The organism is Congregibacter litoralis KT71 (assembly GCF_000153125.2).
Classification (GTDB): domain Bacteria; phylum Pseudomonadota; class Gammaproteobacteria; order Pseudomonadales; family Halieaceae; genus Congregibacter; species Congregibacter litoralis.
Genome location: NZ_CM002299.1, coordinates 3,033,614 through 3,148,956, shown reverse-complemented (window position 1 = coordinate 3,148,956; position 115,343 = coordinate 3,033,614). Strand labels below are relative to the sequence as shown.

Here is a 115,343-nt window from a genome sequence, read left to right as displayed (position 1 = left end):
GAAAGCTTGAGCCGTCTGAATTTGAAGAGAACTGGTTTAATCACCACCCTTCCCCCTACATGCGCATCTACATGGCTATGCGCTGGAAGGCTGAGCACCTCCCTGGTGAGGCTCCTGACGAGGTAGAGTAGAGATAAAAAGGGCTGTGTCACCGCAACCCTTTGAAAATACTATAGAAAACAGCTAGATATGACTGCCCTGGCCCGCAAGCACCCGCGCGTCATCGTCTCAGGCATCATACAGGGCTTGGGATTCTCGGCCTTTCTGAGCTGCTGGCTCGGTATCGGACTACATCTGACCAGTGCAGAGTTGAATCTGGGTACCGACACAGTGGGATACCTTGCTGCATTTTCGGCAATTAGCCTGCTGGTAACTCCTCGCCTGGGCCGCTGGGCGGATCGTATTGGTCCTGAGCGTGCACGTTTTCGTGTGGCGACACTTAATTTTTTGGGAATTCTGACGCTGGGACTAGCAACGGTTCACTGGTTATTTTTGTTGGTACCGATAGCAATCATGAGCACCGTTGGGCCGATGGTCGATGTGACAGGTCGTATGACCAGCCTCAACACCCCGCCTGCAGCTCGCACCCGTCTTATGACTCTTTACATAACGCTGATGTTTATCGGCGGAGGGGTGGGCAGCTGGACTGGCACGATCGCCTACGGGCAGGGAGGCTGGTGGGGCACGGTCGTCCTTACCAGCTTTTATGCCGCGCTGGTCTGTATTCTTTCCTGGCATCAGGCGCGGAATCGCTGATGGGGTCGCCCCTCGCTAGAAGCGGAGGCCGCGCGCAGCGCTTCGCCTGAAAGCGTCTACTTTTGGTGGGTATGGCGCTGGGCATGGCGAAGTCGTGGATGTGATCCTACAGACTAAGCCGGACGGATCGGCTGCAAAGCGGTTCTTCAAGCGTCTCTTGCAAAGTGACAGCCGTGAGGCTAGCAGGGTCTTGGGATCATTGCGTTCGCAGATTGGGCGAGGGTGGTTGCTCGTGCGTAGGAGACAGGTTCTGCTGCGTGATGCAGTTGATTTGCCAACACCAAAAAAAAGGTCGCAGCACATATTTCTATGTCTGCGACCCTCGTTGCTTCGTTTTTACTGCCCCAAAAACGGGCAGCTGGCGAAGCTCTTTACCGAAGCTCTTTGCCTAAGGTTAGGCCCTCTTAAAAGACCAGACGTCCCTGCAGATACCAGGTGCCGCCGTTAAAACCAAAGGGGCTGTCCTCGGGGTACAGCTGACCGGTACCACCCTGACCTGGGTTCTCGTCAGGATATTCGTCAAACAGGTTTTCCACACCTAGAACCACTTCTATGGAGTCGGTGAACTGGTAGGCCACCTGGGCGTCGATCAAGGTGGCGGCATCCACATTGTATCCATTAGATGTTGATCTCCAGTCCCCGTAGTAGTTCGCACGGAGCAGCGTGCGGAACTTACCCTGCACGTGTGACCAGGTCACGTTACCTTTGTACTCTGGCAGTAGCTCTTCGAGAGCTTCTACACGACCATCGCTGATCGGATTGACCGTTCCGCGATCGGTGACTTCGGTTTTGTTGTAGTTAAACGCCACAGTCACAGTAGAGCTGCCACTGAGGAAGTCAAAGTACATGTTACCCACAACGTCGACACCTTCGGTGCTGGTATCGAAGCTGTTGCTGAAGAAGCGGAACTCAGCCAGATCGTCGAGACCGAGAAAGTCCTGACGGTTGATGATGCCATCCGCGTCGAGTCCGGTGAGTGCATCGGATATGGTGCCATAGTCGGAACCGCCGCCGGCAAAGTTCAGTGCATCCAGGAAGTCAACATTGGCACCCAGCGCGATTCGGTCTGTCACATCGATATTGTAGTAGTCGATGGTCCAGGTAGAGTTCCCGATATCAAATACAACGCCGAGAGAGAAGTTCTCCGCTTCCTCGGTATCGAGGCCTGGTCGTCCATTTCCAAAGCTCTCAACGTAATCAGCACCTATCTGCCCCGCTGCGGATGACAGCGGAAGTGTTCCCTGGTCAATCAGTACGCCCTGTACGTTTTGTGTGGTGACGTTAGTGATGTTCGCCTGACCAGCGGTGGGTGCGTGGAAGCCCGTTGAGACCGCGCCGCGAAGGCGGAAGCTGTCCGTTACACGGTACATACCTGCAAGCTTATAGGTAATCGTCCCATCAAAGTTGCTGAACTCTTCGTGACGGGCCGCCGCCTGAAGCGTCAGGTTATCGGTAACATCGGCTTCAAGATCGATGTAAAACGACGTGTTGTCCTGCTTGGCTGAGGTGTCGTTGGGAAAGCCGCCAAAGCCGTTAGAGCTTGACGAAAAGCCCTGAGACGCGAGAACTCCAAGCTCGTAGGACGCCGGGTCGCCGGCAAACAGGTCGAACTCCTCTTCACGAAACTCCGCGCCAAAGGCGATGCTCAGGTCAGACGCAAAGCCGACATCAAGGCCGTAGACAAAATTGGCGTTATAAACCGTTTCGGTCTGCTCCTGTCCGCCCGGGACGAAATCACGCGGGGTGGCAGGGCCGAGAGAGGCGTTAATGGTGTTGCGGATAAAGAAATCGGTGCGGTTGGATCCACGCTGTACGCTCAGGTCGTAGTCAAGGCCGTTGCCCACGTTGATTTCACCGCGGATACCCGCTGCCAGTGCCATATCTTCGTTGGTACCACCAAAGCGAGGCACGAAGCCGCCCGGAATTGTCTCGATGAAAGAGAAGCAGTTCTCGCTTGCCGACACCTGTGCAAGAAACGTCGGATCAGGAATAACCCCGCCGGAACCACCCAGAGGAATACCGTCGATGCAGCTGCTGCCACCATCAAGGTCGCCCACAAGTACTGACGGGACTCCCGTAGCACTACTAAGACCGGTTAGCGGATCAACCGTGGGGCCCGCATAAACGCCGCCGCGCTGTCCGGTGGAGCCGCCGGTAAGGTTATTCGAGCCACCGACCACGTTACGGTAAAAGAAACCACCCTCTACTTCGCGCTCCGCATAGTTACCAAACGCGTAGACTTCCATGCTGTCATTAATCTGGTAGGCCGAGTTGATGAACAGCTTAACGTCATCTTTGACATCCGGCGTGCCCCAGTACTGAGGTACATCGCTTGTGTAAGTGTTGATGGCCTGAAAGTCAGAGACGGGTGCGTAGCCATTTGCCGCAGCAAAGGCCACATCGTCACGGATCACCGAGCGGACGGTGCCGTCGACATCGCGCATTTCGCCGGTGATGTTAACGAAACCATTGTCCCCCAGAGGCAGGCCAAGATTGGCCGAGACCATATAGTTGTCGCCATCACCTTCGAAGGTGGAAGCGGTTCGCGCTACCATTTCAAAGCCTTCGGCGGCATCGCGGAGTCGGAAGTTGAGAACCCCCGCAATCGCGTCAGAGCCGTATTGTGATGAGGCGCCGTCGCGCAGCACTTCGACCTGCTTTATCGCAAGCGACGGAATGGCTGCCATATCCACACCCTGCGCGCCATCTGAAATACCGCCTCCCAGGAAGGAGATAATGGAGCCGCGGTGGCGACGTTTGCCGTTGACCAGTACCAGAACATTGTCTGGCGAAAGACCGCGCAGGTTTGGTGGGCGCGTGATCGTCGCTGCATCGCTAATAGGCTGGGAATTTACGTTAAAAGAGGGCACCTGCGTACGCAGCATGTCTTGCAGGTCCGTAGAGCCGTTAACTCTGAAGTCGCTTCCGCTGATGACGTCGACGGGAACAGGAGAGTCGGCGGCCGAGCGATCCGCCAAACGGGTACCCGTAATGATGACTTCTTCGAGTAGCGTATCTTGCTGGGCGATAGCGCTCTGCGCCATCGACACGGCAAGCGCCAATGTCGCGATTTTGATAGGGGGTCGTTTCGTTAACGATCTCATCATTGGTTCCTCGTACGGTTTGATTGAAAAAATGAACGCTAATCAACTGCTTTTTGTGCTTAAGCTCGCTGCGGCTGTCACTACAAATTGACGGAAGCACCCTGTGCGAGCGACAAGACTGAGAAAACCACAGACGATGGCGTGATGCTAGTGCCACCGCCTGATTTGTGCGTTTTTTGCACAATTTTTCGCTTTTTCGGAGTGCTTTGATGGGTGTTCGGCGGTCTTAGGGCTAGTGCGGTTGCAGATTGGGGAAGGGCGGTTGCTTGAACCAGCAGCCCAATGATTGATATATCGGGTAGAGAGATGCTTTTTGAGGACCTAAGCCAAACACCTGTAAGCCTTTTATGGCTGCCGAAAATCTTGAAAACGCATATCCGACCTGTAGCCGAAATAATGGCGGTTTCTGCTGAGAGCCTCGCCAGCGTGAGCAAAAATTGCCGGAGAGCTCACGGATGGCGCCGCAGCAAAGCAGTTCTCCAAGCGGCAAATGCGGAGTAATGGCGGCGAGCCCAGGACGATCGTGACAGATAAGTTGCGCAATTATGGAGTGGCGCATCGGGAGCTGATGCCCGATGTGATCCACAGCACTCAGCAGAATGAGAACAATCGGGCAGAGCAATCGCAGAGTCTCCCCGGATTTATGGGTATGAGGCTACCAGGGTGCGGGAGCGAGGGACGCGAAGATTAAAATCGGCTGGGCAGGCGCAGCGATTGATGTGTGTCCATGCTGCTGTCAGTAATCTATTCAACCTCGGCAGGCACCTGGTGCGTGCTCAGCACTATCGCGATCTCAGGATGAGTACGTTTGGTGAGTGGAGTCGGGCAGTTGCCGGAAGTCGCGGGCCAGATTTCACCAGCTTGGAGCGGTTACCTTGCCGATACCTCTGCGACTCACCGCCGCTTCAAAGGTAAGCGCATGAAATGTACTAATAAATTTCGACGAATCCGGAGGTAGTGAAGGAAATTAACTTTTCAGCGACGGAGAATCCGGACCTCTACGTATAAGGTGATAAATGTTTATGGGGGTTTGATGGTGATGGCGAGACACTGCGTGACTTTGAGTTGCTTTCTAACACTGGCAATTACTGGTTGTGGTGGCGGGGGCTCCGGAGCGGCATCGGTGGTGAGTGACGAGGCGGCGTCGGCGGTCGTCGATTCCGGGGGCGGCGAATCTACGGAGCAGCCAGATAGCGAGGATGCTGGTGACTCACCAAGCACCGACGGTGTTCTTTGCGACTATAGTAATTTCACACTGAACAGTCAGGCTTACCTGACCTACACCAGCGAAGCACAGTGGTCCTGTGCGGAGGAGCGCTGGCTCGTTGCAAACGGAATTCCAGATCATGAGGTCGGTGCTTTTCCTAACGCAAACAATCCAAACGCCATATCGGAGCAGACGGTAAGTACCTCATTTACGCTATCGCCGGTAAGGTCAGAGTTGCCGACAGAGTTGGGTGGGCCCCGGGGTGCCGTGGGGTATGTGCTCAACGGCGTAAAGATAGATGCTGCTACGGCCGGTTCCTGTGATGATTCGGGCGCGAGTTGTTCACTGGCAGGCGGAGCCAACGGATCCTGGGAGATCGAGGCCCTCAGTCAGTCTCACTTCGATTTTGGCGTCGACTTCAATAACGCGCATGTGCAGCCGACCGGTGCCTACCACTATCATGGCATGCCTGAGGGTTTTCTGGAGAAACTCGGGGCAGGTTCATCGACAATGACGTTGATTGGCTGGGCAGCCGATGGTTTTCCCATTTATGCTCGCTATGGTTATTCAGAGCCTATGAATTCAGCCTCGGGCCTGGTCGTGATGCAAGGTAGTTATCAGTTGGTCAATACTCCGTCGGGCAATCGACCGTCTGTGAATCTTTATGCGCTGGGTACCTTCAGTGATGATTGGGAATATGCCGACGGCAGCGGTGATTTGGACGAGTGCAATGGGCGCTTCGGTGTTACCCCGGAGTTTCCACAAGGCATCTATCACTATTTTGCGACAGACAGCTATCCGTTCTTCCAGCGCTGTGTGCTGGGCTCTTTATGAGGGTGTTGATTGTTGTTGCTATGCTACTGCTGGGTTTGCCGGCTAAAGCGCATCTTCTTCCTGCACAGCATGCGACGTTTCGTTTCGAGGACAACAAGATTTACATGGTGTTGGCCATGGATCCGATGGTCGTAATGGGCGACTGCGATTCAACGTGTAGTTTGTCGCCTGCGGAATTTCAGCGTTCTTACGATGCACTGCGCGACCGGATAAAAAACGGTATGAATGTCTACCTGCCTGACGGTGACGTGCAAATGCTGGACCTTCGCCTCGCCCCGTCCGTATCGCATTCGAGGTTGGAGCAGCAAGTGGATCAAATTACCGCGCTTGCGGTGTTTCGTATCCCCGAAAACGTGCCATCGGTGTTTCTTGATTTGAATCTGTTCTCTTCAGGGCCTTCTGCGGGTCGTTACGAGATTTCGGTTAGCTCCTCTACCAATTCTGAGAAATATAAATACGCAGTCACGCGCGATGAACCGGTTGTAGAGCTGACGGTGCCACCAGCCAAAGTGAATCAATAAGATCGGGGAAAACTTATGCGATTGGCTACTCGAATTGCAAACACATCTATTTTTTTTCTGGGAGTTCTATCGACTCTAACCGCCTGCGGGGGTGGGGGCAGCGGCGCGGTCGAAGCGGTTGCATCGGATACAGCGGTCGTTGTCGAAGCTTCAGCGCCAGTTGCTGACTCCTCAGACACGACTGCTTCAGATGACCCGAAACCTAATATCTTACTGATCATTTCAGATGATCAGGGCCTGGACTCCTCGGCGCAATATGCGCTGAGCCAGGACCTCCCGGCCACGCCGACCCTTGATACGCTTGCGGCAAATGGCCTGGTGTTTGACAACTTTTGGGCCACGCCAGGCTGCACGACCACCCGAAGCGCGCTGATTACCGGGAAATATGGCACCAGCACGGGCGTATTAGCCATCGGCGACGAATTGCCGGCCAGTGAAGAAGTTTTACACCGGTATTTGGCTAGTGATGAACAAACAGCACAGTACCAGTCGGCGTTGATTGGTAAATGGCACTTGGGGGGTAACGGTGCTGCGCAGTCGCACCCCAATGATATGGGCATACCGTACTTCGCGGGGTCATTAGGGGGTGCTATCCCTGATTACTATGCCTGGACGTTCTCGACCAATGGTCAAAGCGAGCAGTCCACTAGTTACAACACGACACAACTGACAGATTCTGCGATCGAGTGGATTCAGGAACAGTCATCTTCTTGGTTTTTGTGGCTGGCCTATGTGGCTCCTCACCTGCCTCTGCATCTACCGCCCGCTGACCTGAGCAACCGCTACTTGTCTGGCCAGGAGAGTGACATCGAAGATAACCCTCGGGACTATTATCTGGCAGCCATTGAAGCGATGGATACAGAAATTGGTCGCTTACTCGATTCTATGAGTGAGGAGCAGCGCAGCAATACCATCGTGTTCTTCATCGGGGACAATGGAACCCCGGCGCAAGTTACGGACTCTCTCGTGTATGTCAACGGCAGCAAGGCCACGCTGGCAGAGGGGGGTATAGCCGTACCCATGATCGCGTCCGGGATGGGGGTTGGTCGGCGCAATGAGCGCGAGAGTGCGCTGATTAACGCTACCGATTTTTTCGCCACTATTGCTCAGTTGGCAGGCAGTGATGTCAGCGCAATCCACGACAGTGTTAGTTTTCGGGAGCTGCTAAGCGAGACAGATATAGCGCCGCGACAGTATAACTACGTGGCATTTGAGAGTGAGCGAGAAACGGGTTGGGCTATTCGTAACCAGCAGTACAAGTTAATAGAGTACGCGGAGGGCCAACAGGTTTTGTACGATTTGATTAACGATCCCCTGGAAACTACGGAGTTACTTGGAAGCGGTGGTGACTACTCAAGTGTGCGGAGCGAATTACTTGCGGAGTTGGATGCTATTCGCTGAGATGGTATCGCCAAGTTAACTGGCTCGGATTGGTAGAGTCGACCGATGAAGACCGATAAACGTCACCGATTCCCGCCCGATATCATTTTCTACGTCGTTTGGCTCCACTATCGCTTCAATCTCAGCTTGAATTAGAGGTTTTAAGCCCTAAATAGGGCTCCCCCGGCCCGCAAACACAGCTTGCGGTCGTTCGCTGGTTCGCAGCAGTGCTGCTCGAAACCCCAGCTCACCTAACTGGGCTCGAATCAGCGACCCAATGATTAACAGGCAGTCACAGTTAATTGGTTCTCATCAGAATGGTCCTAATTTCAACGAGTTGCAATAAGTTGAGTTGAGTAGGCGATAAGAAGGTTTAGTAACGAAGTGTGCTGAAATAGTGCTCGCGCAGCCTACTAACTTTGCCAAACCTCGTAAGGCATTTAGTCCGAGCTCAACGTTGTTGTGATCTTAGGTTAATTGCGTTCGCTGAATGGAGTCGGGCAGTTGCTTGAGATCAAGGAGCAGATTCTTTTGGCCTCAAGAAGCCAATTTGTCGATACCGATGTTGGAGAATGAGAGATGGCTGTCGCGCGAGCGTAGATGACGAATTAAACCAGTCTATAGAGATGTGATTGTCAGTCCCCGATAGTTTCTACGTGATTTTGCCGTCACTCAAGTAGTACGCAGTAATGCTGATCGAGTTAATCAAGCCGTGCGCAATGATCAGTGGAAACAACTTTTTTCCATTAAACAAATAGACAACTGCAAATATAACTGCGACGCCTGCCGTGCCAATGATGCCAGGGACACCCTGCGAAATATGTAGCATCCCGAAGATTAGCGCGTGCAGTGCGACGGCGGCGGTTATGCCTTTCTTGTGACCACCAAAGAGCTCAATCAGGCTGTTCAGCAGAAACCCGCGCATCAGCAGCTCTTCACCCACTGCCGCGCCAATCCAGATGACCACAACCAGATATGCGACGAACACAAGCGGTTGGCCCAGGAAGAATTCGAATCGGTCGGTGGAACTCTCTGGGATGTGAGCGCCCAACAGGTCTGAAATGAGCGGCACAACAAGCGCCATTAAGAGGAGTACTGCTACAACGGTAAGTATTGCCAGGCCCAGAGCCTTCACCCAGCTCATCGAACCAGAGGGAAGGGCCAAGCCCCGGTCTTTCCAGTTAACGCCCTGCTTGTTCATAAAGTAGGTGGCAACAAATATGCCGCACCACATGGCAATTGATCCTGCGCCAATGGCGTTGAAGCGATCCGCAAGGTCCTTTACCAACAGCATTACGCCAAGCACAACGAGTACTTCGAGCACGATCCGTTTTTTGTCGGCCAATATGAATAGCGTTGGTTCTTCGAGCGGTTGAGACTGCATCCGTGGTTCCTGTGAGCGTGAGTTGCTGTTGCTGGATAGCGCCGCAACCGTAGCTCAGCAGGTTAATGCTGGATAGCGCTTTAGGGTGGACTGAACAGTAAATGCGCCGAGGCGAGGGCTTGATCCTTGGCCCGCCGCTTGCGCGTAAGTCACCACAACCTCACTCTACAGCCATAAAAAAAGGGGCTGCATCGCTGCAACCCCTTCATTTATATAGCTATTTGGCTCCGCCTGCTGGGCTCGAACCAGCGACCCAATGATTAACAGTCATTTGCTCTACCAACTGAGCTAAGGCGGAGTAACTCCCTCCTTTCGGAGAGGCCGCGATTCTAATCACCCTCCGCTTCGGAATCAACACCAATTATACTATTGGGCTTTTCGCCAAAAGCACCTGCCATGAGCAAGCCGTTTAAAGTTAACTCAAGTTTCAAGCCCGCCGGGGATCAGCCCGCGGCTATCAAGTCCATTGTCGAGGGCATACAGGCGGGGCTGGCGGCGCAAACCCTTCTGGGTGTTACGGGGTCGGGCAAGACCTTCACCATGGCCCATGTGATTGAGCAGCTTCAGCGCCCGACCATCGTGATGGCACATAACAAGACCCTGGCCGCCCAGCTTTACGGCGAGTTCAAGGAGTTTTTCCCGGATAACGCCGTCGAGTACTTCGTTTCCTACTATGATTACTACCAGCCCGAGGCCTATGTGCCGTCGTCGGACACCTTTATTGAGAAGGATGCCTCGGTGAACGAGCACATCGAGCAGATGCGGCTGTCGGCCACCAAGGCACTTCTCGAGCGCAAGGACTGCATCGTGGTCGCGACCGTGTCGGCGATCTACGGTCTGGGTGATCCCAAGTCCTATTTCAAAATGGTCATGCATATCTCACGGGGAGAGATGATCGACCAGCGGGAGGTCCTGCGACATCTCGCCGAGCTCCAATACCAGCGCAACGACATTGACTTTGCCCGCGGTACCTACCGTGTTCGCGGGGATGTGATCGATGTGTTCCCGGCGGAAGCCGAGGCCGAGGCCATCCGTATTGAGCTCTTCGACGAAGAGGTGGAGAACATCAGTCTCTTTGATCCCCTCACGGGAGCGATCATCGCCAAGGTCCCCCGGGTCACCATTTACCCCAAGACCCACTACGTGACGTCCCGTGACATTATGCTCAACGCCATCGAACATATTGAGGTCGAGCTTGACGAGCGGGTGAAGCAGCTCAAATCGGTCGAGAAGCTCGTGGAAGCGCAGCGCCTGTCCCAGCGCACCCGCTATGACATCGAGATGATTCGCGAGCTTGGTTACTGTCAGGGCGTGGAGAACTACTCGCGCTATCTGTCGGGGAGAGCTCCCGGCGAGGCGCCGCCGACACTTTACGAATACCTGCCCGATGATGCCCTGGTGATTATCGACGAATCCCACGCCAGCATTCCGCAGATTGGCGCCATGTATAAGGGCGATCGCTCGCGAAAAGAAACTCTCGTGGAGTACGGTTTCCGATTGCCCTCAGCCCTGGATAACCGGCCCCTGCGTTTTGAAGAGTGGGAAAACCTGTTGCCCCAGGCGGTGTTTGTATCCGCAACGCCTGGTCCCTACGAGGAGGCTCACGCCGGTCAGGTTGTGGAGCAGGTGGTCCGGCCCACGGGGCTCACGGATCCCGAGATCGAGATTCGACCGGCGACCACACAGGTAGACGACCTCCTTGGCGAGATTCATAAAGCCGTCGAAATGGGCGATCGCGTGTTGGTGACGACGCTCACCAAGCGCATGTCGGAGGACTTGACCGAGTACCTCAACGAGCACGACGTGCGGGTGCGCTATCTCCACTCGGACATCGACACTGTGGAGCGCGTGGAAATAATTCGCGATCTCCGTCTGGGTAAGTTCGACGTGCTGGTGGGGATTAACCTGCTGCGGGAGGGCCTGGATATGCCCGAAGTCGCCCTGGTGGCCATTCTCGATGCGGATAAAGAGGGCTTTTTACGTTCGGACCGCTCCCTGATCCAGACCATCGGGAGGGGCGCCAGGAACCTGCGGGGCAGGGCAATCCTCTACGCTGACAAGGTCACGGGCTCCATGCAGCGGGCCATTGATGAGACGGATCGCCGTCGGCGCAAACAGGTGGCCTTTAATGAGGCGAATAACATCACCCCCATCGGTGTAACCAAAAGCATTCAGGACATCATGGAAGGTGCCCGGCGCATGCCCACCAAGGCCAAAGCCAAGGGGCAAAAGGTGGCCGAGGAAACCCTGGCCTACGGTCAGGAACTCCTCAAGCTATCGCCGGCGGCACTCTCGCGGCGCCTCGATAAGATGGAAGCGCAGATGCATGAGCACGCCAAGAATCTGGAGTTTGAGCAGGCAGCGGCGCTCCGCGATCAACTCACGGAGATCAAGCAGCAAACCTTTATGAGCTGATCGCCAACGGCGACGCCGCAGCGGGCCTTAGCGGATTACCAGTACCCGATTGGTGACGGGATAGACCCATTCCACACCGCGTTCCGTGACCACGGCATCGTCCTCCAGAGGCACACGCAGTTTCTTGTTGCCCCATTCGGGGATGGCGGTGTAGGCAAAGAGTTCGATGGAGAAGAGGTTGCTCGGGTGGATCATGTACTTCATGCGCTCGGGGTTAAACCAGGCGATGGAGGGGCCGATGCCGTGGCCCAGGTTGCCCACGCTATGGCAGCCAATGATGACGTCCACCACGCTGGGATCATCCGTAGGCTGGTTGAACTTCTCCATGACCTTGAAGCCGGCTTCGTTAATCGCGCTGTTGGCAAGGTCGTAGGTATCGCCGGCGGTGCGTCCCGCCTTGATCGTGGCTTTGAGGATATCCCGCACTTTGCGTCCGTTATCGAAGGCTTTTTGGATGCTGGCGGGCACTTCGGTTTCGCCTTCCTTGAGTACATAGGCCTGGCGTTTGATGTCCGTAAAGAAGTTGAGGTACCCCACGCCCCAGTCGATGGCGAGGAAGTCGCCACGCTGTATCACGTGATCGTCTGACAGGGCGACAAAGCCATCGGGGCCCGTGATGTAGACCGAAGGCATACCAAAAGACGTGCCCAGATTGTTGGCAAACTGCTGCTCCCGCATCCACCAGGCGACGTCGGCGAGGGTGGTGACCCCCGGTGTGATGACTTCATTGGAAAACGCTGTTTCGGCGATTTTGCGTGACATTTCGCCCGCCCGGGCAAAGGCGGCGATCTCCGTTGCCACCCGGCGGGAGCGAAAGTCCGAGGCAAGCTTCTCCGCTGATACAAAGCGTTGGCTGTATTTTTCACCCAGGGTACTTTGCAGATGTCGGTACGCTGTCAATGTGAGGCCGTCGGCACCGCCGATGTGCTCCGAGTAATTCAGCGCGATGCTCTTGGGGTCGCGCTCTGCCACAAACGCAGCAAGATCAAACTCGCCCTCGGTGGTGTAGTCGTAGGCGCCGTTCTCTTCGATAAGGTGTGTGCCGATACCCAGGGCGACGCGTTCGACGCGGCCCTCGGCGTAATCACTCTCACGGTAGGTGAAGATGTAGTAGCCCCAGCCACCCACGTAACCCTTGCCAAAATCTTCCGTGAGGGGGTCGTTGTAGCCCTCACGATTCACGGTGATCCACATCTCCACATCGTTTTCCCGCATCACCTCCGGCAGCACCAGATCAAACTTCTCCTGACGAATCTGGTTCATGAGTTCCCAGCGGGTCTGGGCTTCGCCCTTGCTCAGCGCGGGGAAGGCCGTGCACAGGAGGACCGTGGCTAGGAGGAGGCGAGGGAGGTGGGTCATGACAGGGTTCCTTGGCGAGTAAGGCAGGGCAAAACTTTAGCAGCTAGTGAGCGGTACTTCTTCTCTTTAATCTCTCGTGGCTCTGGGGCAGAATGCGCGCCCCGCGGTGGGGTTCTATCTTCACCGAAATCACGTGGCCTTTCGTGGGGGCCACCACTGAAGGAGACGCACAAGATGCCAACCATTACTTTGCCTGATGGCAGCCAACGAGAATTTGATCACGCGGTCACCGTGCACGACGTGGCCGCGGATATCGGTCCGGGTCTGGCCAAGGCCGCTCTTGCCGGTGTTGTTAATGGCCGTGAGGTCGATACCAGCTTCAGCATAGACGCCGATGCCGCCCTGGCGATTATCACCGAGCGCGACGAGGCCGGCGTGGAGATCATCCGTCACTCCACTGCGCACCTGCTGGCCATGGCCGTGCAGGACCTGTTTCCCGGCACCCAGGTGACCATCGGTCCCGTTATAGAAGACGGCTTTTATTACGATTTTGCCGGCGAGCATCAGTTCACCCCCGAAGACCTGCCAAAGATTGAGGCGCGCATGGCGGAGATTGTCTCTGCCGACCTGCCCGTGGAGCGCATTGTGATGGACCGCGATGCAGCCGCTGCCGCCTTTGAGAAGATGGGAGAAAGTTACAAGGTCGAGATCATCCGGGACCTGCCCGAGGGTGAGGAGATATCGCTCTATCGCCAGGGCGAATGGATGGATCTGTGTCGCGGTCCCCACGTGCCGAGCACCGGGAAGCTGGGCGCTTTCAAGCTCACCAAGCTGGCGGGTGCCTATTGGCGTGGCGATGCGAACAACGAAATGCTCCAGCGCGTTTACGGCACGGCCTGGGCGAACAAAAAACAGCTCAAGCAGTACCTCCACCGCATCGAGGAAGCCGAAAAGCGCGATCACCGCAAGATTGGCAAAAAGCTGGATTTGTTTCACACCCAGGAAGAAGCACCGGGCATGGTGTTCTGGCACCCCCAGGGCTGGACCATTTATCAGGTCATCGAGCAATACATGCGCGAGCAGCAGCGCGCCAATGGCTACCAGGAAATCAAAACGCCCCAGCTCGTGGACATGTCCCTCTGGGAAAAATCCGGCCATGCGGACAAGTTTGGCGATGACATGTTCATGCTTCAGGCGGATGAGCGGGAATTTGCGGTCAAACCCATGAACTGCCCCTGTCACGTGCAGGTCTTCAATCAGGGGCTGCGCTCCTACCGCGATCTGCCCCTGCGACTCGCGGAGTTCGGCAGCTGTCACCGCAACGAACCCTCGGGCTCCCTCCACGGCATCATGCGTGTGCGGGGCTTTACTCAGGACGACGGCCACATTTTCTGCACGGAAGAGCAGATACAGTCGGAGGTCTCCACGTTCATCGATTTTCTCCACGCGGTGTACCGGGACTTTGGCTTCGACGAGGTGATTTATCGTCTTTCGACCCGCCCGCCCAAGCGCGTGGGGTCTGACGAAGACTGGGATCGTGCCGAGAAGGCCCTGGCGGACGCCCTGGATGCCCAGGAACTGGATTGGCAGGAGCTGCCGGGAGAGGGCGCCTTTTATGGACCCAAGATCGAGTTTTCCCTCAAGGACTGTATCGGTCGGGTCTGGCAGATGGGCACGGTGCAGGTGGATTTCTCCATGCCCGGGCGACTGGATGCGCAGTACGTTGCTGAGGATGGTTCCCGCAAAACACCGGTGATGTTGCACCGGGCGATTCTGGGATCTTTCGAGCGATTTATCGGAATTCTCATCGAAAACTTCGAAGGGGCATTTCCCGTTTGGCTCGCGCCGAAACAGGCCGTGGTCCTGAATATCACCGAAAAGCAGGACGAATACGTCCAATTTGTGGAAGATTCCTTGAAAAACAAGGGTTTTCGGGTTTTTTCGGACTTGAGAAACGAGAAAATCGGCTTTAAAATCCGCGAGCACACAATTCAGCGCATTCCCTACCTACTCGTGGTGGGGGAAAAAGAAGTCGAAGCGAAGACAGTGGCCGTGCGGTCGCGTAATGGTGAGGACCTCGGAACGATGTCCATTGAGGCATTCGCAGAGATCCTCGACCGTGACGTGGCGCTCCATGGCCGCGCTGTCGTCGCTGACGTTCAGGCATCGTAGAGATCGGAGACGACCGATACGGGGCGCAGGCGTAGGGCTTCGAGCAAAGAATTGATACAAGGCTCCCGAATGAGGAGCGCAGAATTGGAGAACAGCAATCAGCAAAGATAGCGGTAAGGGCAAAAGATCCCTTATCAATGACGAAATAGTCGCGGATAAGGTCCGTTTGGTGGGTGCAGAAGGCGAGCAGGTGGGTATTGTTCCCCTCGCTGAGGCACGGGCGGCTGCAGAAGCTGCCGGCATGGACCTTGTACTGATTGCGGATCAGTCGGATCCCATGGTCTGTAAGGTCATGGATTACGGCAAGCACATCTTCGAGGCGAAGAAGCAGAAAAACGCCCAGAAGAAAAAGCAAAAGCGCACGCAGCTTAAAGAAATGAAGTTTCGTCCAGGGACGGAGGAAGGAGACTACCAGGTAAAACTACGCAACCTGGTGCGTTTCCTCGAGAACGGGGATAAGGCCAAAGTCACGCTGCGGTTTCGCGGTCGTGAGATGGCTCACCAGGAGATCGGCATGGAGCTGCTCAAGCGAGTAGAAGCCGATCTTGCGGAACTTGGCGGTGTCGAGCAGTTTCCGAAAATGGAAGGCCGGCAGATGACCATGGTTATTGCCCCGAAAAGGAAGAATGGCTAGCGGCCCGTGAATGCCCTGGATCATTTAATTTGATGTGAGTTCCAGCTGTTTATTCGCGGGAAGCCCCAAAAGGGAGCCGTCGGATAAGGTTGGACCCAATGCGGAGTACGAGAAATGCCTAAAGCAAAAATTCACAGCGGAGCGGCTAAGCGCTTCAAAAAAACCGCGGGCGGCTACAAGCGCAAGAGTGCGCACAAGAGCCATATCCTGACCAAAATGACCACTAAGCGTAAGCGTCAGCTGCGTGGAACTTCAATGATCCACGACAATGACAAAGTGCTCATCGACCGCATGTTGCGGGCGCGCTAAGCGTTTATTAAGGACAGGAGAATACTATGCCTCGCGTAAAACGTGGTGTCGTCGCCCATCGCCGACACAAGAAAATTCTGAAGCAAGCCAAAGGTTATTACGGAGCGCGTTCACGCGTCTTTCGCGTAGCCAAGCAGGCCGTCACAAAAGCAGGTCAGTACGCCTATCGTGACCGTCGTCAGCGCAAGCGTCAGTTCCGTGCCCTGTGGATCACGCGTATCAACGCCCAGTCCCGTGCCAATGGTTTGACTTACAGCAAGCTGATCAACGGCCTGAAGAAAGCCGACATCGGTTTGGATCGTCGCGTACTGGCGGATCTCGCCGTACATGACAAGCCAGCCTTTGCAGCAGTCGTGGAGCAAGCCAAGGCAGCTCTCGCTGCCTGAGCCCCTGGCTGGTTAGATCCCGCCGCGAAAGCGGTAGGGCTTGCAACACGGAAAATCAAAGGGAAAGGGCCCAGCCTTTTCCCTTTTTTTGTGGCCATTTCCTTTGGCCTTACAAGAGTGTTCTTACGGGTAACAGTTGAACATGGAAAATCTTGAAAAACTTGCCGAAGAGGCGCGCAGCGCAATCAATGCGGCTCCGGATGTGCCCGCCCTGGAGGCAGCCCGGGTGGATTACCTGGGTAAGAAAGGGGCCCTGACGGCGCTCCTCAAGGGCCTGTCGTCACTGTCGGCGGAAGAGAGGCCCGCTGCAGGCGCGCAGATCAATGTCGTCAAGCAGGAGATGCAGGCACTCATCGGTGAGCGCAAAGCGGCTCTGGAGGAGGCGGCGATCAGTGCGCGTCTGGCCAGTGAGTCCATTGATGTCACGCTCCCGGGACGCTCCGTGGGTGGTGGTCGCATACATCCCATCAGTCGCACCATCGAACGTATTGAGGCGTTTTTTGGCTCCGCCGGTTTTTCTGTTGCCGATGGTCCGGAAGTGGAACAGGACTACTACAACTTCGAGGCGCTGAATTTTCCGCCCCACCATCCCGCCCGGGCCGAGCACGACACCTTTTTTGTCGATCCGACGACGGTGCTGCGGACGCACACCTCGCCCGTGCAGGTGCGCGTCATGGAGAGCAGCGAGCCGCCCCTGCGAATTATCTGTCCGGGACGGGTCTACCGTTGCGACTCGGATCTGACCCACACACCGATGTTTCATCAGGTCGAGGGCCTTCTCGTCGATGAGCACTCCAGTCTTGCGGATCTCAAGGGACTCATCGAGCAGTTTTTGCAGGTGTTTTTTGAGAAGGAGTTTGCCGTGCGCTTTCGTCCTTCCTATTTTCCCTTTGTAGAACCGGGCGCCGAAGTCGATATCCAGTGCGTGCACTGCGGTGGCGACGGCTGTCGGGTGTGCAGTCACACGGGCTGGCTGGAGGTCATGGGCTGCGGCATGGTGCATCCCCGGGTGTTTGAGATGGCCGGCATCGATCCCGAGCGCTACTCCGGTTTTGCCTTTGGCATGGGTGTAGAGCGCCTGGCCATGCTGCGCTATGGCGTGAACGATCTGCGTCTGTTCTTCGAAAATGATCTGCGCTTTCTGGCGCAATTTTGACGGCGATTGCGGTCGCGGGGCGTTCGTTGCCGCGCGGGAAGCTCTCTGGAGTAACCGCGCTCAAACCCATGGCAAGAGCGCTGCAGTGTTTTGGTAAAAAGGAATTGATCAGTGAAATTTAGCGAGCAATGGCTGCGAGAGTGGGTGAATCCCGCGCTCAGTACCGAGGCCCTGGGGCACCAGATCACCATGGCCGGTCTCGAGGTGGACGCCATCGAGCCCGTCGCCGGGGCTTTCTCGGGCGTGATTGTGGCGGAGATTACCGAAGCGGTGCAGCATCCGGATGCGGACAAGCTGCAGGTGTGTACCGTGGATGCCGGCAACGGCTCCCCCCTGCAGATCGTCTGTGGCGCACCGAATGCCCGAAAAGGTCTCAAGACACCTTTGGCGGTTGTAGGGGCCATGCTCCCCGGTGACTTTGCCATCAAGGCCGCCAAGCTGCGGGGCGTGGAGTCCCAGGGCATGCTCTGCGCGGCCTCAGAGCTCGGATTGTCCGAAGAAAAGGATGGCATTCTTGAGCTGCCGGGTGACGCGCCCGTCGGCACGGATCTTCGGGAATACCTCAAGCTCGATGACGTGAGCATTGAGATCGGGCTTACCCCCAATCGCTCGGACTGTCTGGGTATGGCGGGCATCGCCCGGGAAGTGGGCTTGCTTAACGATCTGGCAGTGTGTGCGCCGCCCGAGAATGCCCAGGAGCTTACCAGCGACGAGGCGGTGACCGTGGACCTGCGCGCAAGCGCACGTTGCCCCCGCTATCTCTGCCGTGTGATCGATGGCGTGGATCTGAGTCGACCATCGCCCCTGTGGATGCAGGAGAAGCTTCGTCGCTGCGGTGTGCGTAGCATCGATGCCGCAGTGGATGTCACCAATTACCTCCTTCTGGAATTCGGTCAGCCCATGCATGCCTTCGATCTGGACAAGATCAAAGGCGGTATTGTGGTGCGCGAGGCCAATCCGGGGGAAACCCTGAAGCTGCTAAACGATCAGACGATCACCCTGGGCAGCAACAATCTTGTGATTGCTGATCACGAGGGTCCCCTGGCGTTTGCCGGCATCATGGGCGGTGCGGACTCCGCCGTGGGCGAGGGCACCACGCGACTCCTGCTGGAGTCGGCCTTCTTTGCGCCGGTTCCCCTGAGCGGCCAGGCGCGAGCCTTTGGCTTGCACACGGACTCTTCCCATCGCTTTGAGCGAGGCGTGGACTTTGAACTCCAGCGTCGTGCCATGGAACGGGCCACGGAGCTGTTGTTAGAGATCGTCGGGGGAGCAGCAGGTCCCATCACCGAGGCAGTATCGGAGCAAGACCTGCCGGCACCGGCGCCAATTCACCTGCGCGCAGCGCGCATCGAGCGCCTCCTGGGCGTCATCATCGAGTCCGAGACGGTTGAGCGTATTCTCCGAGGTGTGGGCCTGGAGGTGTCAGCGGTGGAGGACGGCTGGGAATGTGCCGTACCCAGCTGGCGTTTTGACCTGCGAATCGAGGCGGATCTTCTTGAGGAGCTGGCCCGGGTTTACGGTTACAACAATCTGCCCGTGACACGCATCCGCGCGGATGTGGTCCTGCCGGCTATTCCCGAGGAAAAGCTGCATCTCCAGCAACTGCGCCGGGCTCTTGTGGCGAGGGATTACTTTGAGGCGATTTGCTACAGCTTCGTGGATGCCGATATCCAAAAAGCCCTCGATCCGGCGATAGAGCCTGTCGCACTTAACAATCCGATTTCCCCGGAGCACGCGGTGATGCGCAGCAGCCTCTTGGCGGGGTTGTTGCGAACTGCTCAGCACAACGTCAAGCGCCAGCAACCGCGGGTGCGTCTCTTTGAGACCGGGCTGCGCTTTGTGCCCGGCTCCGAGGGCCTGACCCAGCGACCGGGGCTGGCGATGCTGGTCTGTGGTTCCCAGGCTGCCGAAGGCTGGGCTGATCCCGGACGCAACGCGGATTTCTATGATCTCAAGGGGGATGTAGAAGCCCTGTTGGCCTTAACCGGCGACGCGGCCTCCTTCCGTTTTGAAGCGGGGGAGCGCAGTGGCCTGCACCCCGGCCAGACCGCCTGGCTCAAGCGCGGTGATGAGACCGTGGGTTTTGTGGGGGTTTTACATCCCACTTTGCAAAAGAAGTTGGACTTCGATCTGCCCGTGGTGGTCGCTGAACTGGACCTCGAGATGCTGCGCGCGGCGGCTATTCCGGCCTTTACGCCGGTCTCCCGATATCCGGCTTTGCGTCGCGATATTGCCGTGATCGTCGACAAAACGGTCAAAGCTGGTGAACTTCTAGCCAATGTTCGAGCTACCGCAGGCGCTTACCTTCAAGACTTAACCCTCTTTGATGTCTATGAGGGCAAAGGCATTGATCCTGCTAGAAAAAGTGTCGCTCTAGGTTTGACTTTTCAGGACCATTCGCGCACTCTTGATGATAATGAAGTCAACACATGTATTCAGCAAGTTGTTGATTCACTAAAAGAAAACTATCAAGCGGAGCTTCGCGGTTAGCGTTCCCAATAAACGTCTAACGCAACGTCTAAGTTTCCAGGCAAGGTTTCACCGGGGCGGTTAAACATGAGCGCACTGACCAAGTCCGAAATGGCAGAGCGGTTATTCGAGGAACTCGGGCTTAACAAGCGCGAGGCGAAAGAAATAGTCGAGCTGTTTTTCGAAGAGATCCGCGTTTGCCTGGAGAACAATGAGCAGGTAAAGCTGTCGGGTTTCGGTAATTTCGATCTCCGTGACAAAAATCAGCGACCCGGACGTAACCCAAAGACGGGTGAAGAGATTCCGATTTCCGCCCGCAGAGTGGTAACCTTCAGGCCAGGGCAGAAGCTCAAGGCCAGAGTAGAAGAATATGCTGGAACCGAGTCACAATAACGAACTGCCGGCAATCCCGGGCAAGCGCTACTTCACGATTGGTGAGGTCAGTGAACTCTGCGCCGTAAAGCCCCATGTACTGCGTTACTGGGAGCAGGAATTTCCTCAGCTCAAGCCCGTCAAGCGCCGCGGTAACCGCCGCTACTATCAGCGAGAAGACGTTCTCACAATCCGACAGATTCGCACCTTGCTCTACGATGACGGCTACACCATCGGCGGGGCGCGGCAGCGCATGACCGACGAGAAGACCAAAGGCGTTCACCCCACGCATATCGATGCCGTGATTCAGGAAACCATCGACGACCTGGAAGAATTGCTCGAACTGCTCAAGCCCGGGCGCTGATTCTTTTTCAGCGGCAATAGCTCGGCTCTGCGTGGCGCCCAGCGTGGCAGAGAGTAACTGCCTTGAGACTTGCACTCATCCATTGTCACCAACAATTACTTGCGTATAATGCCGCCTCGGCAAGTGGCGTGACTTCTCTCTGAGTAGTCCGGTCTGCCATTCGGGGCGTAGCGCAGCCTGGTAGCGCACCACACTGGGGGTGTGGTGGTCGCAGGTTCAAATCCTGCCGTCCCGACCATACAAAACAAAAAAGGCTTAGGTGATGATTCACCTAAGCCTTTTTTGTTTGTGAAGATTGGGGACAACTTACGGGCACGCCATCTGCAAGCCCTCTTCATGCCTTCTTCAAGCCCCGAGCCGCGATTACATGCATCCCCTGGCGTTCTGGGGCACACTGGCGAAGTCCTCGTTTCCCGGGAGAAACCGTTTTGCCTTGCCGCCATCTGTTCCGGGTTTGTTCCCTGGGCATGTTTTTCCTCCTCGCTGCCTGTGCAGCGCAGGATACCCAGGTCGTCGACAGCACATTCAGCACACAAGCTGAGGGGCCTGCTTATGCCTATGGGCAGGGCCCGGTTGTCCTCATAGACGAAAGCCATCACAACTTTCACACCGCGGAGGGTCGCTACAAACCGTTTGCCGAGCTCCTGCGAAGTGATGGCTATGTTGTGCAGTCCCTGAGCGCCGGGTTTACCCCGCAGGCTCTGTCCCAGGGCCGGATTCTGGTCATCGCAAATGCTCTCTCCGAGAAGAACGTGAACGACTGGTCCCTACCTAATTACCCGGCGTTTACCCCCGATGAAATTTCCGCCGTAAGGAAGTGGGTGGCGGGTGGGGGGGCATTACTGCTCATTGCCGATCATATGCCCATGCCGGCGGCTGCAAAGGCGCTGGCGGCGGCTTTTGGGGTGGAATTCGAGAACGGCTACGCCATTCGTACAGGTTTTGAATCACCGCGACCCCCCATCGTTTTTTCCCGGGAGAATGGCACCTTAAGGAATCACGGCATTAGCAACGGCCGACGGGTGACTGAGAAGATTAATGCCGTCGCGACCTTCACTGGCCATGCTTTCAAGGCCGAAGGGGCCTTCGCGCCATTACTGGTGTTCGGGCCGGCGACGGAGCAGCTTTATCCCGAAGAGCCCGCGGTGTTCACGGAGCGCACACCGAGAGTCGATATTGAGGGTTGGTATCAGGGTATCGCCCTATCCTTTGGTGGAGGACGTGTTGCGGTGTTTGGAGAGGCGGCAATGTTTAGTGCCCAGACCCTGGGTGAAGAGCGCCGGCCCATGGGCATGAACGCACCCATTGCTCAGGAGAACGCCCAGTTCGCCCTGAATACGCTGCACTGGTTATCGGGGATCCTGGACTGACGTAGATGAGCATCCCCCGACTTCGCCGGCATGCCCTGGCTGCCCAGGGCCTGCTGCAATCAAAACCCTTTGGCAGTGGTATTGCGGGTGCGGTTAACGCCATCAATCATCTGGGCTACGTGCAGATCGATTCGATCTCCGTGGTTGAGCGCGCCCATCATCATGTTCTTTACTCCCGGGTTCCGGGATTTATTCCCACCATGACGAACCAGTTGCTGACCGAGCGAAAGATCTTTGAGTATTGGAGTCACGCGGCGGCGTTTTTACCCATGGAGGATTTCCGTTTTTCCCTGCCTTACAAAAATGCCATTAAAAATGGCAAGGTTCATTGGTTTAAATCGCCCGATAGACCTTTGATGCGACGGCTTCTGGAGCGTATTCGTGTTGACGGTCCCCTGCGCTCCCGGGATCTCGAAACCACCAGACCGAACAGAGCCGGTTGGTGGGACTGGAAGCCCGCCAAAAAGGCACTGGAGCAGCTGTATATGGAAGGCGAGCTTATGGTCAGTGATCGTGAGGGCTTTCAGAAAACCTACGACCTCACGGAGCGTGTGCTGCCCTCTCAGGTAAACACCCAAACCCCCGGCATCGAGGAATTTGCCGAGCATTTGTTACAGCAGCAACTGCGCTGTCACGCCTGTGTGTCCCTGCGCGGCGTCACCTATCTTCGTAAGGATTCAGCGCTTCGAAAAGCGGTGAAACACCGCGTGGAAGAGGGCCTTGGGAGCGGTGAATTGGAAGAGCTCAGGAGTCCCCCGGGTGAGGCCTTTGTTGTCGAGGCCGGCATGCTGGAACGCAAGCTACCCCGCGCCGCGCCTCGTATGCGGATTCTTTCTCCCTTTGATAATGCGGTGATTCAGCGGGAGCGCCTGAAGACGCTCTTTGATTACGATTATCAGTTGGAGTGTTATGTGCCCGCGGCCAAGCGGCGCCACGGCTACTTCTCCCTGCCCCTTCTGTACCGCGATGACTTTGTGGGACGCATGGATTGCAAGGCCCATCGCAAAGACAGGCGCCTCGAAATCAAGAGCCTCCACTGCGAGGCGGAAAGTTTTGGTGATGACCCGGTGATCGACGCGTTTGCCGATGCGGTGGGGCGGTTTACGGCGTTCCAGGGTTGTGAGGTGGTGACCCTGGACAAGGTGTATCCCGCTCGTTTGGCGCAGCGCCTGAGGAGCGCACTGAAACGCTAATCGGCGTTTGCACCGCCTTCTTGAGGCAACGCGCCTTCCTGAGATGACCGCCTCAGCACCTGGCCCGGAAAGACCTGCGTTGATTCGCCGTCTTTCAGCACCCGCTGCCCATTTACCCAAACGCTGTCCACACCCGTAGATAGCACCTGCCCATCGCGAATGCCCGCGTGATCCTGAATGCTCTCGGGATCAAAAAGGACTAGATCTGCTTTCATACCCGGGGCGATGCGACCGCGGTCCGCAAAACCCATGTGATTCGCGGCGCGGGACGTCATTGCCGCCACGGCGGTTTCGAGACTGAGGGTTTGTCTGTCACGCACATAGCGGGCCAGCACCCGCGGAAAGCTGCCGTGACCTCGTGGATGTCCGGTAAATCCGCCGTCACTGCAGACATTGCTGTGTTCCCAGCGCAAAAACGTCTCGATATCGGTCTCAGTCATGGAGCGCCCCATGATCATTTCTGCTGAGGCACCGCCGTTTGCTTCGGACCAGGCCTCGGACTCCTTGAGCAAGTCCGAAAAGGTTTGTACTTCGGAGGTGCCGCGGCTCTTGGCAATTTCCGCGACGGATTGATTCACGTAGTCGGGGTTGGCCTCGTACCGGGTGAAAATGATTCCCGATGCGGGGGTTAGCTGATCCAAAACAAAGGCGATTTCTTCGAGGTTGTCGGCATCTCGGTCGGGCAGCAGTACCCACATGGTGGACGCCCAATACTCGTAGGGATAAACATCCGCCGTGATGTCGATGCCCTCGGCGCGGGCGGCGTCAAGCTTCTCCAGGAGTTCCGGCGCCTGGTTCCACAACTTTTTTGCCGCAAGTTTGATATGCGATATCTGTACGGGAATGCCGGTCTGTCGGCCGATATCGATGATCTCATCCATGGCGTCCCACAGAAATCTGTCTTCGGATCGCACATGGGAAATGTAGCGACCACCCTGGGCCGCGGTGGCAGCCGCCAGGGCGAGCACTTCTTCGCGCCGGGAGTAAATACCGGGCTCATATTCGAGACCCGTGGACAGCCCCAATGCCCCCGCCTGCAACTCCGAGAGCAGGAGGCTGCGCATGGCCTCGACTTCCTCCGGATTCGCGGGTCGTTTGGCATCGTTGCCCATGACGCGCTCCCGGATCGTATTGTGGCCCACATAGGAGGCGATGTTTACCGCCGCCGGCTCCCTGTCAAAATCCGACAGGAAGTCCGCGAGGGGTAGGTGATGACCCCCATCCTGTCCGAACACGGAGGTGGTAATACCCTGGGTGAGGAGGGGCAGAGCGTCGGGATTGTTCCGCAGCGCGCCCTCATCATCATGGTGACTGTGAGTGTCGATAAAGCCCGGTGCCAGTACGAGCCCCCGGGCATCGATTGCCTGCTCACCGTCGATGGGGGACAGGTCCCCTACGTCGACGATGCTGTCCCGGGCTATTCTCACGGCGCCGCGTCGTGCCGTGGTGCCGGTGCCGTCGATGATCAGGGCATTGTAAATCAGCGTGGAGTCGCCGGACGGCGGTGGAAGATCATCCCCATCACCCGGGTCGCAGCCCGTCAGGAGCGTGCTGACAATACAGCCTAGAATCACGGCGACCGTTGTTTTTACGGGCCGTGACATCAGGGACCCTGGGCGATGAATGGACATACTGTATTCCCCGGTTACTTTGCGCGTAGACTAAGAATACATCAGGTTTTTCCATCACTGAGATGTATCGCAGTTCCCCCATGTTTCGAACGCTAGTGTTCTCTCCGTTTCAGGGGTGACTGAGTGACTGTTTCGACTGAGCAAGGGGCAAGGGCGCCAGAATCAGCTAAGGTGTTACCCGAAGAAAAACTCTGTGTGAGTAGAAGGAGACGATCTACATGTTGTTAAGGTACTTACAGGCGTGCACAGCAGGCGCCATGGCCACAGCATCCCTGATGCTGTCCCTGCCGTTTATCTCGCTGCAGGCCGCTGCCGCCGAAAACGCAGACGGCCCGCAGTCCGGATGGGAGATGATCTCTGACGAAGAGAAGACTGCGGTTTTTGCCTTTGCCGAAGACTACAAGGACTTTATGAGCCGGGCGAAGACCGAGCTGAGTTTTGTCACCGAGGCTGTGCGTCTCGCTGAACAAGCGGGCTTTAAAGCCATGCCCGCCAGCGGAAAGTTCAGCCCCGGCGATCGCTACTACGATGTCAACCGGGATCGCACGATCACGCTCTTTGTGGTCGGGACGGAGCCCATGGCGGAGGGCTTCCGGGTCGTCGGTGCTCATATCGATTCACCGCGACTGGAGCTCAAGGGTAGGCCCCTGTATGAATCCCATGGGTTTGCGCTTTTTCAGACCTATCGCCACGGCGGCATCAAAAATTACCAGTGGGTGAATCTGCCCCTGGCTCTTGTGGGGCATGTGGATAAAAAGGACGGCACCCGTGTGGCGGTATCCGTAGGCCTTGATAAAGACGATCCCATTTTCATCATTCCGGATCTTTCTCCTCACGTTGATGCGGACTATCGCAATCGCAAAAATCGCGACGTGATCATGGGTGAGGAGCTGGATCCGATCATCGCCTCCATGGCGCCGGCGGAGGACTCGGTGAAGGATTCCGTGTTGGCCTATTTGAAGTCCGAATACGACATCAGCGAAGACGACCTGGTGTCTGCGGAGCTGGCGATCGTGCCGGCGGTGGAGCCTCGGGATGTGGGTTTTGATCGCGCCATGATGGCGATCTACGGGCAGGACGATAAGCTGTCTTCTTATACGGCGCTGCGAGCGATTCTTGAGCAGAAAAACCCTGCGCGCACGGCCGTCGCATTTCTTGTGGACAACGAAGAGGTGGGCAATATCAACAACACCGGTTCCAACTCCGACTACTTCGTCGATCTCCTGGCGGAACTGGTTTACCTGGAGCGCGGCGATGCCTACAACGACATGGATATCCGCCGCGCCCTGCGGCACACCAAGGTAGTGTCCTCAGACGTTAACCCGGGCATCCATCCTACCTATCCCGGTGTATGGGAGGCGGGGAACGCGCCGCGCCTGGGCTACGGGGTCAATCTAAAGCTCTACGGTGGGGGCTTTAATGCCAACTCCGAGTTTATGGCCTGGAACCGCGCCTACCTCGACGAGGCCGGCGTTGCCTGGCAAACGGCGACCTACAAAGGTCGGGCCTCCGGCGGCACCATCGGCAGCTCCCTGTCCCGGCGCAATATGGAAGTCATCGACTATGGGGTGCCCCTGCTGTCGATTCATTCCACCTATGCGGTGAGTTCCAAGGTGGATGTGCACATGCTCTATCGCGCCATGGATGCCTTTTTCCGCTACGGGGACTGATTAGGGCTAGCGCTCATCGCCGCGTCGCTTGGGGTCGCAGGGCTCTTCGCGGCGCGTGTCATCGATTTGCAGAATCTTCCACTGTCCGTCGACTTTTCGGAATGAGAAGAGATCAATGCCGCAGTGGTGAAACTCGCCGTTTACGAACAGATTGTAGGGTGTCCAGGCCATGGCAACGCTGTCATCGATAAGCACGGTCTCGTCAAAGGTGACTTCATCCAGATAAGCCTCCGAGGTGGATACAGACCTTATCCACCCCTCGGTGTCTTCGGTACCCAGGCGTCCTTCCGGTAGAAAAGCGGATTGCAGCGCCTTAGCGTCTCTGTTGCGCATGGCATCAAACAGGGCATCCACGGCAGCGAGGACCCGGTCCTCTTCGCTGGCTGTTGCGGCTCCGCCAGCGCTCAGGAGCACCGCGCAGAGGACGAGGTGAGCAAAGCGGGTATGCGCGGCGAGAAACTTTCGCGCTACACTCGATGTTCGCATAACGGGTCTGGGAAACTGGTCTGGTGTTTTCAAGGCGGGCTCTCCGAAAAGCAGAAAAAGGATAAGCAATGGAACGCAGTCAGAAGGTAATAACAAACTTTAGCACCGCTGCCGTCAAGCTCAGTGCGGCGCTTATAGCCAGCGCGTTAATCGCGGTGTCCGCACACGCCGGAACAGCCCTTGTGGGCGGACGTTTGATTGATGGCTTTGGCCATGCGCCCATCGCAAACAGTGTAATTCTGGTGGAGGACGGGGTCATACAGGAAGTTGGCACCGTAGGGACTCTGGACGTGCCCGAGGATTACGAGGTGGTGTCTACCGAAGGGATGGATGTGCTGCCGGGGCTGTGGGAAAACCACGCGCACCTGATGCTCAATGGGCACGCGGATTACAGCCACTGGCACCCCACCTACAAGGATCGCCTGGCCAGCGAAATTATGCCCTCCAGCGCCGTCCAACTCCTCCTGGCAGGTATTACCTCGGCCCGGGACCTCGGCGCCCCCTTAGAAGCTTCGATTTCCGTAAAAACGCGTATTGAGTCCGGTGAGATTCCCGGTCCCCGCCTGTTTGTTTCCGGGCCCTTTATTCAGCATGGGGCCTATCCCAATACGGAGTTCTATCGTTGGGGCGTCGACAGCGTTGCCGATGGACGGCGGAAGGTCAAAAAACTTGCAGATGCCGGTGTCGATATCATCAAGCTTATCGATCAGGACAATATGACCCTCGAGGAAGCGCAGGCCGTTGTGGACGAGGCGCATAAGCATGGTCTCAAGGTGGTTGCCCACTCGCACCGTCCCAATGAAGTTCGCCGGGGCCTGGAGATCGGCGTCGACAACTTCGAGCACACGGGACTGACCACCGCTCCGGAATACCCGGCGGATGTCATCGAGATGCTGCGCGAGCGCACGGCAACGGGTCGCATCGCCGGGGGTCCCCTGTTCTGGACACCGACGGTGGAAGGACTTTGGAACTACGATCAGACCGTAGCCAATCCCGAAAAGCTCGACAGCGAGTGCTGGCATCGGGGGCTTGAGCCTTCCACCATCGCCGATATCAAGGCGTCGATTCAGGAGCCCGGACAGTTGGCCTATACCCAGCTCACACCCCTGCGCAAGCCGACGCTCAAGCGCAAGTTCCAGCAGCTGCGGGACGCGGGCGTGGTGATGCTCGTAGGCACCGATAGCGGGATTCCCATGAAGTTTCACTGTCAGAGCACCTGGAACGAGATGGATGTCTGGGTCAACGTGATGGGTGTGGATCCCATGTCGACCATTCGCGCGGCAACCTACTGGGGTGCGGTGATGATGGGCGTGTCTGACAAGGTCGGTACTGTGTCTGCGGGCAAGTATGCTGACATTATTGCGGTAAAAGGCGACGTTCTCCGTCACATCAACCTGCTGTCTCGCGTGGATTTTGTCATGAAGAACGGCGTGGTCTACAAGCAGGATGGCGTTGCCGTGGAATCGGCGCTCTAGGAGTTTTGTCCGTGGGGGAATTTAAGGCCTTTGCCGTAGAGCAGTACCTGTCTGAGCTGGAACACGGGGTGCAGTACAACTTTTCCGAAAGCGGTGTGCACCCCATGAGCTATGCCGAGTTGTGTGACCTGGCAGACATCGACAGAGACGCGCTCTTTGCCACCCTGGTGGACTATCCCCAGGTCAATGGGAACCAGCTGCTGAGAGAACGCATCGCGGCGCTATACCCCAAGGCCCACGCCGACAACGTGCTGGTTACCGTGGGCGCTACGGAAGCCAATACCCTGGTAGCGGCTACGCTCCTTGAGGACGGCGATAACGTCATTCGCTTCAGTCCCACCTACGAGCAGCTCGCCGGGAATGCCCACAACCTGGGTTTTGAGGTGCGCACCGTGGACATGCTGCCATCCCGTGCCTGGGCCATCGACGGTGACGGTCTGACGGCGGCGGTGGACGAGCGAACCCGCATCATCCATGTGGTCAATCCCAATAATCCGACGGGTCAGGTGCTCAGTGATGAGGATCGTGAGGCGATTATCGCCGCGGCCCGTGGCGTCGGGGCCTGGATCGTCGCCGATGAGGTTTACAGCGGTACGGAGCGAAACAGCGATGAGCCAACACCCTCGTTTTGGGGTAATTACGAACGCGTGATCGCCATCAACTCCATGAGCAAGGCCTACGGTCTGCCCGGCCTGCGTCTCGGCTGGCTCCTTGCCCCGGCGTCATTGATTTCCGATTTTTGGCGCCGCCACGAGTACGCATCGATCACCGCGACCATGATGTCCATGCATCTGGCTGCCGCTGCGCTCGCGCCCACCGCCCGGGACGCAATTACCGCGAGGGCACGGCGATTGATTCGCCGGGGCTTTGACACCCTGCAGGAACAGCTGGCGCATCACCCCGAGGTGTTTTCTGTGGTGCCTCCCCAGGCGTCGGCGATGTCCTTTGTAAAATTCAATCTGCCCGTGGACTCCGATACCTTCGCATCGCGGTTGCTGGGGGAGGAAGATGTACTGGTGATACCCGGCTCGCGCTTTGGCGTTGAGGGGCATTTTCGCTTCAGCTCGGCGTTGCCCGACGAGCATCTGCGCGCCGGTCTCGCGCGCATGAATGCGCTTACGGGCCGAATCCTCGGCAGCGCCTGAATCTCGCTGGCACCCCATGCCCTTTATTCGTTTTTTAAAAACACAGCTACGCATGGCGCTCCTCAGCGGTATTGCCCTGGGGGTTCTCCTGGCGCTGTTGCTGCTGTTTACCGGAGGGATTGGTGGTGAGGTGAGTGCGGATATTGAGCCTAGCGCCCTTGATGGACTTTGGGCGCTGCTGGTTTTGCCCCTGCTCCTCGTCGTGCTGGTGCTTGGAGTGTCACCCCTGGCCTTTGTCTTGATGCTGTTGCTGCGACGTTTGAAGCTTCTGTCGGACTAGCCCTGCCGGCGTTTCAGGAGGATCCGTAACCCCCGCGCCGGATTGAAGTTGGTGACCAGCATGGTGCCACTGAGCACCAGTCCTGCACCCAACAGTGTGTGTAGCCCCACGGCCTCATCCAGAAACAGCCAACCCCAGAGCACGCCCCAGAGGGGAATCAGGTAGCCCACGGTGAGCGCCGAGGGGGCGCCTACCGTGGCAATAAGATGAAAGTACAGGAGGTAGGCGACCCCCGTACACAGCACGCCGAGCACCAGGGCAGCCGCTACCGCCCCCGGAGCCCAGACCTCGGGGACGGGCGCGAAGGGCATAAACGGCAGTACCAGGAGCGTGGCCGCCCACAGGCTGCCGTGGGCGTTGGCGTAGGTCTCGACCTTTTCAGCGTACTCAGCGTAGCTACTGGCGATGCCGTAGCAGATAGCAGCCGATGCGGTGAGGACCACCGCCCACAGTGCCTCGGGTTGCACCGCGAGGCCGCCGAGGCCCACGAGACTCGCGACCCCCGCCATGCCCAGCAGCAGGCCGATCACTGCGCGGGGTGTGATGGCTTTGCCCCGCCATAAAAAGCCGATGAGGATTCCCCAGAGAGGGGCGGTGGAATTGAGTATGGCGAGCATGGAGGCGGGGAGTGTCTGCGCCGCATAGGCGAAGGCCCAGAAGGGCAGGGTGGTGTTGAGAGCCCCCAGGGTCAGATAGTGCCGCCAATGCTTTTTGATATTGAGGGGTCGTCTGAGGGCTCTGCTGATAATCAGCAAAATCAATGATGCGGCGAGCAGTCGTATTTCCAGCAGCCAGGTGGGTCCCAGTTGGGAAACTGCCAGACGCATGAACATAAACGACGAGCCCCAAATGGCCGCCAGCGCGATGAGCTGTAAAAGCTGTGCCGCGTTCAAGCGCTTTGTTCCCAGACATGCAGGGCCAGCTTACGCTCGAGACCCCAGCGATAGTTCCCCCAGTCCCCTCCCTGGCGTATCACGCGATGGCAGGGGATGAGATAGGCGATACGATTGCGCGCCATCGCGGAACCCACGGCGCGATGGGCCTGACCCGTGCCTGCAAGCGCACCCAGTTGCTGATAGCTCACGAGTCTCCCCGGTGCGACCTGCATGAGCGCTTCCCAGACCTTGACCTGAAAATTGGTACCCCGCAGCAACAAGTGTAATTTTCCCCGCTCCAGGGGGTTGGCAAAAATCCGCTGCAGCAGTGCCGACGCGGCGGCGCTGTGTTCGACGCGCGTTGCCCCTTGCCAGTCATCCTCGAAGGCGCGCAGGACCTCCGGGTTCTTCGCCTCGTGAAAGCTGAGCTGGCATACGCCCCGGTCACTCCAGGCCACGAAAGCCGCGCCAAAGGGGCTGTCACCCCAGCCGTACTCCAGGGCGATGCCCTTGCCGCGACCGGCAATCTCTCCCGGCGTCATGGCATCGCAGCTGAGGGTCAGATCATGGAGGCGACCCGGCCCGGAGAGCCCGGCATGGAGACTTGCATCGAGTACCGAGGCGTCATCGCGAAGCGCCTCCACCGCATAGCGCCGCGTAATGATCTGCAAAAACCGTTTGGGGGATACGCCCGCCCAACTGCTGAACACCCGCTGAAGATGCGATTCGCTGGTGTGCATGGCCCGCGCCAGGCTCGCCAGATCGGGTTGCTCCCGCTGATGCTCCCGGAGGTAGGCAATGGCATCGGCTACGAGTCGATAGTGGGCGTGATCGGGCGAAGGGCTTTTGGTAGGGGTGGTGGGGCTAGTGGGCATAGTCACGCTTCGGATTGTCTCACTGCTGGACGCGCTCGTGGGGTGCATGACGCTTCTCTCTTGCTGACAGGGTGCGTCAGTGTTTACCCCGGGGGGCGGTGAAGCCACCCGATTCTTGCTAGGAGCCCGGGGTCAGGACTTGTTATCGGGCGCGGGGCCTCAGGCCTTGGGTGTCAGCGCCAGTTGCCGCGACTGCGCCACAAGGCGACCACTGCTGTCCCAGACTTCGCCGTCTTCTTCCATCATGCCGCCGCTGATGAAGCGCGTGCTGAAACGGCAGCGCAGCCAGCCGGGTTCGGGAATGGCGCGGATATGTGCGGTGAGTTCCACGGTAGGCGTCCAGGCGACGGGCAGATTGGCGTTAAAGATGGTCGGTGGAAAACAATCCGTTGCCAGCAACAGGCCGAAGGGGTCCATGGGCTCGTCATCGGGAAATCGCAGCCAGCCGCGGATGAGGGGGTCGCCGGAGGGTTTGCCGCTCAGAAAATTGGCGTCATCGGGATGGAGGCGAAGATCCACGCGCCCCATCATTGCCGGTGGGAATCCCAGTTCCAGATCAGGCACGGTGCGGGGACATTCATCGGGGGGCGGCATGTCCGGCGGGCTCGCGTCCACCCGCGCCGGCCCCTCGAAGCCCTCGAGGTCCGCAAAACTCCCGAGGAGCTCGATGAGCGGTTTTTCCGTGCTGGCCAGGGTCCCGCGGACCGTGGTCAGGCGTCTTCCCGCTTTAACGATCTGGGGGTCGATGGTGACGGGTCCAGGACGGCCCGGTGACAGGTAGTGGGCGGTGACGCTGATGGGATAGGGGCGGGCGGCGGCGGTGGCCATGGCGCGGGCGCCGATGGCGAGGAGGTAGCCGCCATTGGCATTGCCCACGACGTCCCAGCCCTCGGCGATTTCAGCGGTATAGGGGTGTTGTTCACTGTTAATGGCAGTTGCGGTTTCGAAGCTCATGACGTCTCAGCCTTTGGAATACCGTGGATGGAGGTGTCTGTAGCATTGGGAGCGAAAAGGTACCCCCTCCGGGATGGGGATACCAGCCCCTGGAGGGGCCTTTTTGGTGACAGGATCCGGGCGGGCTCCCCGTGCCCCAGACAGCGGGGAGCAGAGGGTTTTCTGTCTCTTGACCCTCGAAGAGTTTCCTGTGAATGTTTGAGGGATAACAATTACCGACGCACGCCATATAAAGGTGTTCCATGACAGGACAAGACAGTAACAGGCTGCTTCTCGAGCTGGAAAAGATACGCCGCGATATCAACCGCGAAATCATGAATCCCGCGATACCGGAGCTCAGTGTCGACGACATGCGCCCCGTGATCACCATGGCGGCACGAGCGCGACTGTCGTACCTCCAGGAACTCATCGACATTTCCAAGATTTCTCCCGAAATGCCCTCCCACGAGCAGATTTCCATGCTCGCCCGTCAGCGCGAGGCCTACGAAGAGCTGCGCGCGGCGGTCAACGCCCTGGAGACGGCTATCGACAGGGGGTATCTCGATGTCACTGGCGCAGGTTGATACCGCTGAGATGCATCCGGAGTTTCCCCATTTGTTTTCCCCTTTGGAGCTGGGGTCCACGCGCTTAAAGAACCGCATCCTGATGGGGTCCATGCACACGGGGCTTGAGGAGCTGGGTCCCACGGGCTTTGAGCGCATGGCAGCTTATTACGCCGAACGTGCCGCAGGGGGCGTGGGCATGATTATCACCGGCGGTAATGCGCCGAATGACTCAGCGGCCCTGGCGCCCGGGGAGTACGGGGCATTTAACAGCGACGCCCACGTGCCCATGCACCGTGTGGTTACCGATGCGGTGCATGCAGCGGCTAGCGACTGCAAAATCTGTCTGCAAATTCTTCACGCAGGGAACCTGGCTTACAGCGCGGACCCCGTGGCGCCGTCACCCATTGCCTCACCCATCAACCCCCGGGAGCCCCGGGCCATGACCCCCGAGGATATCGAATCCACCATTGAAGATTTTGTGCGTTGTGCGCAGCGCGCCAAAAGTGCCGGCTATGACGGCGTAGAAATCATTGGCTCTGCGGGCTATCTCCTGAGCACTTTTTTGCTCGAAAAAACCAACCACCGGCAGGATGAATGGGGTGGCGATTATGCCAACCGCATGCGCCTGCCCGTAGAGATTGTGCGGCGGACCCGGGAGGCGGTGGGAGACGGCTTCATTGTGATTTACCGCATCGCGGCCATGGAGCTGATGGCCGATGGCAGCAGCTGGGATGAGGTGGTGACCCTGGGCAAAGCTATCGAAGCCGCGGGCGCCTCCATCATGAGCACGCACTTTGTGTGGCACCAGGCCCAGGTGCCAACGATCAGCACGCGGGTACCCAGGGCAGCGTTTGCCGGGGTTACGGGGCGCCTGCGTAAAGAGCTGTCGATCCCCATGATCACCAGCAACCGCATCAATATGCCGGCGGTTGCGGAGCAGGTGCTTGCCGATGGTCTGGCGGACATCACCTCCATGGGACGACCCATGCTCGCCGACTCGCAGTTCGCCAAAAAAGCCTTTGAAGGTCGCGTCGACGAAATCAATACCTGCATCGCTTGTAATCAGGCCTGCCTGGATCATGCCTTTCGGGGCAAGACCGTATCCTGCCTGGTGAATCCCCGGGCCTGCCATGAAACGGAGTTGGAGTACCGGCCAACGACGTCTCCCAAACGCATTGCGGTTGTCGGGGCCGGTCCTGCAGGCTTGGCGTTTGCCACGACCGCAGCGTCCCGGGGACATGCCGTGACCCTGTTCGAGGCGAGTGATGAGCTGGGTGGGCATTTCAATCTGGCCATGCGCATTCCCGGAAAAGAGGAGTTCGCCGAAACCATTCGTTACTTCGAGCGCCAGATTGAGCTCACGGGCGTGACGGTCAGGATGGAACATCGCGTTTCCCCGGAGGAGCTGTCTTCCGAGGACTGGGATGAGGTGATTGTGGCGACGGGTCTCAATCCCCGGGATCCGGAGATTCCCGGTATCGATCACCCGATGGTGATGAGCTATGACGAGGCGATTCGTGGAACCCGTCCCCTGGGTAAAGCCGTGGCGATTATCGGTGCCGGGGGCATCGGCTTCGATGTCGCGGAGCTTGCCTCCCATGCCGGCGTATCGGCGGCCCTGGATAAAGATGTGTTTGCCCGGGAATGGGGCATCGATTTCGACAATCATCCCCGGGGTGGTGTGGCCGGTGTCGAGCCCCAGGTGGAGATTGCTGATCGGCAGATTTTCCTGTTGCAACGCAAACCTACCTCCCCCGGGCGAGGATTGGGCCCCACCACGGGCTGGACCCACAAGCTCGCGCTAAAGAGACGCGGCGTGCACATGCTCAAAGGTGTGCGCTACGACGGCATCGACGATCGCGGGCTTCATGTCACCATCGACGAAGAGCCGCAGCTCTTGCCCGTGGATACCATTGTCGTTTGCGCGGGACAGGAATCAGAGCGTAGTCTCTTTGATGCCCTGAAAGACAGGCGAGAGGGCGTGCATTTGATCGGTGGTGCCGACCTGGCCGTAGAGATAGATGCCAAACGCGCCATTGACCAGGCCTGTCGCCTGGCGGCGGCACTGTAGTCTCAGGGGCTTTATTGCGCGGTGAGAGGCGCGGCAACAGGCGCGGTAAGGGAAGCGGTATGAGACGCGGCCTGACTGCCCGGTCCGGTTGAGCAGCCGGCGCCTTTGACGCTTGTCGACGGCGGCGGTATCCCTATGCCGCGTCACCAACAGAAATTTTTGCTGAGTGTTTAAAACGTGCACGTGCCTGCCCATTTGTTAGCCGACGGGATTCTTGTGACGGCCTCCATCGCCATGCTGGTGAGCGTGGTGCTCGCCCTGCGCTATGGGGGATGGCGGTCGCTCACCGAAGAGCCTGGTCGCATGCATCTGGTCGCCGGTGGTGCCGTCGCCTGTCTGCTCCTGTGGCTGCTGAACATTCACCTGGTAGATGGTCTGGTGCTGCACTTTCTGGGTATCACAACCCTGACCCTGGTGGTGGGCTGGTCCTTTACGATCCTCGGGGCGTCTCTGGTAATGATTGCGCTCTATGTGCTTCAGGGGCTGGATTGGGCGGCTTACCCCCTGTCGGTGATGCTTTGCGTGGTGCTGCCCGCAAGCAGCACCTGGTTATTGGGTAAGAGTTTGCACCGACCCGCGCTGCGCCACCCCTTTGTGTATACCCTGGGCGCGGGATTTGCCGGTGGAGGCCTGGTCATTTTGCTCCTTGCGATCGTGAGCGTGCTGCTGTTCTGGGTGAGCGGCCTCACAAGCTATCTGGACAATGCAAAAGAGTTTTGGCCCCTGCTGTTTTTGATCATGTTTTCTGAGGGCTTTATCAACGGCATGTGCGTCTCGGCGCTGGCTGTCTTCTATCCTGACTGGTTGAAAACCTTTGACGATACCTTCTACCTTGATGATCGCCGCCCCTAAGCCTTGCCTCCATGACTGAGTTGCTGCCCTGGGAGTACGGGGCCATCGCTTTGCTGTTTATATGGGGCGGCTTCGTGCGCTCGGGTCTGGGTTTTGGCGGAGCCGTGCTCACCCTGCCGTTTTTGCTCCTTATCCGTGACGAGCCCCTGCTCTTTTTGCCGATTATCTCTGTGCATCTGCTGTTTTTTTCGGGTCTCACGGTATGGCAGGCGCATCGCGCGGATGCCCGGCAGGGTAGGGCGGTGAGTACGGTCAACTGGGACTTTCTTCGCTATGCGCTGCCCCTGATGATCGTGCCCAAGCTCATTGGCGTGGCGGGGGTGATTACTCTGCCGGGATCTCTGGTTACGGGGTTTATCTTCTGCACGGTGACGCTATATGCAATTAGTTACATAGTCGGGCGGCCGTTCAAAAGTAACAGCGCGCGCATTGATGCGATTTTTCTGATGATTGGGGGTTACGTGAGCGGTGTGTCTCTCATCGCAGCTCCCCTGGTGGTGCCCGTGGCCGCCAGTCGTGTGTCCAAAGAGCAGCTGCGAGACACGCTGTTTGTACTGTGGTTTGTGTTGGTGGGTCTCAAACTCCTGGCCTTTATTGCCACCGGTGTGGATCTACAGTGGGCGCAGCACCTATGGCTATTGCCCTGTGCGGCTATGGGGCATGTGCTGGGTTTGAAGTTCCATGCCTACAGTCTGCGTGCGGATACCCAGTTGTTTTTCCGTTACCTGGGGTTCGCCCTGCTCATGGTCAGTATTGCGGGTCTGGCGCGATTTTGGATGGACTGGAGCGCTGGCTAAAAGCCGTCGACGGGGGAGGAGGCTGACGCCGTGTTCAAATCCCGCTACCCTTGAGGTTTGGCAGGTAGAGGCATTGTTCATGATTTTTCGAAGCTTAGTGGCGATTGCAGCGATGATTCCCGCACTGGGGCTGGCGCAATCTCTCGGTATGGAGAGCGATTGGCTGGAGCTGGTCAAGGGTCACAGAGACGTGAAGTCGGGTGCCCAGGTGATGGATGTTAAAAAAGATCCGGTAACCGGTAACCAGACAGCCATGATCAAGGTCCCAAAAGCGGTGCTCTTGAGCGAAACCGATATGGAAGAGGTCAAGGTGGTTGCGCGGGCGCCGGAGAAAAGAGAGATGCCCGACCTGCTGCCGGAACTCGAGTCAGAATGGGTCGATGACTACGATAACGACCACTATGGCTTGCTCATAAAACTCAATAGTGACCAAAAAATCCCCTTCCGGCTGTTTTTCTCATCCTACGGCCAGGGTGGCAGTATTGATGGTGGCGTTCAGCCTTGACAGAAATCCCTCAGATACCTATAGTTCCGCCCCCTCGCGCCCGTAGCTCAGCTGGATAGAGTACCTGGCTACGAACCAGGCGGTCGCACGTTCGAATCGTGCCGGGCGCGCCATATAAAACAAAGACTTACCTTCACATCTCGCAAATATCCCGCCTCTAGTTCAGAGGCGCGTGCTTCCTGCACCCACACTGCACCCACAATACTGATCGGTACATCCGCGTTTAACTTAGCCTCGCTTGCGTCAGTTGCGTCAGTTGCGTCAAATCTGAGGCAAACCCCTGCTCGCTTATGAGCACTAACGAGTCGTGTCGCTTTTTGAGACGCGCGAACGTGCTCCAGTGCATACCGCGCGGCTTTCCCCCTGGCCTGTAGTGAATATCAGTTGGCCACTGAAGATGTGCGCGAATACGGTTTGCCATGCGCATAGCGCGTTGATGCGGGGCTTCTCTCTGACTCCGATATACCAACTTGAGGCAATGGCGGCAGGCAAAGAAGCCGGCGTCAAAATAGAGCAAAGCGACACGCTGACCACAGTTCTCGGCCGGGCATAAGAACCATGGCCGCTGCCCGCCTAGGTTGCAGTCTGTCCAATAAAGATCAGTTGGTAAGCTGACGTCACCGCAGGTCTCTGCTGCAGCTGTGTATCGGTAGTTGAGCACTAGGCGATCTAACTCTTTGCGCACGTTGATTGAGGCAATGACTGCGTCACTATCGAACCAATGCCAAGCGAAGGAATGGTCACTTCGCAGCAGTCCTAACTTCCGCCATCGTCTTACGTCAATTGAGAAGTGGTTTTCGACTATGCCTTTTGCATGCCAGTGAGATCTCCGTCCGCTTCCTAGCCCACCCACAAATTTGCACTCCATTTTTACCGAAATCATTTGGCAGCTTATACGAAGCAGCCGACGTCGCCAGCTCGACTACGATTAGTTTGCTCGTATACCTGAGGTCGGTCGGAATTCGTGGAGTCCATCGGATCGTTTATCTTTACGATCTGGAGGACAACGATGGAAAGAATCCCCAAGGCATCTTACACGCCGGAGTTCCGGGCTGAGGCCGTGAAGCTGGTTGAGTCGACCGGCATGTCGGTGGCGAAGGCGGCAGAGCGGCTGTCGATCCCCAAGAGCAGTCTCAGTAACTGGGTGCGTGCAGCCCGGGCAGGAAAGCTGAAGCAGGTGGGTGAGCATCAGCGCGCACCCACAGAGCTTGAGATGGAGCTGGCCCGTGCCCGGCGTGAGCTCGCTGAGGTCAAGCAGGAGCGCGATCTGCTAAAAAAGTTTGCGGCGTACTTCGCGAAGGAATCCCGGTGAGGTACGCGCAGATTCACCGGCTACGGCACGAGCACTCTGTCGCCGCGATGTGCCGTCTGCTGGACGTATCCGAGAGCGGCTACTACGCCTGGCGCAAGCGGCCGCCGTCACCACGGTCGAAGGCGAACGCGCGTTTGACGCTGGAGATCAAGGCGGCTCACGAGCGCACGCGCAGGACGTATGGTCCCGAGCGACTTCAGTCCGATCTTGCCGACAACGGTATTCGTGTCGGCGTACACCGCATCAAGCGTATTCGCCGCGAGCAGGGCCTTCGCTGCAAGCAGAAGCGGCGGTTCCGTGTGACCACGGACTCGAAGCACAGGCTGCCTGTGGCGCCGAACCGGCTTGCCAGACAGTTCTCCGTCGATGTGCCGAACAAGGTGTGGCTGACGGATCTCACCTACGTCGACACCGCCGAGGGCTGGCTGTACCTGGCAGGCATCAAAGACCTGTTCAACGGGGAGCTTGTCGGATACGCGATGTCGGAACGGATGACGGTTAACCTGACGGAGACGGCACTGCGCCGTGCGATCGATGTCAGGCAACCAGGTCCTGGGCTTCTTCATCATTCCGATCGCGGCAGTCAGTACTGTGCGAGGAGCTATCAGCAGCTGCTACGGCAGCACCAGATGCTGTCGTCCATGAGCCGCAAAGGAAACTGTTGGGACAACGCGCCGATGGAGAGCGTTTGGGGAATCCTGAAGTCGGAGCTCATTCACCATGAACGCTTTGAGACGCGTGCGCAGGCGAGAGCAGCGATCCGGGAGTATATTGAGATCTTCTACAACCGGACTCGGAAACAAGCGCGCCTCGGTTACCTATCCCCGGTACAGTACGCTACGCAGCACCGCCACAGTCAGGTGGCATATTGAGCCGGTGGACTCTACGAAAACCGACCGACCCCAACCTGCCCTGATTAAGGTGGTGATACGAACTAAACCGCCGCCAAATTAAGCACTAACACATGGTAAATTAGTAAGGTGACCAATATTTGGACTAAGTGCGGCTCCATAATCGCCCCTCTTATTGGTCCGACAGGAATCGTCCCATCGCGTCACGCGGCCTCACTCGCCCCTCTGTTTGGACCGGTCTTTGACCAGCTTTTGGACCGGGGTTTTTGCTTTGGTCACCAGAAAATTTTCGTCGTGGAGTTATCGTTGATTTCACTTCGAGGTTCTTTCCCTCACAATCATCTATGCTTTTCCAAGTCAGAGCGTACAGCGCGCACGTTCCACCAGGATTGAGGAATTTACCTTCGCGTGTCCGAATAACCATTTCTGCATCAATAAGTTGCTCAAGGGCTTTTGCTATTGTTCCCTTGGAGCGCCAACCGCGCTTCTTCAAATCGCTATACGCTGCGCTTAGATCACCGTTGTTGCTCCCATCATATTGACAAGCGAAGTCCATGAGGAGCTTTACCGCGTTACCACTTAGTTGCTGGTAGTCCGGGTGCTTCCAAACGACTTTGGGCAGGCCTCCGAAGCCTCCAGGTGGAAAATCCTCTTTGCGTTTTCTTCTACGCATTGCAGGTTCTGTCGTTGAGGCCTGTTTCATCCTGCGGTTCTATATCTGCAGTCGGCTCTCCCGTGATTGATCTTTCAAGCAAGCGCAGTGCCTCTCCTCCTGTCTTCAGATTCAGCCGCTGATGGTTAGCTCGGTCCTCTATAAGTGGCGTGTCGGGCGTCTTGGCGGCCTGAGCGCACCATGTGTTGCATAACGCAACAGCTTCTAAATGGTTCACTTTTTGGCCTCCGCTCGGACTTCAGACTGACGGCGGGTTAAATTTTTCTGAGCCTCAATCCATGACTCGACTTCGTGCTCTAACCAGCCCACTGATCTTCCGCCGAGCGATATTGGCCGCGGAAACGCGTGATTGGAAATGCGAAGGTATAGGGTGGATCGGGATAAACCTGTTCGGGCTTTGACAGCGGGTAGTCTGAGGACCTTGTTGACCATGCTCGTGCCTCCTTGCGGCTTGTTGAACATGGCTACAATGATGAGTGCGATGTTTTTCTACCGCATCGCAATAAATAGCAGCACAATCGATATTTACTGCGACAAAGCCGAGCTCCTAGTTTTTCTTCCTCAGCGCCTTCATTTCTTTCTTGAACTCAATGTATGTTCTTCCAAGTTCAAGCTCTGATTCTGATCCGCTGAGTCGGGGCCTATGCTGGTAGTAGTCGTTTTGAACCGACCGCACGCTGCGATCAGTCAGTTTCGCCACGATTTCACTAGCAGACTCCTTTTTGGTCCCAGCTTCGTTTATCGGATGTCCCACGGATGAAAGGTAAGCAAGCATGATTGCGTTCTGCTCGGACTTTTTTTGCCCAAAGAAGACCTGTCTCACAAAGCTATCGAAATTTTTGTAAAGCGCGCCGTCGTCTATCGAAGGGCGTCCTTTTTTCTTCTTGACCGGCTTGGTCATTAGTCTTGCGAATTTGGTGGGGTCATCTATTTGGCGCACCAAAAACCGGGCAAGGCCGCCGGGAAGTGAATTACGGCGCAATAGCTGTTCCCGTGCCGCTAACACCAAGAATCTTGCGGCTTTCGCATCACCCTTGAGGGCTGCCCGGTAAGCCCTAAAGAAGAGGCTGTGTGGTTGCATGCTCATTGGCAAACACAGCCGTGAGGCGGGCGAGGAAGCCAGCCAGGGAGAGCTAGGACGTCAGGAGCTGATTTCAAATTGCGAAGCGGTCATCAGTTGAGTACCCCGTGGTTGCATTTCCAGAGTTATGAGAACCTTTACATTCGAAATCTACACCAGGATTATATCGGATGTAATGGTGATTTCTGGGCTTTTAATGGACACTACGCCTACGCTCGAATCCGTTGGCTGTATAAGGCCGTCTTTGAATTGAGCTAGGTAATAGGATTTGAAAGATAAGGACTGCAGGCAGTTGCCCCAAAACGACAATAACCTAGCCGCCGACATATGGGCGCTCGCAGACCTACTGCGCGGCGATTTCAGGCAATCTCAGTACGGGAGGGTGATATTGCCCTTTGCGATTCTTCGTCGCCTGGAATGCGTGTTAGAGGGCAGCAAAGTTAATGTGCTGGCTCAGGTTGACGAAAACAAGAGGCTGTTTCGCTCCTTGGGCTTGAGAGGTGCGGAGGTTCGCTACACTGATGTGATGAACTGGAGTGGCAGGAAAACATTCGACTGCTGGCGAAGCTCGGGAGTGATTAGCAGCGCAGCCCCAGTCTCGCGCATAGGCTTCTAAAGGTGATTGGTTGATCGCTGCATGGTCTTCCTCTCCAGCTGCCGCGATTGCATGTCTTGATATTTTTTAATAGACCCAATAAGAGCCCACGGAAATCTAAAGGGACCCGTGGCCGCCACAGTCGATCCGGGGCGGGCACCAGTTCCGACTATGCCAAGCGTCGGCGTGTTATAAATGAATCGAGATCACTAACCCTCGCATTGATAACTACACTTACCGGTCCCAGGCTGAAAGAGTATGGACAGCATTTGCTTCGTAGCTCGTTTTTCTTACAGCAACTTCAACATAACGTTTATCAAGGAGCTGAATCAATGAGGCTTTGTTTTGTATGTGTTCTTCTCGTTGCGGCCAGTGCGGCAAACTCGAGAGTCCAGGAGATAGCAGATTTATCTCTAACCGATATCGCCATGGCATCTTACAATCGATACGGGCCTGTAATTTATTACAACCCTGATATCTGCTTTGATGTCGGACCGTTAGTGTGCGAATTCTTTCGAGCTCATGAGTACGGCCACCATTATCGCGGACACTTGAAGCGTGAATACTTCGAAGCAAACCAATACAACCGAACGTGGTTGCGCCGGGGGTATGAGAAAGAGGCTGATTGCTGGGCGGCGGCAAACACGCACCCAAAAATTTCGCTTGCGGCAATATCGTTTTTTGTATCGTTACAAGGCCCCACGCGACCTAGTTGGTATCATCCCACTGGCTATCAACGAGCGCAGGTGATCTCGGCTTGTGCAGAACTGTAAGAGGAGGCTCCCTGTAATGCCGAGGCAGTGTATTTACCTTAGGACCTTTTTGTTGAGCGTGCTCGTTGGGTTTTCAATGGATGCTATGAGTGACTGTAGCGCGGACTGGGCGCAAGCTCAGCTGTTGATAGGGAAGAATATCGAGCAATCGAAAACCGTATCGGACGCGGAGCGTGATGCTTTTGGGTTTTATGACTACAACTTCGACGCTGCGATAGATGAGTTCGATTTTACGGTTAATCAAAATATTCGATATCTGGAAGCTGAATTGGAGCAGCAAAGACGGCTGATAGGAGAGCTCCTGACGCTCACGAAAAATCTTCAGCGGTGCGACGGTAAAGGTGACTTTAATGAGCGAATTGATCGACTTGAATATTTAATGACGGAAGATGCAGAAAGCAATGAGACTCAATTAAAAGATGTCAGATGTTTGCTTTCCGTGGCCGGCCCGATAGAGAGGATGATCGAAGCACTCTTTGATGCTGCTGACGGAAGCGACGCTCAATATTTAGATGGTCTGAAAAAAAAGTACGAACGAGCAAGTTCTAGGGCGAGAACGGTTGACCTGGAGTCCTATTGCCCCGAAACCACTGGATTTACAGTGAGCGATACGTTGGATCGCCTTGATGATCTTTATTTCGAGTACTTTTAGCAAAAAAATATCAATTTGGTGAAGCAAGGTTCCAAACAACGGCACCATCTACCTCGAGAGATACTCGTCTAGGGGAGCATAAACGTTTTCTGCTGGCCGAAGGCGGGGATCGTTGGTCGTGATTATGAGTGACTGCTAATGGCATGCTCGATCCAGCAGCCGTGCGATCCCTTTCGGGTCATGTCTGCACCATTGCAATTAGCCTTCATCATTTTGCGGTGAACTTGAACTTCCAAGAAGTTAAGTATCAATGTCTTTCGATCGCTCGTTTAACCGCAAAAAATGTATTTTCTCCAGCGTCGCAATACTGATTGAAGTCGAAAAAATGCGGTTTGTTAGCCATGTTGTCCCATACGTCCATTAAGTAACTTTTGAAGGCGACGGCTCTGCAGTATCTGGCATTGATATTGAAAGAGTTTAGGTCTTCGGACAACTTTTCGCGAGCATCTTTGTCTAAGATCGGGGTATCAAAAACCATGGCGTCAAAGTAGGTGAACACAGACATCCACCGCTTGAGGTGGTATGCACCGATAGAGGTGACCCTGAATGAATCGGGTATTTTTCCAACTAACACACCGTTGATGTCTTCCTCGAATGTAACTCGCTGAGACGTTTCGATCAGTTTTTTATTAGTGCAGTCCCTGAATGCTCTGGTGATTTGATCTAGAGTAAATCCCAGCCCTTGCAGTTCACTTGTTAGCTCCTTTGTTTTGCAAAAGCCATCATTGTCGTGGAGCTCCTGGGCGCTCTCAAGTAGGGCTAGCAGAATTGGCTTGAGAAAATGCTCCTTTGGGTCTGTTGACGCAATGTCGTAGACGTTCATGGCTATCGATGTATCTGCGTTATAATGGGAGTAATTGCCCAGCAGTGCTGACTTCGTGAATTCGTGAAGCGGTATCTGATAGCTCTCTTCTTCATTCATTATTCGAATTATCTTCTCAGCATCGACGTTTGGGCTACCAATGAAGTTAGTTACGAACTCGATCGCCGCTCGAATGTTGCCGCCGGTGATGTTCGATAAGAACTCATACAACTCGTAGTTGCTCGATAACGATGTAATTAGTGCTTTCAAGAACTGAGCTAGATTTCCAGCGTTGAGCCGAACGTAGTCAATTGTTTCTATCGAAACTTTTCCCTCTGCCATATTCAATGCAAATGAAAGTCTCTTTTTTACAACGACATCAATTCGGGGCGGAGAGATTGTGAATACTTTGTGTGGATAAGCAGCTAATGCGCCTGATCGTTTGGATTTGAAAAAAGTTTGAGGTCTTACAGAGACGAAGACAGTGGAGTTCCAGTCTTTCGCGAACTCTTGAGCAATAATAAATGCGCTTTGCTGTATCTCAAAATCCCTCTGATCCGCATTATCAAGCGAGATTATGATTTGTCTTTTAGTTGAGTTTGCATGGCCATTTATGGACCTTTTGAGGTGTTGGTCCTTTTCTTTTGTCAGGGCTTCAAGCATTTCAAGTAATTTTGAATCGTACAGATCTGGATCGCTTGTTTTTTTTGCTCCCCATATGCCGTTTCCAAATTTATGTATGTCTGAGGCGTAAATTGCTTTCAAAAATTTGTGTGCACTAACATCAATGTCATAGTTCTCGAACAACTGGCGCTCTACCTCATTTAGCACAAAGGTTTTCAAATCCACAGAGAGCGCGGCCGTGGAACCTAGATCAATGTAAATGTAAATGGCGCTCTGAAATTCGTCATATGCACTGTTGTAGATGAGATTCTTTACAAACGACGTTTTACCAACACCGACATCCCCAAGCAGCACAATGGGCCTCCTCGCGATAGCTTCTGTAAGCACCCCTGGTGAAAAATTGTCAGTTTTTTTGTCTTTCACTGGGGTGAGATGCGGCGCGGCTTCGTGGCCGCTAAAGAGTGATGCGTACCGTGCCTCGAGAATGTTTTTGCTAAGTAGTGCATATTTGGATAGCGAGCCGCTTTCGCAATAGCACTCTGCAAAAAAAGCCTTCTCTACTTCTTTATTGTCAATAAGATCCTGTAAAAACAATTCTGATAGCTGGCTGAGCGTTGCCTGCATCTCACTCTGATATCTGGCCGACGGATGATCTGTTAGTTTCGAGGAAAGTTTGCTTGGTATCCCGCTCTCACCTGAAATTAAGTATCGCGCAATATTCCGATCTGCTATCCCGGCCTGAGAGAGGAGTTGCCATGCTGAATTAAAGTTTTTAAGCATGTGTTGCAGGCTGTGAAAGACAACTGCGTCGCCCTCGTAGACGGATACCCCGTCCTGTCGGGAAGCGAGGAACGCTATATATTGATGTCCATTGCTTACAATTGCTATCGGTATACCTCTCTGGCTGCAGTACCCTTGCGCCTGCTTAATGGCTTCTGAGGCGTCCGCACTTAGCTTCATTATCGAATCTAAGTCGATGGTTAGGTTCTTTGATAAACTGGCCGGGATTTCAAAAAAGGTTCCTTCACGTTTTGCTTCGAGCACTGCACTTCTGGGCGAGCCTAACTCGTAGTCTGTGAACTTTCTTTCTTCATGGTTCTCGACTTCCACCACGTCTTTCGACCAGCCTAGGCAATGAAATAGTACGCGGTCGATTATGTGGAACCTTGTCTGCGCTTCATTCATGTTCGAGTCTGAGCTCAAGGTGTCTATGAGCTCTTTTAGAGCTTTTTGTCCTTTGGCTAGAGTTTGCACGTAATTCTCCTCTTTTTTGGGCCATTCGACGCGTTATGCGACTCCCTGCGACTCTATGTGTCGGTGAGCGGTCAGTAAAAGCCTGGGCGTGGTGGTGTGCCGAAAACAAAACTGGGAAATCGCGCGACGTTCAAGAGATAGGATACTCGAGCGACTAGGCGCGCTTGAAACTTCCCACGGTGACATTTCCAGTTGGATCAACAGTTGAAAGCAGCTCTAGTCTATCACCCAGCAATCGCCAGGCTTCGCGCTGCTCAGCCCTCAGCTCATGACGTTGGTAAGTACGCTTCAGTTTATTTATCTCCACATGGTTCAGGCAACGTTCTATTACCTCCCCCATCACACCGAGTTCGCCCATCATGGTGGCTCCAGTTCGCCGTAGGTCATGCGGTGTCCAAGGTCCGCCGCTTAGCAAAAGGGTCCCTGACGAATTGCTACGGCCTTTGAGAGAGGTTTTGCGGACACGGTCTCTGATCTGCTTGGATATCGATTTTTGATCGATATGCGCTTCTCTGCTGCGCGACGGAATACACCAATTTGAGCCCGCAGTAATCCGATGTAATTCTTCAAATTGAATCTTGGCAAATTCTGATAGGTAGATGATATGGCTTCTAGCGTTCTTGCTATTGCGAGCGGGGATGCGCCACTCACCTTGTTCCAGCTCTATATCTTCCCACCGCGCCTGCGAGAGTTCGCCTACGCGACAGCAAGTCGATAGCATAATCCAGATTGACTGTTCAGTTGTGATCAATAAGTTGGCCGATTGAAGTCGCTCAGTAAGCTCAGTGATTTCCTCATCAGACAGGTATCTGTCGCGCTCCTTCTGACGACCACCAATTCTCTCCTTGGTAAGGCCCGCAAGCGGATGAACGTCGATCCAATCCCTAGCTACCGCATAAGTGAAAAACTGCTTGAGGTCGCCAAAGAGGTGGTTGGCCATTACCAGCGATCCACGCTCCACGACACGGTCGAGCTGATCGATGAGCATAGCGCGCTTAATGTCTGCGAGCGGCATTCCACCTAGTGCCGGGATTATGTCTTTCTTGATGGCTCTTATAGCCTCAGCGCCGCCACGCTTACGCCGCGAGAGCTCTAGCTTCTCCCACTGGTAAATAGCGTCTGTGAGTGTTCGAGTGTTAGCGGCTTCAAATGCAAGGCGCTCGAGTTCGCGTCTTTGCGTTTCTAGGCGGTTAGCTTGATCGAGTTGAGCCTCTAGTCTTTCGGCTTTACGAAGCTCTATCGGATCTTCGCCTTTGGCGAGGCCTGTTTTTATCGACCGGTATATCTCCCTGATCTCGGCAAGCGATCGCTTAGGCCACTGCTCTACTTTACTGGTCCTGTACTTTTTGCCATCTCGATACTTGTACTCGAACTGCACTGTTAAATCCCCAGCACGATTTTTTCGCACCCTACCTCGGAGGCCACCACCATCATTGAGAATAGTCCCGATATCCTCCTCAGCGACCGCTTTTAACCTGGCAGTAGTTAACAGGTTGAGAGCCATGTTCGTATACCTTGATTGCTCGTGTGCTGCTCCTGCACCCACACTGCACCCACAAATTTATGAGATTGTATTGGATCATGCTGGACTAGTTAGAACAATGGGTTTCTAAATATGCCTATAATTTGCTGTATTTTTTGAATATTCTGGATGTTCTGAGGTTTGGTTGGATGCTTGCGAACTTAACTACGAACCAGGCGGTCGCACGTTCGAATCGTGCCGGGCGCGCCATATACAAAAAAGCCTCACCCATCGGGTGGGGCTTTTTTGTATCCGGAGTGTTCCTGCCGAAGAACGTGCTCGTTCGACAAACTGCGACGAATAGGAGCAGTTTGGGCGCAGGAGCGCAGCGACGGCGGGTCGCAGACCCGAAAACAGCCCCTAGGCTGTTTGAGCCAATCGTGCCCTGCTCCTACCTATCTTTCTGGCCTTTTTTCAGTTTTCTACAGAAGAGGAGCGAGTGTTACGCAGAACCATGGTGTTGCGGACTGAACGTTTAGCAAGAACCAGGAACCCTTCGTCGACGACTAGCTTTAACGGCGCGACTCCTACCGTGGTGTAAAACAAATGCAGCGACTGATTCGTACGGATACAATCAGTTTGAAACAATCAGAAGAGGTCAGTTTGTGGAAAGGGATGATCGCGTCGCGTGTGTAGATTTGTTTTGTGGAGCGGGCGGATTAACCCACGGCTTTGGTATTGAGGGCCTGCGCGTGGCCGCGGGAGTTGATTTGGATTCGGCCTGTAGATATCCGTATGAAGCAAACAACGAAGCCGTATTTGTAGAGAAAGATGTAGCTGAGTTTACTGCCAGCGAACTGACGGCATTGTTTGGCAATGCGCGGGTCAAGATCCTCGCTGGTTGCGCTCCTTGCCAGCCTTTTTCCACCTACGCTCAGCGATATGACGAGCTCCGTGACCATAAATGGTCCTTGTTGTATGAGTTCGCCCGGCTGGCCAAAGCTACCAAACCCGATGTCATAACGATGGAAAATGTTCCCAAGCTCGCGAAGCATCCCGTATTTTTAGATTTTGTCGATACGCTACAGCGTCTGAACTACCGAACTTGGTTCAAGGTGGTTGATAGTTGTGATTACGGCGTACCGCAGAGTCGCAAGCGGTTGGTTTTGCTAGCTTCGCTGCACGGGGATATCGAATTAGTGCCCCCTACAACCCCAAAACCAAGGACTGTGAAGCAAGCCATCGGTAGGCTGAGGCCGCTCGCTGCGGGCGAGGGTGCTCCACGAGATCCGTTGCACGTGACAGCTACACTTAGTGATCTGAATATGAAGCGTATGAAGGCGTCAAAGCCTGGCGGTACCTGGCGTGATTGGCCCCAGCACTTGGTCGCCGATTGTCATAAGCGTAGCAGTGGTAAGACTTTCCCTGGCGTGTATGGCCGCATGGAGTGGGATAAGCCGTCACCCACCATGACAACACAGTGTTTTGGCTTCGGTAACGGTCGCTTCGGTCATCCAGATCAAGATAGAGCGATCTCCCTCAGGGAGGCGGCAATTCTCCAGAGTTTCCCCAAAAGCTATAAGTTCGTCGAGTCCCGAAAAAAGGTGCAATTTAAGGCGCTAGGTAGGTTGATTGGTAATGCTGTCCCCGTCGAGCTGGCTCGAGCAGTTGCAGTGAGTATCAAGCTACATGTGAAAGAGGTTGGGATTAGTCGAGGTTAAGAGCCCACATGCGGACTACCTCAGGCTCATGAAAGGAGTTCATTAGAGTTGGAGCAACAACAGCAAGCAGTTGAAGCAAGTCGAATCATTGCGGTCCCAGAACCAGGTCAACTCGTTGAAGTGAGACGACGCCAATGGGTTGTTGCAGATATTGTGGCTTCCGAGTCGAGCGTCGCTGGTCGCGCCACTCAACACTTAGTCACGCTGTCCTCAATTGATGAGGATGGGTTAGGCGAGGAACTGCAGGTCGTTTGGGAGATTGAGCCCGGCGCCCATATCATTGAGAAAGCGGGCCTCCCCGAAATCACCGGTTTCGACTATGCCGAAAAGCTAGATGCTTTCTTGGACGCCGTGCGCTGGGGCGCAGCAACTAACGCAGACAGAGGGTTCCTCCAGGCGCCCTTTCGCAGTGGCGTATCGATAGAAGACTTTCAGCTCGACCCCTTAGTTCGGGCCATCAACATGGCTCGGGCGAACCTACTGATCGCAGATGACGTAGGGCTGGGCAAGACCATCGAAGCGGGTCTGGTCATCCAGGAATTGCTGCTCCGACATCGAGCGCGCTCCGTCCTTGTTATTTGCCCAGCGTCTCTGCAACAGAAGTGGCAGGATGAGATGCAGGAGAAGTTCGGTTTGGATTTCAAGATCGTCAATACCGACTATATCCGTCAAATGAGGCGCGATCTTGGTATTCATGCCAACCCCTGGACGTCATTCCCTCGTCTGATCACCTCTCAAGACTGGCTCAAATCGGGTGAAGCACTGCGATTGATGCGAGACACCTTATCTGGAGCCAAGCGTTACCCTCGAAAATTCGATATTTTGGTGGTGGACGAGGCGCACAACATCGCACCATCCGGCTCTGCGAACTATGTCTTAGAAAGTCAGCGCACGCGATTGATACGAGAGATAGCGCCGCACTTTCAACACAAGCTGTTTCTAACAGCGACCCCTCACAACGGTTATACAGAATCATTTACGTCGCTTTTAGAGTTGTTAGACGATCAACGCTTTGCGCGCAACATACTCCCCGACGAAAAACAGCTGCAGCAGGCTATGGTTCGACGCTTGAAGACTGACCTGGTCGATGCCAAGGGTAATCCTCTGTATCCAGAGCGAAAGCTTCAGGCACTTGAGGTCAATTATTCTAACGAAGAGCGGCGAGTCCATCAGCTACTTGATGATTACTGCCAAAGTAGAGAAGAGACGGCAGATCAAGACAGAAAATATATCGGCACCCACTTTGTAAACAGTCTTATGAAGAAACGGTTGTTTTCGTCTCCGGCGGCTTTCGCTTCTACTCTCGAAAAGCATGTGAATACGGTCAACCAAGGGGGTAAGCCTGCCAAGGCGACGGTTATTGAGGAGCGGATCCTCAGAAAGGCGCTGCTTAAGGCCGAAGAGGACTACGCTAGGGACGAGGATTACGAGGCGGCGCAGGAAGAGGCCGTAGAGGAAGCCACCAAGCGCAGCGCGCCCCTGACGGGCGATCAAAAGCGACTGATTAGCCAATTAAGAGATTGGGCCCAGTCCGCACAGCATCAAAGCGACTCCAAGGCTGATGCGATATGCACTTGGATTGAGGCGAACCTCAAGACGGATAGCGACTGGAATCATCGTCGCGTCATATTGTTCACGGAATACCGAACAACACAGCAATGGTTACAAAAAATCCTCACTGAAGCGGGCTATGGTGGTGATCGATTGGCCATCATTCATGGAGGTATGGACCAAGAGGAGCGTGAAGACGTAAAGGCCGCATTCCAAACAAACCCAAAGGATGCAGACGTAAGAATCCTATTGGCCACAGATGCGGCATCAGAAGGTATTGATCTGCAGAACTACTGTAATTGCCTCATGCATTTGGAGATTCCTTACAACCCTAATGTTATGGAACAGCGTAATGGCCGTATCGACCGCCATGGACAAAAGGAAAGTGAGGTACTGATCTGGCACCCGGTAGATGCGGGTGACTCCGATGGTAAAGCAGTAGGGGGGCATAAAGAGGACATCATTCGCGCCCTTAGAAAGCTGGAATCAATGCGTGAAGATATGGGTAGTGTTGAATCGCCACCAGTTTGCTAGACACCTTTCAGCCATACAAAATGGCTATCAGAGAGGTGTTTATGAGCAACAAGCGTTACCCCGAAGAATTCAAGAGAGAAGCCGTTCGCCAGATCACGGATCGCGGCTACAGCGTGGCGGACGTGGCCAGTCGGCTGGGCGTGACGACGCACAGTCTGTATGCCTGGGTGAAGAAGTACGGGCCGGCTGCTGAGCAACATCGAGTGGAGGCTGATGATCAGGCCGAGATTCGTCGGCTACAAAAAGAGCTTAAGCGTGTCACGGAGGAGCGTGACATTCTAAAAAAAGCCGCGGCGTACTTCGCGAGCCAATCCGAGTGAGGTACGCTTTTATTCAATCCCATCGCCACCAGTTGCCGGTGCGGCATCTGTGTTCTTTGCTTAACGTTCACCCCAGCGGTTTCTATGCGTGGCGTCGACAGCCGCTATCGGCTCGCGGTTGTGAGGACAAGCGGCTCTCTGGCCTGATCAAGCAGTTCTGGCTCGAGTCCGGTGCTGTGTATGGCTATCGGAAGATCCATCGTGATTTGCATGAAATAGGCGAGTGTTGCGGCCCCAACCGTGTCCACCGTCTCATGAAAGACGCTGGAATCAGGGCGCAGGTTGGATATCGCAAGCCACGGCATAAGGTTGGCAAAGCGCATGATGTGACGCCTAACGTACTGCAGAGACAGTTTAATCCGGCTGCGCCGAACGAGCGATGGGCGACCGACATCACCCATATTCGGACCCACGAAGGCTGGTTGTACCTGGCCGTGGTCATCGACTTATTCTCGCGCCGGGTGATTGGCTGGTCGATGCAATCACGGATCACGAGCGATCTGGTTCTAGATGCCTTGTTGATGTCGGTGTGGCGTCGCAAGCCGGTGAGCAAGGTACTTGTTCATTCGGACCAGGGCAGTCAATACACAAGCTATGACTGGAGCGCGTTTCTACGCGCAAACGGCCTTGAGGGCAGTATGAGCAGACGCGGCAACTGCCATGACAACGCAGTCGCTGAAAGCTTCTTCCAGCTACTGAAACGCGAGCGCGTGAAGCGCAAGATATATCCGACCCGGCAGGATGCCCGGGCCGATATCTTTGACTATATCGAGATGTTCTACAACGTCAGACGCCGGCATGGCTCGAACAGCCTGCTGTCACCTGTAGACTACGAACAGCATCACGAAAAACAGCTGGAAAGTGTCTAGAGAACTGGTGGCGATTCATGTAAATCCAGTGATCGCACCCCAAATGTCAGGATTGATAGAAGGCAGACAAAAGGAACTCAATACTCGTGAGGCGGAGGCGAGAACCCAAAAGGCCAAAAAGTTCGTCAAGGCCGAGCGTCAGCTCAATGAAAAGATTGCCAAACTACATGAGCAATTGGCGCAGACGCGACAAGACTTTCATCTAACACCAGAACATATACTCGCTGCAGTACAAACTGGGCTCTCCATTGCCGAAAAACCAGCGCTCAAGCCGGCAGCATTAGCTGATGCGCCGGACGGTAGCGTCTTCAAGATGCCAGAACTCACCGGGAACTGGGCAGCTTGTACCAAGGGCTTGCGTCATCCCTACACTCACGTCATCAGGCCCATTACCTTTGATCATGAAGTAGCAAAAGGCCGGGACGACGTCGTATTGGTGCATCTCAATCATCGTCTGGTGCAGATGTGTTTGCGGCTTTTACGTGCAGAAGTCTGGGCGCTATCCGATGTGAAAAGGATGCATCGGGTCACCCTGAGATCACTGCCTGATGACCGAATCGAAGGAGTCGCGGCTGTCATCGTATCCCGTCTGGTTGTTACAGGCGGTAACCATCATCGCTTGCATGAGGAAATCACTTACTCCGGCGGTTATCTAAAGGACAAAACCTATAGCCGCGAGACGGGCGTCAAGAAGCTAGATGACCTGCTTGCCACTGCTAAGCCGGCAGACGCAAACGACTCTTTGTGCGATGCACTGAAACTTCGATTCGATCGCAATCTCGACTCGGTTCAAAAGACCATTGATGCCCGGTCCAAAGAGCGACTTAAGGACCTCGAGGGCACGCTGCAGAGGAGAAAAGACACTGAGATCAGAGATATATCGACCGTGTTAGATGAGTTGGAGGCGTCGATTAAAGCGGAGTTAAAGAGTGCTGAGGATCCAGAGCAGTTATCGCTTTTTACGGAGGATGAGCGCACCCAGGTTCGGCGCGACCTTGATGCATTAAAAGCTAGGTTGTCGCGCATACCGGAAGAAAGGGAGCAAGAGATACAAGCTATCGAATATCGTTACGGTGACTACGTGGCCCGAACATTTCCAGTGGCGGTCGTCTTTCTCGTGCCACAGTCGATGGTAGGGGAAAGTTAAATGGATGAAGTGATGTCGCAACATGGCGAATGGTTGTCCCTCATTGAGGTCTCTGGCCCGTTTCTGGCCGAGCCTGTCTTGAGGGATGCTTTTCCAGCCGGGCTACAGAAGCTGGATTCGACAAAGAAGAAGCAGTTCCGTCAAACCTATGAAGAATGGCGTGAGTCGGTTGATTCAGATGATGAGTTACAAAGCGAACTCCACCAGCAGTGGATCGACTGGGTGCTTAAGCAAGGGCTCGAGTGGGATGAGGACAACGAGGGAGAAGAGCTAAAGGCAGCCGACCAAGTACCCGCCGATATACAACTGGATCTGCCTGAATATCAGCTGTCTATCAAGCCGAGTTATGTGCTCTACGGATCAGACAAGGAAGCCCCCTATCTGTTGGTGAGCCACTATTCGGCTGACACCAATTTGAACGACGTGTTCGCAGGTGACGGTTGGTCCACCTCCCCAGCTGAGCGTATGAGCCACCTCTGTCGAAAAGTAGGCGCTCGGCTTGGTCTGGTCACCAACGGTGAACAATGGATGTTCGTGGATGCTCCAGAAGGTGGGATAACCAGCTACGCCAGTTGGTATGCGCGGCTTTGGAGTCAGGAGCCGATTACGCTAATCGCCTTTCATGAGTTGCTCAACATCCGAACCGTGTTCAATGGCTTTGGGCTCAATGCAGTAAAACTCACTGGTCTGCTTGATGAGTCGATCAAGCACCAGGACGAAGTGACCGAGACTTTGGGGGCTCAAGTTCAGCGTGCTGTCGAGGTATTGGTGCAATCATTGGATCGAATCAACAACGATTCCAGCGGCGAGTTGTTGGAGTGTATCGAGCCACCTGAGCTTTACGAGGCCGGGCTCACATTCATGATGCGCCTGGTATTTTTGCTCTGTGCAGAAAAGCGAGGGTTGCTGCTCCTAGACGATGAGACGTACACAGAAAATTACGCTTTATCGACCTTGAGGATGAAGCTGCGTAAGGAAGCGGGCTTGCATGGCGAGGAGGTGCTTTCCTACAGAACGAATGCCTGGTCGCGGCTCTTGGCGCTGTTTAGAGCTGTATATGGTGGAATAGATCATAAATCGCTGCGTATGCCTGCCCTTGGCGGGTCGCTTTTCGATCCAGATCGTTTCCCATTTTTGGAGGGAAGGTCGAAGGATTCGATCTGGAAGAGCCAGGAGGCACGCCCACTGCCGATTGATAATCGTACCGTGCTGCTTTTTCTGGACGCTATTCAGCTGTATCAGGGTAGAACGCTGTCCTATCGTGCGCTCGACGTGGAACAAATTGGTTACGTATACGAAGGCCTGCTTGAGAAGACAGTAATCAGGGCAAAGGACGTGACACTCGAACTTGAAGCAACTCAAAAGTCCAAGAAACCTTGGGTATTGCTCTCTGAACTTGCTTCGGCAGAAAGTGATGGCGAGGCCGCCGTTAGAAAACTGTTGGTCGAGCGGACAGGAAGTTCGCCCTCTCGGGTCAAAAATGATCTCTCGAAGGCAATCAGTGAAGCAGATTCTGAGGCACTGCTACTATCATGTTCAAATGATGTATCTCTTCGTGATCGAGTTAAGGCCTACACGCATTTCTTGAAGAAAGACGCTTGGGATAATCCGCTCATCTATACTAAAGGCGCCTTTATAGTTGGTGCCGGCACTGACCGCCGCGGGACGGGCAGCCATTACACTCCGAAATCACTTACCGAATCTATTGTTAACGATACATTGACCCCGATTACTTTCGTGGGTTCTACCGAGGGGCAACCACGCGAGCAATGGATGCTTAAGTCAGCCGCCGAGCTGCTTGATTTGAAGATCTGCGATCCGGCAATGGGTTCGGGCGCTTTTCTAGTACAAGCTTGCCGCTGGCTGGGCGAACGTCTCTGCGAAGCTTGGTCTCAAGCCGAGGCCGCGGGTAAAGTCGTGAGCGTAAAAGGGGAAGTTTTGGAGACCGTGGACGAAAGCGAGCTGCTACCTCTAGATGCAGAAGAGCGAATGGTGGTAGCGCGGCGTCTCATTGCGGAGCGTTGTCTCTATGGTGTGGATCTTAATCCTCTAGCGGTAGAACTCGCTAAATTGTCTATCTGGCTAGTAACGCTCGCAAAGTCACGTCCTTTTGGTTTTCTCGATCACAACCTACGCAGTGGAGATAGCCTGCTAGGTATACACAAGCTTGACCAGCTGATCAATCTGGGTATGTCGCCAGGTGAGAAAACTCAGCAACGACTATTTGGTCAGAACATTGAGAAAGCAGCTCGAAGTGCAATGGAGTTGCGAACACTTCTGCGAGATATGCCAATTCGTGACATACATGACGTTGAAGCTATGGCTCTTTTGGATTCTGATGCACGTCAGAAACTGGAAGTGCCAGAGAAAATCGCGGATGCATTTGTAGCCGAGGTATTTTCTTGCAATGGAAATGAGTCCGCCCTAGAAAATGCGATTTCCTCTCTAGCTGTTGAAGCCGGCCAGGCCGTTGATGGTGATCAGGATGCAATTAGTGAAATCACTAAGCGAGCGAATTCCAATCTCTCCTTGGATTTGCCGCCGGGAAAAGAAAGAAGGAGGCCGTTTCATTGGCCCATAGAGTTTCCAGAAGTCTTTCTAAGGGATAAAAATGGTTTCGATGCGTTGATTGGGAACCCTCCATTTCTTGGAAACCGGCTGTGGAAGACTTCACTGGGTCAAAAGTCGCAATGGCTGTGCCAAATGGTGCTTGGAGCCTCTCCGGGTAAAATCGATTTGTGCGTCGTCTTCCATCGGCGTGCCGTGACGCTTCTGGGTAGCGATGGTTGTTATGGCCTTTTAGCGACGAGCAATATTGCAGAGGGCAGTGCTGTCGGGGTGGGGCTCGGCGAGGTTGTTAAGCAAGGGAACATCTATTTTTCTAAAAGAAGTATGCCCTGGCCTGGCACAGCAGCTGTAGTAGTTGCGATCGTTGGCTTCATCAAAGGGGAGTGGCTTTCTGATTGCGACGCTGATGGTCGTAAGTGTGCTCGGATAGGTCCGAGACTTGAGCCCGAAGAGCTGGACGCGTGGAAGCCCCAGGCGCTAGCTGAGTCACCTTTTGCCTTTGCGGGTGTGGACAACAGTAAAGGCTTGGCCTTCGTTATCAAACCGGATAACCCTTGGTTTGATGGTTTGAGGGATGAAAAAAACAGCTTGTTGAGGCCTTATATCACTGGCGATGATATCACCAGTTATGCGTTGCAAAAGTATGACCGCTGGGCATTGGATATAGCTGATCTGACTCTAGAAGAGTTAGAAAATAAGTGGCCGCTAGCTTACCGTTTTCTAGTTGAAGAGGTTCAACCTACTCGTACCCCAGAAGCACTCAAGAGTTACAAGGGGCTCTATGAGCGTTGGTGGCAGTTTTGGAACCATCGAGCTGACCAGATGAAAAGACTTCGTCAAAGGAGTGAGTTTGTCGCGTTTTCTAAAGTCACTAAACATCCAATATGTATGCTTGCACCTACAGAGTGGATATACACCAACAAAGTTTTATTGATAGAAAGCTCTAGAACAGACCTTTTTGCGATATGCCTGAGTGGTTTTTTCAGAACATGGTTGCAGGTGTTTTCAGGCGGGAAGCTGGAGGGGCGTTTGACTTTGTCAATTACAGAGTCAGTTGGAAAGTTCCCATTTCCAGCAGTAATTGCATCAGACTTATGTATAGAGACTGCTGTCCAATTCAATGATCTGGCCGTGAAGTTTAGTGAAGAGAATGATTGTGGTCTCACTGACGTTATGAATTCAGTGAATGATCCAACCAACAGCGAGCCTGTCATCAACGATATCCGCAAACTATTTATTTTACTGGACACAGAGGTTGCAGCTGCATACGGATGGCCTGATTTAAGTATTAGTTACGACTTTCGAATTTTTCCTGGTGGCTCATCAAACGACGCATGGCGATGGGCGCTTACTGATGATATGAGGTCGATAATACTGGGCCGATTAGTGGATCTAAACAAGCAGATCTACCAAACAGAAAATGGTGGCATAGGAGTTAATGCTGCTTCAATGGATAGAAAAGAATATCGAGCCCCCACTGACACCGAGCTCGAATTGGACAAAGTGGCGGAGCCAAGGCCTCAAATGGACATATTCGGAAAAGATAAATAATGACAAAGGAATTTGAGCTCAAAGTCGACCCGAGAATATTGGAGCTCTTGGGGCCAAACCTATATACCAATGTCTACTACGTCTTGGCTGAATTGATAGCCAATGCATACGATGCAGATGCTAACAATGTCTACATAATTTCAAATAGAGACGACATCCGAGTAGAGGATGACGGCCATGGAATGTCGTACGAGAACGGCGACATAGAAAAATATCTCAATGTTGCTGGCGTTTCGCGAACAAATGATAACGATTCATTAACGCGATCGGGCCGACGGCTAAAAATGGGCCGAAAAGGCGTTGGAAAGCTAGCCGCTTTATCCGTCTCTGAGAACGTCGATGTTTTGACTGTCGCTGATGGTGAAAAATCGGGGTTTGTTCTCACGCGATATCCTGACCCGGATAGCATGCTTAGGGCCATTGATGATAACGAAGTAGTGTTTGAGTACATTGAAGATCATGGCTCTGCAATTGTTATGCGTAACCCGCAGTACAGGCTACATAAGACATTAAGCGCGATTAAGCGAAATCTTCTCAAGATATTTCCTCTCGTTGACGCGAATTTTCGTATCCACATTGTTCGAGACAATGAGGTTGAAGTGGTCGAAGACTTTGACCAAAACATAATCCAGGAACTGGGAGCCTTGATTACATTAGGTAATGAGTATGCTCCTCTATGTGATCTGGTTCCAAATTTGTATCCAGACTCTAGGTCGGATCTAGTTGATGCGACGGATAGTCTATCTATTCCATTGATCATGCGTGATCAACAGGGCCATGAACATGAATACCATATGACGATTGAGGGATGGATAGGAGCATACAGAACCACGCGAGGCCGCAAAGCTGAGATTACCGATTTTCCTGATAACTTCATTTCGATTTATGCAAACAAGAAGATGGGCGAGTTTAATGTTCTCCCAGCAGTTGGTCAGAACAAAATGGGTGAGGCCTATGTTATTGGTCAGCTGCATATCGACCTTTTCGAATTATCTGAATTGCCTGATATGGCCCTTAGCAATCGCCAAGGCTACAAGTCTGACGATCCACGCTATGTAGCAATGCTTGAGCTCGTAAGAAGTCTGGGGTCGGTCGGTTTTCGTAGAGTCCACCGGCTCAATATGCCACCTGACTGTGGCGGTGCTGCGTAGCGTACTGTACCGGGGATAGGTAACCGAGGCGCGCTTGTTTCCGAGTCCGGTTGTAGAAGATCTCAATATACTCCCGGATCGCTGCTCTCGCCTGCGCACGCGTCTCAAAGCGTTCATGGTGAATGAGCTCCGACTTCAGGATTCCCCAAACGCTCTCCATCGGCGCGTTGTCCCAACAGTTTCCTTTGCGGCTCATGGACGACAGCATCTGGTGCTGCCGTAGCAGCTGCTGATAGCTCCTCGCACAGTACTGACTGCCGCGATCGGAATGATGAAGAAGCCCAGGACCTGGTTGCCTGACATCGATCGCACGGCGCAGTGCCGTCTCCGTCAGGTTAACCGTCATCCGTTCCGACATCGCGTATCCGACAAGCTCCCCGTTGAACAGGTCTTTGATGCCTGCCAGGTACAGCCAGCCCTCGGCGGTGTCGACGTAGGTGAGATCCGTCAGCCACACCTTGTTCGGCACATCGACGGAGAACTGTCTGGCAAGCCGGTTCGGCGCCACAGGCAGCCTGTGCTTCGAGTCCGTGGTCACACGGAACCGCCGCTTCTGCTTGCAGCGAAGGCCCTGCTCGCGGCGAATACGCTTGATGCGGTGTACGCCGACACGAATACCGTTGTCGGCAAGATCGGACTGAAGTCGCTCGGGACCATACGTCCTGCGCGTGCGCTCGTGAGCCGCCTTGATCTCCAGCGTCAAACGCGCGTTCGCCTTCGACCGTGGTGACGGCGGCCGCTTGCGCCAGGCGTAGTAGCCGCTCTCGGATACGTCCAGCAGACGGCACATCGCGGCGACAGAGTGCTCGTGCCGTAGCCGGTGAATCTGCGCGTACCTCACCGGGATTCCTTCGCGAAGTACGCCGCAAACTTTTTTAGCAGATCGCGCTCCTGCTTGACCTCAGCGAGCTCACGCCGGGCACGGGCCAGCTCCATCTCAAGCTCTGTGGGTGCGCGCTGATGCTCACCCACCTGCTTCAGCTTTCCTGCCCGGGCTGCACGCACCCAGTTACTGAGACTGCTCTTGGGGATCGACAGCCGCTCTGCCGCCTTCGCCACCGACATGCCGGTCGACTCAACCAGCTTCACGGCCTCAGCCCGGAACTCCGGCGTGTAAGATGCCTTGGGGATTCTTTCCATCGTTGTCCTCCAGATCGTAAAGATAAACGATCCGATGGACTCCACGAATTCCGACCGACCTCAGTCTTCTGAATGATATTTTGAAGATGAGAGACAAGTTCACCGATCTGAGGAAGCGCAAAGTAGAGCAACGAAAGATTGACGAGCAGCAAGAAAGAGAGGAGGAGCTTAAGCGAAATGTTGATGCATTTCGACAGAAGTCCAGTGAGAGTGCTGCCCAAGAGGTTCTGCAGCTTGGTGAGAATCTATCAAGGGAAGCAATTGAGAATATAGTTGCTAAAGCCATTAGTGATAACAGCCCAGATCTCGGACTTAAAAGCCTAATAGATACGCAAAAGAAGAAAATTCTTATTAGTCAGACACGTGCCGACAAGCCCTTTGCCGACATCATTTATCAGATGCTGTTGATGAATGGCGCACCCGCCGAAGACATCATTTACACTAATTGTGATGACCAAAGGAGCAGAGTCCCGGATGGTTTTCATTTGTACGATTATCTTCGAGCTTTTTTTGTAGATAGTATTTCAACTCAAAAAATTCTAGTTATCTTTATCACAAGTGAAAATACCAAGCGTTCGTGGGGTGCAATTACTGAGGTTGGGGCAGCCTGGATCACTCAAGTTGATCACAAAATATTTAACATTCATCCCTTCAGGCCCGAGCACCCACTTGACAACAATGCCGTTTGGCAAACTACCAACCGGGAAGAACCAACTCGTGGAGAGTTATGGGTTACGCCACTTGATGCCGATATTCTTTGCGAGAAAATAGAGGCCGTGTGTGGCGAAATCGGCTATGGCAAGGCTAGCAGGGCAGATAACCACGCGCATTTGCAGACACTCGTTTCGGTCCGCGAAAGTTAATGGCTTATAAGAAGTGTGTCGCTTTGAAAAAAGGGCTTCATGGTGCTGGAAATGGATTTTCCGACAGAGGTAGAGAATGAGTGTGTTGGTAAGCAATGTTAATCCCAGTGCATACATTGTCATAAAGCGGAAAGATGGTGTCGAATACGGAATCGATTTAACTGGCCATAAGGAATTGTTCAGCTCAATCAGCAGCGGTGACTGGGTCATCTGTGCCAATGAACGCGGGGAATTCTATTCTGTAGGTAGAGTTTATCGAATTAGGAATAAGTTGGACCGTACGACTCTTCTGTTCGATAAGCAGCTAATCGCAGATGAGCCAGCGTCTTTAAGCGCTTCTGGGTTGAATATTCCCACAACTAGTCAGATATCACGACTCGAGTGGACTTTGTTCGCGGAGGCCATTCCTAGGCTGACGAATAGGACCTTGCCTGAGGTTCCACTGATCGAAGATGTGGAGTATGTCCGCGACCTTCTGCAAATCTCCGTAATGGACGACCTCCTGGGGCCAGCGAATGGCCCAATGGAGCAGATAAGCGATATGAGTGTGCGCGATCGTTACCTTGTTGGTCGACTGGCGCCGCTTGATGCTGCGGCTAAGGGTGATGGTTTAGGAGTAGACGGTTCTGGCGAGGATGATGAGGATCCTGATGATCTCGTAGTAAAGGCGCAAGCCCAGAAGCCAGACTCTCCGTCCAATAACGCCGTGCCTGACGCCGAAACCTCTGAGGAGGTGGACACGGGCAACAATCAATCACTCATTCCCTCAAGTTTCGGACTAACTTTTTGTGTTGCGGGTGATATCGATGAGATCGAGATTGAGGCGCTTTGGGGTCGATACGAGCGCTTCTACGACCACGACGAATACAAGATCATCAAGGACCCTGAGACAGGCGAGGAGAAACAGGGAGCAAAGGTAAAGATATGGCAGCGTGTCCCCTGTGGTGGATCCGTCTCCCTAACGCTCAAAGAGGGTGTTATTGCGCCAATTTCGCCTGATAAAGAAAATCCGTCGGTCGTTGTGCAGGGTGCTGTGAGAGAACCGAACGAAAAGGGCGACCGACTTATCACCCTCTTTTTAGTCAATACTCAAGCTGAGCCTGACACCAACAAAGATACCGCTTGGATCTTCCAGCCGGAAATCATTACTCGTGCGATTGAAGGTGACGCGCCAATCTTTCGGCGTCGACCTGTTCTGAGCACCGATGATAGCGAGCAGGAAAGAAAATCGCTTGAAATGATCTATCGGAAGCAAGTCGAGTTTGCGGTAGGCCATGGTGTTGCTGTTCATGCGACGGCGGCAACTGAAAGCCTTGAGCTAGCCACCGAAATTCGAACGGTCGTGATGCCTGAGTACGAAGTGCCAATAACAGATGTCCCTGGCGGTAAGGGCGGGGATAACGATCGGCCCGTGCAGAAGACGATAGTCCGAGATGGCTATCTTAGTATGCTTCGTCTTGCCGCAATGGAACGGTCAGATTTAGTGGCTGTATTGAACATGATGGCAGACGACTACACGGCCTGGATTAAAGAGCAGTCAGGTCGTATCGATTCGGAATTCGCGGAGCACAAAGCAGCGGCCGAAATCGCGATGGATCGCTGTGACGAGATTAATGCCCGCCTGAAAGAAGGTATCGCCGTACTAGCTGACACCTCCAACGAAAACGCTTTGAAAGCCTTTCGTTTTGCCAATAAGGCAATGGCAAAGCAACGTATACAGAGTATCTATGCCCTCAAGCGACGCCGTGGCGACAAGATCGTTACGGTGGACGAAGTTGCCAAGGACCCTAAGAATTATTCTTGGCGTTCGTTTCAGTTGGCTTTTTTGCTGCTCTCCCTTCCCGCGCTGGCGGACCCAAAGCACAACGACAGAACAGATCCCGCCGAAGCCTTCGCTGATCTGCTCTGGTTTCCTACCGGTGGTGGTAAGACCGAGGCCTATTTGGGTGTGGCGGCATTTACGATGGCTATTCGCCGCTTTCAGGGCAATTTGGGCGGTTACGATGCCAGCCGAGGCCTTTCCGTAATCATGCGCTACACGTTGCGATTGCTTACTCTTCAACAGTTCCAAAGGGCGACAGCACTAATGTGTGCAATGGAGGTCCTTCGTCGGCAATGGAATGCTGAAGGCGATAAGAGTCTAGGAGAGTATCCATTTACGATTGGTCTCTGGGTGGGTAACAAGGTTACGCCCGGTACAACCAAGGCGAGTCATAAGGCTATCAGTGATGTTCGAGACCCTAACACCTTCAGCGCTGGGGGCACCTCGCCCGCACAGTTGACGAGTTGTCCTTGGTGCGGCACCGACATCGATCCGGGCAGAGACATCGAGGTCAATACTCACAAACTACAAACCGCGATTTACTGCGGCGATAAAAAAGCGCGTTGTGAGTTTTCTAAAGGAAGATCTTCTGGCCATCCACATCCGGGCTTGCCTGCGCTGGTAGTCGATGAAGAGATTTATCACAGGCCTCCATCAATGATGATCGCGACGGTGGATAAGTTCGCCATGATGGCTTGGCGCGGCGAGACGCGTACGTTGTTTGGCAAGGCCGAATTGGAATGTCAGCGCCATGGTCTTTTATGGGCGGATGCACCGTGCAGCGGTAATCATCCCAAGACAGCTACGATGCCGAAATCGCAAGCGCAGGCCATAAGGCCAATTCGACCGCCTGATTTGATTATTCAAGATGAGTTTCACCTGATCAGTGGTCCGCTCGGCACGATGATCGGACTCTATGAGACGGCTGTCGATGAGCTCGCTACCTGGCATTTGGATGAAAAAGCGATTCGGCCAAAGGTGATTGCATCCACGGCGACCGTACGAAAGGCGAAAGAGCAGGTCAGTGGCGTGTTTATGCGCAAGGTGGCTGTTTTTCCTCCTAGCGGCCTGGATGTAGAAGACAATTTCTTTTCGGTGCAACGGCCTATTGAGCAGCACTATGGCCGACGTTATCTCGGTATATGCTCGCCTGGTAGTGCCAGGCCAGCGGTGCTCATTCGCTTGTACACATCGCTTCTCACGGCCTCTCAGGCGCTGTTTGATCGATTCGGCAAAGTGGCCGACCCATATATGACTAGCGTGGGCTACTTCAATTCACTCCGAGAATTAGGCGGTATGAAGCGCCTGGCCGAAGACGACGTTCAAACCCGTTCTTATCGAGTCCAGATGAGTAAAGTCGATCGACCCGGTTTGGCACAGCGTAGCGTCAACAATATTAAGGAGCTTACGTCTCGAGTTTCTAGTCAAGATATACCGAAGTATCTGGACCTATTAGAGGTGCCGTTTAAAGCCGAGTGGGATGCCGCCGCCGGTAAATACGTAACGAAGTGGCAAGAAAAAGAGGACAGGGCGGTAGATGTCGTGCTGGCGACGAATATGTTGTCAGTTGGTGTAGACGTTAATCGACTTGGCATCATGGCTGTTAACGGGCAGCCCAAGACAACAGCCGAATATATACAGGCGACAAGCCGAGTCGGGCGTAGTTTTCCAGGGCTTGTTTGCACAGTACTGACCTGGTCAAGGCCTAGAGACCTATCTCATTACGAGAGCTTCGAGCATTACCATGCGACGTTCTACATGCATGTAGAAGCACAGTCAGTTACACCATTCTCTCCCCGTGCGATGGATCGTGGCTTAACCGGAGCCATGCTGAGTTTGATGCGTTTGGGTGATGATGAGCTAAGCCCCAATGATGGTGCCTTTACCTTGAAATCCACTGCGGCGCCTGCGGTGACAAACATAATCAAGACTGTTACCGACAGAGTGTTGATGGTGGAGGAGAGTGCTGACGCTGAATCGCTCGCTCGAGGAGCTATAAAGCAGCGTATTGATGACTGGGTGAAAGAGAATGGCGTCCCCGGAAGAACGGTTGCTTACGAGAAGAGAGGGGCTAACGTCGACTCCAAGGTGGCACTCATTCGTTCGCCTGGCATCAAGGAATGGGACGGATTCACCGTGCCTATGTCGATGCGAGAAGTAGAGCCCGGCGTTAAGTTGCAGATGCATCTCAAAAAGCTGGATCCCGGACCCGAGTGGAAGGCGCAAGTCAAAAAAGATGGCGGGGGTGAGGAATGAGCGAAGTGACCCCAGTCGGGGAGGTTCGTCCTAGCCAGCTTTTATGGACCTACGGCCCCGGTGCGTTGGTAGATATGCCTAGTTTGTCAGTTCTGACGCTGGGTATCGATCGCTGGGATAAAGATCGATGCCCGCCGATCGTCGAGGCAAGGCTGCTTGCTGCTGTTAGGCGCATTCTTGGCCAACAGGTCGAGAGCATGCGAATGCCTCCTTATGTTAAGGCAGACAAAATTGATCCTTGGTCGCCTGAAGCGAAAGTGGGTGTGCCTGTAAGGCCATTTCCGCGCTGGTTGCGTTGTGTGAAATGTGGAATGTTGGCGGAGTACGATTCAGGGCTATTCAAAGTCAAAGAGAGTCGGTACCGGCCGGAGAATACGAGGTTTGTGCATGAGTCGTGTCGTGGGTCAGACGGTGATAAACCTGCTCGTGACGCGGATGCGGTTCCTGCCCGTTTTCTTTTGGCGTGCCGCAATGGCCATTTAGACGATTTTCCTTGGCGCTACTACGTGCACGGTGGTCAGAATTCAGGATGTACCGGTGGATTGCGATTCTTCGAGGCGGGGGCTTCGCTTCAGACCGAAAACCTGTGGGTGAAATGTGATAGCTGCGGTGCTAAACGCAACTTAGCTCAGGCGTTCGGTAAGGCCGGCAAAGAGAGCTTGCCCGCCTGCCGTGGACGCCATCCGCACCTTGATAGATACGATGCCAATTGTACTGAGGAGCCGCGAGCTGTTTTGCTTGGTGCGACCAACAGTTGGTTTGCAATGACCTTGTCTGCTTTGGCGATCCCGCTCACCAAAGACCCTATTGTGCAGCTCGTTCAGGATGGGTGGGACAACTTCGTCGACGTAGAATCTGTGCTCGAAGTTAAAGCGATTATCAAAATCTTAGTGAAGAATGCCATCTTGCCTGGTATCGATCAGTACTCACCCGAAGAAGTTTGGGCGGTAGTCGAAGGAATCCAGAAGGGCGAAGTGACCGCGGGTGTCACGCAGGATGATTTAAAGGCGCCTGAATGGCAGGTGTTCAGTGAGCCAAATCCGCCGAAGGATTGGCCGCACTTTCTCAGTGAGGCCGTTCAGGTGCCGGCTGCTTTCAAGAACCAAATAGCTGATGTTTTGCTATTAAAAAGGCTAAGAGAGGTTAATGCTCTAATTGGATTTACGAGAGTAGAGGCGCCAGAGGCCAGCAACGACCCAGATGAGCAGCCTCCAATGGCCGCGCTCTGTAACGACAGCCCTAGCTGGATACCTGCGAGCCAGGTGCATGGCGAGGGTATCTTCATTCGGTTTGATGAGAAGGCTCTTGCCGATTGGGAGACGAAGGCCGAGGTGGTAGCTCTTAATGAAAAGCTGTTCAAGGGCCACAAAGCTTGGCGAAACTCTCGCAAGCTAGAACCGATGAATGGTTACCCCGGCATTCGTTATGCGCTATTACATACCGTCGCCCATCTATTGATTCGCGAGTTAGCGCTTGAGTGCGGGTACAACGCGGCAAGTATTCGCGAGCGAATATACGCTGATACTAGCGGAGATAGTCCGCAGGCCGGCGTGCTGATCTACACAGCCGCCCCCGACTCAGATGGTACTTTGGGCGGTCTCGTAGAGCTGGGTAAACCCGAGAACTTAGGTCGTTTGCTATCGCAAGCCTTCAATCGCGCAAAAATCTGCTCATCTGACCCGCTATGCTCAGAACATAGTCCCGACAAAGACGGCACCTTGCACTTGGCAGCTTGTCACGCCTGTACATTTGCAGCGGAGACCTCGTGTGAGTGTGGCAACAGATATCTAGATCGGGCGCTGGTGGTGCCAACATTCGAAAATGCGGCCGCTGCATTTTTCGGTGGTGTTGCGGGTGGATAAGCTGCTGGATGCGATTTGTCGGCTGGTGTCCAATCAGCACCCTAATCAAATCCGTGCGCTGGCAAACAAGGCACGCACACTTTCATCGACCGACGCAGGAAGATTAGCAGGTTTTTTTAATTCGCAGGCGGCAAATCATGTGTTGTCCGAAGTAGTCGAAGAGTGGAGGCAGGCAGCCTGCAGTGGTGCTGAGTTTGCCGGCCTATTGGTGGGCGCTTCTCACGGGCACATGAGTGAGAAAGCGCGGGAAAACATTGAGTTGGTATGGAGTGGCCCTGACACACACCATGTCCCCGTTAGGCGATCTGAGCAGGTCTATATCGAGCTGATCGAGTCTGCAGCGGAATCTTTGTTCATTGGGTCGTACGTGTGGGTGAATATCCCAAAGATTGAGACTGCTATTCGCGACGCGATTGAGCGAGGCGTTGACGTACGGATGTTGCTTGAGTCATCTGATAAAGATGGTGGCACTTTCTTTCGAGACACCGTCAAGCGTGTCGCCAAGGAGTTGGTTGGGGCAACGATTTATGTATGGCCTTTAGAAAATCGCGATTCTGGTGCGGGGGGATTCCCTAGCATGCACGCCAAATGCGTAGTTGCTGATGGTGAAAGGGCATTTTTGACGAGCGCTAATCTAACCTCAGCCGCTATGGACAAGAATATCGAGACAGGTGTCTTAGCCTACGGTGGCATTGTTCCAGGCATGCTCTCTCGTCAGCTGCTCAACATGATTACCCAAGGCGATATTCAGGCCTACTCACAGGCCGCATATGCTCCGCCTGCCGCAGACAGTGGGCCCAAAGTGATCGATATCAAAGAGCTAGATCAGAATCGGCAGTACTCTGGCTCTCTTCTGATCGGATATCGAAACGAGAAGCTTGAAGTAGATGAAACTCGCACATTTAGAGTTCTAGCTGAAGACGATGAGTTACCGCCAAAGGGTGCGCTTGTCATCATCCTAGGCGACAAGCCGCTGGTTGGCCGCTACCTATGGCAAAAACAGCAAAGCATGAACGGAGAGCGAACATACTATTCGGTCACCATGCGAGGTCAGGGCAGTCATAATGCGATCGAGGTAGAAGAGATCAATTGGCCGATGTTTCGGCCTTTCGCAGTAGACGTTAGTTGATAAAGTAAATCAAGGACTTTGGATGGCGCGTCTTATACCGAAAGTGGCAATACAAGAGATTGGTGTTAAGTCCGAACGGGACACGGCGAAGTATCTTGTGGACCTGCTACCGAACGATTGCATTGTTTACCATAGCTACCCCTGGCTAAAAACTGATCGCAATGATCGTGGCAATACAACGCTTCGCGAAGGTGAGACTGACTTCGTAATCATCTTGCCAACCCACGGAATGCTCGTCTTGGAGGTCAAAGGTGGCGAAATTACTTACGACGATGAGACGAGGCAGTGGAGTCGGATTCTCGATAGTGGTCGTTTGAAACCAATACAGGACCCTTTTGAGCAGGTCAGGCGCAACATGCATTACCTCGAGGATGCGATCAAGCGTCGAGGATATCAGGGCGCAACTAATCTCCCGTTCACCTACGGTTATGCAGTGGTATTTCCGGACTGCGAGTATCGTGGCCCCGCGCCCCCTGGTTCTGAAGCGTCGGTCATATTCTCAGCGTCGGACTTGCCATTTATTGATCGAAGAATCATGTCGGCACTAGGTCAATGGTCTCGGCGCGAGAAAGTCAGTCCGTTGTCACCGGATGACATCAGAAAGATAACCAAAGCGATATCTCCGGCTTTTGATCTGCTACCCGTGCTTTTTCGAAAGCTGGAGGAGCAGGAAGAGAAGCTGTTTCGGCTTACAACTGAGCAGCGAAACCTTCTGAACTTTCTTGGCTCGAGAAAGCGAGCTTGCATTGAGGGCGTCGCAGGGTCAGGGAAGACGATGCTCGCGCAGGCACAAGCAGAGAAATTTGCAGAGGCGGGAAAAACGACGCTTTTCGTTTGCTACAACAAGAACCTCGCCGCGTGGATACGAGAGTCAATTCCTGATTGCTACAGTGACCTCATAGTCGTCCGCCACTTTCACGCACTATGCTCCGAGTGGGTGCGAAAAGCCGGCATGTCATTCTCGCCGCCGAAAAACGGCGCAGAGCAATTTTGGCGAGAAAAAGCCGCAGACGAACTGATGGACGCCATCGACATGCTTCCGGAGCGATTCGACGCGGTTATCGTCGACGAAGGTCAAGACTTTTACCCAAACTGGTGGATGCCGCTTGAGATGATCAATGCGAATGGGGAGGAGGGCTCAATGTACGTCTTCTATGATCCTCGTCAAAACCTCTATTTGGATCAAGTGGGGTCGTTACCAGCGCTCGGTGAGCCTTTCGAGCTTCCTACTAATTGTCGAAATACCCGCTTGATTGCACGGAGGTGTGCAGAAATTCTCTCGGTCGATGTGCCGACTAGGGATGACGCACCGCTGGGCGAGGAGCCTATCTTAGTTTCTGTCGAGCTCGGCTATGACGTGAAGAAGCGGGTGGAGCGATATCTGCGGACATGGATAAAGGACGGCAAGTTGGAGCCGAGGCAGGTAGCGATATTGTCGCCAAATACCAAGGCGCGTAGTTCTCTTAAAAGCCTCACTTCTATAATGGGTATTTTAGTTACAGATGATCTGACTCAATGGAAGGAAAACAATGGCGTCTTATTCTCTACGGTAAAAGGTTTCAAGGGTTTGGAGGCGGATGCGGTGATACTGATAGATGTGCCGCAAGAGACCCAGGGTTCGCATTTCACTGCCTCGGACTACTACGTGGCTTGCTCGCGGGCGAAGCACCTGTTGGTGGTAATCGAAAACGAAGGAGATTGAAGTATGGCGATGTATCCTGGCGCGAGGCAGCTGCCGCTGCACCACCTCACGATACGCGTACCTTGGCACGATGATGGGTGGCGAGGCACTGTTTGTCAGTCGCCATGTAGTAACACCTCATGTCTGATTCTCCCCAGAGTGGCCGAAGCCAAAGATGATGGCTGGGAAGAAAAGCACGCCGGTCAATCGATTGAGTTATTGGATGTAAAGCACAGGCCACCCTGTGTCGCCGAGCACGCGACATTCATGGCCGATTTCGATATCGACAGTGAGAAAAACCAGCCTTATGTCGGGAGCAGCCCTGATACTCACGGGCACTTTGCCCCCACACCATTCACCTACAAGGCCAGATCTGCTGCAGCCGTTCCGTTTCGTTGGATGCTTCGAACCGAAGTGGAGGGCGATGCGAAGAAGCAGATTCAGGGAAAAGCTGACGAACTAGCGCTTGATTGGGAGCCACGGCGCGAACCCGAGTTGAGTTTTAAGTCGAGTTGGGTGCAGGAGGGCACCAACCAGCGAATCATGCTGGAGACTTTCTTTAGTGCGATAAAGCCAGAGACTTCGTTGGTCTTCTTTTATGCGAAACGCACTCCACTTAGTGACGACCATCGCAGAGTTATCGTGGGTGCGGGGCGAGTCAAATCGGTGGGTGATGCCACGGAGTACAAGTATTCACGTGAGCTTGATTCAGACGATATCAAGGGCTTCCTGTGGGAGCGGAACGTAGGTCACTCAATAAGAGATGACTTCGAGAATGGCTTCATCCTTCCTTACCAAGAATTGATGGAATTATCGCTTGAAGACGAATCCATTGATTTGGAAGCTCACGTAGCTTTTGCTCCGCATGATTTCTTTTCAGAATACTCCTATGGTTCTGAACTACTGCCCCACGACGGCGCCATTGCTTCGCTCCTAGAGTGCGAGAGGGCCGTAAAGGTCTTTCGCGGGTCGATGGACGGACCATGGGCCCAGATCCTGAGGTGGATCGATCGCGAGTTGAATCGGCTGTGGGAGATTCGTGGTCCGTTTCCTGGGTTCGGATCAGCATTGTCGGCATTTGGCTTCAATCATGGAACATTGTTGGCGTGGTACATCTCAAGTCGTGCGGAAGAGGAGAGCGCAGGCGCAAGCCACAATCCTTGGGATTTCTTTGAATCGATAATCGATGATCCTAGTAGCTTGCCAGACTATCTGAGCAACGAGATCGGGCCGACGATGTCCAAGAAATGGGAGAAGTTGCCAGAGCATCGTAAGAGTCTCCTGGATTTGCTGAGTCGATGCGGCATCAGTGCTGCGCAGGCGGAACGGTTCTACCAAAAAGATTTACGACCGGACCTCGCTTCTGGTGCCATTTCAGATAGCGACCTTCTCGCGAACCCTTACCTGCTTTACGAAGCCGACCGTCAAAACTTAGACCCGATTTTGTTTGGAGCGGTCGATCGCGGCGTATTTCCTGAGAAGCATGTCAGGGAGCGGTTTCCACTCTCTGCGCCAACGTTAGTCAGCGAACCAGTTGACCCCAGGAGAGTCAGGCCACTTTGTATTCTCACGCTCAGCGAAGCGATTGAGGAGGGACACACACTCCTGCCTGTAGATTGGGTGATTCAGCGAATTCGTAGTCGACCGCTAAAGCCCGAGTGCAAGATTGATCACGATCTACTCGCGGTTGTTATCGAATCGTTTACTGGTTTCATCGACGCGGTCCAACTGAAGAATGGCGCGCCAGCGCTACAGCTGGCCGAATATGCCTCTACGAAGCAGTTAATCGCACGCACCGTCGAGAAGCGGCTTAAACGTAAGCGGACCGCGGGCGATTTCGATTGGGATTCGCTAGTAGCAGATGCGATAGGCGAGGGTGTGCCCAGTGACCCGGTATTGGCGGCCTCGGAGAACAAGGCCAGGCAGGAAAAGGCCGCAGCTCTCGAAGAGATTTACCAGTCTGGCATATCCGTGCTGACCGGATCTGCAGGAACAGGGAAAAGCACTTTATTGAAGGCGCTTTGTCGTATTCCAGGTGTCGAGGAATCCGGGTTACTGCTGCTTGCTCCTACGGGAAAAGCGAGAGTCAGGCTCGAACAGGCGACGGGTATGTTCAAGCAAGGTCAGACGATAGCCCAGTTCCTTTTAAAGTATGGCCGCTATGACGGTGAGACCGGACGATACCTATGGGTGAGCGCCGCCGATCCCTGTAGAGACCGCAAAACCGTAATCGTCGACGAGTGTTCGATGTTGACTGAGGATCAGTTGGCTGCGTTGCTGTCTGGCATCAAGAACGTCGAGCGCCTCATCCTGGTCGGGGATCCTCAGCAGTTGCCTCCCATTGGTGCGGGTCGTCCGTTTGTCGACATCGTCGAACGGCTACGGCCTGACGGTGAGTCCAACTATTTCCCGCGCGTAGACGCGGGATATGCTTCTCTGTCGATACCCCGAAGACAACTATCTGATGGAGACAAGCCCAGGGAGGACCTACTGTTCGCGGACTACTTCAGTGGGGGCCCTCTGGACCCAGCAGCGGACGAGGTGTGGACTCGTATAAGCTCTGGATCAATCGATGGATTGAAAGTCGTCAGCTGGTCCACTCCGGATGATCTGCAAGCCAAGCTCGTGGGACAGCTTGTAGATGAGTTGGGCTTGGATTCAGAAGAAGACGAAGCCGGCTTCGAGGTTAGTATTGGTGGGGTACGGTGGGATAAAGATCCCGACCGGGTTTTCTTCAACAACCGCTGGAAAGATCGTCGAGGCGCAGCGGAGAGTGCTGAAGACTGGCAAATACTCTCGCCGCTGCGTGCTTCCGAAGTCGGCGTAGAGGCGATAAACCGGCTGTTACAGAGTCGATTTCGCGAGCGCGCGCAGCACATGGCGGCACAGCGATGGCCAAAGATCCCAAAGCCGATGGGGCCTCAACGAATTTTGTGGGGAGACAAGGTCATCAATGTTCGCAATAGCTCCAAGCGAAAGGTGTGGCCGGATATAGATAGCCCCTACGTCGCTAACGGCGATATCGGCGTTGTCGTTGGTAAATATCAAAAGGGTAAGGGCGTCCCGAAGCATTTAGAAGTCGAGTTGACCGCGCAAACCGGGCCGCAGTATTCAGCGGGCAGCCCGCAATACAAGTATTTTGCTTCCGAGTTTTCTGGCGAAGATGCGAATCCACCATTGGAGCTTGCTTACGCTCTTACTGTACACAAGACGCAAGGCAGCGAGTTTGGCACGACATTTTTGATCATCCCGAATCCATGTAGATTGCTAAGCCGAGAGATGCTCTACACAGCGCTCACTCGCCATAAGGACAGGGTGGTCGTTTTCCACCAGGGCGACTTGCGCGATATCGCGCGATTCAGCTCACCCGATTATTCTGAGATCGCTCGGCGACTAACCAATATCTTTGTTGATCCTGATCCAGTGGACATCGAGATCAAGAGTAGACACGTCTTCTTGGACGCGAACCGGATACACCGAACGGCACGTGGTGAGCGTGTGAGATCGAAATCCGAGGTCATTATTGCAAACCAGCTTCACTCGACTGGTATTGATTATTCTTATGAACCCCCGGTAGTGATTAATGGGAGAGAAAGGTACCCCGACTTTGTGATCGAAGACGATGACTCGGGTGAAACCTACTATTGGGAACACTTGGGGATGATGTCGGACCCGCAATATCGGGAGCGTTGGAGCAGAAAATATGAAGACTACATCGCTGAAGGTATCCTTCCTGTCGAAGATGGCGGCGGGGACCGAGGAGCATTGATAACAACCGAGGAACATGAGGGCCAGGGCCTCAACAGTGAAGCCATTCAAGCAATCATCGACCGCATCAAATGAGCGAATCGTTTTCGAATTGCGCCTTCTGTGATGTGCTGAGCAATGGCCCGCATCGCCTAATTCTGCAAGACGATCAGGGCTTCTTTCTCTTGGATGCTTATCCAGTCAGTCAGGGACATGGATTGGTTGTATCTAACAGGCATGTATCGTCATTCTTTGAGCTCACTAAACTGGAGCGCAAGAGCCTATTAGGGCTTTTAGAGAGCGCAAAAAGATGGCTCGATAGGCAGTATGCGCCGGATGCCTACAATATCGGTATCAATGATGGAGCTATAGCAGGGCAGACCATCCCGCACGTTCACATACACTTGATTCCTCGATATGAGGGCGACGTGTTCGACCCACGCGGTGGCGTTCGCTGGACTATTCCTGAAAAGGCAAATTACTGGGATTAGCTGATGAGTCTTATTGCCTATCAAAATGAATTTGCGACGTTACGACTTAGTGTGGCTGGCGGGCGTCCGCGTCCGCATAAAGTGGCGATGCTACTAGCGGTGATTGACCTTATAGCTGAAGGCTATTTAGACGACAATCGGATTTACTATGACGACGAACTTGTTGCCGCTTTTTCGAGGAATTTCAACGCACTTGCGCAAGGCAACGATACCAATAATCCGTTTCTGCCGTTCTTCCATTTGAGGAGCGCTGAATTTTGGCATCACCAAGTAAGACCAAGTGCTGCTGAGGAATATGAGAGTCTGACAACAGCCACAAGCGCAGGCGTAATCGGAAAGACTATTTCCTTCGCCTATCTAGACGATGAACTGTTCGAGATATTGGCATTCGAAGTGCCTCGAAAGCTTCTTCGCGAGTCATTGTTGAGGAATCTATCAAGGTCGGACGTGGACCAGTTGATCGACGTGAACGGCTGGTCCTGGTTTGAGTGCGAGGTCCTCGTAGCAGATTACTTCAAGATGCTTACAGCCGAACTCATCGGCGACAGCTATAACAAGACCAAGCACCGGGATGTGTTGTTAAAGCTTCTTCCCAGCAGATCGAAGGGCTCTGTCGAGTTCAAGCATCAAAATGTGAGCGCCGTCCTAGTCGATCTGGGGCAGCCGTACATCAAGGGATATAAGCCCCGGTTCAACTATCAGGACCAGCTGGTGGCTGTGGTAAAGGCGCATTTGGCCGCCAGAGGCGAGGAGATGGAGCGTCAATTTGAATCGCTTGCTGATCATTTGCCCGGGCCCTATGAAATAGATTGGGCGCGAGTATTGGATCCGGAGCTACCAAAGCGCGGTAGTGAGGTTCGAGAGGTTTGCCGAACTTATACCGCTAGGAAGGTGAACTACGCTGCGAAAGAGTCGGCGAATAGACGTTTGGGCGAGCGCGGAGAAGAGTTTGCCTTGGAGTATGAGCGCTATCGACTGGGTGCGAGTCTGAGGGCGGATCTGGCAGATCGTGTGGAATGGAGCAGTAAAGTCCTTGGGGATGGGCTAGGATTTGACATTCGTTCATTCGATTCTGAGACCGAGAACGAACGGTTCATCGAAGTGAAAACCACGAATAGCGGGAAGTATCTCCCATTTTTCGTGTCGGCCAACGAGCTCACATTCTCACAGGAGCGATCAGCCGAGTATGCGCTGTATCGCGTATTCGACTTCAGCGCCAATGCACGGTTGTTTGAGTTAAAAGGAGCGATTGATCGGCATGTTCATCTGGAACCTACGGTGTTTAGGGCCCGATTTGAATAAATGGGCTTTCCGTCTGTGGGGTTTGATTGAGCTGATCAATCTGGTCGGTGTTGCGCTATTGCTAGGTGAGGAGTGAATTCTATGTCGAGCTTAGACCCTCATGTACCAGTTGATGCGCAGCAAGATCCATGGCTCTTGTTTCACGGAACCTCAAACTTGTTTGAGTCTCGCGTTCGAAAGGAGGGTTTAAGAGCACGAAAGCCGGTATTTTCGATTGATCAACTAACGGCCGTAGCTGATATCTTCGAAGCATTATCGTGGTCGGGAGAGCATCCGGGTGGGTATGCAGTGCTGAAGCCATTTTCGATCGGCCATGATTTTTCACAGCGACGCGGACAGCCCATTTTTCTCGCTGAGTCAGCTCTTCGAGCGGCGACCTTTGCAACGGCGGACTTCGCTGGCGGAGAGGTTTGCCGAGCTCTCAGTTATTGCCTGGCAGATCTTGAGCGATATGTCTCTGATGACGTGCTGCGGGAAAAACATTATGAGAGGTGTGAAAGAAGACCCGGTATGTCTCGCTTGCCGCGCGAGATGTTGCCCACGGTAGACTTTGTAGCAACGGCCCTTGCTAAGCTCAAGCCTCTTGTAGAGCGCGTTGCAGCGTTGAGGGCGCAGTATACGTGCGGCGTAATCTACGCAATAAGGATTTCGCCTGATAACCTGGACGAATTGGCATATCACAGCTCAATGGGGATCAAGTGTTTCCGCGCAATACGTGTAGCGGAGCTCGAGTCGTCATTCCAGATTCCTTCTGACTATGAGCCTCCCGTATTTGAAGAGGACAAACGACTCATTGAAATAGCAATGGGCGAAGATGGAATCGTTAACACCATTCGACAATTGGATGCTCAGTTGAAAACTTCCCCTGAGTGAATAGCACAGTTCGACATCAACAGCCTCAAGTAGATGTATTGTTAGTTGCGCCTTCCGTTGATGAAGTTTTGTCGCCTACTGTTGCAACCACAAGGTAGACCACCAGCTGATCGAGCTGGAATCTCTACGCAAAGACACTTGTTTTTCAGGTTTCTCTGCAGCTCAGTTTGTCGCGCCAAAGCCTCGCTTCCGACTGACTTCCGACATGAGAATTTGCTGGGAAGCCGGTGTAATCAGTACTAATACCGGGCCGATAAAGTTAAGGTTACCTCCCCTCGACTACATCTTTGTATCGTGAAGCTTCATGTGTCTTCGTACGTTTTTGAAATTAAGGATCACGCCGCAAACAGTGCAGTTGACATATTCTGGCGCTAACTGCCGCTTGCTTATAATTTCGAATCGATGGTCTGGGTGTCTAACAGGAAAGACTATGTCACGATGGTTTTCCACCACGACCAGCTTGCCAAACAGATAGCCTGCGTTGTTCTTCACCTTCAAGCCGAGCCGCGAGGCTCCTCCTGTGTCCACAATTGCATCAGTCATCCGTTTGTTGGGACGCACTTCGGTGGATTTGACAACGCCGATCACAAGTTGCGCGTCATTGACGTTGGTAGGTTCTGTAGCATCGATTGCGTAGTCGAGCGCTAGAGTGTCTTGCCCCTCTGTGGCTTCTGTGTTGAAGCAGCTGTGCTTGTACCATGGCCAACCAAGTGGCGGATCAACCCATACGCTCCCGCCGTTGTGACGAAGGAAAAACACGTTATCGCCACATTCCGGGCATTTGGTCGGAAAGCAGGTGTACTCCTGTGTACGGTTGGTGCCTGAGTAATCGTTGACAGGGGAAGCAGCGTATTCGGAACACCCACCATCAACATGCAGAGGAATACAGCGTCCGTTTACGTAACGGAACTCCACGGGCTTGCCACATCTTGAGCATGTGCTCATTCCGGCCTAAGGGCCCCAACCGCTTGAGACGCCGCAGTTACAGACCCTATGTTTGTACTTCCGATCCTATGAAGGGTGCAGGTCGTTGCCGTGAGGAACGGTATCCGAATTCCGCCAGAGGCCCTGCCGATTTTGGATCCGAACTTCGCTGCCTCCCAGATTGCTGACGATCTACTTCGCCCGAGATTCGGCCTCGCGCTGAGTGCGGTGAACGCTGCTTGCGTGCTGGCTTCCCGTTCAGATGACCTTTCAGCCATCCTTGTGCCGCGTTGCGTAACGATCATTCCCGGCCATGCTGGCCTCCTGCTTGTGCTTGGATTGACGTTGACAGAATATATCGCAAGGTTTACATTAAATGCAATAAAATAAAAAATGTAAACCGCTGGGAAGGAGCGATCATGATTGGTGAAAGGCTTAGGCTGGCCAGGAAAAAAGCCGGGTTGTCCCTGCGCGCGCTCTCCGATGCGATTGATCGGAAGGTAAGTGCTCAGTCGATAGGGAAGTACGAACGGGATGAGGTCATGCCGCCTTCTGACGTGCTTACCGCAATGAGTGGCGCTCTTGACGTTAGCCTTGAGTACCTCCTAAGTAACCGTGTAAAGCAGCTTAGTGGGGTCGAATTTCGGAAGAAATCCGGGACCTCTGTCAAAGACCGTTCTCGTGTCGAGGCGACTGTTATAGAGCGCGTGGAGCGCTATCTGGTTATTGAGGATCTCTTGGAGCTCGATAGTGCGGAATGGCATCGACCGTTCGAGCCGCGCCCTTTGGCATCCCTGGACGAAGCTGAGGAGCTAGCCGCAAATCTTAGGGAGGCCTGGGGCCTAGGGTTAGACCCGATCCCCAATCTTACCGAGTTGCTTGAAGAGAAAGGCATTAAGGTACTTGTCATTGATTTGCCCGAACGTGTTTCTGGACTCACTTGTCTCGTAGAGCGCGGTGAGGCCCAGCTTCCTGTGCCAGTTATTGTCGTGAATGGATTCTTTCCGTTAGAACGCCGCCGCTTCACCCTTGCTCATGAGCTGGGTCACCGGTTAATAGATGAGCAGTCCCCGGTAGATCACGAAAAAGCGTCGGATCGTTTTGCGGGAGCCTTCCTTATTCACGGCGATCACTTGAGGGCCGAAGTTGGGGTGCATCGCCGGCAGGTAAGCGCGCCCGAGATATATGCGCTGAAACGGATCTACCGCGTCTCGGCAGCCGCAATGCTCATGCGCTTAAAGCAGATCGACGTCCTCACCGAGTCTGCGGTTGCGTATGCGTTTCAGACTTTTGCGCGCTCTTGGCGTCGTGCGGAGCCAGAGCCCCTCGAAGAGCAGCACGCAGGAAAATTGGAGCGACCCCGCCGCTACGAACGACTTTGCTATTGGGCACTGTCTGAAAGGCTGATTTCTCCGAGCAAGGCTTCCGAGCTCCTACAGCTTCCTTACTATGAACTCGAGAACATGCTGCAAGGGCGTCCTGGCCACCATGCGAATTATCGTTAGCGACAGCTCGTGCCTGATTGATCTGCATAAGGCGCGTCTCCATCTGGATGTCCTTACGCTACCATTTACCTTCGTGGTACCTCAGCCGCTTTACGATCGGGAGCTGCTTTCCATTCCGCCCCGGGAGCGAGAGATGATGGTCGCTCGAGGAATGCAGGTGCAGAGATTGACGGGCGAGGAGACTCAGCGGGCACAGGATTATGCGAACAGGTTCTTGCCACTTGCCGTTTACGACTGCTTTGCTCTCGTGCTGGCCGAAGTGAATGACAATTCGATGCTGCTGACGGGCGACGGCAACCTTCGTAAGGTCGCCGAGGGTCACGACGTCGAAACGCACGGCGTTCTCTGGGCAGTTGACCAGATGGAAGCCCACACAGAAATTTCGGTGAGGGTGCTTCTTGATGCATTGCAGCTTTATGAAAAAGATCCCATGGTTTGGCTCCCTGCCGCCGAGCTGCGACGCCGGATCAAGGCGCTTGAGCGTCGCCTTTATGACTGAAAACTTCGTTCAGGATCTTTAAGCAGTATTCCTGTGAGCAAGTGCGCCACATCTTTGGTGTGATGCTTCGCCAGACACCGGCAGATCATGGATCGTTGATTTACTTCAGTCGCGCTTCAAACCGCCTGGGTTGACGCCAGGCGGATCTGCAAAGCCATGATGCCGATAAACGCATGAAACGCCGTCAAAAATGTTTCAATCAGTCCTGCAAGGCTTTGGTGCGTTTCCGACGCTTTTCCAACAACGATCGGCCTTTCTGATAACGTTCAATTTTTCTTGGTCTCATGGCTAATTAGAGGTAATGGTGGAGACGGTCCAAATCCTTGATTTATTTTTGCAGGGCTTCTCTGACTTTTGGTGGGCACCCTTTATTGGCGTATTCTTTTGGTGGCTCAATTCCGCCAGGACAAAAGGTCGCGTGGGTGAGTGGGCCGTTCAAAGTAAGCTGGGCGCTGGCCTGGACTCGTCTACCTATACGGTACTCCAGGATGTGACCCTGCCGACGGCACGAGGTACGACGCAGATAGACCACATAGTGTTATCGCCCTTCGGTATTTTTGTCATTGAGACCAAGAACTGGAGTGGGGCGCTCTATGGGAGTCTTGATCAGGCAAAGTGGACTCAAGCCTTTGGCCGAGGCAAGAAGGTCAGCGTTCAAAATCCGTTTCGCCAGAACTATGCGCATGTGAAGGCCGTGGTGAGGTCGGTCGGAATTCGTGGAGTCCATCGGATCGTTTATCTTTACGATCTGGAGGACAACGATGGAAAGAATCCCCAAGGCATCTTACACGCCGGAGTTCCGGGCTGAGGCCGTGAAGCTGGTTGAGTCGACCGGCATGTCGGTGGCGAAGGCGGCAGAGCGGCTGTCGATCCCCAAGAGCAGTCTCAGTAACTGGGTGCGTGCAGCCCGGGCAGGAAAGCTGAAGCAGGTGGGTGAGCATCAGCGCGCACCCACAGAGCTTGAGATGGAGCTGGCCCGTGCCCGGCGTGAGCTCGCTGAGGTCAAGCAGGAGCGCGATCTGCTAAAAAAGTTTGCGGCGTACTTCGCGAAGGAATCCCGGTGAGGTACGCGCAGATTCACCGGCTACGGCACGAGCACTCTGTCGCCGCGATGTGCCGTCTGCTGGACGTATCCGAGAGCGGCTACTACGCCTGGCGCAAGCGGCCGCCGTCACCACGGTCGAAGGCGAACGCGCGTTTGACGCTGGAGATCAAGGCGGCTCACGAGCGCACGCGCAGGACGTATGGTCCCGAGCGACTTCAGTCCGATCTTGCCGACAACGGTATTCGTGTCGGCGTACACCGCATCAAGCGTATTCGCCGCGAGCAGGGCCTTCGCTGCAAGCAGAAGCGGCGGTTCCGTGTGACCACGGACTCGAAGCACAGGCTGCCTGTGGCGCCGAACCGGCTTGCCAGACAGTTCTCCGTCGATGTGCCGAACAAGGTGTGGCTGACGGATCTCACCTACGTCGACACCGCCGAGGGCTGGCTGTACCTGGCAGGCATCAAAGACCTGTTCAACGGGGAGCTTGTCGGATACGCGATGTCGGAACGGATGACGGTTAACCTGACGGAGACGGCACTGCGCCGTGCGATCGATGTCAGGCAACCAGGTCCTGGGCTTCTTCATCATTCCGATCGCGGCAGTCAGTACTGTGCGAGGAGCTATCAGCAGCTGCTACGGCAGCACCAGATGCTGTCGTCCATGAGCCGCAAAGGAAACTGTTGGGACAACGCGCCGATGGAGAGCGTTTGGGGAATCCTGAAGTCGGAGCTCATTCACCATGAACGCTTTGAGACGCGTGCGCAGGCGAGAGCAGCGATCCGGGAGTATATTGAGATCTTCTACAACCGGACTCGGAAACAAGCGCGCCTCGGTTACCTATCCCCGGTACAGTACGCTACGCAGCACCGCCACAGTCAGGTGGCATATTGAGCCGGTGGACTCTACGAAAACCGACCGACCCCAGTGGCTACCGTCACAGGATTGGCCGAAGATGAACTGGAATCACTGGTGGTCCTGACGGGCACGGCGACGTTCAAGAAAGAAAAGCCTCGCAACTTGGTCCTTCGGCGTGAATTGGCATCATATATACGCAAATTTGAGGTGCCCCGGCACTCTGACGCCGAGGTATATGCGGCGGTGCAGGCGATCGAAGATGCCCGTCACGAACGCTCCGCGGAGACAGATCGTGCTCACCGACTTTCGCTCACCAAAGCTGCGGCTAATCCACTGTGCCCGGTGTGTGGCTCTCAGATGACTGTAAGGGTTGCGAAGAAAGGCGTGAACGCTGGGCAGCAGTTTCTTGGATGTACAAATTTTCCGAGGTGCAGAGGCACGAGGCAGCTCGCCTGATCGAAAACGCGGGTATCTGTGGATTCTGTGCGGTGCTAGACCTCAACTACGGGATAGCAAGCCTCACCCCAGAGCGTATTGGGATGATCCATCATTACTTGTATTAACGTGGGCACCAGTTCGCCCAAGAACTTTGAACAGTCGCGCAGTTGACCTCTGTTGACGCTACCGCTCCAGGTTGCCCCGCCGTGAATCAATTGATTGCGCAGCGTGTAGAGACGTGTCAAAACGATACTCAACACGGTTGTGGTATCGCTTCGCGCTAGGGCTCTATGCGCGCCTGATTTAGTTTCAGCAAAGCGCGTCTCCCAGTCAGACTCCGATTCGTCGCCGTGGTGCGCATCCCAAAAAGGCTGGAACACACACTGATTATCGAGCAGAAGTTTTACAGTGCTGCTGTGCGTTTCCCTGGTATGGATGGCCTTTAGTCGAGCGGCCGTACATTTGGGGTTAATGCTAATTGCCTCGTTCGGGTTCTACCCCGATTCCACGGACGGTTTTAAAACGCCTGAAAACTTCAGGTCTTGCCTTGCCACTCTTCGTCTCATGCGAGGATTATGGAATCGCTCGATGTAGTCAAATATATCTGCTTTAGCGATATCCAAAGTCCGATATTTTGTATGGTGAGTGCGCTCCCGTTTCAGAAGACCAAAGAAGCCTTCGCAAGCCGCGTTGTCACCGCAATGACCCACGGCGCTCATTGAGCAGACCAGTGCATTTTGCTTGAGAAACCGCTGGTAATCGCCGCTGCGAAATTGCGTACCGCGATCAGAATGCAGAATGACAGACCACCCGCCTTGGCGTTGCCATAAGGCCATCTCAATCGCTCTAAGAACCATTTGGCGATCCTGACGATGATGCATCGACCAACCCACTACGATCTTGTTAAAGAGGTCGACGACAACGCACAAAAACAGCTTGCCCTCATCCGTCTTGAACTCGGTAATGTCGGTGACCCACTTGGTCTCCGGTTCCAATGCGTTGAAATCTCGCTCCAAAAGATTACGCACGCCTGGCGGCGGTAAGCCCGGTCTGCCGCGCTGACCTCGCTTCTTCTTACGAGGCCAGCCTTGTAGGCCATCGCGTGCCATAAGGCGAGCAATGCGATTCTTGCTGGCAGTCTCACCGGCATCGCTTAGGTCCTCATGCATGCGCGGGGCGCCAATGGCACCTCGACTGTCTTCGTGGATCTCGCGGATACGCCTAAGCAACCGCTCGTTGTCGACATGCCGATCACTGGGTAAACGCCTCTCCCAGTCGTAATAGCCGCTAGGCGACACCTTTAGGCACCGGCACATCATGCGGAGGGGGAATTCACTGCGACAACGCTGAATCGCCTGGTACCTCAGGACGATCCCTTTGCAAAGAACGTTGCCGCTTCGCGCAAAAAATCGCGTTCCTTCTTCACCCGGGCCAGCTCGCGCCTCAGTTGTGCAACTTCTTCATCGCGCGCATTGCCCGTGCCACCGAAGGCCCTGGCACCCTCCAATTCGGCCTCACGCTTCCAGCGGGTCAGCAAGTTGGGCCCGATGCCCAACTCCCGAGCCACCTGTGCGCAGCTTACGCCAGGCTGTTGAACTTGCTGCACAGCACCGCGCTTAAACTCTGGGCTGTACTTCCTTCTCTTGGACATAAACACTCCTTTTGCCCATTATCGGGCTTCTTTGAAGTGTCCGTAAAATCGGGGTAGAACCCTTCTGCGTTTAAGCGGCAGTGCGTGTTTTGCTATCGCTGGATGACTTCTCATTTATGCTCGAGACTGTGAGCCTTTGTATTGCAATATAGAGCGAAAGACAAAGCCCACTTACTAGAAGCGCGAAAAAACCGCGGCCTACCTCTAAGCTAAAGTATTTGTGACTGTCATTGAAATCCCTGATGACGTACAGGCACGCTACTGCGATCAGATTCATTTGAAAAGAGATAAGCCCAAGGAATAGAGGCGTCGCCGCCTCGTTTTTCTGCCTAAAGTAAAATGCTCCGGCCACGGAGACTAAGAGTAGAGTGGCGCTTAAAGGGATAACCAAACCTTGGTCGCTTATAGATTGGGCTGTCAGTGGGATCTTGAAAATCCATAGATTCAGAAAAATGTGTGCGAAACTGTTATAAAGTGCATAGCCGGAAAAAATCAGGGTTGCCAATAAAAGCGTTCTCTGCAGAGAGCTGTTCTTTTCATCGATCAGACTTTCTAATTTATGGCGGTACCTAAGCTGCAGAAAATACATGCCTCCTATGATCCCCAAAAAAAATGCCGTAGAGGATAGTAGTGTTTCACTAGTAATTGTTGATCCTGAGACAATTATTGGGATCACGAGAATAGGAGAGAAAGCAGAGCGGAGAAGATATTCGATTGAGTCTAATGCGAATCGGGGAGAGAGTGCTATGAAGCGGAGAACGGGCTGAATAAACCGGCAAACAGGACGAAAAATGCGGATTAAGTGAGTTACCACGCGATATGCCAGCCGAAACACAGCGGTAAGCATTATCAAGCCGATTAGGAAAAGAAACACTTTAAAAATTGTTTATGCCCTCTATGCCTATAAGTAGTATTGGCGGAGAACCAGTCTTCGAATTACCCTGGCAGCTGGGTTCTATGATGTCGGCAAGCGATCAAAATAGAAAAGACGTGCCTAAGGGATTACTTTGGTTTGCTAACTCAATCCTTTGTCTTTGCTGCAAGTTTAAGCCCTTGGATGGTTCCATTTTTTAAACGGTCTAATTCCTTCCAGGCACTTTGCGAAAATGCGGGTTGAATCGCCACCAGTTTGCTAGACACCTTTCAGCCATACAAAATGGCTATCAGAGAGGTGTTTATGAGCAACAAGCGTTACCCCGAAGAATTCAAGAGAGAAGCCGTTCGCCAGATCACGGATCGCGGCTACAGCGTGGCGGACGTGGCCAGTCGGCTGGGCGTGACGACGCACAGTCTGTATGCCTGGGTGAAGAAGTACGGGCCGGCTGCTGAGCAACATCGAGTGGAGGCTGATGATCAGGCCGAGATTCGTCGGCTACAAAAAGAGCTTAAGCGTGTCACGGAGGAGCGTGACATTCTAAAAAAAGCCGCGGCGTACTTCGCGAGCCAATCCGAGTGAGGTACGCTTTTATTCAATCCCATCGCCACCAGTTGCCGGTGCGGCATCTGTGTTCTTTGCTTAACGTTCACCCCAGCGGTTTCTATGCGTGGCGTCGACAGCCGCTATCGGCTCGCGGTTGTGAGGACAAGCGGCTCTCTGGCCTGATCAAGCAGTTCTGGCTCGAGTCCGGTGCTGTGTATGGCTATCGGAAGATCCATCGTGATTTGCATGAAATAGGCGAGTGTTGCGGCCCCAACCGTGTCCACCGTCTCATGAAAGACGCTGGAATCAGGGCGCAGGTTGGATATCGCAAGCCACGGCATAAGGTTGGCAAAGCGCATGATGTGACGCCTAACGTACTGCAGAGACAGTTTAATCCGGCTGCGCCGAACGAGCGATGGGCGACCGACATCACCCATATTCGGACCCACGAAGGCTGGTTGTACCTGGCCGTGGTCATCGACTTATTCTCGCGCCGGGTGATTGGCTGGTCGATGCAATCACGGATCACGAGCGATCTGGTTCTAGATGCCTTGTTGATGTCGGTGTGGCGTCGCAAGCCGGTGAGCAAGGTACTTGTTCATTCGGACCAGGGCAGTCAATACACAAGCTATGACTGGAGCGCGTTTCTACGCGCAAACGGCCTTGAGGGCAGTATGAGCAGACGCGGCAACTGCCATGACAACGCAGTCGCTGAAAGCTTCTTCCAGCTTCTGAAACGCGAGCGCGTGAAGCGCAAGATATATCCGACCCGGCAGGATGCCCGGGCCGATATCTTTGACTATATCGAGATGTTCTACAACGTCAGACGCCGGCATGGCTCGAACAGCCTGCTGTCACCTGTAGACTACGAACAGCATCACGAAAAACAGCTGAAAGGTGTCTAGCAAACTGGTGGCGATTCAGGTTTTAGTGTGCGGATCCGATTCAATCTAGTGTTCAGCGCCTTTTCATAAGAGTTCGCAATTACATTCCGTAGCTCAGAGACTCCTAAGCATGGCTCCACGAGGGATAGCGGACAGAACTCATCAAAATCTACCACTTTGCTGCAAGCTTCAGCTAAAGGTCGCGTGACTTGCATGAGAGTATTCTCGCTCGCACTGGTAAATGCGGGGATACAATCAATGTGTGTTGCTGCGACTATAACTATGGGTCTTTGCTGATTGGTATTGTTTCCAAAGTAGTCATTCAACTCGATGTTTACATCGCTATCTATGCTTCGCCCTGGTTGATTAGACCGCATTACCCATATCAGTAGGTCGGCATTGGCGATCTTTGAAACAGTTTCATCTACTGACTTGGCTCCTCGATCAATGCCTGGAGTATCTATGATGTATGTATCAAAGCCATCGGAGAGAGAGAATTCGTATGCGGAGTCAGTCTCAGTCGTGGGGGTTAGGCCTGACTCCGCCTTAAATTGATCGAGAATCGCGTTGATCAACGAAGACTTCCCAGAACTTGTCTGACCAATAACCATAATCCTGATTGGTCCGACCTCTCTCGCCGCGATATCACGGTCTTTCTGAATGTCTTGAGCAAAGTCCAGCTCATCATTCGCTCTTTTAAACATCCCTGAGTAGAGGTCGATCGCGACGCTCGCTACCTCTAGCAGATAGGCTCTTTTCAGGTTGTAGATTAGGTTTTCCAATGCCTGGTCACTAAGTGGGCCTAGCAAGGCCGACGCGAGCTCCTTCAATACGCCGGGTATACTAAATGCGGAGTAAACGCGATAAGCTTTGTAGGCGTTTTGAAGTTTGGTTCCATGTGACTGATAGATGTCCCAGGCCTGCAAAACCGTTGACACCTTTATGTCTCCCGAAAAAGGTACGTTCTCAATCAGCACCTTACGATACCGAGTGGCAAGAACTTCCGCTGCAAGTAGGGCCTCTGGAACTGTTGCTGCATACTCAGAGTGCGTTTGGGTTTTGTTCCAGCTTGCTGAAATCTTCCGAAGAACACTCATTGAGTGGTGTGGGATCGCGTCTAGCCGGCTATCTTTCTTTAATAGATCCGTAATGACGGCACTCGTTTCGTCCCAAACGCTTTGTTGAAACGTACCCCAAGTGGGATTCGCCTGTACCATATCTGTGGCCTGGCTGTCGGTAGTGGGTGATGTGCGGTTTCGCCAAATTAGCCAGCCAGATAGCCCCGATATGACGGCTATTACGCCAATGGCAGAAATCAGGCTCCAGCTATAAAATGTATTTCGATAGATGCTTAGCGCACCTTGCACAATTAGCAAGGTCAGCACGGGAAGGGTGCTTATTAGGAGTAGTGCTGGCCACTTGAAAATTAGGTTACGCACTTTTTTCGCCGGATTGAATGTCCCAGTTTCCTCGGTTTAACGCTTGCTCATACACTGACTTAAGCTCATCGATATCAACCTCCTGCCCATTCCGTTTTTGATACATGTAGTAGCAGGCGCCTCGGCCTAACGCAAAAGTCAGTCCAAACGACAGGGCCATAGCAGTGGCTTGCCCGATAGTTTGTCCCCAGACCGGGATAAAGCGACCGACCTGCGTTACCAATGCCCGTGAGCCGTAAGACGTGGCAAAGCCGGCGCCAAGGCAGCCGATAAACTCAAGTATTTCTTGCTTGTGCCACGCAAGACCATAAGCCTCTGCAAGTTGGTACAGCATTTTGATCTGTACTGATGGTACGGCTATCAAGCCTACTCCAGGTACCAGATCTGCGGACGCTGCAGCACCGCTGTGCCAGAGGATCTTTTCTCGCTGATTCAGATAAATCTTTTCCTCATGCGTTGTTGCCACGTTTTGGCGCAAGAACACTGCTGCCGATGGCATCATCTCTGACAAGCGCTCTCGAAGTGCTTCGACGTTCGTTTTGGTCGAAAAATCGACAACAACGAACGGCAAGTTCATTTTTAGCTGCCTTTTGAGGAGATTATGCAGGTGGTTGACAGCTCTTTTCGATTCCGCTGGATCATTTATGCCGTGCGGAGTGGTGTAGATCACAAGAACGCGTTCGAGTGACTGTTTTTGTAGTTTCGAGAGTGTCTCTATTACTGCCGACTGCTCTGGATCGTCTATCTTGATGACCACCAGAATCGCGTGCGTATTATTTGAAGCTTCGCTAACATCATCGGTCGCGACATAGCCAGCTTCGCTCAGTCCTCGGGTATCCAAGAACTCCATAATTGGCTGTTCAGTGGGATATAGGTATCGTGTGATCTCCCCGGTACATGGCTCAAAACCGTTGCCAATCTCGATATCGCTTTGGCCGGTGATCTCGGAGATAAGTGAGCTTTTTCCTGCACCGGTTTTACCGAGAAGCCAGATCCGGGGGACGTGTTGATGCAGGTACGTTTCGAGTTGATCCAGTTCTGGATCAACGTCCGCTAGCACGCTGCGTTGGAGTAAGTCGCGATATGTGTCCAACGAAAGCCATTGATTCTGAGAGGGTTTCGACGGTTCGGAAGTTGTTTCCGATTGGGTGTTACCCAAAATACTTTTTGCTTCTTGTATCCCCATTGCGCCAGACGTGACGGACCCAAGCAGACGCTCCGCGGGTTCAGATGATATCGTCCGTGAGCTGACGGCCTTTCTAAGCTGTTTTACAAAGTCGTAGTAAGAGTCCTTGTTGTCTATTTCAAATTGTTGGATGGGTACATCGATGGCCTCGTAGCCACTGCTAGTTTCTGCACTTGCGAGGCGCTTTTTGAGCCTCTCGTAGATTGATTTCTTGGCTCGGTCTTGGACTTCACCGTTTCGAATTAGTCGTGTGGCACCATAGCCAAGTGCGCCGCCAGCGAGCCCGGCTCCAACCACCCAGCCGATTGGGGTGGTGGCAATAAAGATACCGCCTAAAGCGCCGCCAAGAGTACTGGATCCGAGTATTGTGGTTGCGCCAACCGCGGCAGCAACGGATCCGGACGCGGCAACGCCCCCAGTCACGCCGAGACTTGTGCTGATCAAGTCCCCAGCTAGTCCGATTTTGTCTGGTCGAGCCTTCTCCAGGCGCTTAAGTGCCGATAGCAACTCCTTGCGCGACTGGCTGTCTGATCTGTCAGTTGGTCGCATCTGCAAATGCCAGCTTGAGCACGTTGAGAAACCACTGCAGGAAGGATTTTGCCATCGCTACAATATCAGCGAACGTGTTGATTAATGTTCCCTCTAAACTGCCAGATAACGGTTTTCCGCTGTCCAATCTAAATCCTATGCTGGCACTCACTGCAGCAGCTATCGGGGTGAGAATCGGGCCGATTATAGGCACGGCTGCTAGGAGAGTATGCAGCACTGCGCCAATTGCCAATCCAATGGTTAGGTGAGGAAACTTTGCAATGAATTCCATTATTTCGTAAACAATGAGCTTGCCAACGTACACAATTTCTCCACCAACCTCCCTTGTTACGTCCCACAACGCTGTGAGTCTTGTGACAATTTCCATTGGAAGATCACTATTGATCAACGTGACGAAGAAATCGTCCCGATCGTCTAGTGTTACTTTTGGTGTAAGCAGTCTCAGCTCTACAAGAGCATCAGTCTGGGTCATTACCTGCGACACTTTTTTCTCCTTTTCGGCATTCTATGGCGGTCCACTTCGATTGTGACATTCGCCTTATTAATGCGAGACCAATCCATCCTCTAGCATATGGTACTTCGAACGGCCGGTCGCTTATTGACTTAGATCAGCCATTTGGACCGGACAAATTAGGCGAATTTCGGTTTGCCTCCGGAGATCGTATCGGTTGCACCTAAATTATCTCGCCTACAAGGTATCCCGGGTTTTCTGGGTGTCCAGTGTGAAACCTCAAAGTATCAGTTCATTCATCGAGTACAACAATCGCTGCTGTGGTGGGTATTGTTCAAGATGCGTCTTACAGATAGCTCTTTTGGGGGTTGCAAAACGTGACGGTTGTCACGTAGTCGATAACGTTTTGCCTGATGAACAAGCCATTTGATCTTGGCTATGAGATGATAAAGGGGCATCAAGAGGGGTTCGTCCCCACCAACCGCCCACTCCGGGAACGGTGGTTAATCGATGCGCCATAGGCCCTGCTGCGCAGGTATGGAACAAAAAGGAGATATTCCGTGCGCGACCCTCAATTTTTAACTCCGGCTTCTGCACTATTCAGTGACGTTGAGCTCCTGTCTTTAAAAGCGTTCTACGCGGGCGAACAGGCGAGCTCTATCAGCAAGCGATTACCTAATCCATGGCCACTGGTGGCTCGACACAGGGCGCAGGATAGAACCGCCTTTCAGGCTACGAAGACTGTACTCGACGCCTTGTATTCTTCTCTATGATTCCGAAGCTACCGGTAATGAGCTGCGTTCAACAGCACAGTACATAGCGATACTTAACAGAACAGGTACGCCGCCGATTTAAGTACCAACTTGCGGGCGGGATAAAAATGCAGCTAAAGCGGCTGATCTGGCTTCTGTTCCCCGAGCTGATTAACGCCGACTATTCTCGGGGATTAGGAGTTACAACATGACTGCGAAAAATGAGACGTTTGAGCTGGTGGATGTTGATCCATGGGGCAAGAATAATGGGGGCCTCGTTCCCAAAAATGCCTCGCTGGTGTGTATTTACGGGCTCAATTTGGGCCCGGACTCGATTACTGAGGCGCTGTATCTGCGCATCTTCAATGAACATGTAGAGCTCTGGTTCGCGCACCCTAGATCACACGATCTCGACAACGCTGCATCACCATCCTCGTTGGCTTTTTCAGATAAACAGGCTCGAGCAGTTCTGGCGAATCGTTCTGGTGATACCAATACCGATGCGCAGAGTCTTTTCATTGCGTTGATACGTGCACGCTGGGGGCACGCGTGGCCCGGAAGATTCTATGTGCCAGGTGTTCTGTCAGAGCAGGTCTATCAGAAGACTCTTACCGGGATTGCTCGCGAGGGCGATCTGATGGCCTCCCAGGCGTCTGCTATTGAAACCTCCGTGGTTCGTACAGCCCGAGAGTTACGCCTGCAGCCGGAGCCCACAGGTACATCCCCAAGTGCCTGGCGGGCCCGCTGCTCTGAGACAAACCATTCGCTGTACATAAGCACTGACTCCAATACCTTTGGTTGTGGCTACTGTCGTCGAAAGGGTGGAGAAGACGAACTGCGTGCTTTTGTTGGCGATAGGAGACAAGGAGGAGCACCACCCACGATGGTGGCCCAAGGCCGTGAGGACGAGAATTCATGATCTCCCGACGGCAGTTCCTCCTCGGTGCCGCTACAGGATTTGTATTGCCACGATTTTATGAGCGAGCAGTTAACTTCTTTGACAATCATGGTGAGGCGCTTCTTCAGGCACCTAAGTCAGCCCATACGACCGTCATCGCGTCACGTGAAATCACAGACAGCTTTACGCTGTATCTCGGTGACCCATCAGAGGAGCCGCCGGAAATGACGCTACGGCAGTTTGTCGAGCGCTATTCTTTTGAGCCGGTTGAAGAGGCGTTGGCGGAATGGGCTGAGACTGGCATCGAGCCCGATGACACGCTGGATTGGTCTACCGTTTGCGACGCTTGGTGTCTGCACGACAGTCCTAATGTCCGTGCGTATGAGCTGCTGTGTGATCTGGATCTGGGGCCCAACTCGTCAGCCGATTCACCGGTAGGAGAGGTGAGGTTTTGAGGTCGGTCGGAATTCGTGGAGTCCATCGGATCGTTTATCTTTACGATCTGGAGGACAACGATGGAAAGAATCCCCAAGGCATCTTACACGCCGGAGTTCCGGGCTGAGGCCGTGAAGCTGGTTGAGTCGACCGGCATGTCGGTGGCGAAGGCGGCAGAGCGGCTGTCGATCCCCAAGAGCAGTCTCAGTAACTGGGTGCGTGCAGCCCGGGCAGGAAAGCTGAAGCAGGTGGGTGAGCATCAGCGCGCACCCACAGAGCTTGAGATGGAGCTGGCCCGTGCCCGGCGTGAGCTCGCTGAGGTCAAGCAGGAGCGCGATCTGCTAAAAAAGTTTGCGGCGTACTTCGCGAAGGAATCCCGGTGAGGTACGCGCAGATTCACCGGCTACGGCACGAGCACTCTGTCGCCGCGATGTGCCGTCTGCTGGACGTATCCGAGAGCGGCTACTACGCCTGGCGCAAGCGGCCGCCGTCACCACGGTCGAAGGCGAACGCGCGTTTGACGCTGGAGATCAAGGCGGCTCACGAGCGCACGCGCAGGACGTATGGTCCCGAGCGACTTCAGTCCGATCTTGCCGACAACGGTATTCGTGTCGGCGTACACCGCATCAAGCGTATTCGCCGCGAGCAGGGCCTTCGCTGCAAGCAGAAGCGGCGGTTCCGTGTGACCACGGACTCGAAGCACAGGCTGCCTGTGGCGCCGAACCGGCTTGCCAGACAGTTCTCCGTCGATGTGCCGAACAAGGTGTGGCTGACGGATCTCACCTACGTCGACACCGCCGAGGGCTGGCTGTACCTGGCAGGCATCAAAGACCTGTTCAACGGGGAGCTTGTCGGATACGCGATGTCGGAACGGATGACGGTTAACCTGACGGAGACGGCACTGCGCCGTGCGATCGATGTCAGGCAACCAGGTCCTGGGCTTCTTCATCATTCCGATCGCGGCAGTCAGTACTGTGCGAGGAGCTATCAGCAGCTGCTACGGCAGCACCAGATGCTGTCGTCCATGAGCCGCAAAGGAAACTGTTGGGACAACGCGCCGATGGAGAGCGTTTGGGGAATCCTGAAGTCGGAGCTCATTCACCATGAACGCTTTGAGACGCGTGCGCAGGCGAGAGCAGCGATCCGGGAGTATATTGAGATCTTCTACAACCGGACTCGGAAACAAGCGCGCCTCGGTTACCTATCCCCGGTACAGTACGCTACGCAGCACCGCCACAGTCAGGTGGCATATTGAGCCGGTGGACTCTACGAAAACCGACCGACCCCAGTTTATCAATGGACCATGCCCGGGCAACGACTACAAAGGTGTTGAGTTGCCGACGGCACTGGATGTCAGCCTGTTACAGCACCGTCTGAATCGACTTGAAGCGGGTGTACAAATCATCATGGACTAACGTCAGCGATACGCTTAATCACGAATATGAGCTGAATCGGCGCGGGCTTTCATGATGTAAGTCCTGTTTTTGACGGGGTTTGTCCAAAACCTGCTTATTGAGGCGACATGTAAATCTATACACGATGGCGTTTGTTGGTCGGTTGCCTAGGATGTGTCCTCTATACAAACGCGCGGAGCAAGAAGCTTCATGGCATCAATTCATACACAGGGAGAGCCGGCTATGGCGATCAATCTTCAGATAAAAAAGCGAGCTCTCAATATTCTCGCATTCACCGTACTGACAAATGCGGTAGCATCGAATGCGCAGGTTGATATCGGCAACCTGAGCACTAATCCTTTTGATTCGGATTCGGTGAGCAATCCCCTCGGCGCTGGCAGTCCGTTCGAAAGCAACAGCATAAACAACGCTTATGGGAGGTATGGCAGCCCATACAGCAATCAGTCGGCCACCAACCCATACGCGACACAGGCTCCCAAGCTTTACGACAGCCAGGGAAACTACCGGGGCAAGCTTAGCGCGAACCCTTACGATCCCGAGTCAGTGAGTAATCCTTATGGTCGATATGGCAATCCAAACTCAGTAGATTCTATAAATAATCCCTACGGGGCAGGCAGCCCATATGCAACCGACAGTCCCAATAACCCATTTGGTCAGGGGCTTAAGATAATCGGAGACCAGTGAGGCGCAGTGGCATTACTGGATGGGGTCTTCGAGTAAATGAAGGCCCAGAGTAATGAAAGATGACAAAGGCAACAAGATGAGTAAACACAAACAGTACGAGATCAGGAACTGCTCGTGGGGATATCGATGCGAACAGACCTGGGACACTTTGATTACGACAGATAGCCCTGTCGAGAAGTACTGTGATTCCTGTGAAAGGCGCGTCTATCTGTGCGATACCCTGGACGATCTGGCGTCCGTCGTCGCGGAGAATGCCTGCGCAGCTTTTTCCATCAAGCTGATTAAGCCTGCTGAAGATGATGAGATGGTCGTTGGTGACATGCAGGTACCACCCATCAGGCTACGCGTCAGTGACGAGTAAGCGAGTTAATGACAATCCATTTACTTTAGCGTCCCACGCGATGCTTTTGAGCTTGGCGGCTATGAAAATAAGTACTTGGGCCAGCTCGTATTTTGATATTGAGGTAAGGAGAGATAAGAGATGAATGAAGTCGTGTGCCCGCACTGTCGCAAGGCTTTTACGATCGACGAAGCCGGCTATGCGGATATTCTCAAGCAGGTGTGCGATAGCGAATTTGAATCTCAGTTGCATGAGCGCCTAGAAATCGCTGAGCGCGAAAAGCAGAGCGCTATAGAGCTGGCTAAGAGCCAGGCTAGCAGTGAACTCCAGGCGGCAGCTGCCACAAAAGACGCGCAGATTCAGGACCTCATGGCAAAGCTTGATGCGGTCGATGTCGCGCAGAAGCTCGCGGTAACCGAAGCGTTAAGCTCCGTCGAGAAGGAACGTGACGAGATCCGAAATGAGCTTGAGCGACTCAAGCGCGAGAGGCATGCTGCGTCTGAGCTGGCAGAGGCCAAGCGTCTCGCCGAATTGCGGGATATTGCTGCGCAAAAGGATGCCGAGATTCAGGGCTTGACCGCGAAATTAAGTGCGCGTGAGGTCGAGCAGAATCTCGCTATCTCAACCGCGGTGGGTGCGGTAGAAAAAGAGCGAGACGATCTCAAAAACCACCTCGCGAAGGCCGAGCTCGAAAAACAGCTGGCAGAAAAGTCCCTGAAAGACAAATACGAGACTCAAATTAAGGATCGGGACGAGGCGATCGAGCGCCTGCGCGACCTCAAGGCGCGCATGTCCACAAAAATGGTCGGAGAGACTTTGGAACAGCATTGCGAGATCGAGTTCAACCGCATTCGCGCGACAGCGTTTCCCCGGGCGTACTTTGAGAAAGATAACGATGCGCGCGGCGGTAGCAAGGGCGATTACATCTTCCGGGACAAAGATGAAAATGACACAGAGATCGTGTCGATCATGTTCGAGATGAAAAATGAGCTCGATGCCACGGCGACCAAAAAAAGGAATGAGGATTTTCTCAAGGAGTTAGACAAGGACCGTACCGAGAAGGGCTGCGAGTACGCCATATTAGTGTCATTGCTTGAGTCTGATAACGAGCTATACAACAGCGGTATCGTGGACGTGTCCCACCGTTATCCAAAGATGTATGTGATCCGACCGCAGTTCTTTATTCCAATCATTACCCTGCTACGCAATGCAGCGATGGGTGCGCTGGAATTCAAAACAGAGCTGGCGATCGTGAAAGCCCAAAACATCGACATTACAAATTTTGAGACAGAACTCGAGAGCTTCAAAGCTGGTTTCGCGAGGAACTACGACCTGGCATCGCGGCAGTTTGAAACAGCGATCGACGAGATAGACAAGTCAATGAACCATCTGCAGAAGACCAAGGAGGCACTTCTGAAGTCAGCGAATAATCTACGACTTGCTAACAACAAGGCACAGGATGTGACCATCAAGCGGTTGACGAAGAACAACCCCACAATGGCGGCCGAGTTTGAAAATGTTGTCAAGGATCTTCAGTCACGGGAAGAGCCGTAGGGTGCTCAACTGCATTGAACTCACATTCTTTCAAGCGTACGAACGTTGAGTATCGTGACTATGATTGAACGACTTTCTAGATTACTGCGACAAATTTTGCAGGTGTCGATTTTGTTGCCCTTTGCAACACACGCCTCGGAGACGTTTACATCAACGCAGACGGTCGCTTTTAAAGACTTCCATGATCCCGGTTACCTCTTGGTCGAGCAGGATAGTGGCGAAGCCTTTAAGTTGTGGTTTCACTATGAATTCATACCTTACGAGGACGTATTGACATGGGAGCGCGGCGAAACACTCAAATTAGGCATAGATCCGACAAGAGGCAGCGGAGTTTTTCGTGTGGCAGACGCCAAGTTCTACAAAGTGTTCTTCTCTGACGAACATGATCCGATTGACTCGGTGGAAGATCGTTGCCTCGAAGCTAACGGTTCGACAATGGGTATTGCGCAATGCTATTCGGAAACATATCGCTACGTGTCAGCGGACATCAGCTACCTGATCCGGGATTTGGGGACACGACGCAACTTGGGCTATCAAACAAACAATTTTGCCAGCTCCATGAAGACAGCGCGGCAAGCGTATGCGGCGCTTTTTTCAGCTGTATGGGATCAAAGGGGCGGTTCCGTTGGAACAATAAACCAGATGACCACGATGCTTCGATTAATGCACGCGGAGAAAGGCGCGCTCGAGGGGCTGTATTGATCTGCCCGCACCAACTGGTGCGGTATCCGTGAGTCGAGATAATCAGCGTCGAACGAGTGGTAAAGGAGTTATGGTTTGGACCTAGATGCTTGCAGAGATGAAGTAGTCTTTAAGCTCGGTCGGAATGTGCTTCTTTTCCAGCAACTAGAGCGAACCCTTAAGTGGATTGTGCCGCGTTTAGAAGTGTCAGGTGCCAACGCCGCAGAATTGAAGGACAACTTCGCAAAACGTCAGTCTTCCGCCTCAAAGCAAACCATGGGAATGAATACAGGCGAATTGTTCACTGATGCCGAAAAGGACGTTTCTTCGCAAACTTGGGCTCTGGTTAGCTCATTTGCGTTCGAACCAGAGACCCGCGAAGAAATTGAAGCGCTTGTCTGCGAGCGAAATGAACTTGTCCACCATTTTATGGATAAGGTTGAAGTAGAGTCCCCGGAAAGCTGGCGAAAGGCAAGTATCGCTTTAGATCATCAAAAAGAGCGTATCGCTGCTATAGACGCGCTTCTGCGTGACCTCGCTGCCGTCTTAAAATCGGGGATCGATACGGCAGTGCAAGAAATTCATGCAGATTTGTTGCAGAGGGACTAACTGTACTACTGCGCTGTGGGAGCCGGTGCTGGAGGCATTGTAGCGTCCCATGGCCAAAATTCGGGTGGGGCGTGAGACACCAGCGAGAAGGAAAAGCCGTAGCTGAGAAACTCGGCCTGCGCTGAGCGCTTTCCGACTTTTTTCCGACAACGGCGCTGCAGTTTTGCGACGACTGCGCAGGCACACATGTTTTTGACGACAAACGTATACTTCGTCTTGTCGTACTTGCTTGTTTCTTGGTTCATTTGAGTTTGAAGTTAGGGTTTTTTCCGACAAAAACACCAGACCGCCCGGCGCCCAACCTCCCAGCGTAGAACGACCGCTTTTCTTTCCGACAAATTTCCGACATCAGTGCTGCAAAGTAGTGCTTTGTCCTGCAAACACGACAACGGGCGCCGTTTTTAGGCCAATAAAATCAATAGGTTACAAGTGAAAAGCGTCTACGAACCAGGCGGTCGCACGTTCGAATCGTGCCGGGCGCGCCATATACAAAAAAGCCTCACCCATCGGGTGGGGCTTTTTTGTATCCGGGGTGTTCCTGCCGAAGAACGTGCTCGTTCGATAAAACGCGACGAATAGGAGCGTTTTAGACGGGGTCGCTTGCGACACCGCCCGAAGGGTGATTGCGCCCCAAAGGGCGTAATCATCAATCGTGCCGGGCGCGCCATATACAAAAAAGCCTCACCCATCGGGTGGGGCTTTTTTGTATCCGGGGTGTTCCTGCCGAAGAACGTGCTCGTTCGATAAAACGCGACGAATAGGAGCGTTTTAGACGGGGTCGCTTGCGACACCGCCCGGAGGGCGAAAACAGCCCCTGGGCTGTTTGAGTCAATCGTGCCGGGCGCGCCAGTAAATGGGTATTTACGGTTCCTCGCGCCGGTCAACCTCAATACAATTGCGGTATCCGACCTCGACGACCGCCTTCCATGACCTTAGACGACTATCGAACCCATCTGGAGTTTGCCATTGGCGTACCGTTTACTGACGGTAACAGAGTCGTGCCGCTGAAAAATGGCGATGAGATCTTTCCCGCGATGCTGGCGGCGATCCGCGCGGCTTCATCGCATCTGGAATTCTCACACACGTTTACTGGTCGGGGGCTATTGCCAGGGAGTTTGCTGACGCCTTGGCTCAGAAAGCCCGCGAGGGCGTCCGCGTAAGAGTCTTGCTGGATGCTTCGGCGCCAAGGATATATGCAGGGATTGCCTGAAGATGCTGGAGGATTCGCCCATAGAGCTGCGCTGGTTTCGACCCATGAGCAGCTTTCGCCCCTGGCGCATCGACAAACGCACCCACAGAAAGGTCCTCTGCATCGATCATGAGGTCGCCTTTACGGGCGGTGTCGGCATTGCCGATGAGTGGACGGGCAACGCAGAAAACCCCGGGGAATGGCGTGAAACGCATTTTTCCCTCGAGGGGCCCGCTGTGGCCGGTCTCTATGCGGCCTTCCTCGACAACTGGAACGAGGCCGGCGACTGGGAAATCGAACACCCGAAAGCTCAGTTCAGGTCTTGGGATGACGGACTCGCTGTGCAGGTCGTAAAGTCCAACTCGACGGTGGACTGGACCAAGGCGGCAAGCCTCCTGCGTGCCCTGGTCTGCGTGGCCCAGGAGCAGATACTCATCGCATCCCCGTACTTTGTGCCCGACGCTACTCTGGTTGGGCTCCTGAGGGATGCGGCGCAGCGCGGCGTGGATGTGCAGATTATGCTGCCCGGGGCGCATTCGGACTCGCAGCTATCGCAGCTTGCCGGCTACCCCAGTGTGGAGTGCTTGCTGGATGCCGGTGTAAAAATCTTTCGCTACAACCGCACGCTCCCTCATCTCAAGGTCATGATTATCGATCGCGCGGTTGTGAGTTCGGGCTCGGCGAACTTTAATCACCGGTCTCTGGGAAAAGACGAGGAGTGTAATGTGAATATTCTCTCCCGTGAGCTCGCCAAAACCCTTGCCGGGCATTTTGATGCGGATCTCAAGCATGCTGAAGCAATCGACCCCCAACGTTGGGCTGCGCGACCGGCGTCGCTCAAACTAAGGGAAAACCTGGCGCGCCTTGTCAGGGAGCAGTTGTAGGCCTGGCGCTAAGCTCAGCCGCGGGACACGGTTCCCTGTCAGCAATGCCACAGGAAATGCCCGGACGCGGTAGGCTGATCCACAGTGTGAGGACTGGGCGTCATATCGTCGGGCGGGTGCGAAGCTGGCGATTTTAACGAGACTCCGTTGTATGGTGAGCTGCGTTCTCCACCGCCCTGAGAATCTTCTCCCTCAGTCAACGACGTCGATGGTGTCTGAGTCCGCGGGTAACTCAAACCACATGCCGTCGTGAGTCAGTACCATGTTGTCGGTAAAGCCGCGCTTGAAAACATTCTCCATGACCTTGTTTCGAGGTCCCGGTACCAGGTGATAGAGCGCCGTCATTTTTACCCCGGTATTTTTTGTCAGTTCGATAACGTGTTCCGTGTGGGCGTGGTAGTCCTGAATATCCCCAAGAATGTGGGCCAGGCGATCGCGTCCGCCTCCTTCAGCGCCTTTCTTGATGGTTTCGACGATAGGCAGGGAGAGGGCGTCGGTGAGGAGCAGGTCTGCATCGTCCACCATGGTTCGTAAACGATCCGTCACGATGGTGTCACCAGTGATGACCACGGAGCGACCCTGATAGTCAAAGCGATAGCTGACTGCGGGATCTATGGGACTGTGATCGGCCTCGAAGGCCGTGATGGTCAGCTCGCCGAATTCGAGCCTTGCTTCTTTGGCATGCTCTACGGGCTCCATAACGCCATATTCCGGCGGCATAAAGCTGACGCCGTGATGTTCGCTGCGATAAACACGGTCCTGGGCGAGAGCCATGTTGTAACCATCAACCACCTGCTGTACTCCCGGCGGGCCGTAGACCTTCAGGGGCCCTTCGTGGCCCGTGGCCCAGGCCTGCACATTAAGGGTCGGCAGGTCGGCGATGTGATCGGAGTGAAAGTGCGTCAGCAGCACGCCATCCAGTCGGTCTACGGGTAGGCCGGCGAGCCCCAGGTTGTTGGCGGATCCGGCACCGGCATCGATTACGAAAAAATGCTCCGGTGTCAGCACCGCTACGCAGGCCTGGGCACGCCCCGGCGTCGGTATAGGCGCCGCACTGCCGCAGACAAACACGCGCAGGCCCTCTCCGGTAACGTCCTGCTGCGCCGCGATGGCAGTGGCCGCCCGGTTCAGAAGAAAGTTCTGGCCGGGGACAGTCTTGACCGCAATAAAGAACAGACCGCCGAGGACGAGCGCCGAAATGGCAACGATACTGAGTAAGCGTTTCATGAAAGAACTCCTAAAAGTACTTTTATAAGAAGACTGTATTCACGCACCGTTTCGGCGCCAGAAAACCAAATCAAGGATAGATGCCGGACTGAACAGGATCAGCGCCAGCAAAAGTCCTGGGTCGGGATAGTAAACAACACCCTCGACGGGAAAAGCGGTGGTTTTGTCCAGCGCGGTCAACTTGAACTCATGGCGCTCGGCAAAGACCGGGTTTATGGCAATTGCCAGCAAGTCCCGGCGACTTCGATACCCCATGATGGCACCGTACCGAGGCTGGAAGCTCAACGTCAGCAAGTCACCGGGGCGCGGCTGGTTTTTTGATCTGCGAAAAGAGCAGCTGATGATCGTCACCCTCAGTGATAGGGCCAGGGCCAGGGGAGAGCGCCCGTCGTCGAGAGGTCGACCCCGGACGTTGCCTCAGTGACCGGCCTGCCGGGCAAAATTCTCCAACGCTTTGGCAACGTTTTTTAACACCGGCACACCCTCGTCGATGTCATGGCGCTCCGCCATCCAGGCGGTATCGTTCCACCCGATCCTCACTTCGCCTTTATCGTCTTCCCAGACCAGAAACTTCAGGGGGAGATCGATGCCCACGGTTCTCCGGGCCTGCATGAGCAGCGTGCCGCCCTGGGGCTTACCAAAGATCAGGAGCTCCGTGGGAAGTAGTTCCAGGTCCACGCTCTGGGCGCCGGCACCGTGATCAACGCGGGCAAAGATGCGAAAGCCCTTGGCCTTCAATAACGCTTCCAGCCGGTCCACGGTCTCTGAAACAGAATAGTTGCTTGATTCCGTGAGCAAACCCTCCGCGGAGTTTACGAAAGGAATCACCAGCGATAGCAGGATCCCGAACAACAAGTGTTTAGTCATGGTTTTATTCCTCATTGTGCACCTGGTTTGACCCTTCGTTTGACACCTCAGCGTTCGGTGGTTCTCTTCAGTCAACATCCCTGGCGACATCCTACGACAGGGGTACGCTTGCATCCTAGTAAATGCTGGGCTGTTGGAGTTTCGCACCCGGCGTCGCCCGAGAGAACACCACCAGGTGCGCCCATGGCTGCAGCGTTATTCTGATATCGTTGCTCATCTACGAACTCAAGCGAGTAAAGAAACGATGAGTATTCTCAAGCCTGCAGAATCCCACCCAAGGTGAAGCCCGAAGAGCAGCAGGCGGCGGAGCTCCGCAGCGGAATTTTTTTTGGTCTGGCCGCCTATGGCCTGTGGGGCGTTTTCCCCATCTACTTCAAACTCCTCGAAACAGTCACACCCACAGAGATACTCCTGCATCGCATCGTCTGGGCCGTGCCTTTCGGCGCCCTGATCATCACCCTGCGCAGGCAGTGGACCGACGTTGCGAACGCGTTCCGGGATCCGCGAGTGATTGCCTGGCTGGCACTCTCTGCCCTGTGTATCTCGGGCAACTGGTTCGTCTACATCTGGGGGGTTGTTAACGAGCGCATCTTTGAGGCCAGCCTTGGCTATTACATTAACCCGCTGATGTACGTGGCCGTAGGGGTACTGTTTTTTGGTGAGCGATTGCGACGGGCGCAGTTGCTGGCCGTGGCCCTTGCCACTATTGGTGTGCTGGTGTTGTCCGTACAGGGGAGTGGTCTTCCCTGGGTGTCTCTATCCCTTGCGGCACTTTTTACCGCCTATGGCATTATCCGCAAACGCGTCGCCATTGCGGCGATGCCGGGTCTATTTGCTGAGACTGCACTGTTGTTCCCCCTGGCCGGGGCGGGCTTGCTATGGCTGATGTTGAGCCACCGGGCAGAATTTGCCGCCGCCGATGGCTCCACAAACATGCTGTTGCTCCTGTCGGGGCCGATCACGGTATTTCCCCTGCTGTTCTTTGCCGTTGCCGCACGCCGACTGACGCTCACCACCGTCGGCTTTATGCAGTTTCTTGCACCGACGATGCAGTTTTTTATTGCCATGTATTTCGGAGAGCCGTTTACGACGCCGCGCATGATCTGTTTTGCCTTGATCTGGGCGGCGGTTATCGTCTTTAGCGTGGATGCTCTGCACACATCACGCAAGAGACCACCGATACGCCCGGGAGCGGGCTGAACTCCCGACGCCCCGCTATTCCTGCTGCCGCAGCGCGATCACACTCTCCACCTCAGCGGCCAGGGAAGCCAGCAGTTCCTGTTCCTGCGATGACAGCGTGCGCGGCTTGGGATCAATGAGGCACAGCGTGCCGACGCGGAACCCCGTGGGCTCGCGAACGGGCTGGCCGGCGTAAAAGCGAATAAAAGGGTCGCCCGTGACCAGAGGGTTGTCACGGAAGCGCGGGTCCCTGTGGGTGTCAGGAACCAGAAGCATTTCATCGCTAAGAATCGCGTGCCCGCAAAAGGAGATACATCGTTCGGTCTCCGTGGCTTCCAGGCCCTGGCGTGACAAAAACCACTGGCGATTCTCATCGACCAGGCTTACCAGCACCGTTTGCACGGCAAAACTGCGCTGGGCGCGATCTGTGATGTCGTCGAAGCGCCTGTCCGGCGCTGTGTCCAGAAGATGCGCTCGGTGGAGCGCAAAAAGACGTTCGAATTCGTTGGCGGGTGTGTCAGGAGTCTCCATACTCGGCGTACCACCTTCAGGACCTCTCGTAGCGCTAAAATTACCACTCTACGACGCTGTTACAAAGCCTGTGGATCAGGGGCAAAGCGCCATAGAGTGTCTTTCCTAAATCGCCTTATTTTCCTGTCAGATCCCGGATGATGATCGACCAGTGATCCAGGGCATCGTAGAACGCTTTGATGGGCACGCGCTCGTTAAGTCCGTGAGCGAACTTCTCATCGGGATTCATGAAAATACCACCCACGCCAAAGGTGGGAACACCCGCTTTGCGAAAATGCATGCCGTCAGTGCCGCCGGAGGACATATAGGCAATGAGATCGAGTCCCGGATAGCGACTGTGCACCGCCTTGCTTACCGCGGACAGCACATCTGCGCGGATTTCCGAAATGGGGCTCTCCGTGGGATCTCCCAGAAGCTTGAACTCTGCCTCGGGATTATCCACGACGGCCCGGAGTTCAGCTTCGATGTCCGCCACGGCAACACCGGGGAAGATTCGGCAATTGACGGTAGCGGTCGCCGACTGGGGTAGGGCGTTCTCCGCGTGACCCGCTTCAAGCATGGTGACCACACAGGTGGTTCGGGTTGTGCCTACGTAGGAGGGCTCGGTGCGCAATCGCGCTGCCGCCTCTTCGTCTTCGGGGTCGTAGGCAAAGCGCACCATGGCATCGCCAAGCTCGCCTCCCAGTTTTTCGCCTACCTGCTGAAAATAGGAGAGCGTCATCTCGCTCCACATCACGGGGAACCGGTGGGCCTCGATGGCCTTGATACCGCTGGCAAGTTCGTAGATGGCGTTGTCATCCCGGGGCCGGCTGCTGTGCCCTCCGGGATTGCGTACGGTGATTTCCCAGGTGGCAAAGGTTTTTTCCGCTGCCTGGAGGCTGTAGTCAATGGCCCGACCATCGGCCGTGAGACTGCCGCCGCCGGAATCGGAGTTGAGTGCGAATTCCGCTTCCACGAGTTCCGGCATCTCGTAGGCCATCATGCGCGTGGTGAGCATGCCGCTTTCTTCATCGCCGGAAAACGCCAGGATGAGATCCCGGTCGGGGACAAAGCCCTCTTTTTTAAGCCGAATCATAGTGCCCGTGAGTTGTGCGACGCCAAACTTGTTATCGATGGTGCCCCGGGCGTAAAAATTGACGTCATCCCGGGTGAGCTTGAAGGGAGGGCGTACCCAGTCCTTTTCCAGAGCCTCCACCACATCCATATGACCCAGGAGGAGGATGGGCTTTTTGCCGGCGCTGCCATCCCCACGATAGGTGGCGATGAGAATACCGAAATCATCCTTGGGGATGACGCGGACATCGTCGTCTGCAAAACCCGCGGCTAAAAGCTCATCCGCAAGATACTGCGCGACGCCGAGGGTATTGCCCTTGGTCTTGGAGGTGTCGACTTCGACGATGGTCCGGTAGATGTCCAGGGTCTTTTGCGCATGCTCGCTCTGAATGTCCTGGCTATGCCCAGCACTCGAAAGACCGGCTAAAAGCAGCGCTGCGGATAGTTTGATTTTGTGCTTAAACACGGCCCCCATAAAACCATTCCTAATGCCGTTGTTTTTAATGGTGCCGCTGTTCATAGATATCCTCTCGAAGAAACGCCCTTAAAACTCAGGGGTAGAAACTACAGGGTGCGGGCGAATATCACCAGCATGCTTTTTATGGCTCTGTTACTGCAGTTGTTACTGCAGTTCTTACTGTAACCAGGTGGAACGTCGGTCCGGTCGATCTTCTGCGCCAATCGGGGATGAGCCCCGGCGCAAGGTCCGCCTTCCGGCAGAACTGATTCCGACGCTCGCGGGGCAACTGCCTTCGTTGAGCCAGGCGAGGGCACCCTCCGTAAGCGCGTCTTCGGTGGTGCCAAAAGCGCCGGTGAATGGGTCTTCCACCGCGCAGAGGGTAAAACGTCCCGTATCCACGAGGCCGGTATAAAACCCCCCAAAACCCTCCCCATTGACGCTTTCAAAGGACACAAGACGCAGGCGTGTATCGCAGCCCCGCTGATCAAAGGCGTACTGACCGACGGCCTTGCCCGAGGTATCGCTGCCGATGAGCACGACTTCTACGTAAGGTTCCAGGCTGTTGATCAGCAACTCGCTGGCGGACGCTGTGGTCTCACTGGTGATAAACGCGATGCGCAGGGGGGCGGCTGACGGAGGCCGAGCGTTAAACGCGAAGCTTTCGTTTTCTGCGGTGCGTTTGTCGTTGTGGCTGATACTGAAAGCGATTTCGCCGTTTGCGATCTCACCGCCCAGGAGATCCATAAATCGGGCTGCCACATTCACGAGTCCACCGCTGTTGTAGCGAAGGTCCACAATAAAGTCGGTGATTCCCTGGTTGCTGATGGCCGTAAACGCCTCATCGAGGGCGGGTTCTGCAGACAGGGTAAAGCTGCGCAAATGCAGATAGGCAACGGGCGGTAGGCCGGGTCGCTCAAGGATGCGCGGTGCCGTGGCGAGGGGCGGCACATCCAGCTCCCGTTTAGCTGCGGTGACTTCAACAATACTGCCGTCAATTCGCAGTCGGAAGCTGCGTTCCAAACCCGCAACAGAGCCGCCGAATATGTCGTCCAGGCCCGCTCCCTGATCTTCAAATTCCCGCAAAGTGACGAAACCATCGCCGGCATCCACGGCGAGGAACTCAGCACCGCGGACGAATCCTGCCTCGGCCGCAGGCGCACCCTCAAAAGCATCACTGACGAGGTACTGCCCTGCATCATTAATGGCAAAGCGAAAACCAAAGCCCACAAAGGCACCGCTGCTAAAGTTAGCCTCGTCCTCCGCCACCGTGGTGAGGTACGAAAAACCGGGATCGCGAAAGTCTTCTGCCAGGGGTGCTGTCAGGGCGTTCAGATACTCGCCGGCGCTGGCAAATTCGGACTGGGATACGCTCGCCAGCTCGTCGTACCAGAGATACCAGTCCCGGGCGACGGAGAGCACAAAATCCTTTTGGGACTCTACGCCACAGCTTTGGGTTACCGTCGGTGGCACGGTCTCAGGGTTATTGCTGCCGCTTTCTCCGTCGCTACCGGCACCACCCCCGCCGCCACCGCAGGCGCTGAGGGTCAAAAGTGCCAAAAGCGCGCAAAGGAAGCACGGCTGTTTGAGTCTGGTGACGATGCTTAGGTTCCTGTCTGCGTACTGTTGATAGGGGTTTAATGCGTCGCAAAGTGTAACCAACTTCCGGGGTGAAAATAGCGTGAGATCTTTAACGTTGCGGGCGTGAGTGGCCGAGGGTATGGGCCGGCGCGGGATGTGCCAGGGTGAGTTGCGTAGTATTATGTGGACACGTTATAAACACAGGCAAGTCGGACGCCTGCCGTCGGCGAGTTTTACTGGCGAAGGTTCCGGCAAAAAAAAGGTTCATCGCGTATTAGCGGGATATAGCAAGTAGTAGAGGCGGACAGCCAATCGGTTTAGGTTGTAAGTGCAACCAAACAGCCGACCGAAGGACCGCCGCCATGCTTGATGCTACGTTTCCTGGCCTCGCCTGGGAAGGGTTTGTTCCTATCTCCTCGAAGACTCTGGGCTCCAGCACTTGTGTTATCCATCTCGCTCCCGATCCAGCGCAAGCTCCGGCGTGCGCGCAGTGCGGGGCCTTGTGTCCAAAGGTTCACGATACGCAGTATCGACGGGTGAGAGACCGCGATCTGTTCGACTATCGCGTATGGTTAGATGTGCCTGTCAGGCGCGTGCGCTGCCGGCGCTGTGGTGTGGGCCGCGAACGGCTTTCCTGGTTAGCGCCCCGTGCTCGCATGACGGAGCGCATGCGTCTTCACGCGGAGGTGCTGCTACGACTGCTGCCGATCAAGCATGTCACCGAGCTCACAGGTCTGCATTGGCATACGCTTAAGGCGATTGATAAAGCACGACTGGGACGCGAGTTGACGGCCCCAGACCTGAGCCGTGTGCGTTATCTGGTGATGGACGAGTTCGCGTTATTCAAGGGGCATCGTTACGCCAGTGTTGTGATGGACGCCGAACGGCGGCAAGTACTGTGGGTCGGCGAAGGCCATTCTCGCGAAGCGGTCAGGCCCTTCTTTGTCTGGCTGGGTGAGCATTGCCAGCACATCGAAGCCGTTGCGATGGACCAAAATACCGCCATGGATCTAGAAGTGCAGGCGCACTGTCCGCAGGCGCGCGTGGTCTACGACCTCTTCCACGTGATGGCCAAGTTCGGCCGTGAAGTCATTGATCGTGTGCGAGTCGATCAGGCGAATGCGTTACGGCAGGACAAGCCGGCTCGTCGAGCGGTGAAGCAATCTAGATGGCTACTACTGCGCAACCCGGAGAATCTAGATGAACGGCAGGCGGCGGATCTCAACGAGCTCCTGGCGATTAACCGACCCTTGATGATCACATATTTGATGAAGAGCCAGCTAAAGCAGCTTTGGTATGCCAAGAACGAAAGAGCCGCTCGGTGGCGTTGGACGCATTGGTACAACCAGGCTCTGGCAAGTGGGATTGAGCCGCTCAGGCGCTTTGCAAAGAACCTGAAACCGTATGCCGAGGGCATTATTGCCAGTGCTGTTTACCCGCTAAACACGAGCGTGCTGGAAGGTGTGAATAACCGCATCAAGGTCATCAAACGAATGGCCTACGGATATCGTGATAGCGATTACTTCTTCCTCAAGATTAAATCCGCTTTTCCCGGAAAGGCGCGATGAACCAAAAAAAAGCCTGATAAAAATAAGCGAACAGGAAGCCCGCAAGATGGATTCTCTGCGTAAGGCCGCGATGCTCCCCCCGGGGCAGCGGCTCACTGTTATTGGTCGTTCCCTGGCATTAGGTAGTGCCCTGCTGTGTCTGCTGGCCGCCTGTGCCGAAGAGGTGGCGGAGCCCGAGAGCCCCGGTACCCGGGCTATCACCAGTCTTATGACCGCCGAGCAGTACCAGAACTCCCTGGGCTACATCTTTGGGCCGGGCATTGATTTGCAGGTGGAGTTTGCGCCGGTGGCGCGCACCGAAGGCCTCCTCGCCAACAGCGCCTCTATTGCCGGGGTCAGTAGCGCCCAGCTTCAGGGTATCCAGGGTGTCGCTTCCAGCGTCGCCACGCAGGTTGTGGACGCGACCCATCGCAACTACCTCGTACCTTGCCAGCCCGCAGCTAGCGATGAGGCCGACGATCTGTGCGCGCGAGCGTTTCTCAGCCGTGTGGGTCGCCTGCTGTTCCGTCGAGCCCTGACCGAGGAGGAGACCGATCTCTACGTAGAACTCGCGGGGAACGCCGCCAACGAGTTAGAAGACTTTTATGCAGGCCTTGAGATCGCGCTGGAGGGCCTGCTGATCAGCCCCGAGGGTCTCTTTGTGGTGGAGCAGGTGGAGCCCGATCCGGACAACCCGGGGCAGCTGCGACTCGATGCTTATTCTCTCGCATCGAGGTTGAGTTTCTTCCTCTGGAACGCAGGTCCTGACGACGAGTTACTGACGGCAGCGGAGAGCGGAGAGTTGCAATCCGAGGGGGGCATCGAGCGGGCCGTGGAGCGCATGCTGGCCAGCCCCCGTCTGACGGGAGGCATGCGGGCATTCTTTGACGATATGTTTGCCTTCGAAGAGGTGAAAACCCTCGCCAAGGATTCCACCATCTATCCTGAATTCACCGGTGTCACCGCCGAAGATGCGCGGGAGCAGACCCTGCGAACTGTCATCGATCATCTGTTGGTAAAGGAAGATGACTATCGCGATCTGTTCACGACGCGATCCTCCTTTATGTCGCCGGCCCTTGGGATTATCTACGGCGTGCCCGCGCAGCCAGGCTGGGCGCCTCACACGTTTCCCGAGGACAGTCCTCGCGGCGGTTTGCTCACCCAGGTCAGCTTTCTGTCTCTTCACGCCCATCCCGGCCGCAGCTCCGTTACCTTGCGTGGCCAGGCCCTGCGCGAACTCTTTTTGTGTCAGACAGTACCTGAGCCTCCGCCGGGAATCGATTTTTCCGTGGTGTCCAACCCCAATTCCCATTACCCCACCCAGCGGGAACGTGTGGCGGCTCACCTCGAAACACCTTCCTGCGCCGGTTGCCACCGCATCACCGACCCTATTGGCCTGTCCCTGGAGCAGTTTGACGGTGCGGGCGGGTTTCGCCTGACGGAAAACGGCGCCACCATCGATGCCAGTGGCGGTCTCGACGGATTCGAGTTTGATGGCGCCATCGGACTGGGGCAGGCGCTCCGGGAGAACCCTGAATTGCCGCGTTGTCTGGTGCAGCGCGTCTACAGCTACGGCACCGGTGGCCCACCCGAGTTGGAAGCGCGCGCGGTGATGGATTACTTCAACGAAGAATTTGCCCAGCAGGGTTATCGGCTGCGGGATCTGTTGCGAACCGTCGCGCTGAGTAATGCATTTTCGCGCGTGCAAAATGACCCAAGAGTAGAAAGTGCAGAAAGTGTAGAAAGTGCAGAAAGTGCAGAAAGTATTGCCGGCGCGGATGATGGCGAGGCCGCCACAGCAAGTTCAAATTAATCGAGGTTCTCGAACCGCAGGAGAGTTGTTATGAGTAAGTGGAGTAGACGTCGGGTGCTCAAGGGCATGATGAACGGCGTTGGCGTGTCCGTTGCGCTTCCCTTTCTCGAGGTGTTTCTCAATGGTAGCGGCACCGCGCTGGCTTCGGGGCGTCCCATGCCCGTACGTTTTGGCACCTGGGGCTACGGTCTCGGCGGGACCTCGGACATTTTTGTTCCCAAAAAGACCGGCGCCAATTACGACCTGCCGGAGGAGATTGCGTCCTGGGAGCCCGTGCGCGACGACGTTAATCTGTTTACCAACGGTTCGGCGTTTCCCGATGCCTCGCCCAACCGCAATCACTTTACGGGCTGGGTGGTCTCCAGAACCGGCGTGGCGCCCGAGGTAGACATAGTTCCTGCGGAAACCATCGATGTGACCGTCGCCAAGCAGATCGGCCGGGCCACACGATTCAGCTCCCTCACCGCTACGGCAACGGCTGATGCCCGGGACACCTACAGCTATTTGAACGGCGCGACACCCAATGCACCGGAGTGGTCGCCCCTGCAGTTTTACAAGCGCCTGTTCGGTCCGGAGTTTCAGGATCCCAATGCCGAGGAGTTCAATCTGGATCCGCGGCTCATGGCGCGCCGCAGCGTGCTCTCCAGTGTGATGGATCAGTCCCGCGCGATGATGAAAACCGTAGGCGCCGCGGATCGTGCACGCCTCGATCAGTACTTTACGGGCTTGCGTCAGTTGGAAACCCAGTTCGATCATCGCCTGACCAAGCCCGAGCCCATCGCCTCCTGCATCGCGCCGGGGGAAGCCCCCGTCAATCCCCTCATGGACAAGTCCGCCGACGCGGTGAAGCTGCGCCATAAAATGATGACAGAGCTGATGGTCATGGCGATTGCCTGCGATCAGACCCGGGTGTTCAACATGACCTACTCCGCGGCGTTCTCTTCGATTATTAAGCCCGGATACCCCAAACCGCATCACACCTGCACCCATGAAGAACCCGTAGACACTGCCCTGGGTTATCAGCATCACGCGTCCTGGTTTACCCGTCGTGCGATGGAGTCCTGGTCTGATTTTGTGGCGGCCTTTAAAGAGATCCCCGAAGGCGACGGAACCCTGCTGGATAACGTTCTGATTCTGGGCACCACGGATGTGGGCTACGCGCGCACGCATGCCATCGATGGCATGCCGGTATTTCTGGCGGGGCGCGCCGGTGGAAAAGCCAAGAGCGGCATTCATGTGGATTTGCAGGGCGGGTCCGTTGCCCAGGTTGGCTACACCGCGCTGCGGCTCCTGGATATCGACACGCCGTCCTGGGGAACCTTGAGTAACAAGACCTCTGTGCCCATTGCTGAGGTGGTGGCCTGAGTGAAGCAATTTGTCGGGGCAAGTAAAAGCGTCATAGCGCGGATAAACGCGACCTCCTTGATTTTGATTGCGGGCTTTGCCGGTCAGATTTCGGCCCAGCCCCTCCCGGGGTGGCAAACCGACTCTGCCGTCGGCGGGAAGTATTGGCAACCGGCCACAAGCCAGGAAAGCGAGGCCTACATCGAAGAGCCGACACCGCCCGGTATCCAGGTGGTAGTGACGGCGCTTGAAGGCCCCGTGTACGCCGACGAGCAGGGACGCACCCTCTATAAATGGCCTCTGAGCGCGTTGAGGAACGGATCTACGGGTGACCGAAAAGACGGACCCTCCAACTGCAGTGATGAGGTCAGCCTCGTGTCTGCGGGTTTGATGAGTCCCTATCCGCCGGATTTGCTCCTCCCGGAAGGGCAGCAGCTTGCGTGCTCCACGGTGTGGCCGCCTCTCCTTGCAGACGAGGATGCGCAGGAGATCGATAAGTGGACTATTACGGAACGCCCCAACGGCGATCGGCAATGGTCCTATGACGGTTTTCCGCTTTACCGATCAAACCTGGATGCGGCCCCTGGCGACGTATTCGGAGGCTCCAGGATCCGCTCTCGAAATGATGGCGGCGTTGTACGGGTGCCCGTAGGACCACCGCCCGATGTTCCCGCCGGGTTTAAAGTCATACCCAGCACTACGGGCAGACTATTGGTAAACAAAGATGAGTTCTCGGTGTACACCTGGGATGGTGATGAGCCCAATAAATCCAATTGCGATGAGGAATGTCTGAAAAACTGGACCCCGGTACCCGCCCCGGGTATTGCCATGGATCGTGGCGAGTGGACCGTCGTCAAGCAGGCCTCGGGTTTTAATCAGTGGGCGTTTCGAGGCAAGCCGCTGTACACCTATAACAATGACAAGGGCACGCGGAGCTTTCAGGGGAGTGATGTACCTGACTGGCAAAATCCCCGGTGGCACAATGTGTACACCCAGCGCGCGGTGACACCTCCTCCGGAATTCACGGTGCAGGATGTGGAGTTCGGTGGTCAGGTGCTCGCGGATAGCCGGGGGCGCTCCATCTATCTTTACAATTGCCGGGATGACTCCGTAGCCCAGATTGCCTGTGACCACCCGGATGCCGCCCAGGAATATCGCCTGGCGATTTGTGGTGACGGTGACCCGGAGCTCTGCCGCGAGACCTTCCCCTACGTGCGGGCGGAGCCCGACGCCGTCAGTGACAGTAGCCTTTGGAGCGTCATTGCCATTGATGCAAACAGCGGGCGCTACGCCGGGCCATCGCTTGCTGATGCCGAGGTGTTACATGTCTGGGCGTACCGAAAGCGGCCCGTCTATACCTATGTCGGTGATAAAGAGCCCGGCGTGACTAACGGCGACGGCATTGGGGAGTTCACAGGCAGTCGAAACGGTTACAAGGTTTTCGTACTGCGCGACGACTTTGGTGAGAATGCATTTCGTCGCTAATCAGCACCGCAAAACAGGGCGCCGGATCGCCCGGGAGAGACAGCTATGTCACGGTTATCTGTACGCATGAGGGCAGCTGGCATTACCTTGACCCTGAGTGCAGGGATGTTCGTCGCAGCGACGGGCGTCCAGGCCCAGAGCGTCAGTGGAGGCCGCATTGGCTACGTGCTGACGGAGCGTCACTGGTCCCTGTATCAGACGGAAGATGCGAAGACCGAATGTCCCCAGGGTTTTAACATCGGACCCCGGGAGCAGTTCGCCGAGTTGTTTCCCCAGGAGGACGGTGCCTTGCTCACGGAGGCCGAGACCCGCCTGGTGCGCGAGGGGCGGCGTTTCCATCTCGAAACATCCGAAGAGCCTTTTCCCTTTTACGACGCCGTGGGTCCGAACGCCTATGGCCTGAACCTGGATAGCAAGGCGACCGAGGAAGACTTCATCAGTCCCGCCGGTGTTGAAGGCGTTGATAATCAGCTGAATCGCGCCCTTGCCTGTGTTGCCATTTACCGGGGCCCCGACGGTGCGTTCTACCACTTCTCGAACCTCTTTATGTACGGCAATGCCTACAACCGCTGGATGATTGAGATTACGGGCGTGGATGACCTGAGCAATGACGACAGTGTCACGGTCAATTTTTATCGCGGTCTCGATGACCTTGTGACCGATGCCTCGGGCAAAGGTTTTGTCGCCGGGGGCACCCAGCGTGTAGACGGTCGCTGGGGTGATAGTTTTCGGGGCGAAGTGCAGGGCAGGATCGTCGATGGCGTGCTGACCACCGAGGCTGCGGAGGAAACCAAGTTTCCCTGGTCGTTCCCGGGTATCGGGGGTGGCTTCCACATTTTTAAAGACTTTCAGCTTCAATTGACGTTAACGCCGGATACCGCCAAGGGCCTTCTCGCGGGGTATGTGGATGTTGAGCAATACAATCACCGGCTGAATCGCAATTGGACCACTCATCACCAGAGCTATGGGCAGCTTTCTGCTGCGTCGCTTTACCGAGCAATGAAGCGTCTGGCCGACGGGCATCCCGATCCCCAAAGCGGTGAGAATACGGCTATCTCGTCGGCGGTGGATGTGGAGATGCACCAGGTCTTCATCGTGCATCCCGATGATGAGGCGATGCAGCTCAACACAGCGCAGCGCTAGTTTCACTGCGGGACGGCAACAAGCATTTATAAAATCAGGAATCAGACTATGGGTATCCGACAGCTGTTTGCGGTAACAACGGTGGCTGCGTCGCTGTTATGCGCGCCGGGGCTTCAAAGCGCGCAGGCCGCGGAGCAGACGGGGTCATCGGGGCGGGCCCTCATCGATTTATGGGCCATGGGTGAGCCGGCCTTCGGTGAGTACGTGACTCAGTCCCGCGGTGGTAACGGTGATGATGAAAGTGCCCATGCGGGGCCCAGCTACACCGTGCAGACCGGTCTGGACCTTGCGGCAAATCCGCTGCTGGACTTTGCTTTTTTGAGCCTCGAGCAACAGTACGAGGCCGAGGCTGCGCAAAACGTTGCCGAGGGTATCCGCAAAGGCGCAGGGGATGCGCAGCAACTGCCTCTGCTGGTGCGTATTCCGCCCATTGCTGTTGATGGCGAGGCGGCGGCCCGATCCCGGGTGAAAGAACTGCTGGCCATGGGTGCAAATGGCGTCGTTATTCCTCACATCATGAGTGCCGACGAGGCGCGGGCCGCGGTGTCTTTTTTTGAGGGCGCGAATGTATGGTCTCCGGACAATCCTGAGGGTGACATCGTCGCCATGCTCATCGTTGAGGATCCCGAGGTGTTTGCCGAGCTCGAAGAAATCGCCGATCTGCCGGGCTTCAGTGCGCTGGTCTGTGGCATCGGCAGCCTCACCAGTGCCCTTGATGGGGACCGGGAGGCGGCAGAAAAAATCAACCAGCAGGTGCTGGCCGAGAGCAAACGCGTTGGCAAGCCGAACCTGACCACGGTGAGTCCCGAGTCCGTGGCGCAGCGGGTCGAGCAGGGTTTCCTGGGTTTATTGGCCTACGGTCCGGAATCTCAGGAAGCCATCCGACGGGGCAGGCTTGCCGCGGGTCGATAGTCATCAGTAGGAGTTAGTAATGGACAGACGATTTTCACGCCGCACGGTATTGCTACGCGGTCTGCAACTGCCCCTTGCGGGAAGTGTGCTTGCGGGTTTGAGTGCCTGTGATGCAGGCGGTGACGCCGGTCAGGATGCAGCGCTCGTGTGTGCTGATCCCGGCAAGATGACTTCGGCTCAGGAGAGTGTACGCAAGACCCTGCGCTACACCGAACAATCCTCGGACAGCACAAAAACCTGCGCGGGCTGCGCCTTCTACAGTGGGGCGCAGGGCGCCTGCGGAAGCTGCAGTATCTTCGATGGCAACGCGGTGAATCCCGCTGGGCATTGCGATTCCTGGAGTGCCGCCTCTTGAGAGCTCTGACTGTGATGGTGATGCTCGCCGGCTTTGGCGCAGCACATCCAGGGACCGCGATGGAGGAGTTGCCCGGGGCTGAGCTACTGGCGAAGGGTGAATACCTTGCCGCCGTAGGCAACTGCGTGAGCTGTCACACAAAGGAGAATGGACCGTCGATGGCGGGGGGGCTGGATTTTGAAACGCCCTACGGCACGATCTATTCCACGAACATCACGCCGGATACGGAAACAGGTATCGGCGGGTGGACCCTCGAGGAATTCACCGTGGCCATGCGCCAGGGCGAGCGTCCGGACGGCAGTCATCTCTATCCGGTGTTTCCCTACACGGCGTTTACCAAGGTCAGTGACGAGGATATCGCCGCGATCTATGCCTATCTCCAGACCCTGGATCCGGTGTCTTACAAGCCGCCGGAGAATGATCTGGGTTTCCCCTACAACCAACGCTGGGGTCTGAAGGTCTGGAAGTCGGCATTCTTTGACGAAGGGCGTTTTGAAGCCGACCCCGCGCGGTCTGAAGAATGGAATCGCGGCGCTTATCTGGTGGAAGGGCTGGGTCATTGCAGCATGTGCCATTCGCCACGTAATGCCGCCGGTGGCCTCGATGGCGATCTTCTCATGACCGGAGGCGTGTACATGGAGCGCGTGGAGGGCAAGCTTTCGGCCTGGTCTGCTCCCAACCTGACATCCGCGGACAATGGTCTGGGTAAGTGGTCCCACGATGACATTGCCGATTATCTGAAGCTGGGCTTCAGTCAACGTTCGGGGGTTTTTGGTCCCATGAACAACGTCGTGGTTAATAGCACCTCGCGCATGTCTGCTGAGGATGTCAGCGCCATGACGACCTACCTGCAAAGTCTGCCCGCAAATTCCCAGCCCGCAGGTAAACCCGCAAGTGAAGACGTGCTAAGGGCCGGATCGGTACAGTACGACATTCATTGTGGCACCTGTCACCTGCCCACGGGCGAGGGATCGCCGGAGACCGGACCCCCGGTGCTGTGGAGTCCTGTGGTGCTCGATGTGGACCCCTCAACCCTTATTAACATCACGCTCTACGGTGCACAGCTTCCTCACACGGCACCCTCGGAGGAGTGGAAGTCCCGGGGATGGAAGCGTATGGAGTCCTACGCCAACAAGCTCAGCGATGAGCAGGCCGCGGCGTTACTCAGCTATATCCGCAGCGCCTGGGGACATAAAGCAGGCGCCGTGTCGCCAGAACAGGTCGCCAGGCAGCGTTAAGCAGGGGCATCTCTGGGGAGTTGTCTTAACACCCGAGTGATCGCGTTCACAGTTTTTTGTGAAAACCGCGCGCCTTCGTGATGCGGGGCACACTAAAACTGCCTGGCGCTGGTGCCGCCGCGTAGCACTGGCACACTCCTCCCTGATTGTTTTTCGGGAGCGAGCGGTGTTGGGCCACGGG

The 115,343-nt window shown here is 54.8% G+C and carries 94 protein-coding genes, 3 tRNA genes, 1 pseudogene and 1 riboswitch (2 of these 99 running past the window's edge); of the genes and pseudogenes, 72 read left to right on the top strand and 26 right to left on the bottom strand.

Annotated features, from left to right (window positions below):
- Both KT71_RS14300 and KT71_RS14295 read left to right on the top strand, forming a co-directional pair.
- Window positions 1-131 carry the 3' portion of a M48 family metallopeptidase gene (locus KT71_RS14300; RefSeq protein WP_202962360.1) on the top strand. It extends 1,294 nt beyond the left edge of the window, so the window shows 131 of its 1,425 coding nt (coding positions 1,295-1,425); the start codon falls outside the window, past its left edge; its stop codon occupies window positions 129-131.
- A gap of 58 nt (window positions 132-189) precedes the next feature.
- A complete protein-coding gene (locus KT71_RS14295; protein ID WP_008294665.1) occupies window positions 190-756 on the top strand; it encodes an MFS transporter in 567 nt (188 codons plus the stop codon).
- A 404-nt stretch (window positions 757-1,160) separates the two neighbouring features.
- On the opposite strand, the gene KT71_RS14290 is transcribed toward KT71_RS14295, so the two are convergent.
- Window positions 1,161-3,800: a TonB-dependent receptor plug domain-containing protein gene (locus KT71_RS14290; protein ID WP_238549504.1), complete on the bottom strand. Its 2,640-nt coding sequence runs from the start codon at window positions 3,798-3,800 to the stop codon at window positions 1,161-1,163.
- A 514-nt stretch (window positions 3,801-4,314) separates the two neighbouring features.
- Here KT71_RS14290 and KT71_RS21485 point away from each other — a divergent pair.
- From KT71_RS21485 to KT71_RS14270, 4 genes and pseudogenes are all read left to right on the top strand, one after another.
- Window positions 4,315-4,694, top strand: a pseudogene (locus tag KT71_RS21485) (DDE-type integrase/transposase/recombinase); the annotation flags it as partial.
- A gap of 220 nt (window positions 4,695-4,914) precedes the next feature.
- Window positions 4,915-5,901, top strand: a complete 987-nt coding sequence (locus KT71_RS14280) for a YHYH protein (RefSeq protein ID WP_202962359.1) — start codon at window positions 4,915-4,917, stop codon at window positions 5,899-5,901.
- Window positions 5,898-6,422, top strand: coding sequence for a hypothetical protein (locus KT71_RS14275; RefSeq protein ID WP_008294668.1), 525 nt, complete (start codon window positions 5,898-5,900; stop codon window positions 6,420-6,422). The genes KT71_RS14280 and KT71_RS14275 overlap by 4 nt, the downstream gene beginning before the upstream one ends.
- A gap of 21 nt (window positions 6,423-6,443) precedes the next feature.
- Window positions 6,444-7,823 carry a sulfatase-like hydrolase/transferase gene (locus KT71_RS14270; RefSeq protein ID WP_008294669.1) on the top strand — a complete coding sequence of 460 codons (1,380 nt, stop codon included), beginning with the start codon at window positions 6,444-6,446 and terminating at the stop codon, window positions 7,821-7,823.
- Window positions 7,824-8,454: 631 nt separating this feature from the next.
- Here KT71_RS14270 and KT71_RS19805 read toward each other — a convergent pair.
- Window positions 8,455-9,186: a CPBP family intramembrane glutamic endopeptidase gene (locus KT71_RS19805; protein ID WP_008294670.1), complete on the bottom strand. Its 732-nt coding sequence runs from the start codon at window positions 9,184-9,186 to the stop codon at window positions 8,455-8,457.
- Between the two features lie 222 nt (window positions 9,187-9,408).
- Window positions 9,409-9,484, bottom strand: a tRNA-Asn gene (locus KT71_RS14260).
- A gap of 98 nt (window positions 9,485-9,582) precedes the next feature.
- Here KT71_RS14260 and uvrB point away from each other — a divergent pair.
- Window positions 9,583-11,601, top strand: a complete 2,019-nt coding sequence (gene uvrB, locus KT71_RS14255) for an excinuclease ABC subunit UvrB (protein WP_008294671.1) — start codon at window positions 9,583-9,585, stop codon at window positions 11,599-11,601.
- Between the two features lie 27 nt (window positions 11,602-11,628).
- Here the strand turns inward: uvrB and KT71_RS14250 are convergent, their stop codons facing one another.
- Entirely contained in the window at window positions 11,629-12,960 is a 1,332-nt protein-coding gene (locus KT71_RS14250; RefSeq protein WP_008294672.1) for a M24 family metallopeptidase, read from the bottom strand.
- Between the two features lie 174 nt (window positions 12,961-13,134).
- Here KT71_RS14250 and thrS point away from each other — a divergent pair, with 174 nt between their 5' ends.
- The 11 genes from thrS to KT71_RS14195 all read left to right on the top strand — a co-directional run bounded on the left by thrS (window position 13,135) and on the right by KT71_RS14195 (window position 23,325).
- Window positions 13,135-15,072 (top strand): threonine--tRNA ligase, encoded by a 1,938-nt coding sequence (thrS, locus tag KT71_RS14245; protein WP_008294673.1) that lies wholly within the window; start codon window positions 13,135-13,137, stop codon window positions 15,070-15,072.
- Window positions 15,073-15,169: 97 nt separating this feature from the next.
- On the top strand, window positions 15,170-15,706 hold the full coding sequence (gene infC, locus KT71_RS14240) for a translation initiation factor IF-3 (RefSeq protein WP_084566992.1): 537 nt from the start codon (window positions 15,170-15,172) through the stop codon (window positions 15,704-15,706).
- 114 nt (window positions 15,707-15,820) lie between these two features.
- A complete protein-coding gene (gene rpmI / locus KT71_RS14235; RefSeq protein ID WP_008294675.1) occupies window positions 15,821-16,015 on the top strand; it encodes a 50S ribosomal protein L35 in 195 nt (64 codons plus the stop codon).
- A 26-nt stretch (window positions 16,016-16,041) separates the two neighbouring features.
- Window positions 16,042-16,401: a 50S ribosomal protein L20 gene (rplT, locus tag KT71_RS14230; RefSeq protein ID WP_008294676.1), complete on the top strand. Its 360-nt coding sequence runs from the start codon at window positions 16,042-16,044 to the stop codon at window positions 16,399-16,401.
- Window positions 16,402-16,543: 142 nt separating this feature from the next.
- On the top strand, window positions 16,544-17,557 hold the full coding sequence (pheS, locus tag KT71_RS14225) for a phenylalanine--tRNA ligase subunit alpha (RefSeq protein ID WP_023660110.1): 1,014 nt from the start codon (window positions 16,544-16,546) through the stop codon (window positions 17,555-17,557).
- Window positions 17,558-17,668: 111 nt separating this feature from the next.
- Entirely contained in the window at window positions 17,669-20,047 is a 2,379-nt protein-coding gene (pheT, locus tag KT71_RS14220; protein WP_008294678.1) for a phenylalanine--tRNA ligase subunit beta, read from the top strand.
- A gap of 66 nt (window positions 20,048-20,113) precedes the next feature.
- Window positions 20,114-20,419 (top strand): integration host factor subunit alpha, encoded by a 306-nt coding sequence (gene ihfA / locus KT71_RS14215; RefSeq protein WP_008294679.1) that lies wholly within the window; start codon window positions 20,114-20,116, stop codon window positions 20,417-20,419.
- Window positions 20,397-20,762: a MerR family transcriptional regulator gene (locus KT71_RS14210; protein WP_008294680.1), complete on the top strand. Its 366-nt coding sequence runs from the start codon at window positions 20,397-20,399 to the stop codon at window positions 20,760-20,762. The genes ihfA and KT71_RS14210 overlap by 23 nt, the downstream gene beginning before the upstream one ends.
- A 161-nt stretch (window positions 20,763-20,923) precedes the next feature.
- Window positions 20,924-21,000 (top strand) — tRNA-Pro (locus KT71_RS14205).
- Between the two features lie 190 nt (window positions 21,001-21,190).
- Window positions 21,191-22,132 carry a DUF4350 domain-containing protein gene (locus KT71_RS14200; RefSeq protein ID WP_023660109.1) on the top strand — a complete coding sequence of 314 codons (942 nt, stop codon included), beginning with the start codon at window positions 21,191-21,193 and terminating at the stop codon, window positions 22,130-22,132.
- Between the two features lie 5 nt (window positions 22,133-22,137).
- Window positions 22,138-23,325: a winged helix-turn-helix domain-containing protein gene (locus KT71_RS14195; protein ID WP_008294682.1), complete on the top strand. Its 1,188-nt coding sequence runs from the start codon at window positions 22,138-22,140 to the stop codon at window positions 23,323-23,325.
- On the opposite strand, the gene KT71_RS14190 is transcribed toward KT71_RS14195, so the two are convergent.
- Entirely contained in the window at window positions 23,322-24,956 is a 1,635-nt protein-coding gene (locus KT71_RS14190; RefSeq protein ID WP_008294683.1) for an N-acyl-D-amino-acid deacylase family protein, read from the bottom strand. The two genes, KT71_RS14195 and KT71_RS14190, sit on opposite strands and share 4 nt — an antisense overlap.
- Before the next feature lie 257 nt (window positions 24,957-25,213).
- Between KT71_RS14190 and KT71_RS14185 the strand changes: the two genes are divergently transcribed.
- Complete coding sequence (locus KT71_RS14185) at window positions 25,214-26,626, top strand: zinc-binding metallopeptidase family protein (protein WP_008294684.1); 1,413 nt, start codon at window positions 25,214-25,216, stop codon at window positions 26,624-26,626.
- Between the two features lie 6 nt (window positions 26,627-26,632).
- Here the strand turns inward: KT71_RS14185 and KT71_RS19800 are convergent, their stop codons facing one another.
- The gene (locus KT71_RS19800) at window positions 26,633-27,145 is read right to left on the bottom strand and encodes a nuclear transport factor 2 family protein (protein ID WP_152025251.1); all 513 of its coding nucleotides are present in this window, start codon (window positions 27,143-27,145) and stop codon (window positions 26,633-26,635) included.
- Between the two features lie 35 nt (window positions 27,146-27,180).
- Between KT71_RS19800 and KT71_RS14175 the strand changes: the two genes are divergently transcribed.
- The 3 genes from KT71_RS14175 to KT71_RS14165 are packed head-to-tail and all read left to right on the top strand — an operon-like array spanning window position 27,181 to window position 30,012.
- Window positions 27,181-28,587 carry an amidohydrolase family protein gene (locus tag KT71_RS14175; RefSeq protein ID WP_008294686.1) on the top strand — a complete coding sequence of 469 codons (1,407 nt, stop codon included), beginning with the start codon at window positions 27,181-27,183 and terminating at the stop codon, window positions 28,585-28,587.
- Between the two features lie 11 nt (window positions 28,588-28,598).
- Window positions 28,599-29,732, top strand: coding sequence for an aminotransferase class I/II-fold pyridoxal phosphate-dependent enzyme (locus tag KT71_RS14170; protein ID WP_008294687.1), 1,134 nt, complete (start codon window positions 28,599-28,601; stop codon window positions 29,730-29,732).
- 16 nt (window positions 29,733-29,748) lie between these two features.
- Window positions 29,749-30,012, top strand: a complete 264-nt coding sequence (locus KT71_RS14165) for a hypothetical protein (protein WP_023660105.1) — start codon at window positions 29,749-29,751, stop codon at window positions 30,010-30,012.
- Here KT71_RS14165 and KT71_RS14160 read toward each other — a convergent pair.
- From KT71_RS14160 to KT71_RS14150, 3 genes are all read right to left on the bottom strand, one after another.
- Window positions 30,009-30,905, bottom strand: coding sequence for a DMT family transporter (locus tag KT71_RS14160; RefSeq protein ID WP_008294689.1), 897 nt, complete (start codon window positions 30,903-30,905; stop codon window positions 30,009-30,011). The genes KT71_RS14165 and KT71_RS14160 overlap by 4 nt on opposite strands.
- Complete coding sequence (locus tag KT71_RS14155; RefSeq protein WP_008294690.1) at window positions 30,902-31,762, bottom strand: bifunctional helix-turn-helix domain-containing protein/methylated-DNA--[protein]-cysteine S-methyltransferase; 861 nt, start codon at window positions 31,760-31,762, stop codon at window positions 30,902-30,904. The genes KT71_RS14160 and KT71_RS14155 overlap by 4 nt, the downstream gene beginning before the upstream one ends.
- A 159-nt stretch (window positions 31,763-31,921) precedes the next feature.
- Complete coding sequence (locus KT71_RS14150; RefSeq protein WP_008294691.1) at window positions 31,922-32,716, bottom strand: thioesterase family protein; 795 nt, start codon at window positions 32,714-32,716, stop codon at window positions 31,922-31,924.
- A gap of 242 nt (window positions 32,717-32,958) precedes the next feature.
- Between KT71_RS14150 and KT71_RS14145 the strand changes: the two genes are divergently transcribed.
- From KT71_RS14145 to KT71_RS14110, 7 genes are all read left to right on the top strand, one after another.
- The gene (locus KT71_RS14145; RefSeq protein ID WP_008294692.1) at window positions 32,959-33,279 is read left to right on the top strand and encodes a hypothetical protein; all 321 of its coding nucleotides are present in this window, start codon (window positions 32,959-32,961) and stop codon (window positions 33,277-33,279) included.
- Entirely contained in the window at window positions 33,260-35,332 is a 2,073-nt protein-coding gene (locus tag KT71_RS14140) for an NADPH-dependent 2,4-dienoyl-CoA reductase (RefSeq protein ID WP_008294693.1), read from the top strand. The genes KT71_RS14145 and KT71_RS14140 overlap by 20 nt, the downstream gene beginning before the upstream one ends.
- 177 nt (window positions 35,333-35,509) lie before the next feature.
- Window positions 35,510-36,184 carry an energy-coupling factor ABC transporter permease gene (locus KT71_RS14135; RefSeq protein WP_023660103.1) on the top strand — a complete coding sequence of 225 codons (675 nt, stop codon included), beginning with the start codon at window positions 35,510-35,512 and terminating at the stop codon, window positions 36,182-36,184.
- 11 nt (window positions 36,185-36,195) lie between these two features.
- Window positions 36,196-36,981, top strand: a complete 786-nt coding sequence (locus tag KT71_RS14130; protein WP_008294695.1) for a TSUP family transporter — start codon at window positions 36,196-36,198, stop codon at window positions 36,979-36,981.
- A 79-nt stretch (window positions 36,982-37,060) separates the two neighbouring features.
- Window positions 37,061-37,486, top strand: a complete 426-nt coding sequence (locus KT71_RS14125; RefSeq protein ID WP_008294696.1) for a hypothetical protein — start codon at window positions 37,061-37,063, stop codon at window positions 37,484-37,486.
- 36 nt (window positions 37,487-37,522) lie between these two features.
- Window positions 37,523-37,599 (top strand) — tRNA-Arg (locus KT71_RS14120).
- A gap of 896 nt (window positions 37,600-38,495) precedes the next feature.
- Window positions 38,496-39,670 (top strand): IS3 family transposase gene (locus KT71_RS14110; RefSeq protein ID WP_152025221.1). Its coding sequence is split into 2 segments (ribosomal slippage): window positions 38,496-38,766 and window positions 38,766-39,670, totalling 1,176 coding nucleotides; the frame shifts between segments, so codons are not numbered across the junction.
- 151 nt (window positions 39,671-39,821) lie between these two features.
- On the opposite strand, the gene KT71_RS14105 is transcribed toward KT71_RS14110, so the two are convergent.
- From KT71_RS14105 to KT71_RS14095, 3 genes are all read right to left on the bottom strand, one after another.
- Window positions 39,822-40,352: a hypothetical protein gene (locus KT71_RS14105; RefSeq protein WP_008294697.1), complete on the bottom strand. Its 531-nt coding sequence runs from the start codon at window positions 40,350-40,352 to the stop codon at window positions 39,822-39,824.
- 183 nt (window positions 40,353-40,535) lie between these two features.
- Window positions 40,536-40,754: a helix-turn-helix transcriptional regulator gene (locus tag KT71_RS20195; RefSeq protein WP_023660100.1), complete on the bottom strand. Its 219-nt coding sequence runs from the start codon at window positions 40,752-40,754 to the stop codon at window positions 40,536-40,538.
- 115 nt (window positions 40,755-40,869) lie between these two features.
- Window positions 40,870-41,409 carry a hypothetical protein gene (locus KT71_RS14095; protein WP_008294698.1) on the bottom strand — a complete coding sequence of 180 codons (540 nt, stop codon included), beginning with the start codon at window positions 41,407-41,409 and terminating at the stop codon, window positions 40,870-40,872.
- A 262-nt stretch (window positions 41,410-41,671) separates the two neighbouring features.
- On the opposite strand from KT71_RS14095, the gene KT71_RS21405 reads away from it, so the two are divergent.
- On the top strand, window positions 41,672-42,019 hold the full coding sequence (locus KT71_RS21405; protein WP_008294699.1) for a type I restriction-modification system subunit M N-terminal domain-containing protein: 348 nt from the start codon (window positions 41,672-41,674) through the stop codon (window positions 42,017-42,019).
- A gap of 804 nt (window positions 42,020-42,823) precedes the next feature.
- Window positions 42,824-43,423, top strand: coding sequence for a hypothetical protein (locus KT71_RS14085; RefSeq protein ID WP_152025250.1), 600 nt, complete (start codon window positions 42,824-42,826; stop codon window positions 43,421-43,423).
- 247 nt (window positions 43,424-43,670) lie between these two features.
- On the opposite strand, the gene KT71_RS14080 is transcribed toward KT71_RS14085, so the two are convergent.
- On the bottom strand, window positions 43,671-46,103 hold the full coding sequence (locus KT71_RS14080; protein WP_008294701.1) for a hypothetical protein: 2,433 nt from the start codon (window positions 46,101-46,103) through the stop codon (window positions 43,671-43,673).
- A 154-nt stretch (window positions 46,104-46,257) separates the two neighbouring features.
- A complete protein-coding gene (locus KT71_RS14075) occupies window positions 46,258-47,607 on the bottom strand; it encodes a tyrosine-type recombinase/integrase (RefSeq protein ID WP_008294702.1) in 1,350 nt (449 codons plus the stop codon).
- 623 nt (window positions 47,608-48,230) lie between these two features.
- Here KT71_RS14075 and KT71_RS14070 point away from each other — a divergent pair.
- The 6 genes from KT71_RS14070 to KT71_RS14040 all read left to right on the top strand — a co-directional run bounded on the left by KT71_RS14070 (window position 48,231) and on the right by KT71_RS14040 (window position 58,977).
- Window positions 48,231-49,286 (top strand): DNA cytosine methyltransferase, encoded by a 1,056-nt coding sequence (locus KT71_RS14070; protein WP_023660096.1) that lies wholly within the window; start codon window positions 48,231-48,233, stop codon window positions 49,284-49,286.
- Between the two features lie 48 nt (window positions 49,287-49,334).
- Window positions 49,335-51,371, top strand: a complete 2,037-nt coding sequence (drmD, locus tag KT71_RS14065) for a DISARM system SNF2-like helicase DrmD (protein ID WP_023660095.1) — start codon at window positions 49,335-49,337, stop codon at window positions 51,369-51,371.
- A 41-nt stretch (window positions 51,372-51,412) separates the two neighbouring features.
- A protein-coding gene (locus KT71_RS14055; protein WP_169729177.1) for an IS3-like element ISGpr2 family transposase occupies window positions 51,413-52,560 on the top strand; the annotation gives its coding sequence in 2 pieces (ribosomal slippage) (window positions 51,413-51,650 and window positions 51,650-52,560; 1,149 coding nt in all).
- A gap of 7 nt (window positions 52,561-52,567) precedes the next feature.
- Window positions 52,568-53,707, top strand: a complete 1,140-nt coding sequence (locus KT71_RS14050) for a hypothetical protein (RefSeq protein ID WP_023660094.1) — start codon at window positions 52,568-52,570, stop codon at window positions 53,705-53,707.
- Window positions 53,708-57,826 carry an Eco57I restriction-modification methylase domain-containing protein gene (locus KT71_RS14045; protein ID WP_008294706.1) on the top strand — a complete coding sequence of 1,373 codons (4,119 nt, stop codon included), beginning with the start codon at window positions 53,708-53,710 and terminating at the stop codon, window positions 57,824-57,826. It begins immediately after the preceding gene.
- Entirely contained in the window at window positions 57,826-58,977 is a 1,152-nt protein-coding gene (locus tag KT71_RS14040) for an ATP-binding protein (RefSeq protein WP_008294707.1), read from the top strand. Before KT71_RS14045 ends, KT71_RS14040 begins: the two co-directional genes overlap by 1 nt.
- On the opposite strand, the gene KT71_RS14035 is transcribed toward KT71_RS14040, so the two are convergent.
- Window positions 58,943-60,117 (bottom strand): IS3 family transposase gene (locus KT71_RS14035; RefSeq protein WP_152025221.1). Its coding sequence is split into 2 segments (ribosomal slippage): window positions 58,943-59,847 and window positions 59,847-60,117, totalling 1,176 coding nucleotides; the frame shifts between segments, so codons are not numbered across the junction. The two genes, KT71_RS14040 and KT71_RS14035, sit on opposite strands and share 35 nt — an antisense overlap.
- Window positions 60,118-60,203: 86 nt before the next feature.
- On the opposite strand from KT71_RS14035, the gene KT71_RS14025 reads away from it, so the two are divergent.
- The 9 genes from KT71_RS14025 (at window position 60,204) to KT71_RS13985 (ending at window position 76,143) form a co-directional block, all read left to right on the top strand.
- Window positions 60,204-60,980, top strand: coding sequence for a hypothetical protein (locus KT71_RS14025; RefSeq protein ID WP_008294708.1), 777 nt, complete (start codon window positions 60,204-60,206; stop codon window positions 60,978-60,980).
- A 76-nt stretch (window positions 60,981-61,056) separates the two neighbouring features.
- Window positions 61,057-65,058, top strand: a complete 4,002-nt coding sequence (drmA, locus tag KT71_RS14020) for a DISARM system helicase DrmA (RefSeq protein WP_008294709.1) — start codon at window positions 61,057-61,059, stop codon at window positions 65,056-65,058.
- Window positions 65,055-66,920 (top strand): DUF1998 domain-containing protein, encoded by a 1,866-nt coding sequence (drmB, locus tag KT71_RS14015; protein ID WP_023660093.1) that lies wholly within the window; start codon window positions 65,055-65,057, stop codon window positions 66,918-66,920. Before drmA ends, drmB begins: the two co-directional genes overlap by 4 nt.
- Complete coding sequence (gene drmC / locus KT71_RS14010; protein WP_008294711.1) at window positions 66,913-68,049, top strand: DISARM system phospholipase D-like protein DrmC; 1,137 nt, start codon at window positions 66,913-66,915, stop codon at window positions 68,047-68,049. Before drmB ends, drmC begins: the two co-directional genes overlap by 8 nt.
- 22 nt (window positions 68,050-68,071) lie before the next feature.
- Window positions 68,072-69,751, top strand: a complete 1,680-nt coding sequence (locus KT71_RS14005; protein WP_008294712.1) for a nuclease-related domain-containing DEAD/DEAH box helicase — start codon at window positions 68,072-68,074, stop codon at window positions 69,749-69,751.
- Between the two features lie 138 nt (window positions 69,752-69,889).
- A complete protein-coding gene (locus KT71_RS14000; RefSeq protein ID WP_008294713.1) occupies window positions 69,890-73,573 on the top strand; it encodes an AAA family ATPase in 3,684 nt (1,227 codons plus the stop codon).
- Entirely contained in the window at window positions 73,570-73,968 is a 399-nt protein-coding gene (locus KT71_RS13995) for an HIT family protein (RefSeq protein ID WP_023660090.1), read from the top strand. Before KT71_RS14000 ends, KT71_RS13995 begins: the two co-directional genes overlap by 4 nt.
- 3 nt (window positions 73,969-73,971) lie before the next feature.
- On the top strand, window positions 73,972-75,270 hold the full coding sequence (locus KT71_RS13990; protein ID WP_023660089.1) for a protein NO VEIN domain-containing protein: 1,299 nt from the start codon (window positions 73,972-73,974) through the stop codon (window positions 75,268-75,270).
- Between the two features lie 81 nt (window positions 75,271-75,351).
- A complete protein-coding gene (locus tag KT71_RS13985) occupies window positions 75,352-76,143 on the top strand; it encodes a hypothetical protein (protein ID WP_008294716.1) in 792 nt (263 codons plus the stop codon).
- A gap of 279 nt (window positions 76,144-76,422) precedes the next feature.
- Here the strand turns inward: KT71_RS13985 and KT71_RS13980 are convergent, their stop codons facing one another.
- Window positions 76,423-77,058: a hypothetical protein gene (locus KT71_RS13980; protein WP_202962356.1), complete on the bottom strand. Its 636-nt coding sequence runs from the start codon at window positions 77,056-77,058 to the stop codon at window positions 76,423-76,425.
- A gap of 428 nt (window positions 77,059-77,486) precedes the next feature.
- On the opposite strand from KT71_RS13980, the gene KT71_RS13975 reads away from it, so the two are divergent.
- From KT71_RS13975 to KT71_RS21400, 5 genes are all read left to right on the top strand, one after another.
- A complete protein-coding gene (locus tag KT71_RS13975; RefSeq protein WP_008294720.1) occupies window positions 77,487-78,572 on the top strand; it encodes a helix-turn-helix domain-containing protein in 1,086 nt (361 codons plus the stop codon).
- Complete coding sequence (locus KT71_RS13970; protein WP_491844272.1) at window positions 78,517-79,071, top strand: PIN domain-containing protein; 555 nt, start codon at window positions 78,517-78,519, stop codon at window positions 79,069-79,071. Before KT71_RS13975 ends, KT71_RS13970 begins: the two co-directional genes overlap by 56 nt.
- A gap of 301 nt (window positions 79,072-79,372) precedes the next feature.
- On the top strand, window positions 79,373-79,879 hold the full coding sequence (locus KT71_RS13965) for a nuclease-related domain-containing protein (RefSeq protein ID WP_008294722.1): 507 nt from the start codon (window positions 79,373-79,375) through the stop codon (window positions 79,877-79,879).
- Window positions 79,833-81,007, top strand: a protein-coding gene (locus KT71_RS13955) for an IS3 family transposase (protein ID WP_152025221.1) whose coding sequence is annotated in 2 segments (ribosomal slippage) — window positions 79,833-80,103 and window positions 80,103-81,007 — 1,176 coding nt in all. Because the reading frame shifts where the segments join, the coding sequence is not laid out codon by codon here. The genes KT71_RS13965 and KT71_RS13955 overlap by 47 nt, the downstream gene beginning before the upstream one ends.
- Before the next feature lie 33 nt (window positions 81,008-81,040).
- Window positions 81,041-81,427 carry a topoisomerase DNA-binding C4 zinc finger domain-containing protein gene (locus tag KT71_RS21400; protein WP_008294724.1) on the top strand — a complete coding sequence of 129 codons (387 nt, stop codon included), beginning with the start codon at window positions 81,041-81,043 and terminating at the stop codon, window positions 81,425-81,427.
- A gap of 476 nt (window positions 81,428-81,903) precedes the next feature.
- Here KT71_RS21400 and KT71_RS13950 read toward each other — a convergent pair.
- Window positions 81,904-83,060, bottom strand: a protein-coding gene (locus KT71_RS13950) for an IS3 family transposase (RefSeq protein ID WP_152025179.1) whose coding sequence is annotated in 2 segments (ribosomal slippage) — window positions 81,904-82,820 and window positions 82,820-83,060 — 1,158 coding nt in all. Because the reading frame shifts where the segments join, the coding sequence is not laid out codon by codon here.
- 1,177 nt (window positions 83,061-84,237) lie between these two features.
- On the opposite strand from KT71_RS13950, the gene KT71_RS13930 reads away from it, so the two are divergent.
- A protein-coding gene (locus KT71_RS13930; RefSeq protein ID WP_169729183.1) for an IS3-like element ISGpr2 family transposase occupies window positions 84,238-85,385 on the top strand; the annotation gives its coding sequence in 2 pieces (ribosomal slippage) (window positions 84,238-84,475 and window positions 84,475-85,385; 1,149 coding nt in all).
- Here KT71_RS13930 and KT71_RS13925 read toward each other — a convergent pair.
- From KT71_RS13925 to KT71_RS13915, 3 genes are all read right to left on the bottom strand, one after another.
- Complete coding sequence (locus KT71_RS13925; protein ID WP_152025246.1) at window positions 85,382-86,749, bottom strand: GTPase; 1,368 nt, start codon at window positions 86,747-86,749, stop codon at window positions 85,382-85,384. The genes KT71_RS13930 and KT71_RS13925 overlap by 4 nt on opposite strands.
- A 46-nt stretch (window positions 86,750-86,795) precedes the next feature.
- Window positions 86,796-88,433: a YcjF family protein gene (locus KT71_RS19790; RefSeq protein WP_023660083.1), complete on the bottom strand. Its 1,638-nt coding sequence runs from the start codon at window positions 88,431-88,433 to the stop codon at window positions 86,796-86,798.
- A gap of 91 nt (window positions 88,434-88,524) precedes the next feature.
- Window positions 88,525-89,022, bottom strand: a complete 498-nt coding sequence (locus KT71_RS13915; RefSeq protein ID WP_008294731.1) for a hypothetical protein — start codon at window positions 89,020-89,022, stop codon at window positions 88,525-88,527.
- A gap of 416 nt (window positions 89,023-89,438) precedes the next feature.
- A riboswitch (SAM-I-IV-variant riboswitch) is annotated at window positions 89,439-89,547 on the top strand.
- Window positions 89,548-89,949: 402 nt separating this feature from the next.
- On the opposite strand from KT71_RS13915, the gene KT71_RS13910 reads away from it, so the two are divergent.
- The 10 genes from KT71_RS13910 (at window position 89,950) to KT71_RS13865 (ending at window position 98,430) form a co-directional block, all read left to right on the top strand.
- On the top strand, window positions 89,950-90,660 hold the full coding sequence (locus tag KT71_RS13910) for a hypothetical protein (RefSeq protein ID WP_008294732.1): 711 nt from the start codon (window positions 89,950-89,952) through the stop codon (window positions 90,658-90,660).
- A complete protein-coding gene (locus KT71_RS13905) occupies window positions 90,657-91,094 on the top strand; it encodes a hypothetical protein (protein ID WP_008294733.1) in 438 nt (145 codons plus the stop codon). Before KT71_RS13910 ends, KT71_RS13905 begins: the two co-directional genes overlap by 4 nt.
- A gap of 60 nt (window positions 91,095-91,154) precedes the next feature.
- Window positions 91,155-92,329 (top strand): IS3 family transposase gene (locus KT71_RS13895; protein WP_152025221.1). Its coding sequence is split into 2 segments (ribosomal slippage): window positions 91,155-91,425 and window positions 91,425-92,329, totalling 1,176 coding nucleotides; the frame shifts between segments, so codons are not numbered across the junction.
- 382 nt (window positions 92,330-92,711) lie between these two features.
- The gene (locus KT71_RS13890; protein ID WP_008294737.1) at window positions 92,712-93,173 is read left to right on the top strand and encodes a hypothetical protein; all 462 of its coding nucleotides are present in this window, start codon (window positions 92,712-92,714) and stop codon (window positions 93,171-93,173) included.
- A 52-nt stretch (window positions 93,174-93,225) separates the two neighbouring features.
- Complete coding sequence (locus KT71_RS13885; protein WP_008294738.1) at window positions 93,226-93,534, top strand: hypothetical protein; 309 nt, start codon at window positions 93,226-93,228, stop codon at window positions 93,532-93,534.
- Window positions 93,535-93,654: 120 nt separating this feature from the next.
- Window positions 93,655-95,067: a DUF2130 domain-containing protein gene (locus KT71_RS13880; protein WP_008294739.1), complete on the top strand. Its 1,413-nt coding sequence runs from the start codon at window positions 93,655-93,657 to the stop codon at window positions 95,065-95,067.
- Between the two features lie 60 nt (window positions 95,068-95,127).
- The gene (locus KT71_RS13875; RefSeq protein WP_008294740.1) at window positions 95,128-95,769 is read left to right on the top strand and encodes a hypothetical protein; all 642 of its coding nucleotides are present in this window, start codon (window positions 95,128-95,130) and stop codon (window positions 95,767-95,769) included.
- 75 nt (window positions 95,770-95,844) lie between these two features.
- Entirely contained in the window at window positions 95,845-96,357 is a 513-nt protein-coding gene (locus KT71_RS13870; RefSeq protein WP_008294741.1) for a hypothetical protein, read from the top strand.
- Window positions 96,358-97,283: 926 nt separating this feature from the next.
- Entirely contained in the window at window positions 97,284-97,517 is a 234-nt protein-coding gene (locus KT71_RS19785; protein ID WP_023660081.1) for a hypothetical protein, read from the top strand.
- A gap of 52 nt (window positions 97,518-97,569) precedes the next feature.
- A complete protein-coding gene (locus KT71_RS13865) occupies window positions 97,570-98,430 on the top strand; it encodes a phospholipase D-like domain-containing protein (RefSeq protein ID WP_008294743.1) in 861 nt (286 codons plus the stop codon).
- A gap of 192 nt (window positions 98,431-98,622) precedes the next feature.
- On the opposite strand, the gene KT71_RS13860 is transcribed toward KT71_RS13865, so the two are convergent.
- The 3 genes from KT71_RS13860 to KT71_RS13850 form a co-directional block, all read right to left on the bottom strand.
- The gene (locus KT71_RS13860; RefSeq protein WP_008294744.1) at window positions 98,623-99,657 is read right to left on the bottom strand and encodes an MBL fold metallo-hydrolase; all 1,035 of its coding nucleotides are present in this window, start codon (window positions 99,655-99,657) and stop codon (window positions 98,623-98,625) included.
- Window positions 99,658-99,696: 39 nt separating this feature from the next.
- Window positions 99,697-99,912: a hypothetical protein gene (locus KT71_RS13855; RefSeq protein WP_152025244.1), complete on the bottom strand. Its 216-nt coding sequence runs from the start codon at window positions 99,910-99,912 to the stop codon at window positions 99,697-99,699.
- 162 nt (window positions 99,913-100,074) lie between these two features.
- Window positions 100,075-100,524 carry a DUF302 domain-containing protein gene (locus KT71_RS13850; RefSeq protein WP_023660080.1) on the bottom strand — a complete coding sequence of 150 codons (450 nt, stop codon included), beginning with the start codon at window positions 100,522-100,524 and terminating at the stop codon, window positions 100,075-100,077.
- Window positions 100,525-100,803: 279 nt separating this feature from the next.
- Here KT71_RS13850 and rarD point away from each other — a divergent pair, with 279 nt between their 5' ends.
- Window positions 100,804-101,724, top strand: coding sequence for an EamA family transporter RarD (rarD, locus tag KT71_RS13845; protein ID WP_008294748.1), 921 nt, complete (start codon window positions 100,804-100,806; stop codon window positions 101,722-101,724).
- A 15-nt stretch (window positions 101,725-101,739) separates the two neighbouring features.
- Here rarD and KT71_RS13840 read toward each other — a convergent pair whose 3' ends face one another.
- From KT71_RS13840 to KT71_RS13830, 3 genes are all read right to left on the bottom strand, one after another.
- Window positions 101,740-102,234, bottom strand: coding sequence for a GAF domain-containing protein (locus tag KT71_RS13840; protein ID WP_008294749.1), 495 nt, complete (start codon window positions 102,232-102,234; stop codon window positions 101,740-101,742).
- A 115-nt stretch (window positions 102,235-102,349) separates the two neighbouring features.
- Window positions 102,350-103,807, bottom strand: a complete 1,458-nt coding sequence (locus tag KT71_RS13835; RefSeq protein ID WP_008294750.1) for a M20/M25/M40 family metallo-hydrolase — start codon at window positions 103,805-103,807, stop codon at window positions 102,350-102,352.
- 114 nt (window positions 103,808-103,921) lie between these two features.
- Window positions 103,922-105,304, bottom strand: a complete 1,383-nt coding sequence (locus KT71_RS13830; protein ID WP_202962355.1) for a S41 family peptidase — start codon at window positions 105,302-105,304, stop codon at window positions 103,922-103,924.
- Between the two features lie 383 nt (window positions 105,305-105,687).
- Here KT71_RS13830 and KT71_RS13825 point away from each other — a divergent pair, with 383 nt between their 5' ends.
- The 9 genes in view from KT71_RS13825 to KT71_RS20535 are tightly spaced (at most 58 nt apart) and all read left to right on the top strand, a layout consistent with a single transcriptional unit that may run on beyond the window.
- Window positions 105,688-106,893 carry an ISL3 family transposase gene (locus KT71_RS13825; protein WP_023659875.1) on the top strand — a complete coding sequence of 402 codons (1,206 nt, stop codon included), beginning with the start codon at window positions 105,688-105,690 and terminating at the stop codon, window positions 106,891-106,893.
- Window positions 106,894-106,939: 46 nt separating this feature from the next.
- Window positions 106,940-108,685 carry a DUF1592 domain-containing protein gene (locus KT71_RS13820; protein WP_023660078.1) on the top strand — a complete coding sequence of 582 codons (1,746 nt, stop codon included), beginning with the start codon at window positions 106,940-106,942 and terminating at the stop codon, window positions 108,683-108,685.
- Between the two features lie 30 nt (window positions 108,686-108,715).
- On the top strand, window positions 108,716-110,050 hold the full coding sequence (locus KT71_RS13815) for a DUF1552 domain-containing protein (protein ID WP_023660077.1): 1,335 nt from the start codon (window positions 108,716-108,718) through the stop codon (window positions 110,048-110,050).
- On the top strand, window positions 110,051-111,514 hold the full coding sequence (locus tag KT71_RS19780; protein WP_023660076.1) for a hypothetical protein: 1,464 nt from the start codon (window positions 110,051-110,053) through the stop codon (window positions 111,512-111,514).
- Between the two features lie 45 nt (window positions 111,515-111,559).
- On the top strand, window positions 111,560-112,657 hold the full coding sequence (locus KT71_RS13805; RefSeq protein WP_023660075.1) for a hypothetical protein: 1,098 nt from the start codon (window positions 111,560-111,562) through the stop codon (window positions 112,655-112,657).
- Window positions 112,658-112,705: 48 nt separating this feature from the next.
- A complete protein-coding gene (locus KT71_RS13800) occupies window positions 112,706-113,569 on the top strand; it encodes an HpcH/HpaI aldolase family protein (RefSeq protein WP_008294757.1) in 864 nt (287 codons plus the stop codon).
- A 19-nt stretch (window positions 113,570-113,588) separates the two neighbouring features.
- The gene (locus KT71_RS13795; protein ID WP_023660074.1) at window positions 113,589-113,924 is read left to right on the top strand and encodes a high-potential iron-sulfur protein; all 336 of its coding nucleotides are present in this window, start codon (window positions 113,589-113,591) and stop codon (window positions 113,922-113,924) included.
- The gene (locus tag KT71_RS13790; RefSeq protein WP_202962354.1) at window positions 113,921-115,162 is read left to right on the top strand and encodes a c-type cytochrome; all 1,242 of its coding nucleotides are present in this window, start codon (window positions 113,921-113,923) and stop codon (window positions 115,160-115,162) included. The genes KT71_RS13795 and KT71_RS13790 overlap by 4 nt, the downstream gene beginning before the upstream one ends.
- Window positions 115,163-115,220: 58 nt before the next feature.
- Window positions 115,221-115,343, top strand: the 5' portion of a protein-coding gene (locus KT71_RS20535; RefSeq protein WP_152025242.1) for a hypothetical protein. 1,041 nt of this gene lie beyond the right edge of the window; 123 of the gene's 1,164 nt are visible here — the first part of the coding sequence; the start codon lies at window positions 115,221-115,223; its stop codon lies beyond the right edge, outside the window.

What these genes read in the sequence shown, in the direction of transcription:
- KT71_RS14295 (WP_008294665.1), top strand. Translation starts at nt 190, where the DNA reads ATGACTGCCCTGGCCCGCAAGCACCCGCGCGTCATCGTCTCAGGCATC.
- KT71_RS14290 (WP_238549504.1), bottom strand. Translation starts at nt 3,800, where the DNA reads ATGGCGCAGAGCGCTATCGCCCAGCAAGATACGCTACTCGAAGAAGTC.
- KT71_RS14275 (WP_008294668.1), top strand. Translation starts at nt 5,898, where the DNA reads ATGAGGGTGTTGATTGTTGTTGCTATGCTACTGCTGGGTTTGCCGGCT.
- KT71_RS19805 (WP_008294670.1), bottom strand. Translation starts at nt 9,186, where the DNA reads ATGCAGTCTCAACCGCTCGAAGAACCAACGCTATTCATATTGGCCGAC.
- uvrB (WP_008294671.1), top strand. Translation starts at nt 9,583, where the DNA reads ATGAGCAAGCCGTTTAAAGTTAACTCAAGTTTCAAGCCCGCCGGGGAT.
- KT71_RS14250 (WP_008294672.1), bottom strand. Translation starts at nt 12,960, where the DNA reads ATGACCCACCTCCCTCGCCTCCTCCTAGCCACGGTCCTCCTGTGCACG.
- thrS (WP_008294673.1), top strand. Translation starts at nt 13,135, where the DNA reads ATGCCAACCATTACTTTGCCTGATGGCAGCCAACGAGAATTTGATCAC.
- rpmI (WP_008294675.1), top strand. Translation starts at nt 15,821, where the DNA reads ATGCCTAAAGCAAAAATTCACAGCGGAGCGGCTAAGCGCTTCAAAAAA.
- rplT (WP_008294676.1), top strand. Translation starts at nt 16,042, where the DNA reads ATGCCTCGCGTAAAACGTGGTGTCGTCGCCCATCGCCGACACAAGAAA.
- pheS (WP_023660110.1), top strand. Translation starts at nt 16,544, where the DNA reads ATGGAAAATCTTGAAAAACTTGCCGAAGAGGCGCGCAGCGCAATCAAT.
- ihfA (WP_008294679.1), top strand. Translation starts at nt 20,114, where the DNA reads ATGAGCGCACTGACCAAGTCCGAAATGGCAGAGCGGTTATTCGAGGAA.
- KT71_RS14210 (WP_008294680.1), top strand. Translation starts at nt 20,397, where the DNA reads ATGCTGGAACCGAGTCACAATAACGAACTGCCGGCAATCCCGGGCAAG.
- KT71_RS14195 (WP_008294682.1), top strand. Translation starts at nt 22,138, where the DNA reads ATGAGCATCCCCCGACTTCGCCGGCATGCCCTGGCTGCCCAGGGCCTG.
- KT71_RS14190 (WP_008294683.1), bottom strand. Translation starts at nt 24,956, where the DNA reads ATGTCCATTCATCGCCCAGGGTCCCTGATGTCACGGCCCGTAAAAACA.
- KT71_RS14185 (WP_008294684.1), top strand. Translation starts at nt 25,214, where the DNA reads ATGGCCACAGCATCCCTGATGCTGTCCCTGCCGTTTATCTCGCTGCAG.
- KT71_RS14175 (WP_008294686.1), top strand. Translation starts at nt 27,181, where the DNA reads ATGGAACGCAGTCAGAAGGTAATAACAAACTTTAGCACCGCTGCCGTC.
- KT71_RS14165 (WP_023660105.1), top strand. Translation starts at nt 29,749, where the DNA reads ATGCCCTTTATTCGTTTTTTAAAAACACAGCTACGCATGGCGCTCCTC.
- KT71_RS14155 (WP_008294690.1), bottom strand. Translation starts at nt 31,762, where the DNA reads ATGCCCACTAGCCCCACCACCCCTACCAAAAGCCCTTCGCCCGATCAC.
- KT71_RS14150 (WP_008294691.1), bottom strand. Translation starts at nt 32,716, where the DNA reads ATGAGCTTCGAAACCGCAACTGCCATTAACAGTGAACAACACCCCTAT.
- KT71_RS14145 (WP_008294692.1), top strand. Translation starts at nt 32,959, where the DNA reads ATGACAGGACAAGACAGTAACAGGCTGCTTCTCGAGCTGGAAAAGATA.
- KT71_RS14140 (WP_008294693.1), top strand. Translation starts at nt 33,260, where the DNA reads ATGTCACTGGCGCAGGTTGATACCGCTGAGATGCATCCGGAGTTTCCC.
- KT71_RS14130 (WP_008294695.1), top strand. Translation starts at nt 36,196, where the DNA reads ATGACTGAGTTGCTGCCCTGGGAGTACGGGGCCATCGCTTTGCTGTTT.
- KT71_RS14125 (WP_008294696.1), top strand. Translation starts at nt 37,061, where the DNA reads ATGATTTTTCGAAGCTTAGTGGCGATTGCAGCGATGATTCCCGCACTG.
- KT71_RS14105 (WP_008294697.1), bottom strand. Translation starts at nt 40,352, where the DNA reads ATGAAACAGGCCTCAACGACAGAACCTGCAATGCGTAGAAGAAAACGC.
- KT71_RS20195 (WP_023660100.1), bottom strand. Translation starts at nt 40,754, where the DNA reads ATGGTCAACAAGGTCCTCAGACTACCCGCTGTCAAAGCCCGAACAGGT.
- KT71_RS14095 (WP_008294698.1), bottom strand. Translation starts at nt 41,409, where the DNA reads ATGAGCATGCAACCACACAGCCTCTTCTTTAGGGCTTACCGGGCAGCC.
- KT71_RS14075 (WP_008294702.1), bottom strand. Translation starts at nt 47,607, where the DNA reads ATGGCTCTCAACCTGTTAACTACTGCCAGGTTAAAAGCGGTCGCTGAG.
- KT71_RS14045 (WP_008294706.1), top strand. Translation starts at nt 53,708, where the DNA reads ATGGATGAAGTGATGTCGCAACATGGCGAATGGTTGTCCCTCATTGAG.
- KT71_RS14040 (WP_008294707.1), top strand. Translation starts at nt 57,826, where the DNA reads ATGACAAAGGAATTTGAGCTCAAAGTCGACCCGAGAATATTGGAGCTC.
- KT71_RS14025 (WP_008294708.1), top strand. Translation starts at nt 60,204, where the DNA reads ATGAGAGACAAGTTCACCGATCTGAGGAAGCGCAAAGTAGAGCAACGA.
- drmA (WP_008294709.1), top strand. Translation starts at nt 61,057, where the DNA reads ATGAGTGTGTTGGTAAGCAATGTTAATCCCAGTGCATACATTGTCATA.
- drmB (WP_023660093.1), top strand. Translation starts at nt 65,055, where the DNA reads ATGAGCGAAGTGACCCCAGTCGGGGAGGTTCGTCCTAGCCAGCTTTTA.
- KT71_RS14005 (WP_008294712.1), top strand. Translation starts at nt 68,072, where the DNA reads ATGGCGCGTCTTATACCGAAAGTGGCAATACAAGAGATTGGTGTTAAG.
- KT71_RS13995 (WP_023660090.1), top strand. Translation starts at nt 73,570, where the DNA reads ATGAGCGAATCGTTTTCGAATTGCGCCTTCTGTGATGTGCTGAGCAAT.
- KT71_RS13990 (WP_023660089.1), top strand. Translation starts at nt 73,972, where the DNA reads ATGAGTCTTATTGCCTATCAAAATGAATTTGCGACGTTACGACTTAGT.
- KT71_RS13985 (WP_008294716.1), top strand. Translation starts at nt 75,352, where the DNA reads ATGTCGAGCTTAGACCCTCATGTACCAGTTGATGCGCAGCAAGATCCA.
- KT71_RS13975 (WP_008294720.1), top strand. Translation starts at nt 77,487, where the DNA reads ATGATTGGTGAAAGGCTTAGGCTGGCCAGGAAAAAAGCCGGGTTGTCC.
- KT71_RS13970 (WP_491844272.1), top strand. Translation starts at nt 78,517, where the DNA reads ATGAACTCGAGAACATGCTGCAAGGGCGTCCTGGCCACCATGCGAATT.
- KT71_RS13965 (WP_008294722.1), top strand. Translation starts at nt 79,373, where the DNA reads ATGGTGGAGACGGTCCAAATCCTTGATTTATTTTTGCAGGGCTTCTCT.
- KT71_RS13910 (WP_008294732.1), top strand. Translation starts at nt 89,950, where the DNA reads ATGACTGCGAAAAATGAGACGTTTGAGCTGGTGGATGTTGATCCATGG.
- KT71_RS13905 (WP_008294733.1), top strand. Translation starts at nt 90,657, where the DNA reads ATGATCTCCCGACGGCAGTTCCTCCTCGGTGCCGCTACAGGATTTGTA.
- KT71_RS13890 (WP_008294737.1), top strand. Translation starts at nt 92,712, where the DNA reads ATGGCGATCAATCTTCAGATAAAAAAGCGAGCTCTCAATATTCTCGCA.
- KT71_RS13885 (WP_008294738.1), top strand. Translation starts at nt 93,226, where the DNA reads ATGAAAGATGACAAAGGCAACAAGATGAGTAAACACAAACAGTACGAG.
- KT71_RS13880 (WP_008294739.1), top strand. Translation starts at nt 93,655, where the DNA reads ATGAATGAAGTCGTGTGCCCGCACTGTCGCAAGGCTTTTACGATCGAC.
- KT71_RS13875 (WP_008294740.1), top strand. Translation starts at nt 95,128, where the DNA reads ATGATTGAACGACTTTCTAGATTACTGCGACAAATTTTGCAGGTGTCG.
- KT71_RS19785 (WP_023660081.1), top strand. Translation starts at nt 97,284, where the DNA reads ATGACCTTAGACGACTATCGAACCCATCTGGAGTTTGCCATTGGCGTA.
- KT71_RS13865 (WP_008294743.1), top strand. Translation starts at nt 97,570, where the DNA reads ATGCTGGAGGATTCGCCCATAGAGCTGCGCTGGTTTCGACCCATGAGC.
- KT71_RS13860 (WP_008294744.1), bottom strand. Translation starts at nt 99,657, where the DNA reads ATGAAACGCTTACTCAGTATCGTTGCCATTTCGGCGCTCGTCCTCGGC.
- KT71_RS13855 (WP_152025244.1), bottom strand. Translation starts at nt 99,912, where the DNA reads ATGGGGTATCGAAGTCGCCGGGACTTGCTGGCAATTGCCATAAACCCG.
- KT71_RS13850 (WP_023660080.1), bottom strand. Translation starts at nt 100,524, where the DNA reads ATGACTAAACACTTGTTGTTCGGGATCCTGCTATCGCTGGTGATTCCT.
- KT71_RS13840 (WP_008294749.1), bottom strand. Translation starts at nt 102,234, where the DNA reads ATGGAGACTCCTGACACACCCGCCAACGAATTCGAACGTCTTTTTGCG.
- KT71_RS13835 (WP_008294750.1), bottom strand. Translation starts at nt 103,807, where the DNA reads ATGAACAGCGGCACCATTAAAAACAACGGCATTAGGAATGGTTTTATG.
- KT71_RS13825 (WP_023659875.1), top strand. Translation starts at nt 105,688, where the DNA reads ATGCTTGATGCTACGTTTCCTGGCCTCGCCTGGGAAGGGTTTGTTCCT.
- KT71_RS13820 (WP_023660078.1), top strand. Translation starts at nt 106,940, where the DNA reads ATGGATTCTCTGCGTAAGGCCGCGATGCTCCCCCCGGGGCAGCGGCTC.
- KT71_RS13815 (WP_023660077.1), top strand. Translation starts at nt 108,716, where the DNA reads ATGAGTAAGTGGAGTAGACGTCGGGTGCTCAAGGGCATGATGAACGGC.
- KT71_RS13805 (WP_023660075.1), top strand. Translation starts at nt 111,560, where the DNA reads ATGTCACGGTTATCTGTACGCATGAGGGCAGCTGGCATTACCTTGACC.
- KT71_RS13800 (WP_008294757.1), top strand. Translation starts at nt 112,706, where the DNA reads ATGGGTATCCGACAGCTGTTTGCGGTAACAACGGTGGCTGCGTCGCTG.
- KT71_RS13795 (WP_023660074.1), top strand. Translation starts at nt 113,589, where the DNA reads ATGGACAGACGATTTTCACGCCGCACGGTATTGCTACGCGGTCTGCAA.